A 115343-nucleotide genomic window follows, 5' to 3' on the forward strand; every position below is an offset into this window, starting at 1 on the left:
TTGTGCCAAACCAGTCACGGCTACAATTTGCATTAATTGGTGCGAACTTGGTTTTCCTAGAATTTGTAAAGCCATTTTTACCAATGGATGTAATGACGTTAATCCGCCGACAGTTCCAAGAGCTAATGGCATTTCCATCCAAAAAGTAAAGATGCCGTTTTCAATTTTGGCGTGTGATAAACTTGAATATTTTCCAGATCGAGATGCATAAGCGTGAACTCCGGCTTCTACTGCTCGAAAGTCATTTCCTGTGGCTAAAACTACAGCATCAACGCCATTCATAATTCCTTTGTTGTGTGTTACTGCACGAAAAGGTTCTATTTCGGCAATTTTTACCGCTTGAACAAATTTTTCTGCAAACTCTTGCGGATTGTTTATATTTTTTTCTGCCAATTCTTCAACTCTACAAGAAACTTCAGCGCGAACTATGCAATTGGGAACGTAATTCGATAAAATACTCATCACAACTTGAATGTCTTTTTCGTCATCTGAAAAGTCAGAAAAATTTTGAGCTTCTTCTTTTAATGTTTTTGCAAATTGTTCCAAACACGAATTTATAAAATTGGCGCCCATGGAATCTTTCGTTTCAAAAGTGGCATGAAGCTGAAAATAGTTTTCTAGTTCTTTGGTTTTATTTCGAAGTTCAATGTCAAGAATTCCGCCACCGCGTTTTTGCATATTTTTAGTAATGCTATCGGTTTCGGTGTAGAATTTCGATTTTGTTTGCTTGAAGAATTGTTCCAGTTTATCAACATCACCTTTATATAAAAAGTGAACCTGACCAATTTTTTCTGAATTCAAAACGGTTGCTTTAAATCCGCCACGAGTTGACCAGAATTTAGCCGATTTTGCAGCAGCAGCAACAACCGAACTTTCTTCAATTACCATTGGAACCGAATAATAATTTTCGTTGATAAGAAAATTCGGAGCAATCCCCATTGGTAAATAGAAATTGGTTATTGTGTTTTCAATAAATTCGTCGTGAAGTTTTTGAAGACTTTCATCGTTGTTCCAATATTGTTTTATGGTCGCAATGGCATCGGTTGGGCTAGTAAAATATTCAGTAGCAATCCAATTGATTTTTTCTTCTTTGGATAATTTGGAAAATCCTGCAATAGCGTTGTTCATATCGAAATGATTTGGGCTTAATTTTTCACAAAGATACACTTTAGATTTTATTGTAATAATTGGATTTTGATAAATATGTAAGGTCTTAAAATTGCATTTAACATAAAAATAAGTCATTATTTCCAAAAAAATCACTAAAATTGGACTCGTTTTATAATCAATCAAAAATATGATGTCAAAAAAATTACTAGCGCTATTTATTTTAACTAGTTTTTCTGTTATTGCTCAGCAAAAAATCTCCGTTGAAGAAATATATACAGGCGCTTTTCGTACCAAAGGAATGGATGCTTTACAATCCATGAAAAACACAAACCAATACACAGTTCTAAACTCAGATAGAACTTCAAGAACACAGCAAATCGATCTTTATGACTTTGCTACTCTAAAAAAAGTCTCGACTTTAATCGATACAAAATCCTACAAAGATTTATCAGAAGGAATTGATAGTTACACTTTTAGTAACGATGAAAAGCAAATTTTAATTGCAAATAATACCTCTCCAATTTTTCGTCATTCGTTTACTGCCACTTATTATTTGTATAATCTTGCTACTAAAGAATTGACTAAAGTTTTAGAAAATGTACAAGAACCAACTTTTTCTCCAGATGGAACAAAAATTGGATATGCTAAAGAAAACAATTTGTTTATCTATGATATTGCATCAAAAGCAATTACTCAAGTAACGACTGACGGAAAGAAAAACGAAATCATCAACGGAATTACGGATTGGGTTTACGAAGAAGAATTTGCGTTTGTAAGAGCTTTCGATTGGAGTGCCGATAGTAAAAAATTAGCTTTCATTAGATTTGACGAAAGTAAAGTACCTCAATTTTCTATGGATATGTATCAAAAAGATTTGTATCCAACATCACAAACCTTCAAATATCCAAAAGCTGGAGAAAAAAATTCTGAAGTTTCATTACATGTTTTTGAAGTAGGAAGTAAATCAGCTAAGAAAATCAATTTAGGAAACTATTCTGATTTTTATATTGCTAGAATGAAATGGACAAATGATGATAACGTTTTGTCTGCGCAAGTGTTAAATCGTCACCAAGATAATTTAGATTTGATTTTTGTTGATGGAACTACAGGAACTGCAAAAGTGGTTTTGAATGAAAAAGACAAAGCATATGTTGATGTAACTGATAATTTAACGTTCTTAAAAGACAATAGTTTTATTTGGACTTCAGAAAAAGATGGTTTTAATCATATTTATTTGTACGATAAATCTGGAAAATTGAAAAATCAAGTGACTAAAGGAAAATGGGAAGTTACGAATTACTATGGTTTTGACGAAAAAACAAAAACAGTTTTTTATCAATCGGTAGAAAATGGTTCAACCTTAAGAGACGTTTATAAAATTTCGCTTGACGGAAAAAAGAAAGTGAAATTATCTTCTCAAGTTGGAACAAATGGCGCGACTTTTAGTCCCGATTTTACTTACTACATCAACACTTATTCTAGCGTTACAACACCACCAACTTATACTTTAAACAGTTCTAAAGACGGAAAACAAGCTCAAGAAATTGTAAATAATACAGCCTTAGTTGAAAAAATAAAAAAATACGACTTACCAACAAAAGAGTTTTTCGAATTAACAACAGAAAAAGGACATAAACTAAACGCTTGGATGATCAAACCAAAAGATTTTGATGCTAATAAAAAATATCCAGTTTTTATGTATCAATATTCTGGTCCAGGTTCGCAAGAAGTGGCTAATAACTGGTTGGATACAAACGATATGTGGTTTATGATGTTGTCACAACAAGGATACATCACAGTTTGTGTTGACGGTCGTGGAACAGGATTTAAAGGTGCCGATTTCAAGAAATGTACTCAGAAAGAACTAGGAAAATTTGAAGTTGAAGATCAAATTGATGCTGCAAAAGTTATAGGGAATTATGCTTATGTAGATAAATCTAGAATTGGTATATTTGGCTGGTCTTATGGCGGATTTATGTCGAGCAACTGTTTGTTTAAAGGCGCCGATGTTTTTAAAATGGCTATTGCTGTTGCGCCAGTTACAAACTGGAGATTTTACGATAGCGTTTATACCGAAAGATACATGCAAACGCCACAAGAAAATGCAAGCGGATATGATGAAAATTCACCAATTAATCATGTGAGTAAATTAAAAGGAAACTTTTTATTAATTCATGGAACGGCTGATGATAATGTACATGTTCAAAATTCAATGCAAATGATAGAAGCATTAGTTCAAGCTAATAAACAATTTGATTGGGCAATCTATCCAGACAAAAACCACGGAATTTATGGTGGTAAAACCAGAATTCAGTTGTTTAATAAAATGACGAATTACATAAAAGAAAAATTATAAAATTACAACTAACAAACCTATACCTAACAAAATTTAAATAGAATACTATGAGTGAAACAGCAGTAAAAACAGGACATCCAAAAGGACTTTGGGTATTATTTGGAACCGAAATGTGGGAAAGGTTCAACTTCTACGGAATGCGAGCTATCTTGACCTTATTTATGGTGAATGCCTTAATGTTGGGAGAATCAAACGCATCAATTATATATGGAGGTTTTTTAGCTCTTTGTTACTTAACACCACTTTTGGGAGGTTTTATTTCTGATAAATATCTAGGGAATAGAAGTTGTATCATGCTTGGTGGAACTTTGATGGCGATTGGTCAGTTTTCATTATTTTACAGTGCAACTATTTATGATAGTAATTTAGACTTTTCTAAAGCTATTTTCTGGTTGGGTCTATTTGTTATTATTTTCGGAAACGGATTTTTTAAACCTAACATTTCTTCAATGGTTGGTAGTTTGTATCCACCTCAAGAAAAGACCAAATTGGATTCTGCTTTTACCATCTTTTACATGGGAATTAATATTGGAGCTTTATTGAGTCAATATTTTGTACCTCTTTTTGCTGATGTAAAAGTTAATGGAATACAAGATCCTACAGTTTTTAAATGGGGTTATTTAATGGCTGGTATTGCAATGGTTTTAGGAACATTAGTTTTTTTCTTTTTGAAAGATAAATATGTTGTTTCTCCTGATGGAACTGCCATTGGAGCGAAACCTAATAAAGATTCATCAAAAGGCGAAGTCGAAGAACAAGCTAAATTCTCAAGTAAATCAATAGGAATTGCATCAGTTTTATTTGTTGTTTTATTTTTTGCTTTTAGATACGTACTAGTTTCAGAAATTGGATTTAGTAATTTTGAAATTGGAACATTAGTTAAAGGAATCATTTATCCGATTATTTATGGTGCTGGAATTTCATTAGCTTTTTTAATCATGAGTTCTGCTGAAAACAAAATTGAGAGAGAAAGAATTTCGGTAATTTATATTGTTTCTTTTTTTATTATTTTCTTTTGGGCAGCATTTGAGCAAGCTGGTTCATCATTAACATTTATTGCTTCAAATCAAACAGATCGAACTTTTATTTTTGGATGGGATATGCCTGCTTCAATGGTTCAGATTTTTAATGGGCTTTTTGTTGTGTTATTAGCAGTTCCTTTCAGTATAATGTGGGATAGGTTAAGAGCAAAACAGAAAGAACCAATTTCGCCAATGAAGCAAGCATTGGGACTAGCTTTGATTGCTTTAAGTTATTTTATTATAGCGCACAATGTAAAAGATTTAGGGAATAGTGGCTTATTGGCTATAAAATGGTTGGTTTTATTATATTTTATCCAAACTATGGGTGAGCTTTGTTTATCACCTATTGGATTATCTTTGGTTGGAAAGTTAGCTCCAAAACGTTTTGCTTCATTATTATATGGTGTTTTCTTTATTTCTAACGCTGCTGGATATGCTTTAGCTGGTTCACTTGGAGCAATCATTCCTGCTACAGGTGATAAATTTCTAAAAGCAGAAAAATTGGGCGTAAATCTTCAAGATGTTTTAGATAAAAAAGCAACGTTAACAGTTGAGCAAGTTGCGATGTTTGAAAAAGAACAATTACCAACCGAATATACTTCATTTGGAGGTTTTGAAATTCATAGTTTATATGAGTTTTTCATGGTTTTTGTTATTTTATGTGGTATCGCTGCAATAATCTTGGCTCTTTTAACGCCGAAATTAAAGAAGATGATGAATGGTGTGAGATAATCGCATTTTAAAATATTTTTTATATCTTTCAAACCTACAAGAAATCCTTGTAGGTTTGTTTTTTTAAATTGAATTATTATGTGGAAAAGTCATCCTAAAGCATTGCCTTACTTATTTTTATCTGAAATGTGGGAACGTTTTGGTTATTATTTAATGATCGGAATTTTTACACTTTATCTTAAAGATGTTGAAGCAGGTTTTGCTATGACAGAGAAAGAAGCTTCCGATTTATATGGAACTTTCATTGCTTTGGTATTTTTAACGCCATTCATTGGGGGTTTAGTTGCCGACAGATATTTAGGTTACAAAAAATCAATCGTTATTGGCGGATTAATGATGGGCGCAGGTTATTTTATGATGGGAATTCATAGTTTACCGATGCTATATTTAGCAATGACATTAGTAATTGTAGGAAACGGATTTTTCAAACCAAATATCTCAACATTATTAGGTAATTTCTACAACGAAGACCAGTACAAAGAAAAGAAAGACGAAGGTTACAACATTTTCTATATGGGAATTAATGTTGGTGCTTTCATTTGTAATTTTTTTGGTGCGGCTTTACAAATTTTATTGGGTTGGCAATACGCCTTTATGGCGGCTGGTTTAGGAATGTTTATTGGTGTAATCGTTTTCCTTTTAGGGACAAAACATTATGGTGATAAAACCGATAAAAAAGGAATTCAAGAAGGTGATATGCCATTTTCAAAAATCGTATTATACATCTTAGTTCCATCGGTAGTTTTTGGAGTTATTGGTTGGTTGTTAAAAGGAGTGCAATCAGACATAAATCTTGATAGTTCGATTTTTGGTTCAGATAGTACGGATGCATTTATTTTTGCTTGTCTTCCTGTAGTTTACTTTTATGGTAGTTTATATTTCAAAGCAAAACCAGAAGAAAAACGACCAATTGGCGCTTTACTTTCTATTTTTGCAGTAGTGATTTTGTTTTGGGCTGTTTTTAAATTAAATGGTTCTGCATTAACTACTTGGGCAGATAGATATACAGACAGAGAAATAAGTGGAACAACTCAAGCTGTTTTTAGTAATTTAAAATTAGCAAAGGATATTGAATACACAAAAGATTCAACAGAGTTATACGATGCAAGTTTTCGACTTCAAAAAGAAAATGGTGAAGTTAAAAAAGTAGTTGATTATCCAATTTATTTTAGAAATGTAGAAAAAGAGAAATTGCCTCAAGAAGGTTCAACGGTTTCTATTTGGGCAACCAATTTAAGTCAGTCAATAAATCCGGGTTGGGTTATTATTTTAACACCACTTGTTGTAGCCTTTTTTACCTTTTTACGAAGCAGAAAAAAAGAACCTTCAACTCCAACAAAAATTGCCTTCGGATTATTAATTTCAGCTTTATCAGTTTTAGTAATGGTAGCTGCTGTTCACATTGGAAACAATGGTGCAGAAAAAGTTTCGGTTTGGTGGCTTGTTGCCAATTACGGAATTATAACCATAGGAGAATTATTCCTCAGTCCAATGGGATTGTCAATTGTATCCAAATTATCTCCCAAAAACATTACCGCTTTAATGATGGGCGGATGGTTTTTATCGACATCAATCGGAAATAAATTATCTGGAGTTTTAGCAAGTATGTGGGATACTTATGACGATAAAGCCAATTTCTTTTGGGTAAACTTCGGATTATTAATGTTTGCGACAATTTTAATGTTTGCTTTAGTGAAAAATCTAAATAAAGTAATGAAAGACCACGGAATCAATTAATTATGGAAATCAATCAGTCAATAGAAGAAATTCAAAATTTTAAAGGAAAATATCCAAAACAACTTTGGTATTTGTTCTTTAGCGAAATGTGGGAACGTTTTTGTTTCTACGGAATGCGCGGAATGCTAGTGGTTTTTATGGTGAACCATCTTGCAATGGATGAAAAAACTGCCAATTTACAATATGGTGCAACGCAAGCTTGGGTATATGCGTTCACGTTTATAGGTGGATTGTTCGCTGATAAAATCTTAGGACTAAGAAAATCACTCTTTTGGGGAGGAATCCTTATGATTATCGGAAGTGTAATTCTTGCCATTGATCCAAAAAGTTTTTTCTTTATTGGACTAGGTTTTACAATTGTAGGAACTGGTTTTTTCAAACCAAATATTTCTTCTATGGTAGGTCAATTGTATAAAAATGACGATCCAAGAAGAGATGCTGGATTTTCATTTTTTTACATGGGTGTAAATCTTGGAGCGTTAATTGGAGGTTACATTTGTATTGCTGTAGCAGAAGGTTCCATGTGGCAATCCGTAGTTCCAGAAAATTTAAGATGGAATGTAGGTTTCGGATTTGCAGCAGTCGTGATGATTATAAGTTTACTAACATTCACTCAAACTCAAAAAAGTTTAGGTCCAATCGGTCTTTCGCCCTTAATGGATGTTGAAAAATCTAAGAAGAAAATACTTGAAATAGCAACTTACGCAGGCTCACTTATTATAGTTCCAATTATAATAATTATGGTTGCAAATACAAAGTATACCGATTATTTCATGATGTTTATTGGTCCAGCTTCCATTTTGTACTTGTTTTATGAAATGAAGAATTTTTCATCTGCCGAAAATAAAAAACTTTTAGCAGCTTTAGTTTTTATCATTTTCTCTATTTTCTTTTGGGCGTTTTTCGAGCAAAGTGGTGGTTCTTTAAGTTTATTTGCCGCGAATAATTTAAATAATGATATTTTAGGAGTAGAGTTAAGTCCGAATGGAGTTAATAATTCTGCAAATTCATTTTTTGTAATTGGTTTTGCAGCTTTAGTCGGGTTAGTTTGGCTTTGGATGGCAAAACGAAAAATCGAACCTAATACTGTTATAAAATTTGGATTGGCATTTATATTTCTTGCAGGCGGTTTTTGGATATTTTATTATACCAAATTCTTTGCCGATTTAAACGGAAGAACTTCATTAGGAATTTTTACTTTTGGATGGTTCATCATCACTTTTGGGGAACTTTGTTTATCGCCAATCGGAATGTCGGCCATGACTAAATTATCTCCACAAAAAACACAAGCCGTAATTATGGGAATGTGGTTTTTAGCAAGTGCTTACGGTCAATATTTCGCTGGATTACTTGGTGCAAATATTGCAGAAGCATCAGAAAACGCAACTAATTTAGAAAAACTAAACGTATATGCTGATGGATATTATCAATTGGGGATTTATGCATTAGTTGCTGGAGTTGTATTAATCGCGATTTCACCACTTATTAAAAAACTAATGCAAGAAGTAAAGTAGCCGACATTTTTTGGTACTATTTTTGAATATATTTGTAAAAAAATAAAACATGGAGAAATTTATAATTGCAACTTTCCTTTTTATTGGAAGTTTTGCAGCTCAAGCACAAGAAGGTTTAACTTGGCATACCAATATTGACGAAGCAATTGCTGTTTCTAAAGTAGAAAACAAACCATTATTTCTATTTTTCACAGGAAGCGATTGGTGTGGATGGTGTATTCGTTTACAAAAAGAAGTTTTTAAAACTCCAGAATTCACAACTTGGGCAAAAGAAAAAGTTGTTTTGGTAGAATTGGATTTCCCAAGAAGAACACCTCAAAGCGATGCTATAAAAATGCAAAACAATTTATTGCAACAATTCTTCCAAATTAGAGGATATCCATCGGTTAGATTAGCTAAAGCTGGAGTTGCAACTGATGGTAAAACAAGTTTTGAGTTATTGGGCGAAACAGGTTATGGAGCAGGTGGACCAAATGCATGGTTGAAAGGTCCAGAACAGATGGTTACAAAATTTGTTCCTTACACAGATGATGAGCAAAAGGCAGCTAAAAAAGCTTTGAAAAAGAAAAAAACAGCTGATAAAAAAGCATAATTATAATTTATAAAATCCCTTTTCTGTAGTATCATGAAAAGGGATTTTTTCCTTACTGCAAGTTGCTTTCCAAACTTTAATGTAGGATTTAAAATTTGCAGCGTCAACAACTACTTGTTTAGGTTTCCATTGTTTAAAAATACGTTCTAGATTTACTTTTGGGGAATTTGTAATGACTAAAACATCGGGTTTTTCATTGGCTAAATAAACGGCAGAGCTGTCCATCAATAATATCTTTTTGTCTTTAAAATAGTATAAATTTGATAAAGATTTCTTCTTTTCGATTTTACAATAATTTGCTACTAAATACGATTTTAAAACTAAATTATCATCAGTAGTTTTTAGAATGCTATCATTGCTGTAAAGCGTTACTTTATCACCTTTTCTTTCGGTAATTATAGTGCTTTTCTTTTTGTTGAAAACAATAAATTCTTCTTTATTCTGACTCGAATATTTGGCTTGAATAGAAATTATTTGAACTAAAATCAAGGCAGATAAACTTAGTGTTAGTTTATTAAATGTAGGCTTTTTCGAATAAATTACAAGTCCGAAAATCAGTAAATAACTACTCCACAACATATAAGAATTTAGCGGAATATCTTTAAAAATAAAATCTTCAAAAGAGGCAACCCAAGCTATAATTTTGTTTAAAAACCAAATACTGTATTCTAATAATTTCATCATTGGATACCAAACCACATTCACAGATGCTAAAATCATTACAACAACACCGATGCCAAGAATTAGACTTAGCATTGGCAAAATCACAATATTAGTAACAAAAAATAATCCCGGAAATTGATGAAAATAATAAATACTTAAAGGTAAAGTTCCGATTTGCGCTGCAAATGAAACCGTGATAATTTCCCAAAAATAATTAACGACTTTATATTTTGGTGTCCAAATTGAAGCTAAAAGTGGTTGCAACCAAACGATAAAAAACAGTGCAATGTAGCTCAACTGAAATCCAATATCAAACAAAAAGGAAGGTTGAAATAGCAGAATTAGTAATGCAGAAACCACTAATGTATGATAAATATTTACGCTTCTTCTGAGGAACATTCCAATGGCTACAAATGAAAACATAGTTACCGATCGGACTACAGATGGCGCCAATCCTGTTAAAATCCCAAACATCCACAGTGATGCAATTACTATTATCAGTTTTATGATAGAGCCTTTTTTATTGTTCGGAATAGGTTTTAATAAAAAAGTAATAAACAATAAAATGCATCCAACGTGTAATCCTGATACTGACAAAACATGAATTGCACCTGCATATTGATAATCTTTAATTATTTCTTGCGATATGTCCTGTTGTTGACCCAAAATTAAAGCAACAACAACATTCAACTCTGATTTATTGAAATTATTTTTTTCTAAATTGTAAATAATTCTATTTCTTAGTTTGCTGGCATAATAAGATATCGTTCTGTCAACTTGAGAACCAATTTTAATTTTTGAAGCGTCGGCATAAACTTGCGCATAAATTTGCTGATTTTCTAGATATTTCCCATAATCAAATTGATCTGGATTATTGGGCTTTCTATTTTTGTAAAACGAACCGGCAACTTTTAAGTGCGAACCCATTTCAAGAGTTGGCATCAAGCTATCTTTTCGTATGTTTAAAATAATTTTGCCGTAGCTTTTATGGCTATTTAGTTCAATTATTTTAGCAACATACCTGTCGTTATTAATGGTGTTTTTTAATTTTTCTTTGATAATAATCTCTGCTGAATATTCATTTTCTACTGATTTTAAGTCTTTTAAATAATGACTGGAGTTCAATTTGTCATTATTTAAAACCAGAGTAAAACTTCCGATAAAGAAAGAAGTTATAAGGCAAAATATTCCGAATAATGATTTGTAAACTGTCTTTTTATTTGATAATAAATTGATTATTAAAGTGATAGAGCTACAAATCAATAATAAAATTAATGTCAATAAAAATGTAGGCTTTGACATTTGGGCAAATAAAATCCCAAGTATAAAGCAAAAAGTAATTTTAATTAAAGGAAATTTTAATACTTTCATATTCTAAAAGTATTAAAAAAAAGATAATTCCTACAGAAAAAGTGTAAATATTTAATTTTTATTCAACTATTCTGTTAATCTGAGCAAACGATTTTCGGTAATAATCTTCTTTTGTAGATGAAATTATCACGCCTCGTTGTGTTGATGAATGCACAAATTTGATTTCGTCATCATCAACTTCTGTTATAATTCCAACATGATTTATTTTATTTTTTCCGTTGGTTTTAAAGAAGATTAAATCGCCTTTTCTACAATCATTTTTTTTAATGATTGTACCTTTCTTAGACATTTCATAAGATGATCTAGGAAGTGAAATATGATTTTTTTGAAAAGTAGTAAAAACCAATCCAGAGCAATCATATCCTGCATTGGTTATTCCAGCATATTTGTATGGCGTTCCAATTTTATCGGTAGCATCATCAATTATTTGCTCATTAAATTGAGAAGTTTTTTTCGAATTGCTTGTTGCAGACGATGTCGATTTACAGGAAGTTACTAAAAAAAGTAAGACAAGTAGATAGAGTAGGTGTTTCAAAATAGTCAGTTTTATCTAAAAAAAGAACGTATGAATTTTAAAATTATTATGAAATTTCAGCAACAATTAGCTTTGCAGTTTTTTCACTAGCTCCAATTCCGCCAAGTTTTTGTTCTAATTCGTCGTATTTTTCAAGTAGTTTTTCACGATTATTTTCAGTTAAAATCTTAGTTAATTCAGCTTTAATTTTTATCGGATTACACTCATTTTGAATCAACTCGGTAACTACTTCTTCATCCATAATTAAATTCACTAACGAAATATATTTTAACGTAATAATTCGTTTTGCAATTTGATACGAAACCCAACTTCCTTTATAACAAACGACTTCAGGAACTTTAAAAAGTGCAGTTTCTAGAGTTGCAGTTCCCGATGTAACCAATGCGGCATGAGAGTTGCTCAATAAATCATAGGTTTTATTGGCTACAAATTTTATATTTTTCCCTTTTAGAAATTGCTGATAAAACGAATATTCTTGACTTGGCGCGCCAGCAATTACAAATTGGTAATCCTGAAAATCATTTACAACACTCAACATTAATGAAAGCATTTTAGAGATTTCTTGTTTTCTACTACCAGGAAGAATCGCAATTATTGGTTTTTCGTCAAGATTGTTTTCTTTTCGAAATTGATTTCCATCAATAATTTTTCTAGTATGAATGGCGTCAATTAGTGGATGGCCAACAAACTCTACTGGGAAATGATGTTTCTTTTCATAGAAATCTTTTTCGAATGGAAGAATGACATATAATTTATCAAAATCTCGTTTGATGTCTTTAATTCGATTTTCTTTCCAAGCCCAAATTTGTGGTGAAATGTAATAATGAGTTTTTATACCACGCTCTTTTGCCCATTTTGCAATTCGCATATTAAAACCTGGATAATCAATAAAAATAATCACATCTGGATTAAACTTTGCAATATCAGATTTGCAAAATTTAATATTATTCAATATGGTTTTCAAATTCAGAATCACTTCTGCAAATCCCATGAAAGCCAACTCACGATAATGTTTTACTAAAGTTCCTCCAACACTTTGCATTAAATCGCCGCCCCAAAATCGAATTTCGGCATTAGGATCTTCCTTTAATAATGACTTCATTAAATTAGAGCCATGTAAATCTCCTGAAGCTTCGCCAGCTATAATATAGTACTTCATAATTACAAAAACAAGGTTGATAATGCCAATATAATAGTTGCTAAAATAACGCCACGAGCCATCATTTCTTTATTTTTTTTGAGTAAAATATAAAAAACTACGATGTTTAAAATTGCTCCCAATACAAATACTTTCCCAAGAATTCCTTCAATTCTTAAAAGGTTAAAATCATCAATTAAATCATAATTAGTTTTTATTTTTAAAAATAAATATGACCCAATAAAAGTTGAAACTAATCCGATGAAGAAACCAATAAGTAGATCTGTTTTTTTCATAGTAAATTTATAATATTATAATTCCCAAGTATTTAATGTTTGAATGGCATGATGTGCAGTCAAATCAAATTGAACTGGTACAATTGAAATATAATCGTTTGCCAAAGCCCATTCATCGGTATCTTCTCCTTTGTCTTGATTTATAAATTCGCCAGTTAACCAATAATATTCTTTACCAAAAGGCGTCACTCTTTTGTCAAATTTCTCTTGCCACATGGCTTTTGCTTGACGACAAATTTTTATTCCTTTTATTTCATCCGTTTTTAATTTCGGAAAATTTACGTTTAAAACTGTTCCATCAGGTAATCCATTTTTTAAAACTTCTTGAGCAATTTTCTTCACAAATGGCTTAATCTGGCTAAAATCGGCATTCCAATTATAATCTAATAAAGAGAATCCAATAGCAGGAATTCCTTCAATTCCCGCTTCAACAGCAGCGCTCATAGTTCCCGAATAAATAACATTAATGGACGAATTAGAGCCGTGATTGATTCCCGAAACGCACAAGTCCGGTTTTTGTTTTAAAATTTCATTTACGGCCATTTTTACACAATCTACTGGAGTTCCGGAGCAACTGTATTCTGCAATTGTAGCATCATCGGCAGAAATTTTATTTAAATGTAAGGTATTGTTTATAGTTATAGCATGACCCATGGCGCTTTGCGGACTATCTGGTGCAACTACCACAACCTCGCCAATTTCACTCATAACTTCTATCAACGTTCTTATTCCAGGTGCAGAGATACTATCGTCGTTTGTTATTAAAATTAAAGGTTTCTTAGACATTTTGTTTAAAATTATGATGTAACAAAAGTACTTAAATTAGTACTTATTTACGATACAAATTTTTAACTTTGAACCTTTGTAGGGTTTTGCTTGAGTAAAAAGAATCTGTTTTAACAAAACATTATGCGATATTGCAGTATTGTGGCATAATATTTTATGTAATTTAGTGAAAAATTAATGAATGCAATTATACAGTTTATGAAAAGGAATTATAAAGTACTATTAATAATTATAGCCCTTTCAATTGGGTTATGGAGTTTTATTCCAAGAGCGGAAAAAAATGATCCAGAAAAAGATAAGTTTTTGTTAGAACTGTTGACTTATGTTCTTGAAAAAGGACATTACAATCCTGCCGCATTTGACGATAAACTATCTAAAGGAATTTACAAAGATTATATTGATGCATTAGATCCATCTAAACGATTCTTTTTGCAATCGGATATTGATGAATTTGCTAAATATGAATTACAAATTGATAATCAAATTTTAAATAAGGAACTTACATTTTTTGATTTAACGTATACACGTTTAATGAAAAGAATTGAAGAAAGTAAATCGTATTACAAAGATGTGCTTGATAAACCTTTTGATTATTCAGTAGACGAAGAGTTCAATACTGATTATGAGAAGTTGCCTTATGCCAAAAATGTGTCGGAATTGAAAGAAAAGTGGAGAAAGCAAATCAAACTTTCTACATTATCTACTTATGTTGACAAACAAAAATTAGAAGAAGACAAGCTGAAAGATAGAAATAAAACTGTCGATCAAAAACTTGAGGAATATAAAACCAAAATGGGTTCTAAGTTAACTCCAGAACTTGAGAAAAAATTTGTAGCAAATGCAGAGAAAACTAAAGATGAACCTGCAAAGTCTGATAAAGTTCTTGAAGAAGAAAGTAGAGAAAGTACTTTAAAATCTTTGAATGATTACTACGGAGTTATAAAAGATTTAGACAGACAAGATTGGTTTTCTGTTTACATCAATGCTATTGCGACACGATTTGATCCACATACTTCTTATTTTGCTCCAGATGAAAAAGAACGTTTTGATATTGGAATGAGCGGAAAATTAGAAGGAATTGGTGCTCGTTTACAAAAGAAAAATGATTTTACAGAGATTACAGAATTAATTTCTGGTGGACCAGCTTGGAGAGGAAAAGAACTAGAAGCTGGAGATTTAGTTTTGAAAGTGGCTCAAGGAGACGAAGAACCAATAGAAGTAGTTGGTATGCGTCTTGATGATGTTGTTAAAAAAATTAAAGGACCAAAAGGTACCGAAGTTCGATTAACAGTTAAAAAAACCGATGGAACTTTAAAAGTTATTTCGATAATTAGAGATGAGGTTGAACTTGAAGAAACTTACGCAAAATCTAGTATTATTGAAAAAGAAGGAACAAAATACGGTATTATTTATTTGCCAAAATTCTATATCGATTTTGAAGATAAAAACAGTCGTGATGCTGGAAAAGATGTCGCACTAGAAGTAGAACGATTGAAAGCAGCAGGAGTGAAAGGTATTATTCTTGACGTTAGAGATAATGGTGGCGGTTCGCTTTCTACAGTTGTTGATATTGCAGGATTGTTTATTGAGCAAGGACCAATTGTTCAAGTAAAATCGGCTGCAGGAAAGAAAGAAGTGTTATCAGATAAAGATCCAAAAGTGCAATGGGATGGACCATTAGTAATTATGCAAAATAGTTTTTCAGCATCGGCTTCTGAGATTTTGGCTGCTGCAATGCAAGATTATAAACGAGCAATAATTATTGGTAGTAAACAAAGTTATGGTAAAGGAACAGTTCAAAATGTAATTGATTTAAACCAATTTGTTAGAGGAAGTAATGTAGGTGATTTGGGTGCATTAAAAACAACAACTCAAAAGTTCTATAGAATTAATGGTGGTTCTACTCAATTAGAAGGAGTTAGTAGTGATATCGTTATGCCAGATCGTTATGCTTATTTAAAAATGGGTGAGCGCGATATGGAAAATGCAATGCCTTGGGATAAAATTGATGCTGCCGAATATAAAACTTGGAACAAGCAAAACAATTTTGATAAAGCAATTGCTAATAGCAAAATGAGAATGCAAAACAATCCGCAGATGCAATTAATTGATGATAATGCAAAATGGATTGACGAGAGAAACAATGTAAACGTATACAGTCTTCAAATAAATAAGTTCAAAAACGAACAAAAGAAACTTGAAGAAACTAATAAAAAGTATAAGTCATTGGCCGATTACAATAATAGTTTACCATTTGCATCTTTACCATATGAAGTTGAGTTAATGAAGAAAGATGAAACTTTAAAAGACAAAAGAGAAAGTTGGTTTGAAAGTTTATCTAAAGACGTATATGTAGAGGAAGCGATTCACATCTTAGATGATTTAAACCAAAAACCTGATACAAAAAAAGGATTTACTTCTAGAAGTGATAAAATGATTAAATCGTAATTAGGTTTAAAATAGATTAAAAAAAAACCATCAACATTGTTGATGGTTTTTTTACTTTTATTATCTAAGCTTGCTTACTTTTTTCTGAGCATCTTGAATATCTTCTTCAATTTCTCTAACTTTTAATTGTTGTTTAGTAATTTTTAAGTTAGCTTTTTCAAGTTCTACTGGAGATAGTTTCCCTTTAGAACGATCTTTGTCAAATTTACCTTGGTATTTTTGAAGGTCTTTTTGAGCTTTTTCTAATTTCTTTTGATTCTTAGCAAGCGACTTTTCTGCAGATGCTATTTTCTTTTGCTCTTTTTCAAATTTCTTTTGTTCTTTATCAAGCTTTTTTTGTTGTTTTTCTACTTGACGTTGTTCTTTTTTTAATTTGTCTTCAGCTCTTTTTTTGTCTTTCTCAATTTTTTCTTGCTCCTTTAAAGCTTTCTTGTCATTTTTTAGTTGTTCATCAAGTTGTTTTTTTTCTTCAAGCCTTTGCTTTTCTAAATCAACGGATTTTACTAGAACAGTATCTACGGCTGTAATTGTAGTTGTTGTTTGAATTGGCGTTTCTTGTGCGTAAAAGTTTTGAAAACCTACGAGAAACAAGGCAGATAATACTAATTTAATTTTCATAATGTTCTTATTTATTTTAATGATTTTGATTTATATATTTACTACTTTGCAAATATCATTCCGAAATGGAATTCTCTTATTTATAAAGTTATGAAAAAATATCCGAAAAACCTGCTACTTTTCGTTCTAATTGTAATAATCCATTTGAATTATTCCTGTAAAAGATACGAGGATTTACAAGATTTGGATGTGAATTCGAAAGATACAATAACTCAAAATGACTCATTAGTTTTTAATAATGAGGATTTTAAATATTTTCCTTCATCTACTAATAACGATATTATCACTCATAATAATTACACTTTATCTTATATAGAAAAGTATGAACAAGCCGAATGGGTAGCTTATGAATTAAAGAAAAGTGATCTAAATTACAACAATAATAATTTTGAAAGACCTTTTTTTATTGAAGATCCGCAAGTAGAAAGCGGTTCGGCAGACTGGAGAAATTATAGAAAATCGGGTTATGATAAAGGGCATCTTTGTCCGGCTGGCGATAGGAAGTTTTCTAAAATTGCATTTGATGAAACGTTTTATACTTCTAATATTTCACCTCAAAAGCATGATTTTAATGAAGGTGTTTGGAATAGATTGGAACAAAAAGTTAGGTATTGGGCTGGAAAGTATGATGGCGTTTACGTAGTAACTGGTGGTGTTTTTACTGAAAATATGAAAACAATTGGAAGCGAAGATGTTGCTGTGCCTAATTATTTTTATAAAGTTTTATTAGATACTTCTCGCGAGGAAATTAAGATGATTGCGTTTCTTGTTCCTCATCAAGATAGCGATTTACCTTTGTATGAATTTGTTGTTTCTGTAGATGAGCTAGAAAAAATGACTGGAATAGATTTTTTCCCGAAGCTTGAAGATGCTATTGAAAACAGATTGGAACAAAACGCCAATTATAAATCGTGGAGTTTTTAGCCCAGACCGAAATGGAAAGCAATTTTAAAGAAACGACCAATTTTTGTTAAAGAAAAAAAGCGACCTTAGAAGCTCTTTTTTCTTTTTACAAAAATGGTTGGTGCTTTGAAATTCTTGTAATGTAGTGCTGGATTGGCTTCAAATAAAAATTAAATTACCATTCGTTTACTTTGTTGGCATCCATTTTAAGGAAGATAAACAGTAAAATTGTGAATCCCCAAAGTCCAGAACCACCATAGGAAAAGAATGGCAACGGAACTCCAATAGTTGGGAAAACACCTACAACCATTGCGATATTTACAAAAAAGTGAATGAATAAAATTCCGGCAACGCAATAACCGTAGACTCGACTAAATTTGGTTTTTTGTCGTTCTGCGAGGTAAACAATTCTTAGGATGAGTCCAACAAATAAGCCTATTACAATTATACATCCTAGAAATCCCCATTCTTCACCAACGGTTGTAAATATGTAATCGGTGTGTTGTTCTGGCACAAATCCACCTTTGGTTTGCGTTCCTTCAAGGAAACCTTTGCCAAATAAACCTCCTGAACCAATTGCGATTTCTGATTGATTTGTGTTGTATCCAACGCCTTTCATGTCTACTTCTTTACCCAAAAGTATATTAAATCTATCTCGATGGTGTTGCTTAAATACGTTGTCAAAAACATAACTTACCGAGAATGAAAATGCCGAAACCATGACTAACAAAATGGCACTTGCAATGATGTTTCTATCTACTAATCTGCTTCTAAAATAGTTGATTGCGAGAACAACAACTGTTATTGCGATTACTATAAACGGATTGTTGGTTGCTAAGGTTAGGACAAATAATATTATGGCGATAAAGCCAGTTAATAGATACCAACCTGGCATTCCTTCTCTAAATAATACGATAAAAAAGACGCTGTAAATTAATGCACTTCCTGGATCGGGTTGAGGTAGAATTAGCATTACTGGTAGAAATATTATTATTAATACCTGAATTTGACGGTTTACTTCTTTTAAATTAATTTGTACATCGCTCAAATATTTGGCTAATGCTAATGATGTTGCTGCTTTTGCAAATTCTGAAGGTTGTAAAGTAAAACTTCCAATGGCATACCAACAGCGTTGACCAGCGATGGTTTTACCAAATAAAAATAGTCCTATTAATGATAGAAGAGAAATGGCAAATATTATTATTGCAAATTTTTCATAGAATTTTGCTTCGACAAATAAAACGATGAAAATTAAAGGTATTGTAAACATAATAAACAGAAGTTGCTTTCCGTAAATTTGTGTGAAATCGAAAATAGAAACATCTTCTCCAACAGATGATAACGATGAGGAATAGATATTTAGCCAACCCATAATCACTAAGACAGCGAAGATAATGATGCTTATCCAATCAATATTTTGTGAAATACCTTGATTTTTCATTTTAATTGGTTTTAGTACTATCTTTTTTAATGGTTGCTTTTTTTTGTTTTGCTATAGAATCTATTCTTTTTTTAGCAAATTCTATACTGTCTCTTTTTCTAAAAATACTGTCTTGTTGTTTTTGAGGTAGTAATTTATCGTATTGTGATTTTAGACTTCCTGTTAACATTCTTTTTTCGAAATCAATTCGTGTGATTTTATTATTTAGATATTTTTCAATCATTAAAGTTGTAATTGGTCCAGCCCAACGCGCACCCCAATATCCGTTTTCAACAAATACTGCAATTGCAATTTTAGGATTATCTTTTGGTGCAAAAGCTACAAAAATAGAGTGGTCTTGAAGCTTAACTCTTTTTCCGTTTATTTTAGCAAAGTTTTCGGCAGTTCCCGTTTTTCCACACATTTCTATTCCAACAGCACCAAGTCCAGCTGCTGTTCCACGATTATAAACGTCGAACATTCCACTCACAATTGGGTCAAAATATTTTCTGTCTATTGTGGTAGTGTGTTTTGTTGTAAAACGTTTGTCTATTGTTGTTCCTTCTATTTTTTTAATAATATGGGGCGTGTAAAAATAACCTCTATTTGCAATTGTTGCCATAAAATTGGCTAATTGAATAGGTGTCATTAAAACTTCACCTTGACCAATTGCGTTAGAGACAATTGTTTTTCCGTCCCATTTCCAACCAGCATAGGTTTTATTATATAATTTTGATGTTGGTATTTTTCCTTTTCTTCCCGTTGGTAAATCATATCCCATAAAATCTCCTAGTCCAAAAGATTTTAAGTGTTTAGCCCAAACATCTACAGCATAACCGTGATCTTGATATTTGTTAATTAATTTAATATAAGCGCTAGAAAAATAGGTGTTACAAGATTGATAAATTGCTCTATGAAGTTGTACTCTTCCGCCAGAACAGTGGCATCTCATAAATCGACCTCGAGCATAACTAAATCCGTGACGGCAATTAAACCCGATACTGTCATTTATTACGCCTTCTTGTAACGATATTAAACCGGTTAATATTTTAAATGGTGATCCTGGAGGATATTCTGCTAGTAATCCTCTGTCGTATAAAGGTTTAGCTATAGAATCTTTGTATAATTTTGTATAATTTGCTGATCTTTGACGGCCAACTAATATTGATGGATCATATGATGGAGCCGTAACAAGTGCTAAAATTTCTCCTGTATTTGGTTCGATAGCTACGATTCCACCACGTTTATTAATCATTAATTCTTCGCCATACTTTTGTAATTCGGCATCAATAGTTAATGTTACGTCTTGTCCTTGTTTAGAAATGGTATCATATTTTCCGCTTTTATAAGAACCAATCTCTCTGTTAAATTTATCTCTAAGTATGTATTTTACACCTTTTTGACCGCGCAAAATATCTTCATAGCTTTCTTCAACGCCTTGTTTACCAATTAAATCGCCGCCTTTGTAATAAGGATTTTTTTCAATGGTTTTTTCGTTTACTTGTGTGATAAATCCAAAAACATTGGCGCCATAATTTACTTGATAATCGCGAAGCGAACGTTTTTGAATGTAAAAGCCTTCAAAACGTCGCAGTTTTTCTTGAAAACCTGCATATTCTACTTTGTTCAGTTGGGATAAAAAAACCGATGGAAGTAACGGACTATATACTCTAGCTTTAGCTATTTTTTTAATAAAATCTTCTTTTGTGATGTTTAATAGTTTACAAAATTGAACTGTATCTAATTTTTTTACATCACGAGGAATCACCATAATGTCATAAGATGGCTGATTGGCAACTAGAAGTTTACCTGTTCTATCGTAAATATAACCACGCTCAGGATAGGTGTAGTTTATCTTTATAGCATTATTATCTGACTGTAATTTAAAAGAATCGTCAATTACTTGTAAATAAAAAAGACGTATCAATAACAATGATGCTGTTATGATAACCAATGCCGGAAGAAGAACCTTTCTCATCGTTTGTTGTTGGGCTTAATTAAATAAATAATTAAAATGCTTATTATAATTGTGAAAATTGTACTTACAAGTGTACGTAAAATAATGCTCCAAAAATATTCGAATGTAAATATTTCGAGGATAAACATAACAACGTGATGTAAAACAACGGATAGAAAAATAAATGAAAAGCGTTCTGGTGTTAATACATCGTTTAGTCTAACGGTTTGATATTCATAGCTTAATCCGAAGGAGAATTTAAATATTGATGGTCTAAAGTAAGCCAGGACTAAACAAGAAGCTGCATGAACTCCGCCAGAGTTCATGAATAAATCCATTGTTAGTCCTAATAAAAAACTACCTAATAATAAACCCGATTTGTTTCCGTTTACTGGATATAAGATTATAAAAAGTATGTATGGAAACGGATTAATATAACCCAAAAAGTTGATATTGTTGAAAATAGTGACTTGAGCCGTTAACAACAATATAAATCGGGCGATATTGTATAATATAGCGCTATTCATCTTTCTTTGTTATTTTTTCAAGTTCAATAATTTCTGGTGTATCTTTATTTTTAACAACATAAACATAGCCTAAACTTGTCATGTCATTAAATAATCTGATGTCTAATGTGTAATAATTTGTTTCGTTATCGATGTACACTTTATCAATAGTTCCAATATTTATATTTTCTGGAAAAATTGTTGATTGTCCACCAGTTACAATAGTGTCGCCTTTTCTTGCCGATGACAATCTTGGTACATCAACCAATTGCACAAATCCAGTATTTTTTCCGTTCCAAGTTAAAGAACCAATATGATTTGATTTTTTAATCTTAGCATTTATAGGAGATTTTACATTTAGAATACTTAATACAGTTGAGTAATTTGTAGAAGTATTTTCTATTACACCAACTATTCCAAGACTATTAATTACGCCCATATCTTGTTTAATTCCTTCTTTGGAACCTCTATTTAGAGTAAGATAATTTTCGTGCACATTATAAGAATTCTTAATCACTTTTGCAGTTATTAAACTCACTTTACTATTTCCTGCAACAGTATCAAATTGAATTTTAGTAGAATCTTTTACATTGAAAATGATACTTTTTAGACGTGCATTTTCTTTTGCCAATTCGTCATTTTGAATTTTCAAATTAAAATATTCTTCAACATTATTCATCTTTTCGTAAACGCCACCAGATAAAAAATTGGCCGAACTAATAACTTTACTTTTATGAAATGAATGGGATTGAATTGTGAGCGAAAGCGCTATACCCATAAGCAGCAAAAACAGCATACGATAGCTGTTTTTAAATATAAAATTAAATATTTGCTGCATCTTTTAAGGTATTCAGTGGTCAGTATTCAGTGATTAGTGTTCAGTATTTGTAATCAAACACTATTTTATAAGAATGCTTCTAAACTTTGGTATGTTTTTCAACGCCATTCCAGTTCCTCTTACTACGGCTTTCAACGGATCTTCGGCAATGTAAACTGGTAAATCTGTTTTTAATGAAATACGTTTGTCTAATCCGCGAAGCATTGATCCACCACCAGCTAAATAAATTCCGGTATTGTAAATATCTGCTGCTAATTCTGGAGGAGTTTGAGATAATGTTTCCATTACCGCATCTTCAATACGTTGAATAGATTTGTCTAACGCTTTAGCAATTTCTCTAAAAGAAACTTCTACTTGTTTTGGTTTACCTGTAAGTAAATCTCGACCTTGAACAGACATATCATCTGGAGGCGTTTCTAATTGATCTGTAGCTGAACCTACTTGAATTTTAATTTTTTCTGCTGTAGTTTCTCCAACAAATAAATTGTGTTGTGTTCTCATGTAATAAATGATGTCATTAGTGAAAACGTCACCAGCAATTTTCACCGATTTGTCGCAAACAATACCGCCAAGAGCAATAACGGCAATTTCTGTTGTTCCACCACCGATATCTACAATCATGTTTCCTTTAGGTTGCATGATGTCAATACCAATACCAATCGCTGCTGCCATTGGTTCGTGAATTAAGTAAACTTCTTTTCCGTTTACACGTTCACAACTTTCTTTTACGGCACGCATTTCTACTTCTGTAATTCCAGATGGAATACAAACTACCATTCGCAACGCTGGCGTAAACATTTTTTTCTTTAAAGCAGGAATACTTTTTATAAACATGCTAATCATCTTTTCAGACGCATCAAAATCGGCAATTACACCATCTTTTAATGGTCGTATGGTTTTAATGTTTTCATGTGTTTTACCTTGCATCATGCTGGCTTCTTTACCAACTGCGATGATTTTTCCGGTGACTCTATCTCTTGCAACAATAGATGGGCTATCTATTACAACTTTGTCGTTGTGAATAATTAGTGTATTAGCGGTACCAAGGTCAATTGCTATATCCTCGGTCATGAAATCAAAAAATCCCATACTTAATAAAAGGGTATTAGTTTGTTATAAAATATTTAGCGTACAAAAATAATAAAATTAATGTTTAAAATGACGTGTTCCAGTAAATACCATTGCCACGTTGTTTTCGTTGCAATAGTTAATACTCAATTCGTCTTTTATAGAACCTCCAGGTTGAATAACTGCTGTGATTCCTGCATTCTTTGCAATCTCAACACAATCAGGAAAAGGGAAAAAAGCATCACTTGCCATTACCGCTCCGTTTAAATCAAAATTAAATGAATTGGCTTTTTCAATAGCTTGTTTTAATGCATCAACTCGAGAGGTTTGACCTGTTCCAGCTGCGATTAATTGTCCATTTTTTGCTAAGACGATTGTGTTTGATTTGGTGTTTTTACAAATTTTAGAGGCAAAAATCAAGTCGTTAATTTCTTGACTAGTTGGTTCTTTAATAGTAACGTTTTTTAGTCCTTCTTTATTGTCTGTAATAGTGTTTCTATCTTGAACTAATATTCCGTTAAGGCAAGTTCGTACTTGTCTTTCAGGTAAAGGTACATCATTTATTACTAATATAATTCGGTTTTTCTTTTCTTGTAAAATGGTTACTGCTTCTTCATCATAACTTGGAGCAATTACCACTTCACAAAAAAGTGAGTTTATTTCATTTGCTGTAGCAACATCAATTTTGCCATTAGCAATTAAAACACCACCAAATGCCGATGTTGGATCACCTGCTAATGCATCAAGATAAGCTTCTTTCATAGAATTTCTTGTTGCAATTCCGCAAGCATTGTTGTGTTTTAATATTGCAAAAGTTGGAGCGTCATTTTTAAATTCTAAAATCAAATTTACAGCAGCATCAACATCTAGCAAATTATTATATGATAATTCTTTGCCATGAAGTTTTGTGAAAATTTTATCAAATTCGCCAAAGAAAAATCCTTTTTGATGTGGATTTTCGCCATAACGAAGTACTTGACATTCATCAACACTTATCTTTAAAATAGTTTCATCAGTATTAAAATAATTGAAAATTGCACTGTCGTAATTAGATGAAGTATGAAAAGCTTTTGTAGCCAATAATTTTCTTTGCTCCAATGTTGTAGCTCCGTTTCCAACCATAATCATGTCTAAAAACAAACTATATTCTGCAACAGATGGAACAATTACAGTATCTTTAAAATTCTTAGCCGCAGCTCTTATTAACGAAATGCCACCAATATCAATTTTCTCAATAATATCAGCTTCACTTGCGCCACTTGCAACTGTTTTTTCAAATGGATATAAATCAACAATTACCAAATCAATTTGTGGAATATCAAATTCCTCCATTTGAGCAACATCCGATTCATTTTCTTGACGGTTTAAAATTCCGCCAAATATTTTTGGGTGCAATGTTTTTACTCTTCCACCAAGAATTTCTGGAAATGATGTAACGTCTTCAACAGGAACAACAGGAATACCTAAATTTTTAATAAATTCTTCAGTTCCGCCAGTCGAATAAAAAGTTACGTTTTGCTCGTGTAGTTTACGAACAATCGGCTCCAATCCATCTTTAGAAAAGACAGAAATCAACGCCGATTTAATAGTTTTTGTTGTGCTCATTGTGTTGTGTTATTAAGCACGCAAAAGTAGTTTTTTAAATCGGAATTTTTCTTAGTTTATAAAGGAATTTACAGGCTATTTTTATTTTTTTTTTAGAAACGAATCAGTAGGCTTTTTTGTAGTCCATTTTCCTGCCTTTCGTTGCAATTTTTTATTGTTTTTTAAGGAAACAATAAAAAGATTTCCACTACAGTCAGGGTTATTTAATATTTGTCTTTTATTTCTGTAACAATTTTACTTTTTTATTTACTAATATCTTAAATTTGACCATAGAAAATAAATCAAAAACATGCTTGTCTACCTCCGATTATTAAAAGAAAGTTTCGGTTTTGCAATGAACGCTTTGCGAAACAATAAATTAAGAACACTACTTTCGTTGCTTGGTGTGACCATTGGTATATTTTCTATTATTGCCGTTTTGGCTGCTGTCGATTCTTTAGACAGAAAAATAAAATCAGATATCAGTGGATTAGACAATAAATCTATTTTTTTATTCAAATACTGTTTTGGTCCAAGTGATATTCCTGATTGGAAAATAGATCAATTTCCGGATGTTAATTTTGATGAATACAATTACATAAAAAACAATGTTAGCGGAGTAGAAGCTGTTTGTTATCAGTTTTTTACCAATAGAGAAAATATAAAACATGATGATAAAGTAGCAAGTTCGGTGAGCATTAAACCATGTACTTATGAGTTTATTGAAATTGAAAAATTAGATTTTGCCGAAGGTAGATTTTTCAATGAGCAAGAGTCTAATTCTGGAAAGAATTGTGTAATTCTTGGTAGTGAAATTGCCGATGTTTTATTCGAAAATCAAAACCCTATCGATAAAGAAGTTCGACTTTATGGTCAGAAATTTATAGTTATTGGAGTTCTAAAAAAAGTGGGTGAGCGTATGATTAACTTTGGTTCCAATCCAGATAATACGGTTTACGTTCCTATAAATAAAGTTAGAGCAATGTTTGGTGACAACAATGATCAGTTTACACCAATTATCATCATAAGACCACAAGAAAGTGTGGAATTAGAAGATATCAAAGGCGAACTGACTCAGAAATTAAGAATTAAAAGAGGATTGAAAGCTGGAGAAATTGATAACTTTTTCGTGAATGTTTTAAAAGGTGCAACCGATCAAATTGATGCAATTATTACTCAAATGAATATTATGGGTTGGGTTATTGCTGGGTTTTCACTTCTAGTTGGAGGCTTTGGTATAGCCAATATTATGTTTGTATCCGTTAAAGAACGAACGAACTTAATTGGAATTCAAAAATCGCTTGGAGCCAAAAATAGATTTATTCTTTTTCAATTCTTATTTGAAGCTGTAATTCTTTGCGTAATTGGCGGATTTATTGGGCTATTATTAGTGTGGTTAATTTCCATAGCTTTAACTAGCGCCTTAGATTTTGAATTTGTACTTGGTATTGGGAACGTAGTTTTAGGAACTTCATTAGCGATTGTTATCGGATTAATATCTGGAATTTTACCTGCAATTTCTGCATCAAAATTAGATCCTGTTGAAGCAATTCGAAGCGGAATGTAAATTGATGCTTTTTTCTATCTTTGAAAAAAAATCTAAAGCATTTATAAAAAACAATAATCGCTTTTTTACTATATTATTTTAATCGCCATTGTTGTTGCTTTTGTCTTGTTTCGACATAAATTTTGGTTAAAAAGAGAAGTAAAAATGGAACTATTAACTCAAAAATGAATAAAACTACTACCTTTTTACTCTTATTATCATCATTTATTGGATTTTCTCAAACTCAAAAAGATTCAGTAAAAAGCACAAAACTTGATGAAGTTATTATATCCAATAAAGTACCTACAAATCTAACGCTATTACCTAATCAGGTGAAAACTATCACCGATAAACAAATTGATTTTCAAAATTTTCAAAGCACTGCAGAAGTATTATCTAATTCGGGTTCTTTATTTGTTCAAAAGTCACAGCAAGGTGGCGGAAGTCCAGCCATTAGAGGATTTGAAGCCAGTAGAGTTTTATTACTTGTGGACGGAATTAGAATGAATAATTTAATTTTTAGAACTGGTCATCTTCAAAATGTAATTACTGTCGACGAAAGCATGCTTGATAATGTTGGAATTTTCTATGGTCCAACTTCAACACTTTTTGGAAGTGATGCTCTGGGCGGAACTGTTGCTATGACAACTAAAAGAGCAAAATTTTTAAACGAAGCAAAAAATAAGTTTTCTGGAAATGTCAATACACGTTATAGTTCTGCAAATGAGGAGAAGTCTGTTTCACTAAATATAAATTATGCAGCCGAAAATTTTACGTCTTTAACTTCAGTATCTTTTAATGATTTTGGAGATTTAAAAATGGGTAAACGTAAAAATCATAATGGTGACTTCTTTGGTGAAAGGCCATTTTATGTAGCGACAATAAATGGTGTAGATCAAGTATTGGAAAATGATGATAAATACGTCCAAAAGAATTCTGCATATAAACAGTATAATTTTTTACAGAAATTTGCTTATAAAACCGCATCAGGATTTGAACACGGATTAAATTTACAATTTTCAACAACTACTGACATTCCAAGATATGATAGATTAACAGAAACAAATTCCTCTACAGGTTTAACTCATGCCGAATGGTATTATGGACCACAACAACGTATTTTAGGAATATATTCCGTATCAAAACAAAAAGCTTTTTTAGAGAGCGATTTAAAAGTAAATATAGCTTTTCAAAATGCTGAGGAAAGTCGTCACAATAGAAGATTTGGTAATTATGTGTTGCAAAATAGAGAAGAAAGCGTAAACATGTATTCGGTTTCCATAGATTTAAAAAAGAAGTTCACAAAAGGTGAATTATTCTACGGATTTGAATCCTATTATGAAACACTAAATTCTTTTGCTTATTCGAATAATATAAATACTGGTGAACGAAGCGATATCAGTACGCGATATCCAAACGGTGATAACAATATGTTTAGAAATGATTTGTATGTTTCATATGACGAAAAAATTTCTGAAAAAACACTTTGGAATATCGGTGCTAGAGTAGGTTATACCACTTTGAAAAGTACAATCAATGACGATACTTTTTTTCAATTACCATTTTCAAATATTTCACAAGGTAATTTCACGTACAGTGGTACGTTTGGAATTATTCACAATACATCAGAAAACTTTGCCATAAAAGCCAATTTATCTAGTGGATTTAGAGTTCCAAATATTGATGATTTGGCTAAAATATTTGAATCGGTACAAGGAACAATCATTGTTCCAAACGAAAATCTAAAACCAGAAAAAACCTTAACGGCCGATTTTGGAATCGTAATTCAATCTAATTCTAAAAAAATTAAATTTGAAAATACTTATTTCTACACCAGATTATATGATGCAATTGTAACCGATGAATTTCTATACAACGGACAAAGTGTTATTGATTATGATGGAACGCCAAGCCAAGTTTTTGCCAATCAAAATAAAGGAAAAGCATTTATTACAGGATTGTCAACAAGTTTCAACGCCCAAATTTTGAGGGCATTAAATTTTAGCGCCAATTTCAATTATAATTTAGGAAGAATTGTTGAAAACGGAGAACAATCACCACTAGATCATATTTCGCCTTATTTTGGTAAAATTGGTTTTATGTATTCTAAATCTTGGTTAAATCTTGAAGCCTACTTATTATACAACGGAAAAAAACCTAGTAAAGACTATTCGACAAGTGGCGAGGACAATCAGCAGTATGCTCCAATTGGTGGAATGCCAGCTTGGGAAACGTATAACTTTAAATCAGGTTTTGAAGTTTATAAAGGAGCAACACTATTTGCAGGAGTTGAAAATATTTTAGACACGCAATACCGAGTTTTTGCATCGGGAATTAATGCGCCAGGAAGAAACTTTTATGGAGGATTGAAATATGCTTTTTAAAACGATTTACTTATAAAATTAAAATCCCGTTAGTGTTTTGCTAACGGGATTTTTAATTTATCTAATTTCTTGATTCAAAATCAAATCGATATACAAATTGATTTTGTTTTTCAACTCTTTTCGATGTGAAATAAAATCTAAGAATCCGTGCTCTAATAAAAATTCTGAAGTTTGAAATCCTTCTGGTAAATCTTTTCCTGTTGTATCACGCACAACTCTTGGTCCTGCAAAGCCAATTAATGCGCCCGGTTCAGCGATATTAATATCACCTAGCATGGCGTAAGAAGCTGTAGTTCCGCCAGTCGTTGGATCAGTACATAATGAAATGTACGGAATTTTAGCATCGGCTAACTGCGCTAATTTTGCTGAGGTTTTAGCTAATTGCATTAATGAATAAGCCGCTTCCATCATACGAGCGCCACCCGATTTTGAAATCATTACAAATGGCACTTTGTTTTTTATAGAATAATCAATACCACGTGCAATTTTTTCTCCAACAACAGCACCCATTGATCCACCAATAAAGGCAAAATCCATACAGCAAACTACCAATTCATTTCCTTTAGATTTTCCAACTCCAGTTCTAACCGCATCTTTCAACTTGGTTTTGTCCATTACATCTTTTAATCGTTCAGAGTATTTTTTAGTATCCACAAATCCTAATGGATCTTTAGAAGTCATTTTGGCATCTAATTCCTTGAATTCATTATTATCGAATAAAATTTCGAAATATTCTTTACTGCCAATTCTAACGTGAAAATCATCTTCTGGACTTACCCATAGATTTCTTTCTAATTCATCGGCATCAATAATTTTCCCTGTAGGCGATTTATACCAAAGTCCTTTTGGAACATCTTTTTTATCCTCTGTAGGTGTTTGAATTCCTTTTTCTGTTCTTTTAAACCAAGCCATAATTTTAAATTTTGGTTGGAAGTTGGAAGTTGGAAGATGGAAGAAAACTTCCTGCTTCACACTTCATTCTTCCTGCTTATAAAGTGTTAACGTTATTTAAATCAGCAAACGCTTGCTCTAATCTTGTATTGAAAGTAACTTCTCCTTCACGAACCCATTTTCTTGGATCATAATATTTTTTATTTGGAGATTCTGGTCCTTCTGGATTTCCAATTTGAGTTTTTAGGTAATCAATATTGTTAACCACATAATCACGAATTCCTTCTGTGAATGCAAATTGTAAGTCGGTATCAATATTCATTTTTACGACACCATAAGAAATTCCTTCTCTTATTTCTTCTAAAGTAGAACCCGATCCACCGTGGAAAACAAAATCAACTGGATTGTGACCCGTGTTGAATTTATTTTGAACATAATCTTGGGAATTTTTTAAGATTTTTGGAGTTAATTTTACATTTCCTGGTTTGTAAACTCCATGAACATTTCCAAAAGCTGCTGCGATTGTAAATCGTGGAGAAATTTTAGAAAGTTCCTCATAAGCATAAGCTACTTCTTCTGGTTGTGTGTATAATTTTGAACTATCAACATCAGAATTGTCAACGCCATCTTCTTCACCACCAGTAATTCCAAGTTCTATTTCTAATGTCATTCCCATTTTACTCATTCGAGCTAAATACGTTTTACAAATCTCAATATTTTCTTCGATTGGTTCTTCCGATAAGTCAATCATGTGAGATGAAAACAATGGTTTTCCAGTTTCTGCAAAATGTTTCTCAGACGCGTCTAATAAACCATCAATCCAAGGTAATAATTTTTTAGCACAATGGTCAGTATGTAAAATTACAGTTGCACCATAAGCTTCTGCTAAAGTATGGATGTGTTTTGCACCAGCGATTCCACCTGCAATAGCCGATTTTTCTCCAGCATTAGATAGACCTTTCCCAGCATTAAATTGTGCGCCACCATTAGAAAACTGAATGATAACTGGAGCATTTAATTTAGCAGCAGTTTCTAAAACTCCATTTATTGTATTTGATCCGGTTACGTTTACTGCAGGAAGTGCAAAGCCTTTTTCTTTTGCATAAGCAAAAATTGCTTGAACTTCATCTCCTGTTGCAACTCCGGGTTTAATATTATGTGACATCTTGTAGTTGTATTTTTAGTTAAGTTTACAAAAGTAATAATTTCTAAAATTAGAACGGATAATTTATACCAATATTTAATACCAACTCTGATAAATTGAGTTCTTTAAACCATCTATTGTTAATATTTTTTGCTGGATTGTAGGTTTTAAATCCTAAATCACCTCTTACAACAAATAATCCAAAATCATATCTAAATCCAAATCCAGTTCCCAATGCTATTGTTTCTAAAGATTTTAGTCCATTGAATTGATAAGCTTCATCTTCAACATTATCAAGTACATTCCAAATATTTCCTGCGTCTGCAAATAATGCTCCGTTTAATTTTCCGAAAATATTAAATCTAAACTCGGCATTAAAACTAATTTTCATATTTGCTTCATTAAAGTCAAATATTCCACCGCTACTGCCTGGACCCAAACTATAAGGTTGCCAAGCGCGAATGTCGTTGGTTCCACCAGCAAAATAACTTCGTGAAAACGGAATACTATTAGAATTTCCATATGGAATTGCAATTCCGAAAAAACTTCTTATTGCAAATACCTTTTTTCTTCTTAAATCCCAATGTTTTATATATTCAAATTCGGTTTTGATGTATTGAGAATATTCTACATCAAATATAGTGTTGGCTCCGTTTTGATTTATTATTTCCTTAGATGCATTCGAAATTAATGAAAGTACATTTCCAGCTGATTCAATTTTTGTCTTAAAAACATAAAAATTATTGTCTTGTATATCTCTTTTAGATGTTTTTGAAAAACTAATACTGGATGCAAAAATTAAGTTGTCTTCAATTAATCTAACATATCGTTCAGAGATACTAAGTACAGTTTTGTATTCGTCATCTTCTGGCAGTATGTCTGTATTTTCGGTTAGTACATCTACAATAAAATTTAATGTTCCTTCTTGAGTTAAATTTCCATCTAAATCAACATTTTCTGAATTTGTGTTATAAATAGCAGCAATTTCATTCAATCGATCGTACGAAGTTCGATAAACATTAAAGTAATTACCCACATTAATATTTTTTACAAACTGTACATTAAACAAGTCAAATCTTATTGTAGTATTTCTTTTTGGTGTCCAATTATAAGATAATGCACTTGTGAAATTTTGTTTGTCAAGTCCAATGTTTCTTTGTTTGGCAAAACCTACACTCAGTGTTGTTGAAGGAATCATTGTTTTTGGGATGATTTTATCCGTATTTAAAGGGAATAAAATTCTAGGGAAATTAAGTTTAGAGTCAACTCCAATTTCAGAAATATTGAAGAAATTGTTGTTAGGATTTGATAAATCTCGAGATGCACCTACATTTCCTCTAAAAGCAATTTCAAAGGTTTCTGCACCATTAAAAACGTTTCTAATTCCGAGTGATGTATTTCCCGAAATCCCAAAGTCTTGAATATTAGAGTGGGTAAAATCTACAGAAGCACCAAAAGTATATTTTTTTCTAGGTATTAAAAACACATTGGCAATTAATCCGTTCACGTCTTTAGGGTCAACAGAATATTGTATTGATGGATAATTAAAAACCCTAAGATTACTCAAATATTTAGAGGTTAAAGAAGTTCTAAAATCAGAATAAGTAGTTCCAGGAGCGATAAAAATAGCGCTTGTAATTGATTTAGGTTTGTATTTTAATTTTTTCTCACTATAAAAATTAAATCCGTTATAAGTAACACTATCATTAACTTTAATCTCATTTTTATTAGTTTGATGGTCGGTAAAAATATTAACCTTATTTATTTTGTAAATTTTAAAATCTTGTGTAGCAGAAGTGTCACCTTCTCTAATATTCTGATTTTCAATATTTAGTTTTAGATTTACTTTTTTATTCGTTTGAATAGTGTCTAAATCAAAATTGATATAATTCTGTTGGAAAAAATAAACACCATTGTTTCTAAAATCGGTTGTAATTCTATTTCTTTCGTTATCAATATCAGATGTTTTATATTGATTTCCAGATTTAATAAACGAATTGTCTTTTCTTAATTTGTATAAAGAATCCAACGCCAAAGTAGCGATATCGGTTTTCAAACTGTCTAATTTGTAACCGCTTCCTTTATTGATTTTGTATTTTAAAACTACTTTTTTGGTCTTAGAAGTGTCAGTTGTAAAATCGGTTTTTACATCAAAAAAACCATTGTTGAAGTAGTATGAATTTAATCGTTTTATTGATTTTTTAGTGCTATTGGTATCTAATAAAACTGGTGATTCACCTGTTTTTTTTAGAAATTCATGAATTCCTTTATTCCAAAAAGATTGTCCCAATCGATTTACTTGTTTTTTCGATAGCCATTTCGCTTTTCGATTATATTTAGCTGGATTTTTAAGAAATTTATCTTTGTATAATGAATCAGTATTTTGTTTTGCAAGATTGTATAAATTCAATCTAAGTCGATATCCTAAAATAGAACTATTTGGTTTTTGATACAGTTGACTGCTTACTTCATCGTCTTTATTCTTTTTATCATCTACATAAATTTCGTTATCCATTAACAATCTCTTGTTGTTAGGAACTCGTTTCGTAGTATTACAACCAACAATAATGAGGGTTATTAAAATAAATAGTGATATTTTTGTATTGAAATTTTTCAAACGGAGCATAATTTAATTCAAAAGTACATTTTTTTATGGTTAGTAAAAACCAAATAAAACTAATTACAAGTTTACAACAAAAAAAGTATCGACAAACGCATCAATTATTCCTTGCCGAAGGTGTAAAGGTAATTCAAGAATTACTCGTATCAAATTTTATGCTAGAACATTTATTTGTTACTGAAAATTTATTTGAATCTGTTTCTTCTGATAAAAAAACGTTGATTTCTGAATCGGATTTGAAAAAAATTAGTTGTTTGTCAACGCCTAATAATTGTTTGGCTTTATTTAAAATTCCAAGCGATAAAAAAATACTTCTTGATGGTTTAGTTGTTGCGCTTGATGAGGTTCGAGATCCAGGAAATTTGGGAACTATTATTAGATTGTGTGATTGGTTTGGTGTAAAGCAAATTATATGTTCTAATAATTCTGTAGATATTTACAATCCCAAAGTGGTTCAGGCAACAATGGGTTCTGTTTCTAGAGTGAATGTTGTTTACACGAATTTGGTCGAATATTTATCGAATTCTAAACAAGAAATTTTCGGAACTTTTATGGATGGAAAAAATGTTTACAAAGAACAACTTCCACAAAATGGAATTCTAGTTCTAGGAAACGAAGCCAACGGAATTTCAAAAGAAATCGAAAATTTGATAACTCAAAGATTAGCAATTCCAAGATTTGGTGATTTGCAAAAAACCGAAAGTTTAAATGTGGCAACAGCTACAGCAATTTTTTTAAGCGAATTTAAAAGATTGCAATAAAATCTATTGAAAGGTGAAGTTTATAAAGATGGCTCTTGTTTTTAGGGCATCTATATTTCCAGTCCAAGGGCTATTCGGATCGTTGTCTCTAATTAACTCGTCATTAAATCCAAAAACACCACGAATCGACGGAGAGAATTTAAAATATTCTAGGTATAAATCAATTCCAAAACCAACTTCATAGTTTTTTGTCCATGGTTTTACTCTAAAACGTTCTTGTAAATTGTCATCTTTAGTTTTAGAATTACTAGACAAATTTAGTGTTGCCGAAACTCCTCCAACTAAGAAAGGGCGAATATTTCCTGTACGTTCTGATGAAAATTTAAGCAATAAAGGGAAATGAATGTAAGTTGATTTTACTTCTCTTAAAGCGTCATTTTCATCTGTAAAACCAGAGTAATTTAAATTTCTTTGAGTGTAGTATAAACCTGGCTCAAATCTTAAATTGATGTATTCATGAAGGCGTAAATCACCAATTAATCCTACATTAAAACCGGTTACGCCATCAACTAAAATGTCAACATCGGGTGTGTTTTTGTAATCAATTTTAAAATCGTACATATTGAATCCTAAAAAATAACCCCAATAAACGCGTTGTTTATCCCAGTTTTCTAAGTTTATAATTGGATCGCTGCTAAAAAGTCCTTTGGATTGCGCCTGACTTTGTAGTGAAACTAATACTAGTAGTAAAATATAAAAATGCTTTCTCATACTTGTGCTGAAATACTTCAGTTTTATTTTTTTGATGCCGAATAAATTGTTGCTACACCAAATGTTTGTGGCATTGCTTCAACATCTATAAACCCAATTTTTCGTAAAATATTGTTTAACTCCTCGCCAAAAGGAAAAACTGCTGCCGATTCTGATAAATATCCGTAGGCAACATTGTCTTTTGAGAAAAGTTTTCCAATGATAGGTAAAATATTTTTAGTATAAAAATTATAGCCTTGTTTGTAAGGAGTTTTTACTGGATTGGAAGTTTCAAGAATCACGAAAATTCCGTTAGGTTTTAAAACACGTAGAATTTCTGCAAGACCTTTTTCAAGATTTTCAAAATTTCTTATTCCAAATGAAACTGTAATGGCATCAAAATGGTTGTCAGGAAATGGCATATTTTCGCTGTCGCCGATAACCATATCAATAATATGATCTAATTTTTTTTCTGCAATTTTCTTTTTCCCAACTTCTAGCATACCTGCAGAGATGTCTAAACCAATAATGTTTTTAGCATTGGTCTTGGTCATTAAAATAGCTAAATCTCCGGTTCCAGTAGCAATATCAAGAATGTTTTCAGGATTTTTGGCTGCGACTAATTTAAGTACTTTTTTGCGCCATTTAACATCAATTCCAAAAGATATTACGCGGTTTAAACCATCATAATTTCCCGAAATGTTGTCAAACATTTGAGCAACTTGTTCTTTTTTGCCTAAATTAGAATCTTTATATGGAGTTACGCTTTTAGCCATTTTACTTGCATTTTTTTATGGTGCAAAAGTACAAATAATAAAAATCAATTAGCAATAACAATTTCTAAAACTATCACAATAAAGTGTTTACTTTTTTAGATAGGTTTGAAATGAAAAATCAAAGAGGTGTTTTTCGTCTTTTGCGTGAAATTCTTCTTGTGCTAATTCCCAAATTGCAGTATCAATTTCTGGAAAAAAGGTATCGGCTTCAAACGTAGAATGAACGCGTGTAAGTTCAATTTTATCAGCAATAGCAATAGATTGTTGGTATATTTCGCCACCTCCAATTACAAATACATCTTCGTCTTTCGGACAAATTTCGATGGCTTTTTCTAAGCTATTTACAACAATACAATTTTCGGGATTATAGTTTTTTTGTCGTGTAATTATAACATGAGTTCTATTAGGCAATGGTTTTGGAAAACTTTCAAATGTTTTACGGCCCATGATAATATAATGTCCCGAAGTTATGGCTTTAAATCTTTTAAAGTCATCTGGTAAATGCCAAATAAGATCGTTGTTTTTTCCTAATGCGTTGTTTTCGGCTGCGGCTGCGATTAAAGTTATCATTATTTTTTATTCTCTATTTCGTTTTTCAATTGCTCAATTTTTTTTTCTTGCATGGTCATGAGTCTGTTTATTTGCTCGAGCTCCCATTTTTTATTCATGAAACTATCGGTAATAAATACTTTAATAAAATGAAGTATGAAAATAAACAACCAAATGGTAATCGCCCAAATGTACCAATTATTTGGCTCTCCGATATTCATCCATTTATTTGCAATGAACAGAAAAATACTAGCTAGAAAGAATACTACAAAATGAGTATAAAGCCCTTTTTTTTGTTTAATTCTCTTTCGAGCATATTCATACATTTCTATTTGTTCAGTATCCATAACGTTGAAATTTGTTCTTAAAGGTATAAAATTTATTTAAAAAACAAAATAGCAATTTCAGTATAGCACATTAAGAAAACGTTTTCCTATTTGAAAAATAAAATTTAACAAGCTATATATTAAGAATTTAAGTAGAAATTGGGATAAATATTATTAAAATAATAATTCTGTGATAGCTTGTAAAATGTAAATTATTATTGCTTTACTTTGCGTCATTAATCTATAAATGAAATAGTTATGGCAATCAAGAAACAATTTATAAAAACAAAACCAGTTTGTAAAGTTACTTTTTCTTTAGAAGCTAAAGAAGCAAATACAGCTGCAGTTATTGGTGATTTTAACAGTTGGAATCCAGCAGAAGGTGAATTATCAAAATTAAAAAATGGAACTTTCAAAGCAACATTTGAATTACCAAAAGACAACACTTTCGAATTCAGATATTTAGTTGATGGTGATTATGTTAATGATCCAGAAGCAGATAGTTTCCGTTGGAACGAATTTGCAAATGCTGAAAACAGTATTTTAGAGGTTTAGGTTTAGTTTGTTTATATTTAAAATCCGTTCATTTTTAGTGAACGGATTTTTTTATTAGAACAATTTGGCAACTTCAAGATTTACAAATTCTAGAAACGTTTCGTCTTTTTCTGTGAAAGGATCCAGAACATGACTATCAATATCAATTTGACCAATATTTACATTGTTTACAAAAAGCGGAACTACAATTTCAGATTTTACTGTAAAGCTACATGCTATATAATTGTCTTGAGCAGCAACATCAGGTACTACAAAATTCTGATTTGAAACTGCCACTTGACCACAAATTCCTTTTCCAAATGGAATAACAATATGATCCGTCTCGGCACCCACGTATGGACCAAGATGTAATGTTTTAGTATCGTGATTTGCAAAATAAAATCCAACCCAATTGTAGTAATCAACAGAATCGGATAAAAATTGACATAGATTTTTTAATTTTTCGTCTCTCGAAACAGTATCAGAAAGAATCGAAATAACAGATGGTTTTAGACTTTCAAAACTCATAAATTTAATTTTTATGCAAAAGTAATTATTGTGTGTCTTTACTTTTTATATAAATTTGTTAAAAAAAACAATTGAAAGAATATTTTAAAGAATATAAACCATTTTTACTTTTTTTAGCTAAATTTTTAGGGGCTTACCTGGTTTTGACTTTTGCATATTACAGCTATTTAAGTGAATTTGATCAAGAAAAATTTGAAGTTGATGGATTCACGCAAATCGTTGCGAACCAAACAAGTCAGTTGATTTCAGTGTTTGATTCAAGAACTCATATTGAACCAAATCTTACAGAGCCAAGCGTGAATTTATTTTATAGAGAAAAGTGGGTTTCAAGAATAGTTGAAGGTTGTAATTCCCTGAGTGTAATGATTTTATTTGTAAGTTTTATATTTTCATTTTCAGGAAAATTCAAGCAAACTGTACTTTTTATTTTATTTGGATGCATAGTGATTCATATTTTTAATATTATTAGAATCACACTTTTAGGCGTTTCAATGTTTCATTATCCTCAATATCAAGACTTACTTCACGGCGTTATTTTTCCGCTGTTTATATATGGAGTTGTTTTTATTTTATGGATTATTTGGGTTAATAAATTTTCATCTTATGCTAAAAAATCTTCTAAAAGACAAAACTAGAACCGGGATAACTCTATTTTTAATTCTGCTTTTAATTGCTATTCGAGTTTTTGAATCTAACTTGTTTTACGATCCATTTTTAGTTTATTTTAAAAATGAATTTGCAAATTCGCCTTATCCTAACATCAGTATTTTAAAGCTATTTTTCAGTTATGGATTTCGATTTTACATTAATTCAATGATTTCTCTAGCATTGATTTATATGCTTTTTAAAGACACCAAAATTGTAAAATTTTCTATGTTGCTGTACATAGTTTTTGGTAGTATTTTGATGATAAGTTTCTTTTTTGTCCTCAAGTTTTTTGGGCCAGAAGCCAAAATGATTTTATTCTATATTAGAAGATTTATCATTCAGCCGATATTTGTAATGTTATTCATTCCAGCATTTTATTATCAAAAAAGAATGAAATAACAATTTATTATGAATTTTGTAAATCCTTTAATAGTATATTTGCACTATGCAATTTAAAAAGCACATAAGTTTAGTTATCGCCTTTTTCCTATTGGTTTCCAATTCGGGATTGGCTTTTAATGTGCATTATTGTGGCGATAAAATTGCCGCAGTTTCTTCTGTTTTTTCAAATGAAGAAGTTTGTGTCGTTCCAGTAAAAGAAGAAAAAAAATGTTGTGCCAAAAAGGAAACTTCGCACAAAAAATGTTGTTCAGATAAAGAAGTAAATCTTAAAAATAAAGCCGAAAAAATTGTAGTAAAATCAATTTCATTCGATTTAGATTCGGTTTATTTTATCAATGAATGGAAAGCAATTTCATTTTCATCTGATGCAACTCCATTAAATATTCAATCTGTTGAATATTATTGCGATGCCAATTCGCCACCTTTTTATAAACTCTACTGTCAATTTACACTTTTCGGATAATTTTAATATTCCTTTAATTTAAAACAATTAAGAATATTAAAACACTTATTTAATGAAAAAAGCACTAGTTTTCTCAATGCTTTTGACGTTTACAAGTATATTTTCTCAAGAGAAATTAGAAGATGTAAAAGTCACTGGAAAGCAAAAAGGAATAAAAAAATCACTCACAAAAACAGCTAATACAACTCTAGTATCTAGCAAAGAATTACTCAAAGCTGCTTGCTGCAACTTGGCCGAAAGTTTTGAAACCAATCCATCAATAGATGTCAATTTCTCAGATGCTTTGACTGGAACCAAACAGATAAAAATGTTAGGTTTAACAAGCCCGTATTTAATGATTACTGAGGAAAATATTCCGTCGGTTCGTGGCGCATCTCAAGCCTATGGATTATCATTTACACCAGGAACTTGGGTAGAAAGCATCCAAATTACAAAAGGAGCCGGAAGCGTTGTAAATGGATTTGAAAGCATTTCGGGACAAATAAACACCGAATTAATAAAGCCAGCATCAGATATTCCGTTCTTTTTAAACGCTTATGGTTCAACCGATAGCCGATTTGAATTGAACACCCATTTTAATAAAAAAGTATCCGACAAATGGGCAACAAGTTTGTTCGTGCACGGAAATGCTCGCGTGGCTAAAAATGACATGAATGATGATGGTTTTCTAGATAATCCATTAGGAAAACAATTAAATATCGCTAACAGATGGCAATATTCTAATCCAGAAACAGGTTGGGTTACGTTCTTGAATGCTAGATATATGCTAGATGAAAAACAAACTGGAGAATTAGATTTTAATCCAGATAGAGACAAACTCACAACTAATTATTGGGGTTCTGAAATTGTAACCGATCGATTTGATTTTAGTTCAAAAGTGGGATATGTTTTTAAAGACATGCCCTATCAAAGTATCGGATTTCAGAATGCATTTAGCAACCACAAACAAGAATCTTATTTTGGTTTGAATCAATACAATATCAAGCAGCAAAGTTATTATTCGAACCTAATTTTTAATTCGATTATTAGCAATACAATGCACAAATTTTCTACAGGTTTAAATTTTACTTACGACAAATATGCCGAATTTGTAAACTTGGTTGATGTAAGTAGAATTGATAATTCTGTTGGAGCATTTTTCGAATATACTTATGATGATACCGATAAATTTAGTTACATTTTAGGAGGAAGAGTTGATTATCACAATAGGTTAGGAGCATTTTTCACACCAAGATTGCATGTTCGATACAATCCATGGGAAAAATCGGTGTTTCGTTTTTCTGCTGGAAGAGGAAAAAGAGCCGCTAATATTTATGCAGAAAATCAACAGCTTTTTGCTAGTTCAAGAGTGTTTTCTGTATTAGATTCTAATGGGAAAATCTACGGATTAGATCCAGAAATTGCTTGGAATTACGGAATCAGTTTCACTCAAAATTTCATCCTCTTCGGAAAAAGTGCCGATGTAACGTTAGATTTTTACAGAACTGATTTTCAAAATCAAGCTGTCGTAGATGTGATGCAAAGTCCTCAAGAAGTTTTGTTTTATAATTTACGAGGTGATTCGTATGCCAATAGTTTGCAAATCGATTTTAATTATGAAATCGTGAAGCATTTTAATTTAAGAACGGCTTACAAATATTATGACATTTCTACCGATTATTTGTCGGGAAGTTTTCAAAGACCTTTGCAAGCAAAACATCGTCTTTTTGGTAATTTGGAATATGAAACACATATTAAAGAGAAAGGGCAACAATGGAAGTTTGACTTTACATTAAATTGGTTAGGGAAACAACAATTACCTTACACAGCTTCAAATGCTCCAGAAAATCGATTGCCAGATTATTCTCCTTCATTTTCGGTTATGAATGCGCAAATTACAAGAACATTTTCAAGCACATTCGAAATGTACATTGGAGGCGAAAACATTGGAAATTATCGTCAAGACAAAGCGATTTTAGGAGCAAATGATCCTTTCGGTACGTCTTTTGATACCTCAATAGTATATGCTCCAGTTTTTGGTCAAATGTATTATGCAGGATTGCGATTTAAAATAAAATAGATATTAAAAGTTAATAAAAAATTAGATAATGAAAAATATAATTTTCGGAATGATGTTACTGTTTGTAACACTTTCAACTCAAGCTCAAGAGAAAAAAAATAAAAATGCCAAACTTGATATAGAAGTAAATGGCAATTGCGAAATGTGTAAAAAGCGAATTGAAAAAGCGGCATTTTCTGTAAAAGGAGTGAAAAGTGCTGATTATCATATTGATGATAAAACGCTGCATTTGATTATCAATGAGGAAAAATGTTCTTCATTGGATGTCAAAAATGCTATTGCAAAAGCTGGTCATGATTCTGATATAGTGAAAGCTACAGATGAAGATTATAACAAATTGCATGGCTGTTGTCAGTATGAAAGAAAATAACAAAAAATTAATAGTATAAAAGCATAATTATATTTACTTTCACGCTCTCAAACAAACAAACTTTTTTATGGATCAATTTGATTGGAAACAACTTCTAAACCCAGAATTTTACATATTATTAGAGCTTGGCGGAATTAAAATTGGACTGTACGTAGTTTTGTTTATAGTTTTTGCTGAAACTGGATTATTAGCCGGATTTTTTCTTCCTGGTGATAGCTTACTTTTTCTTTGCGGAATTTACAGCGAAGCATTAATGAAGGAATTTTCTACGGGAAGTGATTTTTTAAACGTTACGTTTTTAGCAGCTTCAATTTCTGTTATGGGAATTTTAGGAAACATGTTAGGCTATTGGTTTGGTTCAAAAAGCGGAACTTATTTGTACAAAAGAGAAGATAGTTTTTTCTTTAAAAAGAAATATTTGTTTCAATCTAAAGATTTCTTTGAAAAGTATGGTGGTAAAGCAGTTGTTTTTGCGCGTTTCTTACCAATATTTAGAACTTTTGCGCCAGTAATTGCAGGAATTGTAGCTATGGACAAAAAGAAATTTATGTTTTATAATATTTTAGGCTCCATTCTTTGGTCGTACGTAATGATATTTGCCGGACATTATTTGCATAAATTATTCCTTTCACAATTCAATATTGATTTAACACACTATATAGAGTTTATCGTTATTGGAATCGTATTGGTTACAACTATCCCAGTCTTAATGAAATTGCTTAAAAAGAAAGCATAATTATTGAATCAAAATAAAAAATCCGCTTTATCATTATAGATTAAGCGGATTTTTTGTGATATAATTTCTTGCTTACGGAATTGAAATGGTTTTAATCTCTGAAAGTAATTTACCATCACTAGAAATGCCTTCAATTACTATTTTAATTGTTTTTTGATACAAATTAGGTATTGAAAATTTAAAATTTCCATTTACATCTGTGTTTATATTTGGAATCCAGTGAATTGTCCCGAATTTTTTGAAACTATCATCATGATAATTACTGTAGTTAGGGTTTGTAAAACTTTTATAAGGTTGAAATCCATCTTTAACTGTAAACATTTTCGCCTTTAATTTTGCTTTTCCTGCTTTTGATGTAATTGGTTTAGAGAATATTTTAATTACTCCATTTGAAGCATCAATTCCGCCTCCAAAACCTGATTTATTAATGTAAATTTCATCTATTTCATCAAGTCGCATATCTTTTAAGAAATTGTTTGACTCTATAGGAAATCCATCATAAAAAACTGTTGGGCTATTATTTTCACTAAAACTGTTTCTTGAGTTTTTAGAAATATAAACTTCTGCTCCAACTTCTGAAACGTTATAACCGTGTGCTCTAATAAATGATAAAACATCTCTAAAGGTGCCAACCAACTCGTCATTTATTTTAAATCCTCGGCTGTAAGAATTATTTATATTAGGTTTATCTGAAAATTTCTCTGGTTTTTTTTTGTTTTCTATACTTACTTCTTCCAGAATATAGGCGTTTTTAATTTTCGGAAAAATAAAATCGTTAACTTCTATTAAATTATCAAAACAGTTTGAGCTTTTTATATTGATTTTTTTGTAAAATTTCCTATTATTATTTGTAATTGTGCTAAACATATTAAGTAATTTTTCTTCTCCTTTGCTATTTAATAATGTGAAATATATAGACGTAGAATCTATTGCTACAATATTTTCGAAGATGAATTCGTTTTTATTATTGACTTTTACTTGTTCATTAATGCCATAAAGAAGTGAGTTCATTGTTATAAAATTTTCACTTTTTTCATTGTATATGAAATCGTTTATAGTGCCTTTTATTGTGAGGCCATTATCAAATTCAAATTTTTTTATTGGATCTTCATTTGTTAAGGTCTTTTCTAAATCATATTTATTAGTTTGTGTAATTAGTACATTATCAAGCTCAAAATGTTTTGATTTAGAAAAATTATTAATGTAATAATTTATATTTTTAATAGAGTTGTTTATTTGATTGTCGAAAATTAAAGAATTATAGATAGACTTTTCTATATTGTGATTTTCATGATCAGGAAGTATAGAGATGCTTAAACTTCCAGATAAAATAGGAGATTTTGCTGTAACTATTATTGAATCATTTTTAATGTAATGAGATACTATTTCAAGTTTATCTAAATTTTTTGGCGGATTATAGATAATTCTTTCACCAATTTTTTTACCATTTGAATTTGTAATAGTTACAGTGTTTAATCCTTCTAAAAATTGATCGTTTCCTAAAGAAATATTTTTTTGATATTCATCTTCTTTAAATGAAAATGTGCTTAATGAAACATTTTCATTTTGGTTTATCACTATTGAATATGATTCATTTTTTGTATTTGGGTTTGTATTTAAGCTAATTAGCGTTTTATCTTTCATAGCAAAATTATTTACAGAAAGAACAACACCTTGAGATTGATGATTAGGAAGTATTTTTTCAATATTAAGTTCTTTGGTTTTTATAATGGCTTTATATGTTTCGTTTTTTTCTGGATTTAATGATATTTTCCCATAGCCATTAGCGTCAGTTGAGAAAAATGTTATTGATTTTTCTTTAGAATTAATTATCTCAATATCTTTTAGTGAAATTCCGTTTCCATTACAATCAGAAATTTTAACGCCAATTATATTGATTATTCCTTCAAGAAATACTCCGCTCTCAGGATAAAATGACATTTCAATATTTTCTAAGTTTATCTTTTTATTTTCTATTATTTTTTTCTCTATTGGATTGATAATGTTTATTTCGAATAAGGATGACTCATCTTCACTAAAATTATTCATGAAATTTGTGTAAGTATGAATATAATATTTGCCAGTTTTTATTGAAGGATTAAGTTTTATTAGTCCTTCAAAGGTACTGTTCTCTGAAAAGTGAAGTTTTGTTTCAATTATAGTTCCATTATTGTCTAGTAAACTTACATATATATTTGACGATGTTGAAAAAGGTAATTTAGACTTTTTTTCAATAATGTATCCTTTAAACCAAATGCTTTCTGTTGTTAAGTAGTTGTTTTTATTTAAGTGTAAATGGATATTCTCTCTTTCCAATTTATAATATTCAGATAATTTAGAAGTAACTACTTCTTGAGTTATTGATTTAGATTGAGAGTAAATAGAGCTAGTAATTAAAATATTGGCTAGTATAAAAGTGTGTTTTAGAATATTCATTTTATTATTTTTTTTCTGAAGCCAATGTATAAAAAAAACCGTCAAATTTCTTGACGGTTTTAAAATTTATTTGTAGAATATTTACTACATCATTCCTGGCATTCCTCCGCCCATTGGCATTCCTCCACCGGCGTTTTCTTCTTTGATATCAATTAAGGCACATTCCGTAGTTAAAATCATTCCTGCAACTGAAGCTGCATTTTCTAAAGCTACACGAGTTACTTTTTTAGGGTCAATAATTCCAGCTTTTAGCATATCAACGTATTCGTCAGTTTTTGCATTATAACCAAAGTTTTCTTTTCCTTCAGAAACTTTTGCTACAACTACAGAACCTTCTAAACCTGCATTTTCAACAATAGTTCTCAATGGAGATTCTACAGCGCGGAAAACAATTTGAATTCCTGTTGCTTCATCAGCATTGTCTGCTTTTATTGATGCTAAAGATGCTTTTGCTCTCAATAAAGCAACACCTCCACCAGCAACAATTCCTTCTTCAACAGCTGCACGAGTTGCATGTAAAGCATCGTCAACTCTGTCTTTTTTCTCTTTCATTTCTACTTCAGAAGCTGCTCCAACATAAAGAACTGCAACTCCACCAGCTAATTTAGCCAAACGTTCTTGTAGTTTTTCTTTATCATAATCAGAAGTCGTAGTTTCCATTTGACCTTTGATTTGATTTACTCTATTTTTTATTAAATCGGCATTTCCAGCACCATTTACAATTGTAGTATTGTCTTTGTCGATAGAAATTTTTTCTGCTGTTCCAAGCATTTCCAAAGTTGCGTTTTCTAGTGTATAACCACTTTCCTCTGCAATTACAGTTCCGCCAGTTAAGATAGCAATATCTTCTAACATAGCTTTTCTTCTGTCGCCAAATCCAGGAGCTTTCACAGCAGCAATCTTTAATGCACCACGCAATTTATTTACAACAAGAGTAGATAATGCTTCACCGTCAACATCTTCTGCAATGATTAATAATGGTTTTCCAGATTGAGCAACTGGTTCAAGAACAGGAAGTAATTCTTTTAATGAAGATACTTTTTTGTCGTATAAAAGAATGTAAGGATTTTCTAATTCTACATTCATTTTTTCTGGATTGGTAACAAAATAAGGCGATAAATAACCTCTGTCAAATTGCATTCCTTCTACAACATCAACATAAGTTTCTGTTCCTTTTGCTTCTTCAACAGTGATTACACCTTCTTTTCCAACTTTTCCAAAAGCTTTAGCAATTAAATCACCAATAACTTCATCGTTATTAGCCGAAATAGAGGCTACTTGTTTTATTTTTTCAGATGAAGAACCAACTTCTTGCGCTTGTTTACCAAGATCGGCAACGATGGCTTCAACTGCTTTGTCAATTCCACGTTTTAAATCCATTGGATTAGCTCCTGCGGCAACGTTTTTCAATCCTTCTTTTACAATTGCTTGTGCTAGAACAGTTGCAGTTGTAGTTCCGTCTCCAGCTAAATCATTAGTTTTTGACGCTACTTCTTTAACCATTTGCGCACCCATATTTTCTAATGGATCTTTTAATTCTATTTCTTTTGCAACAGAAACACCATCTTTAGTTACTGTTGGTCCGCCAAATGATTTTGAAATAATTACATTTCTACCTTTTGGTCCAAGGGTTACTTTTACTGCATTTGCTAAAGCGTCAACACCACGTTTTAAACCGTCACGTGCTTCAATATCGAATTTTATATCTTTTGCCATTTTAATTTTTAATTTTTTTTGTCTTACTATTTACTACTCAAATCTTAATTCTAATTAGATAATTGCAAGAATATCGTCTTCTCTCATTATTAAATAATCTTTCCCATCAAGCTTTAAATCGGTTCCTGCATATTTGCCATAAAGAACGGTGTCGCCAACTTTTACTGTCATTGGTTCGTCTTTTTTACCATTTCCTACAGCAAGTACAGTTCCTTTTTGTGGTTTTTCTTTAGCTGTATCGGGAATTATAATTCCAGAAGCAGTTTGTGTTTCGGCTGCTGCTGGTTCCACAATTACGCGGTCTGAAAGCGGTTTAATGTTTAATGCCATAATGTGTATATTTTTATGATTTATTAAAATTTTAATGTTGCTTTTTATTAGTCAGAAATTGTGCCAATTGACCAATACTGACATATTTTCAGCGAAGGTAAGAAAAGTTTACAAAAGGGTAAGACGATTGTCTACTAGCCCTGACTGAAATGATATCCTTTTTCTTTTTAGAAAAAGATATAATGAAAGGCAGGAACAAGGATTGCAAAAATGCCCAAGCCATTCGCTTCTAATAATTCAAAAAAAAAGTCCCGATTAAATCGAGACTTTCTGTATAGAAATTATTTTTTTTCTGTTGTTGGCGGTGGCGGTGGAGCAGTTTCTGTTGTAGTAGTTGCTGCTGGTTGAGCCGTTGTAGTTGTTGCTGCGTCAGCTTTTGGTGTTGTTGGCGCTGGTGCTGATGTTGCTGGTGCATCTTCAATTACTTTAGAACCTGTATCGCTTAATGTTCCTGTGAAACTTAGGCTTGAAAGTAGTACTAAAACAATTAGTGAAGTTGCTAAAACCCATGTGCTTTTGTCTAAAAAGTCGGTAGTTTTTTGAACTCCACCAAGCATTTGTGAACCTCCAATTGATGAAGATAAACCTCCACCTTTAGGATTTTGAACCATTATTACTACGATTAATAAGAAACAAACGATTGTTATTAATACTAGAAAGATTGAAAATGTACTCATTGTTTTAACTATTATTATTTTGTTGTAATTTTTTTATATCTAAAATTCGGTCTGCAAAGAAACTACTTTTTTCTGGATATTTCAAAATTAATATTTCATATGCTTGAATTGCTTTTGTATATTTCTTTTGCTCCAAGTAAACTCGTGCTAAAGTTTCGGTCATGAGGTACGATTTATCCTCGATAACTGGCTGAATTGTATAAGCTGAGTTTTCTTTTTTTATAGGTGGAATTTTAGGATTATTCTCTATAAACTTATCGATAATTTCAAGTTTTTTTCTCTTGGCAAGTTCTTCTTCTGATGCAGTTTCTTTTCTTTCAATAGGACTTAATCTAGAAAGTTGAAGCCATTCTTGGAAGGAATGTTTTTCGTTTTTAGTGAATTCTAATGGTTTTCCTAGGTCTAATTTCTTTTCGAAAATTAAATCGTGCGGATTGGCTTGCGAAATAGAAGAAAGAATGGATTGCTCTACCGAATTAATATCTTGTATCGGTTTTTGGACTTCTACAATTTCGCTTCCGATGACATCGATGTTAAGTAATTCGGCAATTTTTTGGTCGTATAAACCATTTTGAACGGTTACAAAAGTATCGGATGTTATAAAGTCGAATAAAATGCTTCTATCTGTGGTGAATGCTGCAGCAACTTTTAAAGCATAATTATATTTGAAACTATCCTGATTATACAAATGCTTCAATCGCAAAACACGCGCACTTTGAAAATACGGAAATTCTTCCATAATTTTTTCCAATTCGGTGCTGTGACGCTCGTTTATAGCATCGGGTTTATTGATTAAATAAGTGTAGTCGGTTAAGTTCAAGATTTATTCATTTACATTATACAATTTTTACAATATACATTATTCAAAATTGTAATTACCATTTTGCCAATGATTCATTAAAAACATCTTGTGTAATTCTTTCAAAAATTACATCTAAAGCTGTTGTTAATTGTGAACCAACAAGTTGTGTGTTTCCATTGTAATCATAGAAAAAAGAAAAAGGTTTTTCAAAATCATCTTCTTCTTTATTTTTATTTGTAAATCGAACCATAACTTTTACGGTTAGCCTATTTTGCGCAGCGCGTTGATCGGCAGTTGCGGTCATTGGCGTAATTCGATACTCTGTAATTTCGCCTTCATACATTAAATCGCCTCCAGAATTTACCAAATTCAAATTGGTTTGATTCTGAATTATATCTTGTAATTCTAGCGTGAAAGTCCGTTCTATTCCTGGCTCGATTAATTCTGCCGTATTTTGAAAATAATTTACTTGAAACGTTTTGGCATCAATTTTTCCAGTTCCAGTAAAATTATACGGACCACAACCGCTAAAAGTTGTTGCAGTAACTACAATTAAAATATATTTTATGACTTTATTCATTTTGAGAAATTCCAATTAATTTTCAAATATAGAAATTTTGTGTTTTATGATTTGAGTTTTGGCTTTTATTTATGTTATAAATCGTACTGCTTGATTTTTCTATATAAGGTACGTTCCGAAATTCCGAGTTCATCTGCAGCGGCTTTTCGTTTGCCTTTGTTGCGTTCTAATGATTTTTTGATGAGTTCGATTTCTTTGGCTTCCAATTTTAAAGTTTCTTCTTCTTCAATTGTTTCTGCAAAAAGATAGTTGTCGTTATCATCATCTTCATCGTCAAATTCTTCTTGTTCGACTTCATTTGTTACCGGAATGACTTCGGTAGTTCTTGGTTTTTCTTCAAAAAACGTTTCCTCGTTAGATTTACCATATACTTTCTGAATCAAATTCGGATTTATATCTTGTGCTTTTGCTCCGTTTTTCATCAATTCTAAAGTCAATTTCTTTAAATCATTCAAATCACTTTTCATGTCAAACAGCACTTTGTACAAAATATCTCTTTCAGTAGAAAAATCATTCTCCGATTTTTTTCCTCCAATTACACTCGGCAACTGACTTCCTTCTTGAGGTAAATAGGACATCAAAGTTTGTAAAGAAATCTCTCTTTTGGTTTCTAAGACTGATATCTGTTCGGCTGAATTTCGCAACTGACGGATATTTCCGCTCCAGCGATAACTTACAAGGTATTTTACAGCATCGTCATCCAATTTAATTGCTGGCATTTTGTATTTGTGAGCAAAATCAGAAGCAAATTTTCTAAACAGTAAATGAATATCGTCTTTTCGATCACGCAACGGCGGAAGTCCGATTTCTACTGTGCTTAAACGATAGTATAAATCTTCACGGAATTTTCCTTTTTCGATGGCATCAAACATGTTGACGTTGGTTGCAGCCACAATTCGAACATTTGTTTTTTGAACTTGTGATGAACCCACTTTTATGAATTCGCCATTTTCTAAAACACGAAGTAAACGAACTTGGGTTGTCAATGGCAATTCGCCAACTTCATCAAGAAAAATGGTTCCGCCATCGGCAACTTCAAAATAGCCTTCACGCGTTCCTGTTGCGCCAGTAAACGAACCTTTCTCATGTCCGAATAATTCGCTATCGATTGTTCCTTCTGGAATGGCACCACAGTTTACAGCGATGTATTTTCCGTGTTTTCTGTGTGAAAGCGAATGTATAATTTTTGGAATACTTTCTTTCCCAACGCCACTTTCTCCAACTACCAACACCGAAATATCAGTAGGAGCAACCTGAATGGCTTTTTCTACGGCACGATTGAGCTTAGGATCGTTTCCTATAATTTCAAATCGTTGTTTTATTGATTGTATTGTTTCCATATTTTTTAATTGATAGTGTACAATTAACAATGGATAATTAATTTCTGAATTTTGAAATTATCAATTATCAATTATTAATTGATTTAATTCATTTCGCTTAAACCAACTGCAATTCCTTTCAAAGTTCCACTTGTGCAACTTTCAATTTTTACATTAACAAAATCACCTATTTTATAATCTTCTTTTGGAAAGACAACCGTAATACTTTGTGAATTTCTTCCAGAGAATTCTTCTTTTGATTTTTTTGATAATTTCTCGATTAAAACTTCAACCGTTTTACCAATAAATTCTTCACTTCTTTGCCAAGCGTGTTTTTGTTGTAAATCTACAATTTCTTGTAAACGTCTGGCTTTTGTTTCTTCTGGAACGTCGTCTTCCATTTTACGTCCGGCTAAAGTTCCTGGACGTTCAGAATACGAATACATATATCCAAAACTATATTTTACATATTCCATTAATGATAAAGTATCTTGATGATCTTCTTCTGTTTCTGTCGGAAAACCAGCAATCATATCTTGACTGATCGAACTTTCTGGAATTATAGTTTTAATTTTATCTATGAGCGTCATGTATTCTTCACGAGTGTGCAAACGATTCATTTCCTTCAAAATTCTGTTACTTCCAGATTGAACCGGCAAGTGAATGTGCTTACAAATATTTGGATATTTCGCAATAACATGCAACACACTTTCGTGCATATCTTGAGGATTCGACGTAGAAAATCGGATGCGCATCTTAGGAAAACCAACAGCAACCATTTCCAATAAATTATCAAAATCTACTGAAGTCGCCTTTTGCATTTCACTAGCATTCACAAAATCTTTCTTCAGTCCGCCACCATACCAAAGGTAACTGTCAACATTTTGTCCGAGAAGCGTAATTTCTTTAAAACCTTTGTCCCATAAATCCTGAATTTCACTCATAATACTTTGTGGCTCACGACTACGTTCACGACCACGAGTAAAAGGCACAACACAAAACGTACACATATTATCACAACCGCGCGTTATAGAAACTAATGCTGTAATTCCGTTGCTCATTAATCGCACTGGTGAAATATCTCCGTAGGTTTCTTCTTTGCTTAAAATTACGTTTATAGCATCACGACCTTCTTCAACTTCGGCAAGTAAATTGGGTAAATCCTTGTAAGCATCAGGTCCAACGACCATATCTACAATTTTCTCTTCGTCTAGAAATTTCTCTTTCAAGCGTTCTGCCATACAACCTAAAACCCCAACTTTCATTGACGGATTGGTTCTTTTTACCGCGTTGTATTTCTCCAAACGTTTTCTAATAGTTTGCTCAGCTTTATCGCGAATAGAACAGGTATTTACCAAAACCAAATCGGCTTCTTCTAAAACTTGAGTAGTATTGTAGCCGTTATTAGACAAGATGGAAGCCACAATTTCGCTATCCGAAAAATTCATAGCGCAACCATAACTTTCTATATAAAGTTTCTTCGTATTTTCTACTTTAGTATCAAGAACTAGACTTTGTCCTTGCAATTGTTCATCAATTTCCTTTTCCATTTATGCTGAATTAATTTCAGTATCTAAATTATTATTGTCATTCCGAAACTTCGGAATCTGGACTACAAAGATAATACTAAATTATAAAATCTGACAAGATGGCAGGCTATGTTTAACATTCTTTTATTAAGGAGCGAATGGCGCGGGATTTATCAGCCATCCGTTTTCCTGCTTTCATCCCAAAACTTTGCGAAAAAGCAAAGGTTTTTCCTTTCAATCAGGGCTAAATTTCAATCCTTTTTCGTGTTTACTAAAAATCAAATTCCTCTAAAAATTCAATCAAAAACTAAAAATCTAAAAAAAACTTCTACTTTTGCCACACAAACAAAAAAGTAAATGGCAAAGAATTTAGTAATAGTAGAGTCACCAGCAAAAGCAAAAACCATAGAGAAATTCCTTGGCGCAGACTACCAAGTAGAATCAAGTTATGGTCATATTGCCGACTTGCCTTCCAAAGAAATAGGAGTAGATGTCGAAAACGGATTCAAACCCAAATACGAAGTTTCAGCCGATAAAAAAGCATTGGTTACCAAACTTAAAGGACTAGCAAAAAAAGCCGATATGGTTTGGTTGGCTTCCGATGAGGACCGCGAAGGAGAGGCGATTTCATGGCATTTATCAGAAGAATTAAATTTAGATAAAAACAAAACGAAACGAATTGTTTTTCACGAAATTACCAAAACAGCCATTCTAAAAGCAATCGAAAATCCAAGAGAAATAGATTACAATTTAGTAAACGCACAGCAAGCACGAAGAGTTTTAGATAGATTAGTTGGTTATGAATTATCGCCAGTTTTATGGAGAAAAATTAAAGGCGGACTTTCTGCAGGACGTGTTCAATCGGTTTCTGTAAGATTGATTGTAGAACGTGAACGTGAAATTCAAAACTTTAAAGCTGTTGCTAGTTATTCAGTTGTTGCCGAGTTTGTGAACGAAGCAGGAAGAGCTTTCAAAGCCAAACTTCCAAAGAATTTTAATACGAAAAAAGAAGCCGAAGATTTTCTTGCTAAAAATATAGGTTCTAATTATAAGGTAGCCGATTTAGAAACTAAACCTACCAAAAAAATGCCTGCTGGACCATTTACAACGTCAACTTTACAACAAGAAGCAGCACGTAAATTGTATCTTCCAGTAGGAATTACCATGCAATTGGCACAACGTTTATACGAAGCCGGACTTATTACTTATATGAGAACGGATAGTGTAAACCTTTCTAAAGATGCTATGGAAGCTGCTCAAGCTGAAATCATTAAATCGTATGGAAAAGAGTTTTCTAAGCCAAGAACATTTACCAATAAAAGTAAAGGCGCACAAGAAGCACACGAAGCAATTCGTCCTACAGATATGTCGCGTCACACAGTAAATATCGATAGAGATCAAGCAAGATTATACGATTTAATTTGGAAAAGAACATTAGCTTCTCAAATGGCCGATGCCGAGTTGGAACGTACCAATGTAAAAATTGAAGCTAATAATCATCAAGAAGTTTTTACAGCATCTGGAGAAGTTATCAAATTTGAAGGTTTCCTAAAAGTATATTTAGAAGGAAACGATGATGATGAAGACGAGCAAGAAGGAATGTTGCCAGCAATGAAAGTCAATGAGAAATTGATTAACAATTACATCACGGCAACCGAAAGATATTCACGTCCGCCAAGTCGCTACACAGAAGCTGCGTTGGTAAAAAAATTAGAAGAATTAGGAATTGGTCGTCCGTCAACATATGCGCCAACTATTTCTACCATCATCAACAGAAGTTATGTAGAAAAAGGAACTTTGGAAGGTCAAGAGCGAAAATATACTCAATTGACATTACAATCAGGTAAAGTTTCGGATACTATTTTAAAAGAAAATACAGGATCAGATAAAGGAAAATTGGTTCCAACTGATATTGGAAATATCGTAACTGATTTCTTGGTTAAGAATTTTGATGCGATTTTAGATTATAATTTCACTGCCAAAGTGGAGCAAGATTTTGATGAAATTGCAGAAGGAAACATCAATTGGACTACAATGATGCAGGAGTTTTACGATAAATTCCATCCAAATGTAAAAGATGTAGAAGCCAATGCCGATAGAGAAAGTGGTGAACGAATTTTAGGAAAACATCCAGAATCAGGTAAAACGGTTTTGGTTCGTTTAGGAAAATTCGGTGCTATGGCTCAAATAGGCGATAGTGAAGACGAAGAAAAGAAATTTGCAAGTTTACGTCCAGAACAAAACATCGGAACAATTTCATTAGAAGAAGCATTAAATTTGTTTTTACTTCCAAAAGCTTTAGGAACTTATAAAGGAGAAGAAGTTGAGGTAAGTTTAGGTCGATTTGGACCATTTATCCGTTTCGGAAAAGTATTTGTTTCACTTCCAAAAGGTGAAGAGCCTCTAGATGTAGATTTGGAACGAGCAAAAGTTTTAATCGATGAAAAAACAGAAGCAGATGCTCCAATAGCTGTTTATAAAGGAGAAGGCGTTCAAAAAGGGACAGGGCGTTTTGGACCATTTATCAAATGGAATGGAATTTTCATTAATGTTTCTAAGAAATATAATTTCGATAATTTATCTCAAAACGACATCGAAGAGTTAATTGAAGACAAACTTCAAAAGAACATTGATAAAGTAATTCACAACTGGGAAGCAGAAGGAATTTTAGTTCAAAAGGCACGTTGGGGAAGAAGCGAAATTACCAAAGGAAAAATCAAAATTGAATTGAGTAAAGATGTTGATGCTTCTAAATTGACTTTAGCCGAAGTTCAAGAAATGATTGAAAAGAAAGCACCGGCGAAGAAAACAACTGCTAAAAAAGCTCCTGCAAAAAAACCAGCGGCTAAAAAAACAACTACAAAAAAGAAATAATACATGGAATTCGACTTTCTTGCACCATTAGAAACCGATTTAATTATAGATTTAAAACGAATGTCATCACAGCATTTGTCTAGTAAAATTGTGTTTCATACGAGCGAAGATTTTCCAGATATTTCTAAAATTAATATAGCATTAATTGGAGTTCCAGAAAACAGAGGAGCAGAAAACGGAACCAAAGAGGTCGATTTATCGAACATTAGAAGACAATTATACAGTTTATTTCCCGGAAATTGGAGTAAAACTATAGCTGATTTAGGTGATATTTTGCCAGGAAATTCGCCAGATGACACTTATTTTGCTGTTCAAAAAGTGGTTTCTAGATTGCTAAAAAATAAAGTTATTCCTATTATCATTGGCGGATCTCAAGATGTAACTTATGCACTTTATCGCGGTTATGATGATTTAGAGCAAATGGTAAACATGGTTTCTATAGATACTAAATTCGATTTTGGAAAGCAAGATGGAACGCTTTCTTCTGAATCATACCTTACAAAAATCATCGTTGAAGAGCCTAATAATCTTTTTAACTATAGTAATATCGGTTTTCAAACCTATTTTAACTCACAAGAAGAGATAGATTTGATAGAGAAATTATTTTTTGACGCATATCGTCTTGGTGAAGTGTGCAATAATATATCGATTTCGGAGCCAGTTTTTCGTGATGCCGACATGATAAGTGTAGATTTAACATCTGTAAAGTCATCAGATTCAGGAAATTTCAGTACCTTTCAACCCAACGGATTTAATGGTAAAGAGATTTGCGCTTTGTCAAGATATGCTGGTATTAGCGATAAGGTTTCATCATTTGGAATATTTAATCAAAATGGTTCTGAACAAGAAGCCATGTTGGTTGCACAAATTATTTGGTATTTTATAGAAGGAGTTCATTATCGTTCTAACGAATATCCATTTGGAAGCAAAGAGCATTACATTAAATATACTGTTCCATTTGAAAGTGAAGATATCGTTTTTTTCAAAAGTAATAAAACAGAACGATGGTGGATTGAGATTCCATTTTTTTTAAATTCTCACAATAAACTAAAAAAGAATACGTTATTACCTTGTTCTCACGAAGATTATCTGGCTGCTTGCAATCAAGAATTTCCAGAAAGATGGTGGAAAGCGCAACGTAAAAGTATAGTGTAAAATAATAGTGAATAAAAATCTTATAAAATTTAATAACATTAAATTTGTAAGAAATTTAATATATAAATTAAAATAAATAGTAAATTAACGCATTTTTATGCTTTTTATCGATGATTTTATTTTGATAATTAACATTAAATTGTATTTTTGGTCAAACAATTAAAATTTTAAGATATAAAAAATTGTTTTTTTCAAAAATAATAGATAGGTTTACGGCCTCAAAAATAAGAATACACAATTAACCCAAATTTATATGAAGAAGTTCATTGCATTTGCATCTGTTTTAACGCTATTAGTGAGCTGTGGTAAGTCCTCAGACAAAGGTGAATTAGTAGGAGTTAAAGGTAAGAAATGGCATCCAGAGAAACCATACGGAATGACTTTAGTTCCAGGCGGTGCTTTTATAATGGGTAAATCAGATGATGATTTAGCTAATATTCAAGATGCTCCAACAAAAACAGTTACTGTTAGATCCTTTTACATGGATGAAACAGAAATTACTAATAGTGAATACCGTCAATTCGTAGAATGGGTTAAAGATTCTATTATTAGAGTTCGTTTAGCAATTTTAGCAGATGAGCAAGGTATCAAGCCTGGCGCTGGTAAAGGTGGTAAGAATGCTGGTAGTATTGGTGATTTTGCTTTTGCAGATCAAGATCCTGCTAAAATGACTCCGTACGATAAATATATGTATGAGAATTATTACAGTGTTGGTACTGACGATGATCCTTACGCAGGTAGAAGATTGAACAAAAAAGTGAAACTTATTACTGATACAAAAAAATATCCAGATGAATATTATGTAGAAGTAATGGATTCTATGTATTTGCCAGCTGCTGAAGCATATAATGGTTTGAGAACTATTGATGTTAATAAATTAGAATTCCGTTATTCATGGATGGATATTCAAAAAGCTGCTCAAGTTAAAAAAGGAAAGCGTTCAGAATTTATTAAAACAGAAAAAACTCAGATCTATCCTGATACAACTGTTTGGATCAAAGATTTCGCATATTCATACAACGAGCCAATGCATAACGATTATTTCTGGCACCAAGCATATGGAGATTATCCTGTAGTTGGAGTTACTTGGAAACAAGCAAAAGCATTTTGTGCGTGGAGAACACTTAATAAAAATTCATATATTAAAGCTAAGAAAAAAGGTAAAAAAGGTGGAAGAGATTTAATTAACTCTTTCCGTTTACCTACAGAGGCTGAGTGGGAATATGCTGCTCGCGGTGGTTTAGAATCTGGAACATATCCATGGGGTGGACCTTATACTACAAATGATAGACATTGTTTTCTTGCAAATTTTAAACCGAGTCGTGGAGATTATGCAGCTGACCAAGCTTTATATACTGTAGAAGCTAAATCTTATGCTCCAAATGATTACAACTTATACAACATGTCTGGTAACGTTGCAGAATGGACCGATTCTTCTTATGATGCTGCTGCTTACGAATATGTTTCAACTATGAATCCAAATGTGCCAGATTCTTCTAACAAACGTAAAGTTGTAAGAGGTGGTTCTTGGAAAGATGTTTCTTACTTCCTACAAGTTGGAACTAGAGATTTCGAATACCAAGATACTGCAAGAAGTTACATCGGCTTTAGAACTGTTCAAGATTATATGGGAGTTCAAACTACTGCTAACGGTAAAGGAAGAGTAAAACTATAAAAACATTAAAAATTAACTAACTAAATATTAACTTAACTAACTAAAAACTATTATTATGGGATTATTATCACCTAAAGTTATGAACTTTGCTTACGGTATGGGAGCAGCTATTGTTATCATTGGAGCCTTATTTAAAATTGCACACTTTGAAATCGGACCATTAACTGGAACTGTGATGTTAACTATAGGACTTGTAACTGAAGCTGCAATTTTTGCACTATCTGCTTTTGAAGCGCCGCCGGCAGAATTGGATTGGTCATTAGTTTATCCTGAATTAGCAGGTGGACAAGCAAAAGAAAGAACTAAAAAAGAAGAGCCTAAAGATGCTCAAGGTCTATTGTCTCAAAAATTAGACAACATGTTGAAAGAAGCTAAAATTGATGGTGAATTAATGGCTAGCTTAGGTAACAGTATCAAGAATTTTGAAGGTGCTGCAAAATCTATTTCTCCAACAGTTGATGCTATGGCTGGACAAAAGAAATATGCTGAAGAAATGGGTAAAGCTGCTACACAAATGGAAGCTTTAAATGGTTTATATCAAGCGCAATTACAAAGTGCTGAAAGAAATGCACAAATCAACAACGAAGTTGCTGAAAACAACTTAAAATTAAAAGATCAAATGCAGTCATTAACTTCTAACTTGTCTACATTAAACAATGTATACGGTGGAATGCTTTCTGCAATGAGTAATAAAGGATAATTAGTTTTAATAACTATATTTTATTAAATTAACAATTAAAACTAATTAGAAAAAATGGCAGGAGGAAAATTAACCCCTAGACAGAAGATGATTAACCTAATGTACTTGGTTTTCATCGCGATGTTAGCAATGAACATGTCAAAAGAAGTCCTTTCGGCTTTCGGTTTGATGAATGAAAGATTTGAAGGTGCAACCAATTCAGCAAAAGCTACAAATGAGCAAATGCTTCAAGCTTTAGATACTAAAGCGTCTGAATCAAAAGGTGAGTTTATTGCAGCTGCAGCAACAGCTCACAAAGTTGAAACTGCTTCTAAAAAATTCTATGATTTTATAGCAACGCTTAAATCAGAAGTTTTAACTGGTGTTGAATCAGAAGATGGAAAGTTACCTTACGAATCAATGGATAAAGCTGATAATTTAGATCACAGCTGGTTTACAGGTGATGGTTATACAGCAAGAGGTAAAGAAGTTATTGCTGCTATAGAAGCTTATAAAGCTGATATGAAAGCTGCTTTAGCAGATAAAAAATACGCTCCAATTTTAAATGAAGTTAATTCGAAATTTGATTTAACTGAAGTTTCTAATAAAGAAGGTGTTAAAGTAAAATTTTTAGATTATCACTTTAAAGGTTTCCCAGCTATTGCTTCTTTAGCTAAATTATCTGCTTGGCAGAATGATGTTAAGAAAGCGGAGTCTGACGTAATCGCGTCTGCATTAGGAAAAGCTGCAGTTAGTGAAGCTTCTTACAGTAAATTTCAAGCTATTGTTGCTTTAGATAAAAATGTATATTTTCAAGGTGAACCAGTTACTGGTAAAGTAGTTTTAGGTAAATATGATCCTAACGCTCAATTCAGCGGTTTTCAAGGTCCTGGAAAATTAGTTAATGGACAAGCTGTTATTGCAACTACTGCTGGTGCGATAGGTGAGCAAACACTTAATGGTTCATTTAACTTTACTGAAAATGGTAAGGCTATTAAATTGCCTTTTGAAGGTAAATATGTTGTAGTACCACGTCCAAACTCAGCTAATATTTCTGCTGATAAAATGAACGTTGTTTACAGAGGATTACCAAATCCATTGACAATTTCATTCGCTGGTATAGGTGATAATAATGTTACTGCTTCAGCTCCAGGTTTATCTCCTGCAGGGAAAGGTAAATATAATTTAAATCCAGGTTCAGGTACAGAAGTAACTGTTACTGCTACTGGTAAAATGACTGATGGAAAATCTGTTTCTGATAAAAAAGTTTTTAGAATTAAAAACATCCCTGCTCCAGCTGGTTCAATTGGAGGTACAGTGGGTTATCAAAAAGGTGCTAAATCACGTTTAGAAGCTTCAACTGTAGGTGCAATGTTACCAGATTTCGTTTATGATTTAAATTTCGAAGTTACTCAGTTTGCTTTTAAAGTTCCTGGTCAAGCTTCTATTGTTGTAAACGGAAATAAAATCGATGGTAGATGTAAAGCGGCATTAGCAAGAGCTAAAGCTGGTGATCCAATTACTATATCTGATATCAAAACTAGAGTGAATGGTGTAAGCGTTGCAATGAAAACTGCTGCGCCAGCAATATACGAATTACAATAAAAATTTAAGTTTGTCGTTATCTGATTACTTAAATAACAAAGAATAATAAATATGAAATTGAAAAACCTTTTATTAGTTGTTTTTAGTGTTATTGGGAGTTTAGCTTCTAATGCACAATCAAATTTATTGAACGCTAAAACGCCAGATGAAATTGGTAAAAAAACAGCAGCTCAATTAGAATCTGATAACGATAAGCCTCTTCCTTATGGATATGTTCATGACAGAGATGTTTTAATGGGTAAAACTACTTGGGAAATTATTGATCTTGATGAAAGAGTAAATTTTCCTTTGTATTTCCCAGTTGATACTGCTTTTGTTGGAAAAGAAAGAAGATCTCTTTTTCAAGTTTTGTTGAATGGAATAAAAGAAGGTAAAATTACTGAAGTTTACGGTGATGATTATTTTAACTCTAAAAAAACTATATCTGATATTCAGTCTGTATTTAAATTTAGAGATACAACTGATGCTGGTAAAGATGAGTTTAATAATTTTTACGATGATTATAAATCAGGTAAAAAAGTATTATCTGCTGAATACATTAACGAAACTGAATTATCCGCTGCTGATGTTTCTGGATATAAAATTAAAGGTTTTTGGTATTTTGATAAACGTCAAAGTGAATTGAAATATAGATTACTTGCTATTTGTCCTATTGCAACTGAAGCTAGAGATAAAGCGAAAGGTAACACTGATACTATTGAATTGTTTTGGGTTTATTTCCCAGCAATTAGAGATGTATTACATGAAGCTAAAGCATTTAATGACAAAAACTCTGCTATGCCAATTACGTTCGATCACCTTTTAAATTCTCGTAGATTTTCTGGAGTTATTTATAAAGAAGAAAACGTTTACGGAGACAGAACTATTCAAGACTACATGAAAGATAACTCTCAATTACAATTGTTAGAGTCTGAAAGAGTTAAAGAAAAGATTCGTAACTTCGAGCAAGACATGTGGAATTACTAATACAAGTTTTCGAAATAAAATTAAAAAACTCTTACCTTTGGTAGGAGTTTTTTTTTACTCCTAATTTATACTTTTTATCAATGTTCGATTATATAATTGTTGGTTCGGGTCTAGCCGGAATTGCTTTTTCAGAATTTGCAAGCAATCACAATAAGTCATTTCTTGTAATTAATAACCAATCACAAAATTCTTCTAAAATTGCTGGTGGATTGTATAATCCTGTAATTTTGAAGCGATTTAGTGAAGTTTGGCAAGCACAAGAACAACTCGATTTGCTTTATTCTTTCTATGGAAATATTGAAAAAAAATTAGAAGTGAAACTAGATTATAAATTACCATTGCTTAGAAAGTTTTATTCAGTTGAAGAACAAAATAATTGGTTTACAGCTTCTGATAAACCCAATCTTTCAAAATTTCTATCTACAGATTTAGTAACTAAGAAATGGGATGCTATTGATTCACCATACAATTTTGGCGAAGTTCTACATTCAGGTTATCTTGATACAGCATTATTATTAGAAGAATATAAAAAACACTTAGTTGAATTAAATTGTTACCAAGATGAAACATTCGATTATTCTCAATTAATCACAAATTCAGAGTATGTTGAATACAAAAAGATAAAAGCAAAGCACATTGTTTTTGCTGAAGGTTTTGGCATGCTTTTAAACCCATTTTTCTCTAAGCTACCGCTAGACGGAACTAAAGGAGAATTGCTATTAATTAAAGCGCCTAATTTGAATGTAGATGTAATTGTAAAATCATCTATTTTTATTATTCCGCTAGGAAATGATTTATATAAAGTCGGTGCGACTTACAACTGGGAAGACAAAACAAACGTTCCAACGGAAGCCGCCAAAAAAGAATTAGTAGATAATTTATCAGAATTGATTAATTGTGATTTTGAAATTATAGAACATTATGCAGGTGTTCGTCCAACAGTAAAAGACAGACGTCCATTAGTTGGTTCGCATCCAATTCACAAAAACATTCATGTTCTAAACGGACTTGGAACTCGTGGTGTAATGTTAGCTCCAGCAATGGCAGTGGCGTTGTTCAATAACATTGAAAATGATATTCCGTTAGATGCAAATATCGACATCAAAAGAATTAAGAATTTTGTTTCCAGTTTTTATCAAAATGAATAAACAGATTGATATAGATATTTCGAGCAAGTCTTGCAGTAACAGGCATTAGTAAAATAATTCCGCCAATAATGGTTGCAAATGATGGAAATGTAGGTAATCCAATAATGACATTTGTGATTACAAAAATGGCGACACCAATAGCTACAGTCAATCCATAACTTACATACATTGCGCCATAAAAGAATGAAGGCTCAATTAAATATCTTGTATGACAATGGCTACAAGTTTCATGCATTTTGTATAAATCATTCAATTTGTATGGATTTTTTTCTAAATACATACTTTCTTCATGGCATTTAGGACAACTTCCTGTTAAAATACTATATAATTTGGATCCTTTTTTTAACATTTGCAAAAAATTTAACTTTGTTCCGATTTGTCTTATGACTTTTCATTTCAAAGATACTCTTTTAACTAAGTTTCTAATGTAACATTTGTAACAAATTATATGCTAAATATTCATAATTTATCGGTTTCTTTTGGTGGTTCTTATCTTTTTGAAGAGGTAACTTTTAGGCTAGGTTCTGGCGATAGAGTAGGTCTTGTTGGAAAGAACGGCGCGGGAAAATCAACAATGCTAAAAATATTAGCTGGCGATTTCAAACCCGATTCTGGACAAATTGCAACCGAAAAAGAAGTCCGAATGGGTTTTCTTCGTCAAGATATCGATTTTGAGCAAGGAAGAACCGTGCTTGAAGAAGCATATGAAGCATTTACAGAAATAAAAATAGTAGAGAAAAAATTAGAAGAAGTCAATAATCTACTTGTAACTCGAACCGATTATGAAAGTGAAGAATACGGGCAAATAATAGAAGATTTATCCGATTATACGCATCGTTTTGAACTTCTTGGAGGTTACAACTACGTTGGCGACACCGAAAAAATCCTACTTGGATTAGGCTTCAAACGCGAAGTATTTAATAACCAAACCGATACTTTTTCTGGTGGATGGAGAATGCGTATTGAACTCGCAAAATTACTATTACAATCTAACGATATTTTGCTGCTGGATGAGCCAACCAATCACCTTGACATCGAAAGTATCATTTGGCTTGAAGGTTTTTTAAGAAATTTCCCTGGCGTTGTAGTAATTGTGTCGCACGATAAAATGTTCCTTGATAATGTTACCAACAGAACAATCGAAATCTCTCTCGGAAAAGCATACGATTTCAACAAACCATATTCTGAATATCTAGAATTGCGTCATGAAATTCGCGAAAAACAATTGGCAACCCAAAAAAATCAAGCCAAGAAAATTGAAGAAACCGAAAAATTAATCGAAAAATTCCGTGCCAAAGCATCCAAGGCTTCTATGGCGCAATCGTTAATTAAAAAGTTAGATAAAGTAGAACGAATTGAAGTAGATGAAGACGATAATTCCGTTATGAACATTTCATTTCCAGTTTCAAAAGTACCTGGAAAAGTAGTTATTGAAGCTGAAAATGTTACAAAAGCGTACGGAGATAATGTGATTTTAAAAGATATTTCGCTTCTTGTAGAACGTGGTAGTAAAATTGCTTTCGTTGGTCAAAATGGTCAAGGAAAATCTACTTTCATCAAAGCCATTGTAAACGAATTCGAATATAAAGGAACCATAAAACTAGGTCACAACGTTCAAGTTGGATATTTTGCCCAAAATCAAGCCGAATATCTCGATGGCGAAATCACATTGTTACAAACCATGGAAAATGCCGCAACTGACACCAATCGTTCTAAAGTGCGCGACATGTTAGGTTCGTTTTTATTTCGTGGAGACGATGTTGATAAAAAGGTAAAAGTGCTTTCTGGAGGAGAGCGTAACCGTTTGGCATTATGTAAGTTATTGCTTCAGCCAATCAACGTTTTGGTGATGGATGAGCCTACAAATCACTTGGATATTAAGTCTAAAAATGTACTAAAAGCTGCGCTTCAAAAATATGAAGGAACACTACTTTTGGTATCGCACGATAGGGATTTCTTGCAAGGAATGTCAAATATTGTATACGAATTTAAGGATCAAAAAATCAAAGAATATCTAGGTGACATCAACTATTTCCTTGAACAACGTAACATGGAAAACATGCGCGAAGTAGAGAAAAAGGACATCGAAAAAAGAGAAACTCCTAAAGATTCCAACAAAGTTTCCTACGAAGATCAAAAGAAAAGCAAATCACTTCAAAATCGTTTAAGCAAAATCGAAAGTCAAATTAAGCAACTCGAAATCGATATCCAAAACGACGACAAAGCATTGGCTTCCAATTACGACAAACATCTTGAAGACGCTGCTTTTTTCATGGCCTACAACAAGAAAAAATCCGAACTCGACAAACTTTTAGAAGATTGGGAAGTAGTTCAAGAAGAGATTGACAATCTGTAGCTATTTCCAGCTTTCCATTGCAATCTTGCTTTGTGAAAACTTTTTTTGCAAGGTTTTTCAGGAACTTCCGTTGGTCGTTCTGTAAAACCAGCAAAAAATAGTTTTCACAAAGCAAGGATTTCCATTACAATCTGGGCTAGGGCATTAGTTACAATATCAAACCAATTTTTTTAGAATGAGCAATCGCTTCAGCACTATTTTTAAAGTAGCACACTTCAACATTCAAGCTTTCAATATTTTTTAAAGCAATTTCCGCTTTACTTTTTTTAGATGTTCCAGTCTGACGAATATAAACAGCTTTCACATTCACTGGAAAAATTTTGCAAATATCTTCATATAAATAAGGGTCGTGCTGCGAATCGTCACCCAAAAGTGTGTACTGTAAATTAGGATAAAATTCTAAAATGTGTTTTATTTTCTCAAACTTGTGATTGTGATCGCCACGACCAGTAATAAACAAATCAGTCAAACTCGTTTTGATGTCTTTCAACAATAAAACTGCCTTTGGTAATTGATTAATTTCTGTAAATCGAATGATAAATCGGTACAAATTCCATTCACTACTTGAAACATAGAAGAAAGCATTTTGTTCCGTTTGGCTGGTTCGTCCTGCAGAACTTAATGCTAAATAATGGGTTACAACATCTTCATACACTTTTCTGTCAAACACATTTTTGAACAATAAAATGTACAATTTCTTCAAAGGATTTCTAGTGTGCGAAACCAAAAAAGTATCGTCAATATCTGATATAAATCCGAAATTTCCTTCGTGTGGTTTAATGTAATTTGCCGTTTCTTTTATTTCTTTCTCATTATAAAAAATACTTACGCTGTAGTTAATCCAACCAAAATTGGAGTTTTCTTCGATAGGAATACAAAATTTAAAATAGCCATCGTCCAACGTTTTAGTGTGAATTTTTTCGCCATTATATTCTAGATAAACATCGGCATTGGAATGTGTAGCAATCCGAAACATCCGAATTACCGAAGTTGCATTTTTAAAATTCTTCTTCTGAAAATCGTAATCTTCCTTTGAAGTCGGTTTAAAAACATGACCCATCACAATCAATTCTTGATTATTAGCATATCCGCGATATAATTTTAGAATGGGCTTCATTTTATTTTATACATTTGAAAGAGATTCACAAATTACAAATTATTTAGTGAAATTAATAGCTAACAATGAAAAAGAAGTATATTTTAGTGGTAAACCCAATTTCGGGCGATGTAGATAAAAGTGAGATTTTAAACAAAACAATGGCTTTTGCAATTGAATATGATGTAGAGATTATTGTCTATGAAACTTCTGGTGATAATGATGAAACTGCAATTAGAGAGCTTTATAATTTACACAAACCCGAAAGAATTTTAATTGCTGGTGGCGATGGAACCATAAAAATGGTTGGTGAAGCTCTTGAAAAACAAGACGTAATTTTCGGAATTCTTCCTGCTGGTTCAGCGAATGGTTTAGCCGTTGATTTAAATTTACCATCAACATTAGAAGAAAATTTAGATGTTGCTTTTCACAATCATTTTATGGAAATGGACATGATTTCTATAAACGGAAAGAAAAGTATTCATTTAAGCGATTTGGGTTTGAATGCCGAATTGGTAAAAAATTACGAAAATGGTTCTACTCGAGGTAAACTAGGTTACGCCTTGCAAGTAATTACAACTTTAACAGAATTGGAAGAACCTTTCACTGCCAAAATTGAAATAAACAATGAAACCATAGAATGTGTTGCAAGAATGATTGTCATTGCCAATTCACAAAAATACGGAACTGGCGTGACTATAAATCCTGATGGCGTGATGAACGACGGAAAATTTGAAATTGTAATTTTGAAGAATTTAGATTTAGTAGTTTTTGGAAAAATTATCACCGGAAATATTCCTGTTAATTCTGAAGATGTTGAAATAATTTCTTCTGATAAGGCTATTATCACAACGACTTCACCAGTAAGTTTTCAAATTGATGGTGAATATATTGGTGAAGAAACGCAGTTAAATATCAAAATTTTACCATCACAAATGAAAGTAGCAATTCCTTGATTTATGTATGAAAAGAGTATTTACAATAAAGAATTTACATCTGTTACTTTCGAGTTTTATTATTATTCCTGTTGGATTAGTTTATGGATTTTCACCCAATTTACTATTTGAAGTAAATTTAAACTCTATTGATGAACACAATATTTTTAAGGCAATTATGGGTTTGTACATTGCTTTTGGATTCTTGTTTATTCTTGGGGTTTTTGATGCAAAGTTTTGGAAATCGGCAACACTAGCAAATGCTTTTTTAATGTTTGGATTGGCTTCAGGTAGAATTTTCAGTCTATTTTCAGATGGAATTCCTTCAACATTTTTTTGTTTTGGAATAATTGGAGAAATGATTTTAGGAACTTTCGCACTATATCAATATAAAAAGCAAACGACTACTTAAAAGGATGTCGAATTTGCCATTCCATTTCGGGTTCAAGACGTTTAAAAATTGGATCAATGTATTTATTAATCAGATTATTGTTATGGTATAAAAATCCTGACATCATAACAGGAACCGCGCCAATTGAACTTTTAATTTCCAAAGCTGTTCTTCCAAAAATTATCTTTTCACACTGATTTTCAATTCCAAATTCGGTCATGTTGTACAACATATTCAAATACAACATATTCTCTTTTTGAACCTGCGGATCATAGCCTAAAAAGTAGGTTTCTAAAACGGTTCCGTTTAAAAGCACAGTGTGAAAACCAACTAATTTGTTATTTAAAAAATAGCCAAAAAGTAAAAAGTGTTCGCGACATTCTCTCTTAAAAGTTGAAAAATGATTTTTAGAAAGAAAAAATGTATTAAAAGGTGCGTTTTTTGCTACATGATGGTACAAATCATAAATAGTTTGCTCGTTTTCGATTATTTCTTGTAACGATAAATTCTTGACAGTAATTCCATCAAATTTTTTATGAGCACGCTTGTATTGGTCACGATATTTCTTAGAAAATGCAGCTATATAATCATCTTTTGTTTTCCAATTTTTATCCAAATACAAAATCATATTAGGTTGCGTATTGAACTCATACATATCCGAAAAGGAATACTTCTTTAATTCAACTGAACAATGATCATAGAAATCTTTGAACGAAACCAAATGAATTTTAATGTTCTGTTTCTTAAAATGCTCGGAAATTTCTTTCGCACTTTGCAATAAAATGGAGCTAATTTCTTCAAAAGTAATTTCTTTGGAAAAGGCATAACCATTTTGACCTGTAATCATATTATTTCCTAGAAATAATGTGTGCGATGCAAAGTTTTTAAAAATGAAATTTCTAATAAAAGTCTTGATGCATTTGTCGCGTTCGCCAAAAGACTCTAGTTTATTTAAATCTAAATATTGCGCCAATGAAACACCGATAAGTTCTTGATTTTCATAGATTGCAATGTAAAAACAATGCATATTTGTTGGCGCCGATACTTCTAAAACGGATAAATACGACGATTGAAGAAATACATTGCTTGCGGCAACCGTATCCCAGTTTGTAGGTAATTGACTTACAGAAGTATATATTTTAAAAGATAGTTTGTTCAAGTGGTAAAAAAAAATCGCTCCACAAATGTAGAGCGATTGCATTATAATTAAATGTTAAATTATTTCATTCCACAAATAATTGCGCCCATTATCATGCACGAAACTACCCAATATCCGCCAGCAATAAGGACATATTTCCAACTTCTTCTTTCGTACAATGAACCAACACCGATTACTGGTAAAGCAAAAAATAATCCAGATAGAAACCCGTGCAGTGCTCCATGTTTAAATGTTCTAAATTTAGTTCCGTGAGCTTCCATAAATTGAATGTATTGTGGATCCTGAACATTTCCACCAACTGTTCCAAATGCGCCCATTTGATGTATTACCAAAGCTTGCAAGACTAAAGCAATTAAAAAAGCGTAGAATAAAGACATTCCAAAAATAAGTACCATGTTGGCGCCTTGCATTTTCTCTATTGGAGTTCCAGATTCTTTCATCCAAATAGTTCCAAAAACTTTCGGATTGTACCAAATTGCTCCCACAACTAATGTTGATAGCGAAGCTAAAGCTAAAGCTAAAAAGTTAATTTCCATATTTTTAAGTTTATTGATTAGTATATCAAAGATATAATTATTTTTTTTGATTTAGAAAATATTTATTTGTAAGAAAATAAACATAAATATTAACATTTTTTAATTCAATTGTGCAGTTTATCGATATTATTTGTTTTTAAACGATAAAATAAACTATATTTACTCTTCAAAACCATAAGAAATGAAATCAACTTTTACTATACTAGTTTTATTTTTAATATCGTTCAGCTCTTTTGCTGAAGTTTCTGATGCAGAAAAAAATGCGTTAATTAAATTAAACAATGCTACTAATGGAGCACAATGGTCTACAAAGTGGAATCTAAATACTCCTGTGTCAACTTGGTTTGGTGTAAAAGTGGTTAAAGATAAAGTGGTTGCAATTGATTTGTCTTCAAATAATTTAGCTGGAGTTTTGCCTTCAGAGATTTCAGATTTACAATCATTGAAAAGTTTAGTCTTATTTCAAAATAAAATCACAGGAACAATTCCTGCTTCAATAGGAAAATTAGCAAGTTTAGAAGTTTTAAATATTTCGTTCAATCAATTATCTGGTGAAATTCCTAGCGAATTGTGTAATGCAACTTCATTAAAAACTATTGAACTTTTTATGAATGGATTAACGGGATCAATTCCATCTCAAATTAATAAATTAAATAAATTAGAATTTTTATCACTTTATAATAATTTGATTTCTGGAACGATTCCTTCGGAATTATATCAAATTACAACTTTAAAAGTTTTACAATTAAATAGCAATCAACTAACAGGTTCTTTAAGTCGTGAAATTGCTAACTTAACTAAATTAGAAAATTTAAGTTTATTTGATAATAAAATGATTGGTCAAATTCCTTTCGATTTAGAGAAGTTAAACAATTTGAAAGAAATGAATATTTCTTACAACAATTTCAACGGATTTATATCAACAGATTTAGCTAAAAAGGATATGTTGAAAATGACAATGGTCAATGAATATGGTGTTGCGTCTGCATTAAAAGTAGTTTCTGATAAGAATGTAGGAATTGCAGAAACTGAAGAATAGTATTGAGGTAAATGATTAAAATGAATAAATTTTAAGTTAATAAAAAGCCCTTATTTCAATTGAAATAAGGGCTTTTTTTAATTTATTAATCTTCTATAACATCACCAGATTTTCTATAAAGAAAGTTTCCGTAGATATGACGTTTAGCAAATCGATTAGGCGATTCTGCATTTACCATTTTCACATAAATGTTTTTTGGAACACCAATGTATTCGTAAGAAACACCGTTTACATACTTAACAAAAAGTGTTTGTTTTTCTAAATGAAAATCAAGAATATTAAAGTTGTTAATAGTTTCTTGGTATTCAGGAAGATTTTTCTCAACAGTTTCATTAGAAATACTTACCAAAAAGTGGTATGCGTTTATAATGTTTTTACTTCTTTCTTCAGCAGCAAGCTTTCCTTCTTCATCATTTACAAATTTATCAGGATGACTGTCTTTCATACTGTTTCTGTAAATGGTTTTTAATTCTTTTAAAGTTACATTCTTGTCAACTTCAAGTAATTTTCTGTACTCTACAACTCTTTTCATAAACTTAATTTCTAATAAATATAAAAGCCATTCGTTTCTGAATGACTTATTTTATAAGGTTTAAAACCTCAATAAATCGTGTACATCGAAGCACATCGTAAATTTCGTGCAAATTTAGGTTTTTTTATTTAATAAAACTCTTAGAAAATCATTTTTTAATAAATCATTTTTTGAATTATCATTAAATTCTTATATGGAATAAATATAATTTTTAAATCAAAACTCCATGAGTAACAAGTTGGTTATCATGGAGTTTTTATTTTTTATTTTAGAATTTACTTGCGTGTGTTACTGTAGTAAAGACTTAGTTAATTATTCGGCAATAAGAGTTCCAGATTGAATCATTTTATCTAAACCAACAATTTGGTAATAATAAAATCCAGAAGCAAATTCGCTCATTGGAACTTGAGTTTCTAAAGTTTTCAAACCGATTGTTTTAATTTGTCTTCCAGTAACATCATAAACATACAAGGTTGTAGAATCTAAATCGAAATTAGAATTTAAAACTACATTAAAATGGGTTTTAAAAGGATTCGGATAGAAAGTAGCCACTTTTTTTAATGCTTCTTGATCATTCAATCCTAAAGTAGTACAACCTGGTGTCATTATCGCAGTAATTGATGTAGTACTCAAAGCACCATTTGTTGTCATTGCTCTTCCGTTTAATTGAACTCCTGTAGTTAAATCAACAGCACCATTATTACAGATGATTGTTCCTTTAAATTCAGAATAGTTATTGATTAAAACTGCACCATCAACTTTCCAATATACATTTTTAGCTTGTGCACCATTTATTAATAATACTTTAGCATAAGTACTTGTGGAAAGCGCGCCATTTATTTTAATTACAAATACTGCATCTTCATTGTCTTGAGCATTCAAATATAGATTTCCAGTAAAACTTGTTCCAGCATTTAGTAAATAGGTGTGTGGTGTTAATACTAAATCATTTCCAAATTGAGCAGGATATAATAAAATAATATCGTGAGGAATTGTATTGATATAATTGTAAGCCGTCAATAAATCAGCAGCAGCAGCAGCAGTTGAAGTATCAGGAATTGGATGAATTGTTCCATTAACATCTAAGTCATTGAAACCAGTAGTTAATCCAACATTAGTACCAATATCACCAGTTACAGTTGTTGTTCCTGAATTTGCAACCGATCCGTTTGAAGAAAATATGGTGTAACATATTGCACTATTTAAATCAGGTGCCGTTGGGCCATTTAAAACTGGACTTCCACAACCTATTGGTTTAGCAGATGTTATACCGTTCACAGAAATAGCACCAGAAGTTGACATTGCGCGACCTTCTAAATTAACATCGGTATTCATAATTATTGCTGCATTGTTTACTATTACAGTTCCTTTCATAATAGTTCCTGTAGCCATATTTACCATGCCTTCTATTTTCCAGAAAACATTGCAAGCTTTGGCACCATTAAGTAACTTAACTTCTGAAAAAGCTGTTGTAGAAAAAGCACCATTAATTTTGAAAATAAAAACAGCATTAGGATTGTTTTGAGCATCCAAATTCAAATCTAAATTTAACGAACTCACACTTGGCAAAGAATAAATTCCAGCTGTAAGTACTTGACCATTACCTAACAATGGAGCAATAAAATAATTAGGAATAGCGTCATTCAACTGACCGTAAGCAATAGCTAAATCTGCTGAAGCTTGTGCGGTTGCACCATTGCCGTCGTTCATTACACCATCAACATTTCCAAAACCAGTACTCGAGCCACTATTAGTACCAACGTGACCCGTTAAGTGTGACATTCCAGTGTTGGTAACTGCGCCAACCGTGGTAAAAAGAACAAAATCGGCACTCGTTCCAAGATTCGGACCTTGTGCAAAATTGTTTAGGGAAAACAGCATCATTAGTGCTAATACGACATGTAATTGTAATTGTTTTTTCATAATAAGGGACTTTTATTAGTAGGTTATTTAACTAATCAAAGGAACTCCTTTATATGACCTATGAAGTTACATAATTAAACTTTTGTTTTATACTTTTCTCTTACTTCAGGTTTGTAATGTAGTCAACAGTAGTTGAAAACTTAAGTTCTATTTAAGAATAGAAATTTCTATGATAGTGTTCAAATGTTTAGAGAAAATTGAATGAGTGAGGAGTGAAGTTCTATTTGGATTATGTAATTGAAATCACCAAAATTATAGGCATAAAAAAAACGGACTGTTTTCACAATCCGTTTGATTCAAGGTTTAAACCTAGTAGCGGGAACAGGACTCGAACCTGTGACCTTCGGGTTATGAGCCCGACGAGCTGCCTACTGCTCTATCCCGCGATATATGGTAAAATATTATTTTTTAAGAACTTGAAATCGCAAAGCGACTTTTTTAGAAACTTACTAATTCTGTATGCTGTTTGTTTCGAGTGCAAATATACAACGATTATTGACACTCGCAACAAAAAATTTAAAAAATCTTTTATTTCTTCTATTCACTTGATATGCCTACCTTTGCAACAAATTAAATTACAGTAAATGTCACATAAAGCCGGATTTGTAAACATAATAGGAAACCCAAACGTCGGAAAATCAACACTAATGAATGCTTTTGTAGGTGAAAGACTTTCAATTATTACTTCAAAAGCACAAACAACACGTCATAGAATACTTGGTATTGTAAATGGCGATGACTTTCAAGTGATACTTTCAGATACACCAGGAATCATTAAACCTGCTTATGAAATGCAAAAATCAATGATGGATTTCGTGAAATCTGCCTTTGAAGATGCCGATGTTTTACTTTATATGGTTGAAGTAGGAGAAAAAGAGCTAAAAGATGAAGCCTTTTTCAATAAGATAATTCATGCTAAAATTCCGGTTTTATTGCTTCTTAATAAAATTGACAAATCCAATCAAGAAGAGCTAGAGGAACAAATTGAATTATGGAAGGAGAAAGTTCCTAATGCCGAAATCTATCCAATATCTGCATTAGAGAATTTTAATGTTAAAGAAGTATTTGCACGAATTCTAGATTTATTGCCAGAATCTCCAGCGTACTATCCAAAAGATACTTTAACTGATAAACCAGAACGCTTCTTTGTAAACGAAACCATTCGTGAAAAAATCCTTTTGAATTACGATAAAGAAATTCCGTATGCGGTAGAAATCGAAACAGAAGAATTTATTGAAGACGATAAAATCATCAGAATTCGTTCGGTAATTATGGTAGAACGTGATACACAAAAAGGAATCATCATCGGACATAAAGGTGCCGCTTTAAAACGTGTTGGAATTCAAGCTCGTGAAGATTTAGAAAAATTCTTCGGAAAACAAATACATATAGAAATGTTTGTTAAAGTCAATAAAGATTGGAGAAGTAATCAATTTCAATTAAGGAGATTTGGGTACAATCAAAAATAAAAGCTAAGTACTTTTAAAGTATAAACAAAAAAGACACAAAAGTTTAAAGCTAACTTTTGTGTCTTTTTTGTTTGAAAATGAAGTATCAAATACTATTCGATAATTCTCAAAAATAAACGCATTAATTCATGTATTTGATGTCTTCCGTTGTAGCGAATTTGCTTTGCAATAAAATAAAGTAAAAACCAAACCACAATCATCAATCCCATCACCATTAAATCGGAAGTAATCGAAACTTTCAACATCCAATCGGAAACGGCAAACATTCCGAAAACGATAAAAATTCCGGCTACGATAAAATGTAAAAACATAAAAAACGTCCAAACCGTTTGATCTGGTCCAAATAAACATTTTATATGTGTTGTTTTATCTTCATTTTCAGTCAATTCCAAATGCAAGTGAGGCGAATAATAACGTCGTTTTGCATACGTTATAAATAAAAATATATGAAGATCAGAAATCTTAACTCGATAATCATCAATAACCTCTTGCTTAACTTTAGTAGCTCTTTCTATTATTTCACAAATAGATAAATCAACATCTTTGTGAAATCGCGGTCTAAGCGCCACATTATTATCCAATTCCATAACTTTAAATTATAGTATTCAAATTCAGTAAAATAGTATTTTTTGGATTACTACTACATTAAAGGTACATAAAAATAAAATTAGTAGTACCTTTGCAGCTTATTTTAAAATCATTATGAATAACATTGTTGCGATAGTAGGAAGACCTAATGTAGGGAAATCAACCCTTTTCAATAGGCTGATACAAAGAAGAGAAGCTATTGTAGATTCAGTATCTGGAGTAACCAGAGATAGAAACTATGGTAAAAGCGAATGGAACGGAAAAGAGTTTTCCGTAATTGATACTGGTGGTTATGTTCGCGGAAGCGATGACGTCTTTGAAGGCGAAATCCGTAAACAAGTAGAACTTGCCATAGATGAAGCCGATGTTATTATCTTCGTGGTAGATGTAGAAGAAGGAATCACTCCAATGGATGATGCAGTTGCCAAACTACTTCGTAAAGTTACAAAACCAGTATTATTAGCAGTTAATAAAGTAGATAATTCAATGCGTGAAAAAGACGCAGTAGAATTTTATAACCTTGGATTAGGAGAATATTTCACCTTTGCAAGTATTTCTGGAAGTGGAACCGGAGATTTACTAGATGCATTAATCGATGCTTTTCCAGTAAAACCAGAACCAACTCAAGAAGAAGTAGTATTGCCACGTTTTTGTGTTGTTGGTCGTCCAAATGCTGGGAAATCAAGTTTCATAAACGCCTTAATTGGTGAAGACAGATATATTGTAACCGATATTGCAGGAACAACTCGTGACTCAATCGATACAAAATTTGACCGTTTCGGATTCGAATTCAACCTTGTTGATACAGCCGGAATTCGTAGAAAAGCCAAAGTAAAAGAAGATTTAGAATTTTATTCGGTGATGCGTTCGGTTCGTGCTATTGAACATTCCGATGTTTGTATCCTTATTATAGATGCCACTCGAGGATTTGAAGGTCAAGATCAAAACATCTTTTGGCTTGCCGAAAAAAATAGAAAAGGAGTTGTAATTCTAGTAAACAAATGGGATTTAGTAGAGAAAGATACCATGTCAACTCGCGATTACGAAACCAAAATTCGTGAACAATTGCAACCTTTTACCGATGTGCCAATTCTTTTCGTTTCGGCATTAACAAAACAACGTTTGCTTAAAGCGTTAGAAGAAACAGTAAAAGTCTACGAAAATAGAAGTCAGCGTATTTCAACTTCAAAATTCAACGACTACATGTTGAAATTAATTGAAAATCATCCGCCACCAGCGTTAAAAGGAAAATATGTAAAAATTAAATATTGCATGCAATTGCCAACACCAACACCACAATTCGTTTTTTTTGCCAACATGCCGCAATACGTAAAAGAAGCATACAAACGTTTTCTAGAAAATAAAATTCGTGAAAACTGGGATTTTTCTGGTGTGCCAATCGATATTTATATTAGAGAAAAATAGTATTATTGAGCATAAAGAAGTGAGGAGCGAAAGGCTTGGGCATTTTCAGTCCCGAAATTTCGGGAGTAATTCCTGCTGCCTTTCCAAAGTCCCAATAAAAATTGGGAGCTTTTCCCTTGCATCAGGGCTAGATAGCTTTCCATTTTATATCAGTTTCCATTTTTAAAACAAGCCCTGTTTAAAAAAGAAATTTAAACTACTTAAATATCTTAATGGTTTAGAAAAAAAACTTAGCGCCGTTGTGGCTAATTAAAATAAAGATGTTAGAAAAAAACATACAAATTGCCGTTGATAAAGGAGAAATGCTTCCCTTAATGGAAGAATTCTACACCATTCAAGGCGAAGGATTTCACACTGGTACAGCTGCATACTTCATCAGAATTGGTGGATGCGACGTAGGTTGCCATTGGTGTGACGTAAAAGAAAGCTGGAACGCCGAGTTACATCCGCCAACTTCAACAGATTTAATAGTTTCGAATGCAAAAAAATATGCCGACACAGTTGTAATAACTGGCGGTGAACCCTTAACTTGGGATATGTCGTTGCTTACGCAAAAACTAAAAAATCAAAATCTTAAAGTTCATATAGAAACATCGGGTTGTTATCCAGTAACAGGAACTTGGGATTGGTTTTGTCTTTCTCCAAAGAAAAATAAACTTCCTGTTGATGATGCCTACGCAATTGCACACGAATTAAAAGTAATCATTTACAACAAACACGATTTTATATTTGCCGAAGAGCAAGCCGAAAAAGTTAACAAAAACGCCATACTCTTCCTTCAACCAGAATGGAGTAAGAAAGAAGAAATGACTCCGCTAATTGTAGATTATGTAATGAACAACCCAAAATGGAGAGTTTCCTTACAAACCCATAAATATTTAAATATTCCTTAATTGTTAATGTAACAATTTAAAAAAGATAGTTACTAATACTAATATTTTAAATTATCCAAATAAATATTTTGGCATCATAATTGAAAATTATATATTTATAAAAAATTTTAACATAACAAAAAACTGTAAAAATGAAAAAACTTATTTTAACATTCGCATTTGTAGCTGTAGCTCAATTAGGATTTGCTCAAGAAGACCCAGCTTTCAAAGCTGATGTAATGAAAGTTGTACAAAGAAGTAGTGGAGCTCAAATTGAAGGAGCAAAAAAACAAATCTTAGGGATGATTCCAGAGGATAAACAAACTGCATTTTTAGTAGAATTCGATGCTTTAATCGCTAAAGCAAATGAAAGTACTGCAAAAATTTACATGGAAGAATATACAAAAGAAGATATTAAAGCAATGTTAGCATTTTATGATAGTCCAGTAGGAAAGAAAATGGACCAAAAAGCTGCTGCTATAACAACTAAATCTCAAGAGGCAATGATGGAATTGCAAGGAGAAATTCAAGAAGTTATTGGTAAATACGCTCAATAATAAATTTAAGATTTAGTAAATAATTTACAGAAATCCCATTCTTAATTGAGTGGGATTTTTTATTTTTATCAAAAAATTAAACTATGAAATCAGAATTTCTTTTAGATAAATCAATTACATTTTTAAATCATGGTTCGTTTGGCTCTTGCCCAAAACCAGTTTTTGAAGAATTTCAACGTTTTCAATTGGAACTAGAAACCGAACCTGTAGATTTTATCCAAAAGAAATTACCAGTTTATTTAAAAGAAGCTAAAAAACCTTTGGCAAAGTTTATAGGTTGCAACGCCGAAGATTTCTTTTTTACACCAAATCCAACATTTGCAATTAATACTTTAATGCGTAGTTTAAAATTACAGCCTGGTGATGAAATTCTAACTACAAATCATGAGTATGGAGCAATGGATAGAACGTGGAATTTCTATTGCAAAAAATCGGGTGCCAAATATATTCGTCAAGAAATTTCACTTCCAATAGTTTCTAAAGAACAAATTATAGAAGAATTCTGGAAAGGTTATTCTAAAAATACCAAGGTTGTTTTCTTAAATCAAATGTCGAGTTCAACGGCTTTGATTTTTCCTGTGAAGGAAATTTGCGATAAAGCACAAGAATTAGGATTGATTACCATAATTGATGGCGCACATGTTCCTGGTCATGTAGATTTGAATATTCAAGAATTGAATCCAGATTTCTACACAGGAACATTGCATAAATGGATGTTGGCTCCAAAAGGAAGTTCGTTTTTGTATGTAAAAAAAGAATTTCAATCAGAAATTGATCCTTTGGTTGTAAGTTGGGGTTATGAAAGTGTTGCTCCAAGTGACAGTCAGTTTTTAGATTACCATGAATATCAAGGTACAAATGATCATTCGGCATTTCTGTGTACACCAAAAGTGATTTCATTTTTGGAAGAGAATAACTGGAAAGAGAAATCAAAATTGTGTAGACAAATAGTTCTTGAGAACTACCAACGTTTTTGCGATTTGGTAAATACTAAACCAATTTGTCCAATTACTGAAGAGTTTTTGGGTCAAATGGCGAGTATTCCTGTGCGAACTAAAAATCCTGTTGCGTTGAAAGAATTGTTGTATACTAAATATAAAATTCAAATTCCGGTGATGCCGCTAAATGGAGAAATTTATATTCGATACTCTATTAATGTATATAATAGTGTTGAAGATCTTGATGTGCTTTACCAAGCGATTACCGATATTATAAAAACTACCGATTTGATTGAAGTATAGTGATCGTTTAGCCCAGATTGGAACGGCATCCTTTTTCTTGTTTCTTTAACAAGGAAAAGATATAGTGGAAAGCTGGAACTAGCTTCTAAAAAAGACGAGCCAAATAATCAAAATGATCGCCTTCTTGGATGAGTTCACATTGTAATCCATTAGCATGCGCGGCATTTTGCAAAGTGTTATAATCTAAATACAACCATGGAAAAGGTGCTTCGGTTTGGTTTTTATAGGAAACTGTGAAAGTTAGTTCGCCGTAATATCCATTGCCTGGAATCCATTTGGAACCATCTTCGTCTTCGTCAAACATGTATATAATATCGGAAGAATCTATTAGGATTTGACCATTTGGCGCAAGTAAGCTTTTTAATTTTTGTAAATAGTTGTAGGTTTCTTTTAAAGTTCCAAAAATTCCGGTGCCGTTCATTAATAGTAATATGGTATCATATTTGTCATTTTCTAAATCTAAGATGTTTTGAACTTTGACATTTTTCAATCCTCGTAGTTGACAAGCTTCAATGGCATTTGCGGAAATATCGATAGCAGTTACATCGAAATTATTTTCTTGAAGGTACAAACTATGACTTCCAGCGCCGCAACCAACGTCTAGAATCTTGCCTTTTGCAAGTTGTAACGCCTTTTGTTCGAGCTTTGGCATTTCATTATACGATCGAAAAAGATAGGCGACATCCATATCATCTGCTTCAGAAATGTTGGTTTCTGTGCTGATAGCTTCAGGAGAATTATTGGTTTGAAAATCTAGAATGGCTTTTCCGAATAAATCTTTCATAAAAATAATTTAGTTTAAAATGGTTTAAAGGTTTAAAAGTTTAATTTTGTGTTATGTTGAAACCAAATTTAAACGAACTCGGGAAACTTGCCAAAGATAAGCATATCGAAAACAAAAAGTATTTTGATAAGCTAAAAAAGAAAACGCCCAAAAATTTAGATTATGTAATGCAAGATTTACATGATGCGGAGTTCAAAAAAACCGATTGTTTGAATTGTGCCAATTGCTGTAAAACTACTGGACCACTTTTTACTTTGGCCGATATTGAGCGAATTTCTAAACATTTAAAGCAAAAACCACAGCAATTTATAGATCAGTATTTGCGAATTGATGAAGATAAGGATTATGTTTTGCAAAGTGTTCCATGTAATTTTCTGGATACGGATAATACTTGTTTTATATACGATGTGCGTCCAAAAGCGTGTCGAGAATTTCCGCATACCGATAGAAAGAAGTTCAATCAAATTACCGATTTGACTTTGAAGAACGTTGCAATTTGTCCAGCAGCATATAATATTGTAGAAAAAATGAAAGAAAAAATAGTTTTGTGATATGAAAGTATTTAAATCGAAGATAGATTGGTGGTTTGGATTGATTTTGGTTTATCCAATTTTCCTAAGTATAAAAGCTATGCTTGAAGGTGAATGGGTTGGATTGTTAGGATTAGCTGCTGTTGTAGGATTCATTTTGATTTTATCAAAGACAACTCAATACATCATTAATGAAAATCAATTAATAGTTAAAAGTACTTGGATTGTAAACGAACGAATTGATATTTCTAAAATAACAAAAGTTGAAAAATCAAATAGCATCTTGAGTTCACCAGCACTTTCGCTTGATAGATTATTGGTGCGCTACAATAAATATGATGAGGTTTTAATTTCTCCAAAAGAAAAAAAGGAATTTATAGACGAATTATTAAAAATTAATCCGACTATTGAAATCAAGAATTAAGGATAAATCAAATATTTTTTTCTCATTTCTTTAAAGTCATTCAAATCTTTTTCCCACGATTTTCTGATGTCTTTTTCAGAAACTCCAGCTTCAATTTGCTGTTGAAGTTTTTTAGTTCCAGCCAATTTTGTAAAAAATGAGTTGAAAAACTTCGATTTATCTGATGTTGTATCGTAGGCTTTTATCAACCATTTCAATTCAAGTTGAGTTACTTTTGATATAGCCGATAAATCTTCGCCATAGCACAAGATGTTTTTATGCATCGGATCTTTAGCTCCAAAATTTGGAACTGGTGTAAAACTAAAACCGCTTTTTGGTAAATAAGGCGAACCGTAAATTTGAAATTGTTTTTCAGTTCCTCGACCCGAACTTACATTTGTTCCTTCAAACAAACAAATACTTGCATAAAGATTTATAGCTTGGTCGTTAGGTAAATTTGGCGACGGTTTTATAGGCAAACTATAACTCATTTCATGACTGTAATTTAAGCATGGTATAACTTTTAGATCGCATTGGATTCCGTTTTTCAGCCATTTTTCGCCGTTAATCATTTTGGCATACTCACCAATTGTCATTCCGTGAAGTGTCGGAATTGGATGCATACCTACAAAACTCGTGAATTCTTTTTCTAATAGTGGTCCGTCTACAATATTTCCGTTCGGATTTGGTCTGTCTAAAACAATAAGTTCAATATTGTTTTCAGCACAAGCTTCCATTATATAATGTAGCGATGATATGTAAGTGTAAAAACGTGCGCCAACGTCTTGTAAGTCAAAAACTAAAATGTCAATTCCAGCCAATTGCTCAGCTTTAGGTTTTTTATTATCTCCATAAAGTGAAATAATTGGCAATCCGGTTTTAGTATCTTTGCCATCTTTTATAAGTTCACCAGCATCGGCAGTTCCCCGAAAACCGTGTTCTGGAGCAAAGATTTTCTTCAAATCTATTTTTTGTTCCAATAAATAATCAACTAAATGAGTTTTATTAGATAGAATTCCAGTCTGATTTGTAACAATTCCAGCTTTCTTGTTTTTTAATAATGGTAAATACGCCTCATAATTATCTGCGCCTGTTTTAATTTCTTTAGATTTTTCTGTGTTTATCGAAATTTCATCAGTTTCTATCGTACCATTTTTTTCTTGTCCCTTTTGAGCACCACAAGAAACTATTAGTAAAAGAAAGAATAAAACTGTATTTTTGAAAATTAAATTTGATATCATAAATCTTGAAATTAGAATATTTTATAGCAAAACGACTCATTACTGCTAAAGACCATAAAAGTAGTATTTCTGCACCAATAATAAAAATTGCGATTACCGCAATTGCGCTCGGAATTATCATGATGATAGTCTCTGTTGCAACTGGTATTGGACTACAACAAAAAATACGCCAAAAAGTTGCTGCCTTTAACGGACACATATTAATATCCAACTTTAACGGTAATGAATCTGACGTAAGTACAGAACCAATTTCTATCAGACAAAAATTCTATCCCAAGTTTAAAAACATTGAAGGAATAAATCACGTGCAAGCCATTGCAAATAAAGCCGGAATTATTAGAACAGAAACTGCTTTCGAACCTATACTATATAAAGGTGTAGGAAAAGATTATAAATGGGATAATATAAAGGAGTATTTAATAGAAGGTAAAATTCCAAATTTCCCATCAGAAGTAAGTAATGAAGTAGTCATTTCTCAATATCTCGCTAATCGTCTTTATTTAAAATTAGAAGATTCTTTTAATACCTTCTTCATGAAGGAAGGAGAAAACAAATTACCTAATAGCCGCAGATTCAAAATTGTCGGAATCTACAACTCCGGTTTTCAAGAATTCGATGCCGCTTACATACTTGGTGATATTCGTCACATCCAAAAATTAAATAAATGGAACGAAGACGAAATCGGTTCATTCGAAATCTTTGTAGACGATTTTACCAAAATTCAAGAAAAAGGCGATGAGGTTTATGCAGAAACTTCTTCTACACTAAACACGCAAACCATCGTTGACAAATATTACTACATATTCGATTGGTTAAAACTATTCGATTTTAACATCATCGTCATATTAATAGTAATGATAATCGTCTCCACAATTAATATGGTAGTTGCACTACTAGTCCTAATTCTAGAAAGAACCCAAATGATCGGAATCCTAAAATCAATGGGAGCCAACAATTGGACCATCCGAAAAATATTCCTCTACAATGCATCCTATTTAATTCTTCGAGGATTACTTTTCGGTAATATAATAGGTATCGGATTACTATTAATCCAAAAACATTTCGAAATAATCAAACTCAATCCCGAAAGTTATTACGTAAACGTAGCTCCAGTCGACATAAATATCTGGTTCATTCTAGCATTAAATTTAGGAACAATTGTAATTTGTTTAGTCGTTTTACTAATACCTTCCTATATAATAACAAAAATTTCACCATCCAAAGTCATCCGTTTCGATTAAGGAGCGAGTGGTTCGGGCATTTTCAGTTGTCCATTTTCCCGCTTTCGCTCCAATAAAAGCAGTTTTTAAAGAAAAAACTGCTTTTATTTTCACTACAATCGGGGCTATTTGAGTAATCTATTTGCGAAGAGGAGGGATTTTCAGGAGCAATTTCATTATAATTTCACTTCTAAGAAAAATAATCAAAAAAACTTTAGTAAACAACAATCTTGTTTTCAGGTAATTAAAAAAAACTTTCAAAAAAGGATTAAAAAAGACTTGCGAGATTGAAAAAGATACTTACTTTTGCACCCGCATTAAGGCAGACGTTCATTAACAAATACTGAAAAAAACTTAAAAAAAGATTTGCACAGAATAGGAAAAGGTTTTACCTTTGCCATCCGCAAAACGCTGAGAGTTTTTTGAAAGAATGAGAGTAGAAAAGAAAAAAAAATATTTTTTTTCGATTTACTTGCGAGTTAAGAAAAAAGATGTACTTTTGCACCCGCTAACCGATAGAGTAATACACGGCTTACTAAAAGAAGTAATGTAGAGTACTAAAGAGAAGCAAAAAAATAAGATAGACACGTTCATAGACATATTGAATTGACAGCCGTCCCGATTTATCGGGACAAACAAAAAAGAGAGTAAGAAAATCGAAAGATTTGAATAAGCTAGAGTATTATCGTAAAATATTAAAATATACGATGAAGAGTTTGATCCTGGCTCAGGATGAACGCTAGCGGCAGGCTTAACACATGCAAGTCGAGGGGTATATGTCTTCGGATATAGAGACCGGCGCACGGGTGCGTAACGCGTATGCAATCTACCTTTTACAGGGGAATAGCCCAGAGAAATTTGGATTAATGCCCCATAGTATTATTAAATGGCATCATTTTATAATTAAAGTCACAACGGTAAAAGATGAGCATGCGTCCCATTAGTTAGTTGGTAAGGTAACGGCTTACCAAGACAATGATGGGTAGGGGTCCTGAGAGGGAGATCCCCCACACTGGTACTGAGACACGGACCAGACTCCTACGGGAGGCAGCAGTGAGGAATATTGGACAATGGGCGCAAGCCTGATCCAGCCATGCCGCGTGCAGGAAGACGGTCCTATGGATTGTAAACTGCTTTTATACAGGAAGAAACACTCCGACGTGTCGGAGCTTGACGGTACTGTAGGAATAAGGATCGGCTAACTCCGTGCCAGCAGCCGCGGTAATACGGAGGATCCAAGCGTTATCCGGAATCATTGGGTTTAAAGGGTCCGTAGGCGGTTTAATAAGTCAGTGGTGAAATCTGGTCGCTCAACGATCAAACGGCCATTGATACTGTTAGACTTGAATTATAAGGAAGTAACTAGAATATGTAGTGTAGCGGTGAAATGCTTAGATATTACATGGAATACCAATTGCGAAGGCAGGTTACTACTTATGGATTGACGCTGATGGACGAAAGCGTGGGGAGCGAACAGGATTAGATACCCTGGTAGTCCACGCCGTAAACGATGGATACTAGCTGTTGGGAGCAATCTCAGTGGCTAAGCGAAAGTGATAAGTATCCCACCTGGGGAGTACGTTCGCAAGAATGAAACTCAAAGGAATTGACGGGGGCCCGCACAAGCGGTGGAGCATGTGGTTTAATTCGATGATACGCGAGGAACCTTACCAAGGCTTAAATGTAGATTGACAGGACTGGAAACAGTTTTTTCTTCGGACAATTTACAAGGTGCTGCATGGTTGTCGTCAGCTCGTGCCGTGAGGTGTCAGGTTAAGTCCTATAACGAGCGCAACCCCTGTTGTTAGTTGCCAGCGAGTCATGTCGGGAACTCTAACGAGACTGCCAGTGCAAACTGTGAGGAAGGTGGGGATGACGTCAAATCATCACGGCCCTTACGCCTTGGGCTACACACGTGCTACAATGGACGGTACAGAGAGCAGCCACTGCGCAAGCAGGAGCGAATCTACAAAACCGTTCTCAGTTCGGATCGGAGTCTGCAACTCGACTCCGTGAAGCTGGAATCGCTAGTAATCGGATATCAGCCATGATCCGGTGAATACGTTCCCGGGCCTTGTACACACCGCCCGTCAAGCCATGGAAGCTGGGGGTACCTGAAGTCGGTGACCGCAAGGAGCTGCCTAGGGTAAAACTGGTAACTAGGGCTAAGTCGTAACAAGGTAGCCGTACCGGAAGGTGCGGCTGGAACACCTCCTTTCTAGAGAAGATAATATAAAGGTCTCAAGTAAAGAAATTTACTTACTCTCTGCTGTTAATTCAAATAATACAAAAGCAAATAAAACAGAGTCTCGTAGCTCAGCTGGTTAGAGTACTACACTGATAATGTAGGGGTCCCCAGTTCGAGTCTGGGCGGGACTACTTAGTTTTAAGCTTGGAAATTCTAGGGGTTGAGGCTTTATGAATATAATTCATAATTCATAATTCACAATTCGTAATTAAATTGGGGGATTAGCTCAGCTGGCTAGAGCGCCTGCCTTGCACGCAGGAGGTCAACGGTTCGACTCCGTTATTCTCCACTATTCGCTTAGGCGAACAAAGTTCATTGACATATTGAGATAAGAAAATAATAAAAAGTAGAAAGTACTATAAATATATGATTAGTTATATATTTATTTAAGTCCTAAATATTAATTTATTTAGGCGGCACATAAGCAAAATAAGGGCGTATGGGGGATGCCTTGGCTCTCAGAGGCGATGAAAGGCGTGATAAGCTGCGAAAAGCTACGGGGATTGGCACACACGAATTGATCCGTAGATACCTGAATGGGGCAACCCACTATGTTGAAGACATAGTACACCGATAGGTGGGCAAACCCGCTGAACTGAAACATCTAAGTAGGCGGAGGAGAAGAAAACAAAAGTGATTCCGTAAGTAGTGGCGAGCGAACGCGGATTAGCCCAAACCAGTGTTGTTACGGCAATACTGGGGTTGTAGGACCACGAGATTTGTTGCGGATTGAATTAGAATAACCTGGAAAGGTTAACCATAGAGGGTGATAGTCCCGTATAAGTAAGAGAAGATAACGATAGTGGTATCCTGAGTAGGGCGGGGCACGTGAAACCCTGTCTGAATTTGGCGGGACCATCCGCTAAGGCTAAATACTCCTGAGAGACCGATAGTGAACCAGTACCGTGAGGGAAAGGTGAAAAGAACCGTGAATAACGGAGTGAAATAGATCCTGAAACCATACGCTTACAAGCGGTCGGAGCCCTTTAGTGGGGTGACGGCGTGCCTTTTGCATAATGAGCCTACGAGTTAACGTTGCTGGCAAGGTTAAGTGATTAAGTCACGGATCCGTAGCGAAAGCGAGTCTGAATAGGGCGCTTTAGTCAGTAGTGTTAGACGCGAAACCGTGTGATCTACCCATGGGCAGGATGAAGCTGTGGTAACACATAGTGGAGGTCCGAACCGGTTGACGTTGAAAAGTCTTCGGATGACCTGTGGGTAGGGGTGAAAGGCCAATCAAACTCGGAAATAGCTCGTACTCCCCGAAATGCATTTAGGTGCAGCGTTGGTCATAAAGTTATATAGAGGTAGAGCTACTGATTGGATGCGGGGGCTTCACCGCCTACCAATTCCTGACAAACTCCGAATGCTATATAATGTTTACCAACAGTGAGGGCATGGGTGCTAAGGTCCATGTCCGAGAGGGAAAGAACCCAGACCATCAGCTAAGGTCCCCAAATATATGCTAAGTTGAAAAAACGAGGTTTGTCTGCCCAGACAGCTAGGATGTTGGCTTGGAAGCAGCCATTCATTTAAAGAGTGCGTAACAGCTCACTAGTCGAGCGGACGAGCATGGATAATAATCGGGCATAAGCATATTACCGAAGCTATGGATTTATACGTAAGTATAAGTGGTAGGGGAGCATTCTAACAGGGTTGAAGGTGTATCGTAAGGTATGCTGGACTGGTTAGAAAAGAAAATGTAGGCATAAGTAACGATAATGCGGGCGAGAAACCCGCACACCGAAAGACTAAGGTTTCCTCAGCTATGCTAATCAGCTGAGGGTTAGTCGGGTCCTAAGGCGAACCCGAAAGGGACAGTCGATGGCCAACGGGTTAATATTCCCGTACTTCTTATAATTGTGATGGGGTGACGGAGTGATGAAAGCACCGCGAACTGACGGAATAGTTCGTTGAAGTACCTACCTATAAGCTGCGCAGGCAAATCCACGCGGCTTGGGGAAATACGATAGTACTCGGAGTCTTCGGACAAAGAGATAGTGTGCCTAAGGGCTTCCAAGAAAAACCTCTAAACTTAGATTATAAGAACCCGTACCGTAAACCGACACAGGTAGTCGAGGAGAGAATCCTAAGGTGCTCGAGAGATTCATGGCTAAGGAATTAGGCAAAATAGACCTGTAACTTCGGGAGAAAGGTCGCCAGCAGCAATGCTGGCCGCAGTGAAAAGGTCCAGGCGACTGTTTATCAAAAACACAGGGCTCTGCAAAATCGTAAGATGAAGTATAGGGCCTGACACCTGCCCGGTGCTGGAAGGTTAAGAGGAGATGTTATCTTTCGGGAGAAGCATTGAATTGAAGCCCCAGTAAACGGCGGCCGTAACTATAACGGTCCTAAGGTAGCGAAATTCCTTGTCGGGTAAGTTCCGACCTGCACGAATGGTGTAACGATCTGGACACTGTCTCAGCCATGAGCTCGGTGAAATTGTAGTATCGGTGAAGATGCCGATTACCCGCAGTGGGACGAAAAGACCCTGTGCACCTTTACTATAGCTTAGTATTGGTCTTGGATAAGTGATGTGTAGGATAGGTGGGAGACTATGAAGTGGCGTCGCTAGGCGTTGTGGAGTCATTGTTGAAATACCACCCTTTGCTTATCTGAGATCTAACTCTCTTTCGAGAGGACATTGCTTGGTGGGTAGTTTGACTGGGGTGGTCGCCTCCAAAAGAGTAACGGAGGCTTCTAAAGGTTCCCTCAGCACGCTTGGTAACCGTGCGTAGAGTGCAATGGCATAAGGGAGCTTGACTGAGAGACATACAGGTCGATCAGGTACGAAAGTAGAGCATAGTGATCCGGTGGTTCCGCATGGAAGGGCCATCGCTCAAAGGATAAAAGGTACGCCGGGGATAACAGGCTGATCTCCCCCAAGAGCTCATATCGACGGGGGGGTTTGGCACCTCGATGTCGGCTCGTCACATCCTGGGGCTGGAGAAGGTCCCAAGGGTTGGGCTGTTCGCCCATTAAAGTGGCACGCGAGCTGGGTTCAGAACGTCGTGAGACAGTTCGGTCTCTATCTACTGTGGGCGTTAGAAATTTGAGTGGATCTGATTCTAGTACGAGAGGACCGAATTGGACAAACCTCTGGTGTATCTGTTGTTCCGCCAGGAGCACCGCAGAGTAGCTACGTTTGGAAGGGATAAGCGCTGAAAGCATATAAGCGCGAAACCCACCACAAGATGAGATTTCTTTTAAGGGTCGTTGGAGATGACAACGTTGATAGGCTATAGATGTAAAGGCAGTAATGTCATAGTCGAGTAGTACTAATAACCCGTAAGTTTATGTGCAATTTTCCTCCCGATGCAAATCGGGAGGGAGAATCTTTCTTAAAATAATTTTTCTTTATCTCAGTATGTTAAGATATTGTTTCAATTACGAATTCAAAATTAGGAATTACGAATTGAAAAATAATTGTCCAAAGCAATTATAGCCTCTTAAGGTGGTTATTGCGTCGGGGCTCACCTCTTCCCATTCCGAACAGAGAAGTTAAGCCCGATTGCGCAGATGGTACTGCATAACTGTGGGAGAGTATGTCGCCGCCTTCTTTTTAAAAACCCTATCCAAATCGGATAGGGTTTTTTGTTTATATCAAGTTTAGACAAAATTGAGTAAAGAGTTAGCCGAAGAGAAAAGTTATGACATCAACTTGATTAAAAATATAAAAAAATACGACTAAATTATGGTGAAATGTTAATTTGAATTTGTAAAACTGGTCCACTTAGTAGTTTAAAATTTTCTATTTATTAAAAATTGTTGTTTTATACGCGGTTGCGTGAGTGATAGTAGCGGCATCCTTTTCTTTTTTTCTTAAAAAAAGAAAAGATAGAGCGGATAGCACGACCCGAAGGGCACGCCATAAAAAAAAGCAACCTCATGAAAGAAGTTGCTTTCTGTACATTAATATAACTTTTAATTATCCGTGTATTGTTTCAGATTTACCGTAGTTGGTAATTAGTTCTCCTTCAAATTCTATCCATTCTTTCCAGCGTTTATCTACATCAACTTTTTCAGAATATTTTCTGGCAAAAGCAAGAAATGACGTATAATGTCCTGCTTCACTTATCATTAATTCTCTGTAAAAGGTGGCTAATTCTTTGTCTTTTATGTTTTGAGAAAGAACTTTAAATCGTTCACAACTTCTGGCTTCAATCATTGCTGAGAATAATAATCTATCTACAAAGGCATCGTTGCGACTTCCATCTTTTTTTAGAAATTTAAATAATTCATTTACATAATGGTCTTTACGTTCTCTTCCTAAAGTTAATCCGCGTTCTTTTATGATGTTGTGAACCATTTGAAAATGATCTAATTCTTCTTTTGCGATTTCAAGCAACGATGTAACTAATTCTTCATGCTCAGAATTTTGAGTTATTAGAGTAATTACATTTGTAGCTGCTTTTTGTTCGCACCATGCGTGATCGGTGAGAATTTCTTCTATGTTTCCTTCAACTATATTTACCCATCGTGGGTCGGTTTTTAATTTTAGACCTAACATTTTTGTGCTATTTTAGATTAATGCAAAATTATGTCTTTTCTTTGTAATTGTATTTGTTATTATGCTAAAATCTAAAACTTTATTAATTATTGGCTTTGTTTGGCCCGAACCAAAATCTTCTGCGGCCGGAAGTCGAATGATACAATTAATTGAATTGTTTCTAACCCATGGATATGAAATCACTTTTGGATGTACTGCACAAAATTTAGAATTTTCAGAGGATTTAACTGTTTTGGGAATTACTTCTAAAACTATTGAATTGAATTCTTCTACGTTTGATGATTTTGTAAATGAATTGAATCCTAATGTGGTTTTATTCGATCGATTTATGGTTGAAGAGCAATTTGGTTGGCGTGTTTCTGAAAGTTGTCCAGATGCTTTAAAAATATTGGACACGGAAGATTTACATTGTTTACGTAATGCAAGGCAATTGGCTGTTAAGGATAATCGAGAATTTATTTTAGATGATTTATTTTCGGATGTTGCTAAAAGAGAAATTGCTAGTATTTTAAGATGTGATATTTCACTAATGGTTTCTGAATTTGAAATAGAATTGCTTCAAAATCAGTTTAAAGTTTCGAAAGATTTACTTTATTATTTGCCGATTTTTGCTAAAAAACTTGATGATATTCCAACGTATAATGAACGAAATGATTTTGTTTTTATTGGAAATTTTCTTCATGATCCTAATTGGGATTGCGTAAAATATTTGTCGGATGTTATTTGGCCAATGTTGCATTTGAAATTACCGGAAGCTAAAATGTTGATTTATGGTGCGTATCCATCGCAAAAAGTTTTACAGTTACATAAACCGAAACAGAATTTTTATATAATGGGAAGAGCTGATGATGCTTTTGATGTTGTCAAGAAAGCTAAAGTAGTTTTGGCTCCCATTCGATTTGGTGCCGGAATTAAAGGCAAGTTGATTGAAGCTATGCAATGTGGAACTCCAAGTGTAACTTCTTCTATTGGTGCTGAAGCAATGCACGGAAATCTAGAATGGAATGGTTTTGTAAAAGATAATTCTAATGAATTTGTTGATGCGGCAGTTCTACTTTATCAGGATGAAAAGCTTTGGAATAAATGCCAGGAGAATGGATTTGAGATTTTAGAGAAATACTATAAAAAATCGTTGTTTGAGGTTCCTTTTATTACGCAAGTAATTTCGCTTTTAGAAAATTTAAAGCTGCATAGAAATAATAATTTTATTGGCGCTATTTTGCAACATCATTTACTTTCTAGTACTAAGTACATGAGTAAATGGATTGAGGAGAAAAATAAGAAATAATTTTTAGTAGCAGATAAAGCGATTTGTTCTGATTTTATAGATCTTCTTTTATATTCTGATTTCTATTCAATACATATTCTAACTAGCCCTGATTGCAGTGGCACGAAGTAGAACGGAAAGCAGGAAAATGGAATCCAAGAACACCTAAACCATTCGCTCCTAATCAAAAAAATCCTGCTCATTGCTGACCAGGATTTTATATTTACATTGCTTTGTGATTATGCCAGCATGGTAACTGGATTTTCTATAAAGACTTTTAATGTTTGTAAAAATTGTGCTCCGGTTGCACCATCGATTGTTCGGTGATCACAAGCTAGTGATAACATCATAGTGTTTCCAACAACGATTTGACCGTCTTTTACTACTGGTTTTTCAACGATTGCTCCTACTGAAAGGATTGCTGAATTGGGTTGGTTGATGATTGAATTGAATTCAACTATACCGAACATTCCAAGATTAGAAACGGTGAATGTACTTCCTTCCATTTCGGTTGGTAGTAATTTTTTAGTTTTTGCTCTTCCTGCCATGTCTCTAACTCCAGCGCCAATTTGAGATAAACTCATAGCGTCTGTGAATTTTAAAACTGGAACCACTAATCCGTCTTCAACAGCTACTGCGACTCCAATATTCACGTGGTGATTGATGGTAATTGCATCTTCTTTCCATTGTGAATTGATTTTTGGATGTTTTTTCAATGCCATTGCGCAAGCTTTTATTACCATATCGTTGAACGAAACTTTGGTATCTGGAACAGCGTTTATGATGGCTCTTGATTTCATAGCGTCGTCCATATTCACTTCAATTGTAAGGTTGTAGTGTGGCGCTGTGAATAGCGATTCTGCTAAACGTTTTGCAATGATTTTTCGCATTTGCGAATTTTTTATTTCTTCTGTAACTACTTCTCCTGCTGGAACGAATGGTTTTGCTGCTGCTTGAGTTTCTGGTTGAGAAGTTGTTGGTGCAGTAACTGGAGCCGAAGCTGTAAAGTTTTCTACATCACTTTTTACAATTCTCCCGTTTTCACCAGAACCTTTTACTTGAGAAAGGTTGATTCCTTTGTCTTTAGCTATTTGTTTTGCTAATGGAGAAGCGAAAACTCTTCCATTATCTGTATTTGTCGTTTCTTGAACGGCTTCTTTTGTTGGAGCTTCTGTAGCTTTTTCCGATGTTTCAACTGCGGCTGGAGTTTCGCCTTTACCGTAGTTTTCTGCAATTCCAGATATTTCAGTTCCTGCAGGTCCGATTATAGCTAAAACGCTATCAACTGGCGCAGATTCTCCTTCGTTGATACCGATGAATAATAAAGTTCCAGAGTTGAACGATTCGAATTCCATTGTTGCTTTATCGGTTTCGATTTCGGCAAGAATATCTCCTTCTTTTACTTCATCACCCACTTTTTTCAACCATGTTGCAACTGTTCCAGTAGTCATAGTATCACTTAAACGTGGCATTGTGATTACTTTTACGCCTGCTGGCAATGCTGCTGGAGCAGAAGTTGGAGTGCTTTCTTGTTTTGGAGTTTCAGCAGTTTTCTCTTCTGTTTTTTCTGATACAACTTCAGCTTTTGAGGCTGGTGTTCCGCCAGATAATAATGCAGAAATATCTTCGCCTTCTTTTCCTATAATTGCTAAAAGTGAATCTACAGGAGCCGATTCGCCTTCTTGAATTCCGATGTGTAATAAAACACCAGAATTGAAAGATTCGAATTCCATTGTAGCTTTGTCTGTTTCGATTTCGGCTAAAATGTCACCTTCTTTTATTGTATCACCTACTTTTTTAAGCCATGTAGCAACAGTTCCTTCTGTCATAGTATCGCTCAAACGAGGCATGTTTATTACTGTAGCCATAATTATAATCTATGAGGTATGAAAGGGTAATTTTCTTGTTCGTAAACCACATCGTACAATTGTTGTACTTCTGGAAACGGAGATTCATCGGCAAATTTTTCGCATTCGTCAACTAAGTCTTTTACTCGTTGGTCGATAACTTCAATTTCTGCTTCTGTTGCGTAACTATTTTCTTTAATTACATCAAGAACTTGAGTAATTGGATCTATTTTTCTGTATTCTTCAACTTCTTCTTTAGTTCTGTAAAGTTGTGCATCCGACATTGAGTGACCTCTATAACGGTACGTTTTCATTTCTAAAAATGTTGGTCCATCACCACGACGCGCTCTGTCTATTGCTTCTTGCATAGCTTCCGCAACTTTTACAGGATTCATTCCGTCAACTGGTCCGCAAGGCATTTCGTATCCTAAACCTAGTTTCCAAACGTCTGTGTGATTTGCAGTTCTTTCTACAGAAGTTCCCATTGCATATCCATTGTTTTCACAAATAAATACTACTGGAAGTTTCCATAACATAGCCATATTAAAAGCTTCGTGAAGTGAACCTTGACGAGCTGCTCCATCACCAAAATAGGTTAAAGTAACACCGCCGGTTTCAAAATATTTATCGGCGAAAGCCATTCCTGCTCCAACTGGTATTTGCGCACCTACAATTCCGTGACCACCAAAAAAACCTTTTTCTTTAGAGAAAATGTGCATAGATCCGCCCATTCCTTTAGAAGTTCCAGTTACTTTTCCATAAAGTTCTGCCATTACTTTTTTAGGGTCAACTCCCATTGCAATTGGTTGAACGTGGTTACGATAGGCAGTAATCATTTTATCTTTAGACAAATCCATTGCGTGAATTGCTCCAGCAAGTACTGCTTCTTGACCGTTGTATAAATGTAAAAATCCTCTAACTTTTTGTTGGATATAAACGGCAGCTAATTTGTCTTCAAATTTTCTCCAAAACTGCATTTCCTCATACCATTGAAGGTAGGTTTCTTTTGTAATTGGTTTCATTTTTTAATGAATTACTATGATTAAAGATAGTGTAATTGTATCACAATATTTATTTATTTAAAATTGCGAAATGCAAAAGTAAGATATTGATAGTAGATGTAAAAATAAATAAGTATTAAAATAACTTTTTTTACTACAAAATACTAACTATAACGATATCGCTTACAACGATGTTTTGTCAAACGATAAAGGTAATAAATTGTTGATAGAATTTGATTTATATACTTCTCCAGATTCTCCCATGAAATATATTTCTATAGGAATTTCTTGTTTAAATTCGTATTCGGCAATCGATTGTCGGCATGCGCCACATGGTGGAATAGGAGACAAAGTTGGATTAGTATCTGATGCTGCAGTAATGACCAATTTTACAATTTTCGCATTTGGATAAATTGCTCCAGCTTGAAAAATCGCAACACGTTCTGCACATAAACCCGATGGATATGCTGCGTTTTCTTGATTGGATCCTAAAACGATTTTACCGTTATCTAATAAAATTGCCGCTCCAACTCTGAATCTTGAATAAGGTGCGTAAGCATTTTTACGAGTTTCAATTGCGTGATTCATTAATGATTGAATTTCTAATGGTAAATCGGAAATTCCATTAAATACTGAAATTGTGGTGTTAATTGTAATTTCTTTCATTTGATTATAGAGGAAAAAAAATCCAAACTTCGATTAAGAAATTTGGATTGTTATTTTATTAATTAAAGTCTAATATTCATCGTATTTGTCACCGAAGTTGAATGTAAGTGAGAAACGTAATGTGTTTTCCAATGGATTTTTGACTTTAGATGCGGAGAATAAATATGAGACGTCTATTTTAACGACATTATATTTAAATCCAGCTCCAAGTGAGAAAAATTTTCTTGCACCTTTTAATGGACTTTCATTAAAATATCCTAATCTAAACGCGAATGAATCTTGATATAAGTATTCGGCTCCAACAGAATAGGTGAATTCTTTTAATTCTTCTGAGAAACCGTCTGGTGCATCACCAAATGATTGAAACATTCCAGAAACCCAACTTATTTTTCTGTAATCTTCGTCGTTTTCTGCGCGTTCTTCTGGCGTTATGGTTCCATCTCCATCTAAATCTGGATCTTGAGGTGTTGGCACTAATAATTTAGCCAATTCAACACTTGCGGTTACTTTGTTATAATCGTCTAATATAAAGTCAAAACCACCACCCAAACGCATCGTTGCTGGAAGAAAGTTGGTGCTTAGTTCATCATTATCATAACTTATTTTTGGACCCATGTTTTGGAAATTAAATCCTAAACGGTATCTTCCATTAAATTCGTTGAAAGCTATTTCTTCTGATTGAAAAAATCCGGCTACATCAACAGCAAAAGTATTTGCAGGTTTTACATCACTATCTACAGAAACGATTTTTAAATTGGAACGAATAAATCTACCAGCGACAGCCATTGAAAATGTTTCGCTAAGTTTAAGTGAGTATGACGCGTCTAGAGCAAGTTCATTTGGAGTTACAACTAGTGCTTGTTCGTTTGGGTCGTCTGTTTGGCGTAATTCAATATCTCCAAGACCAAAGTAGCGAAGACTTCCTGCGAAAGCACTTCTTTCATTAATTCTGTTGTAGTAGTTTACTTGTCCTAAAGAAATGTCATTAACAAGTTGTGTTAAATAAGGTGTATAACTAATTGAAAATCCTTGTTTGTCTAAAGCAAATGAATATTTTGCTGGATTCCATTGTTGTGAAAAATTATCTGCTGATGTTGCTACACCTTGATCAGCAAGACCTGCAGCGCGTGCATCTGCAGCGACTAAAAGAAATGGAACTCCTGTTGTAATAACCCTGTCTTGAGCATTGATAAATTGTGATGTTACTACTAAAAGTAACAGTATTGAAATTTTTTTCATATTGTGGGTTCAAAAATATAATTAAACAAATATAGTATTTTATTAAAGTATTACAAGTTTTTCGATTTTTTCTGATTTTTTATTTGTCAAGGTTGATTTTACTGTGAGCTTATAAACATAGACGCCTTTTCCAATTCGATCACCAAAATCGTCTTTTCCATCCCAAGTAATTTCTCTTGAAAGGAAACCTTCGGTTACAACCGTTTGATTTATTGTTTTTACAATTTTTCCAGTAATAGTAATTATTTGAACTTGAACATCTAATGGTTCAAATGGTCGGTTGTGTGTAAACCAAAATTGAGTGTAATTTACAAATGGATTTGGATAATTTAACACGTTTTTTAATGTAATTGATTCATCTCCAACTACAATAAATGTAATGTCAGCTGTAACGAAATTATTGTAAACATCCCAAGCTTTCAATGTAATTGTATGTAATCCTAATTCTAAATTTCTGAATGGGAATCGTATTTTCCCTTTGGTGTAATCGTCCAATTCGGTTTCGTAATAATCATTTAAAACATAAGGATTATTTTCGTCACCATCTAAAATAGCAACAATATCATGACCAATTCCACTAGCAGTATTTATACCGTGTTCGTCTTCTAGAAATGCCAGAAAAAATGGTGATTGATTTGTAATTCCGCCATCTACAAATGTTTCATCATTCATATATAATCTAACTCTTGGCGCGGTATTATCGGCAACGGCATTTGTATTTATTCCCCCAATTTTAATGTCTGTATTATAACCTGTTTTGTCTAATAATATTGTATTTCGTTTGGCATAAAAACTAATTCTTCCGTTTCCTACAGGAATTTTAATGTCTTTAGGAACAACAAATCCAAATTCGAATTGCCCATTATTTACTGATGCATTTCCTCTAAAAATAGTTTCGCCTAAACTGGTAAAACTCATTGGTGGACTATAATTGTCGTTGTTATAAGTAACTTTTGTATAATTTTTATCGAATATATTAACGGCTAATTCACCATTGTAAGTTGGTAAAACGTTTCCAATTTCATCTTGCACTTCACCTGTAAGTTTTACATATGCCAAGGCTTGAAAATCTACAACTGGTTGATTTATTGGCACCTCATTTACTTTTGTTAAAACAACCCTAGGTTTAGAAATGGCCAACATCAAAGCAGGATCACCAAGTAAAAAAACAACTCGTGTTGATGGGTTATTGAAACTTTCGTTTTTAGCTAATCGTAATGCTTCTGCTATTGATACATATTCATTAGAACCGTAAGAAAATAATCTTTTTGAAAGAGTATCGTTAAAATTTTCAGCGGTTGTTTGACCAATTGATCTTACAGTGGTAATCATAGATATTGCTCCGCCAGTCGGATTCCAGTAGGTATATTCTCCTGCGGTTGGTCGCAACGGGTTGTCAAAACGAGAAAATTCGCAGGTGATTGTTATAAATAATGGATAACGGTACCTGTTGTTAAAATTAGAACCGTCAAATTTATCCCAGATTCTTTCACCTGTCAATCCATCTTCACCACCATGTCCTAAATAATTAAAGACTAATGCTCCTTTTTCAAAAGCATTTCTGATGTCTTCTTTCGCTTCTGGATATCTATTTCCTCCTGCTGATGTCTCTTGTGTGTATGAATCTAAAAGTATTTTCTTAAAATTTATAAATGGTTTTTCTGCGTGAATTTCGTCTGTTAATGAATTTTGTCTCACTTGTAAAGTGGCATCCGGAGTTTTATCGGAATCATCCGAAATAGAAACATAGTTATTTCTCCAACTTCCGTAAGATTTTATATCGTGATATTCTATAACTTTATTGACCATTTCATCAGCTTGAGTTGTTGATGAAATTAGCATTCTTCCTACGGCAATATCAATACCGCCGTTGGTTACTTCAACATTCCCTTCGTCGTTATCCATTAAAGCAAAAAAGTCATCAGAACAAAAGGAACTCTCTCCTGAGTAGTAGCTATTTGTTGCATGATATATAGGCACAATATTGGTGTTTCCAGAAATTCTATTTTTAAAATCGTAAGAAGCATCTCCAAATAAATTTAGATATTTTACTCTATTGCTCGCACTTGAAGCGTTGTCATAAACATATTTAACTAAATTTCTAATTGCTGCAATGTCTTGTTTTCCTGATGAAAATTCTTGGTATATATTTTCAAGATTGACCACTTTTACATTCAATTGTGAATAATTTCTGTGAAAAGTGGCAAGTTTTTCTGCTTGAGAATTGAATGCGCTTGGTGTAATTATTAAGTAATCAATATCCTTAAAATTTCCTGCTGCATCTTTAAATATGGTTCCTTTGATGTTTTGATTGGATACGGCTGATTTTGCTTCTTTTAATGGAGTGTAATAATCGTTCGGGTCAATTGCAATGTATTTTCTAATTTCGCCTAAATCACTTTTAAATGAAAAAGTTGTTGCTCCAGGATTGGAAATTTTAGATGTATTATAAATATCGGTGATGTCCCAAACCTGATTGATATTTGAAGCATTACTTATTACATATTCACCAATTGCCGATGTTGAATTTGCAGCGTTATGTTGAAATCTAAATTGTTTGTTGTAGCCAATTAAATTTCGTTTAGCCCTTATTATAATGTAGTCTAAAAATCCTTTAGAAGCAGGAACTCCGCCATTATTGTATGTAAGGTTTATGGTAAACTCTTCAGTTGCTGGAATGTTTGTTATCAAAGTGCTGTCTGTGGCTTCTACGCCAGTATTTGGTGCGACAGCAGCCATTGTAAGCGTTCCTATATCTTGTGAGTTTGCTTTTGCAATAAAATTTGTGCTTACAAAAGAATTTCCTCCAACATGAATTTCAATTGTTGCTGGAATAGTAGTTACAATATTTTCAAATTTTAAATCAAATTCTTGTTCGTTATCAGAGCTAAAGGATTCTCCAAACCACACGCGACCTAAGCGTCCGATGTTGTTTAAATCCTTTTCGTGAAATTTTTCGTCATCAAATGTGTTTATTGTTGCCGTTGCGCTTCCAGATGGTTGTGGTAAATCAAGGATTCTTTTACCATCTTGTCCGTCAACGTTAATGTAGTAATATGATTTTTCGCTGTATAAATTTAAATTGGTTTTATTTTCTTGACTCCAATTGTCAACACCTTCACCATAAAATAAAACATAATCTGATGAATCAAATTTTAAATCGTCTTCACCAATTACTTGTATAGCATTTTCTGTTAAATCAAATGGATATGAAGAAGAGTTACTCAAAGGAACCATTCGTCCTCCGTTTCCATATAGTTTAATTTTCTTCGGATTTAAATTTGACGTTTTGATGCCAAGACTTTCTAAAAACGATTTGGATATTTTATATACTCCAGATTTTTCAATGTAAAAACGATACCATTTTCCTGTACTCAACACCGAATTTGTAACTGGAATTGTATTGTTTTCTAAATTTACTCTAGACGATGAAGCAGAATATTCGTAAGTGAAAGAAACTATTTTTTTATAAGAACTTCCTTCCTTTATAATAGGTGATATAGTTAAAATTGTAGAGTAAATATCTCTTGCAATATTGTTTTTGATTGTGGCTTTCAATGATGTTGGAATTGCTTCTCTGGAAAGGTCACCCAATTTAGATTCTTCAATAGTTTCATAAATTACATTGGAGATTAGTAAAGAATTTTCATCAATTAAAGAAGAAGTTTGTTTTCTAGTCGAGTAGTGTATTTCTTTTTTCGCACTATTGAAAATAAAGTTGTCGCCATTAAATTGCGGAATGTTTAGACTATAATCGCCTATAGAATAAAGCTTGTTTTCATTCCATTGTACAGCAATATTCTCTCTAACTTGCCCATTGCAAAAGAGAGTAAAGGTTATTGTGATAAGGATAGCAATTTTTTTCATCAATATTATGTAACGCAATAAAAATATAATTATTACAACAGAGCGTAAAATTAAATAATATTAATCATCTTTACAATAAATAAAAAAAGGAAACGTTATTATAGTGACTAAAACCAACTAAATTAAATTTTATTAATTATTGAAAAAGATGTTGCAAATTAATAGTTATTTACTATATTGCGCCTCGAAAATTTATTACCTACTAAGAGTATGAAAGTAAACAAGTTTATGGCAATCAGGTTATTACTAGCGTTAGTAATAATGGTCGGTTTCTCAAGTTGTAGCAAAAAATCTAGTTCTAAAGGCGGATCTAGAGCAACAGGTTGGAAAATCAATGACAAAAAAGGTGGATTTCAGTATGCTTCAAAATTTAAGAAGCAAGCAACTGGTCCAGGTCTAGTATTAGTTGAAGGAGGAACATTTACTATGGGTAAAGTTCAAGATGATCCTATGCACGATTGGAATAATACTCCAAATCAGCAACACGTTCAATCTTTTTATTTAGACGAAACCGAAGTAACTAATGTAATGTACATGGAGTACTTAGATTGGTTAAAAAGAGTTTTCCCTCCAGAAGAAGAAAATTATAGAAATATTTATGAAGGAGCTTCGCCAGATACATTAGTTTGGAGAAATCGTTTAGGGTATAATGAAACGATGACAAATAATTACTTAAGACATCCAGCTTATGCTGAATATCCTGTAGTTGGAGTTAATTGGATTCAAGCAACAGAATTTTCTAAATGGAGAACAAATAGAGTTAATGAGTCAATATTAGAGCAACAAAAATTTTTGAAAAAAGATTCTAAAGTTGTTGATGTAAAAGCTGATGCTACTTTCGATACTGAAACTTATCTTGCTGCTCCAACAAAAACTTTTGGTGGAAATCAAGAAATTGTTTTACAAAAAGGACAAAAAGGTGGTGCTAAAAACAATGGCGCTGCTGGTGCTGGTGGTGGAACTGCTAATGCAAATGGAAATAGCGGTGCTAAAAACGTTTATGCTCAAAGAACATCTGGTTTAATTTTGCCAGAATATAGACTTCCAACAGAGGCTGAGTGGGAATATGCTGCTGCTGCTGATGTAGGTCAAAGAGAATACAACATTTATAAAGGACAAAAGAAATATCCTTGGTCTGGAAGTTATACTCGTTCAGGAAAAAGACAAGTTAAAGGTGACCAATTGGCAAACTTTAAACAAGGTAAAGGTGATTACGGCGGAATTGCAGGTTGGTCTGATGATGGTGCTGATATCACAAATAAAGTAAAATCGTATCCTCCAAATGATTTTGGTTTATATGACATGGCTGGTAACGTTGCCGAATGGGTTGCTGACGTTTACAGACCTATTGTTGATGATGAAGCTAATGATTTCAACTATTTTAGAGGTAATGTTTACATGAAAAATAAAATAGGAGAAGATGGGAAAGTGGAATTAGTAACAGCAGAAACTCAAGTTTTTGATACATTACCTAATGGTAAAGTTGTTGCTAGAAATTTTCCAGGACAAATCTCACAAGTTCCAGTTGATGATAACGAAACTTATCTAAGACAAAATTTCTCTACTTCTGATAACAGAAACTATAGAGATGGTGATAAACAATCTACAAGATTTTTCGACTTCGGTTCTTCTGAAGAAGGTGAAGCTAAATTACCTAGTGAAAAAAGAATGTATGATTCACCAGAACACAATGTTTCAACCGATAGTATTGGTAACATGGTTCGTAAATTTGACAAATCTAGCAAAAGAACAACTTTAGTTAATGATGATGTTAGAGTTTACAAAGGTGGTTCATGGAGAGATAGAGCCTATTGGTTAGATCCAGCTCAAAGAAGATATTTTCCACAAGATATGGCTACTGATTACATTGGATTTAGATGCGCCATGTCAAGAGTTGGTCCAAAAGCAGACAAAAAGAAATCTGCTAGAAACAAAAGATAATTTTATATTTTTGTATAATAAAAGCCCTTTAATTAGGGCTTTTATTGTTTTAATACTTTGCTAAATGACAATTCAAGAAATACATCAACTATTTTTAAAATGTACCTCAATTTCAATTGATACAAGAAAAATACAGTCTAATTCTCTTTTCGTTGCTATAAGAGGAGAAAAATTTGATGCAAATACTTTTGCAAAAGAAGCATTAGAAAAAGGTGCTCAGTTTGTAATAATTGATAATTCAGATTTTTACATTGACGATAGAACTATCTTGGTTGAAGATAGTTTGAAGGCTTTGCAAGAATTAGCAAAATTTCATAGGCGTCATTTAAAGTTACCTATAATTGCTTTAACTGGTAGTAACGGTAAAACAACTACTAAGGAGTTGATTCATGTTGTTTTGGCTAAAAAATATAAAACAAAAGCAACTGTTGGAAATCTTAACAATCACATTGGAGTACCTCTTACTTTACTTTCTTTTAATGAATCTACAGAGTTTGGTATTGTAGAAATGGGTGCAAATCATCAAAGGGAAATTGAATTTCTTTGTTCTATTGCTGAACCTGATTTTGGGTATATTACAAATTTTGGGAAAGCACATTTAGAGGGATTTGGCGGTGTTGAAGGTGTTATTAAAGGTAAAAGTGAAATGTATAAGTTTCTAGAGTTTAATAAAAAAATAGCTTTTGTAAACCTTGACGATTCAATACAAGAAGAAAAGTCCAGAAATATAGAGCGAGTTTCGTTTAGTCAGATTGATAAAAATGCATTTATTTTTATTCAAAATGTAGAAGCTAACCCTTTAGTTTCAATAAATTTCAATGATACTATAATTCATTCACATTTAATTGGATTGTACAACGCTAATAATATTAATGCCGCTATCACAATTGGAAAGTATTTTAAAATTTCCAGTAGTCAAATTAAAGAGGCGATAGAATCATATATTCCTGAAAACAATAGATCTCAGCTATTAACTAAAGGTACAAATGAAATTATATTAGATGCTTATAATGCTAATCCTAGCAGTATGAAGGTTGCAATAGAAAATTTTATACAACTTACTAATGAAAATAAGGTAATAATTATAGGAGATATGTTCGAATTAGGCAAAGAGAGTTTGCATGAACATAAAGAAATTATTGCATTATTATTACAACAAGATGCTTTGTCTTGTTATTTTATTGGAAAGGATTTCTATTCGAATAAAATAGAAAAGAATGATTTTCATTTTTATCAAAAATTTGAAGACTTTTCAGAATCAATTGTTGAGTTGAATTTTAAAAATAGCTTAATTTTGATTAAAGGGTCAAGAGGTATGGCTCTTGAAAGGACTTTGGATTTGCTATAAACCCACATTAAAATTTATTTAGAGTTATAAAAAAATATAATTTTTATGCTTACATTTACTAATGATTGACTAATAAATAGTGATTTGAAAAAGGATGTATTTTAAAGTTTGTAGAATTAATTCTACAAAAATATATAACTTATTCTACAAGCGATGAAATAAATGTGTACTAAATTTGTAGAATAAATTTTACTATCTTTTGTTTGGGATGTTATTTTTGGTTTAAAGATTTACCTTTAATATTAAAAATTAATTGTTGACCTTATAGATTAGTTATTTTAATTTTTTTCAAACCTTTGATATAAAAAACAAAAAAACAATATTATAAAATATTATTCTATACAGCCTTGTTAAACAAAATAAACAATAGAAAAAAATTTCACTTTTCATTGATAATTTTTATCATTGTTTTGCAATGTTTGGTTTTATATTTTTGGTATATAGAAACTGAGAATGATAATAAATTAAGAAATCTAAGTACAGATGTCACTATTGCAAATGACGGAGCTTATTATACTACTAAATCATACTCTAAGCTCAACAAATCACAAGTTTTTTTACAAGATTTTATCAAGAATAAAAACAAAAAATCACTATTAAAATATTATGAATCACTAGATGGTCTAAATTCATACTTAGATAGTCTAGATATTGTTTTGAAAAAAGGCGAGAAATCTATGGAAGAAATTTACTTTTTAAAGCAAAATTTAGATTCTGTTCTGAGTAGCAAGATTTTTATGATTTCTAAAAAAGATGAATCTACTTATAATAGATTTAATTACGACGGAATTCTAAACAGTGTAAATGTTGACTCAATAGTAACAAAAGATAGTGTTGCAAGAAAAGGATTGTTTTCTAGACTTGGTGATGCTATTTTCAACAAAAAAAATATTCAAAAAGAAAAGTTGAAAATTATAATAAGTTACAAATACCAAAATAAATTAAGAACAGGTGAAATCAAGAATGAAATTGAGAATATACTTAAAACATCTGATAAGTTTTATTCTGATAACATGAAAAAATTAGAAGATGCTTACTATATATCAGATAAAAACAATCTAAAGCTTTATAAGCTCAATGCAAAACTACTTGAGTCAAGCATAAACTTAATAGATTTATTTAACAACTCATTAAACTCATTAAAAAATAAAAACAATGATAATTTTACAGAAATAACAAAGAAATATTTAAAACAGAGAAATTATATTATTTTTCTTTTAACTCTTCTAATGTTATTATTTTCAATAATATTATATAGATTCACAAGGTTAGCATTTCAATTAGAAAATAAATTAGTAACCTCTAAAAAAATAATTCTTAATAACTTAGAGTATAAAAATAAAATAATAGGTATGATTAGCCATGAGATAAGGTCGCCTTTAAGCATTATTTCTATTTACAGCAAGATGGTTAGTTCAAAAGTTGATGATAAAGAAGTAAAAGAGGTTTTTAAATCTATTGAATATACGACAAGTACCTTACTATTGTTGTCAGGGCAGATTTTAGAGTATTCTAAGAATGAAAATAAAAAAATGGAGTTAATAAACACTCAATTTAATTTAAACGATGTTTTAGTAAAGATCGTAGACCCACTCACACCACTAGCTTTAACGAAGGGAAATAAATTAAGAGTAGAAAAAAACATTTCAAAGCAATTTATAGTTTTATCAGACCCAACAAAAATAAGTCAGCTATTTTATAATTTAGTTGGAAATGCCATCAAGTTTACAGAGAATGGAACGATTTCGATTGAAATCTTTTCAAATAAAGTTTCAAGTAAAAAAATAAACCTTTTAATAGAAGTGAATGATTCAGGAGTTGGTATTTCTGAGGATGAACTTAAAAATATTTTTGAAGATTTTTACCAAGGTTCAAATGGATTTAATAACGTAGGTGTTGGTTTAGGCCTTAAAATTTGTAAAGAAATCGTAGAGTTATTTGGAGGAACTATTGAAGTTGAAAGTCAGTACGGAGCTGGGACAAAAGTTAAATTAAATTTATTTATGAATTTAATTGATTCATAAAGTGTTTTAGACTAAGACTATTTTTTATAATTAAGGTTATGATGAGAAATAAAGAACTAATTTTTTTACTTGCAGACGATCATAGTGTTGTTAGGCAAGGTGTGTTATTAATGATAAGGGATATAGTTAAAGATGCAGTTTTTTTTCACTCATCAACTTTTAAAGAAACTTTATCAATTTTAAGAACTACAAAGATTGATATTATAATTTTAGATATTCATTTTCCAGATGGAAATAGTTCAAGTATTTTGACAGAAATAAGGAATATAAATCCAAATATTAAAATTTTAATTTTTTCCGGCCTGGAAGAGGATGTCTATGCAGTTAGGTATATTAATGGTGGCGCTAATGGTTTTTTAAGTAAATTATCATCAGAAGATGAAATGAAGAATGCTTTAAAAATATTTATTGATAAAGGTAAATACATGAGTCAGAATGTAAAAGAAAAAATACTTGACAATTACATGCTTAAAAAGTCGATAAATCCATTAGATAATTTGTCCACGCGAGAAATGGAAATAGCTGTATTGTTGGTTAAAGGACATGGTAATTTGGAGATTTCATTCATAAAAAAACTGCAAAAAACTACAATTAGTACCTATAAAAAAAGAATTTTCGAAAAATTAAATGTTGATAATTTAGTTTCTTTAATTGGTGTTTTTAATTCTTATTATGAAGACAATTAATTTAGAAATTTTCTATAATTAAAAAGGACAAATCAATTTATGATTTGTCCTTTTTTTGTGGGCGATGAGGGGTTCGAACCCCCGACCCCCTCGGTGTAAACGAGGTGCTCTGAACCAGCTGAGCTAATCGCCCGATAATGGTGTTTATTATCAGTATTTGTTTTTGATAAAAGTTGTGGGCGATGAGGGGTTCGAACCCCCGACCCCCTCGGTGTAAACGAGGTGCTCTGAACCAGCTGAGCTAATCGCCCTTTTATCTTTTAAAGATTTCTCCTTAATCAGGGTGCAAATATAGGGCTTATTTTTAATTCTGCAAACATTTTTTACAAAACTTCTGCTACAACAAAAGTGCTTCCGCCTATGTATATGAAATCATTTGTGGTTGCGTTTTTCATGGCTTCAGTATAAGCGTTTGAAACAGAATTATATACTTTGCCTTCGAGGCTGTGTTTTTTTGCATTTTCTTCTAAAATTCCTGCATTTAAACCTCGAGGAATATTTGGTTTACAGAAATAATATTTTGCTTTTTTTGGGAATAATGGCAGAATATCACTCAAATCTTTGTCATTTACAACTCCTAAAACGATGTGTAATTCGTTAAATTTTTCGTTTTGAATTTGATTTAGAACAATTTTTAGACCATGTGAGTTGTGGGCAGTATCACAGATTACTTTTGGGTTTTCATTCAGTTGTTGCCATCGGCCTTTTATGTCAGTGTTTTTTATTACATTTAAAAATCCATTCTTTATATTTTCTTCTGATATTTTATATTTATTGTGAGTTTGTATGACCTTAACTGTTTGTTGCACCGTTTTTTTATTGTGAATTTGATAATCACCAAGAAGAGCTGATTTGTAAGTTTCATTAATTAAATCGGAAGCAAAATAAATATCTGAATGGGTTTCTTTGGATTTAGTTAGAAATACTTCTTTAGTTTCTTGAGTATATTCTCCAATTACAACTGGAATATTGTTTTTTATAATTCCAGCTTTTTCATAAGCAATGTCTTCAAGAGTATTTCCTAGAAATTGGGTATGATCAAATCCAATATTAGTAATGACAGAAACTAAAGGTGTAATGATATTTGTAGAGTCTAATCTTCCGCCCATTCCAACTTCAATGATATTGATGTCTGTTTTTTCTTTTACAAAATATTGAAATGCTAAGCCTACCGTCATTTCGAAAAAACTTAAATCATTGGTTTCAAAAAACGATTTGTTTTTCGCAACAAATTCGCAAACAAATTCCTCAGATATTTCTTCATTATTGATTTTAATGCGTTCTCTAAAGTCTTTTAAATGCGGAGAGGTATAAAGCCCAACCTTATAGCCAGCTTCTTGAAAAACGGATGCGAGCAGATGTGAAGTTGATCCTTTTCCATTTGTTCCAGCAACATGAATGCATTTCAACTCTTTTTCAGGATGATTTAAATGCTCGGCAAGTAAAAGTGTATTAGTTAAATCTTTTTTATAAGCAGTTGCTCCTTGCGTTTGGTACATTGGTAACTGATTAAAAAGCCAATTAGTTGTTTCTTGATAGTTCATTACTTTTTTGATAAAAAAATCCTAAAACAAAATAATATCTCAATTTTGTAGTTTAATATTGTATTAGAATTTATCTTTAGTGCAAATTTGAGATTATTTCTTTAACTAATACAAAAATACAATTTATATGATTAACTTTTTTCTTCAAGTCCAAAACGATACACTCGCTCAAGCTGCAGGAGCTGTTATAGAAGGTACAGTAGCTACAAAGGAAATTTCGGTTTTAGAGTTTATTTTAAAAGGAGGTTTTTTTCTTATTCCAATTGCACTTTTACTTTTTTATACTTTTTATATAATTATTGAACGCTATTTATACATTAGCAAAAGAGCCGTTATTGATTCTAATTTAATTCGTGACATTCGCGACAACTTAAACGCTGGAAATATTGATTTAGCCGTTTCAACTGCTGAAAGAAATTCTACAGCTTCAGGATATGTGCTACGTGAAGGAATTTTAACAATAGGAAGACCAATTGCAGAAATTGAATCGAATATGGAACGTGCCGCTAACATTGAAGTTGGTGAAATGGAAAAGAAGCTTGGTCAATTAGGATTAATCGCTGGTATTGCTCCAACATTAGGATTTATCGGAACTATTTCTGGTGTTATTAAAATTTTCTACAGCATTTCGCAAACTGAAGATATTAGTATCGGTAACATTTCTGGAGGTTTATACGAAAAAATGATTAGTTCTGGTGCTGGATTAGTAGTTGGTATCATCGCTTATGCAGCTTACCACTTATTCAACGGAAGAATTGATAGCTTTGCGTTAGGCATCCAAAAACAAGTTTTAGATTTTGTTAATATAATTCAACGTCCAAATGGTAAAACGAAATAAAAGATTTCACGCCGAAGTAGCTACATCGTCTTTAAGTGACATTATGTTCTTCTTGCTTTTGTTTTTCCTAATTATATCAACATTAGCAAATCCAAACGTAATAAAAATGACACTTCCAAAGTCAAAGACTAGCGAAAAAACCAACAAACAACTCATAAGTTTGTCGGTTACCGAAGACAAGCGATTTTATCTTGACAAACAAGAAGTAGCTTTCGACCAATTAGAATCGACTTTGTTAGCTCAAATGGGCGATGCTAAGGACCAAACTGTAGTGATTCGAATTCCATTCAACCTACAAGTACAAGATCTAGTAGACGTGCTGCAAATAGGTGTAAAGAACAAATTAAAGTTTGTGATAGCAACAAGTAATTCTAAATAGATTTTAAAAATAAGGAGCGAATGGCTCGTGCATTATCAGCCATCCATTTTCCTGCTTTCCGTTACAATAAAAAATGTCCCGAAACAATCGGGACATTTTTTATTTTCTCTGCAATCAGGGCTGGATAAATTACGAATTGAATTTTTGCTAATCCTTCAAACTAAAATTATATCGAATAGTTCCCACTTGTTTTTCAGTTCCATCAGGGCTTGCGCTCCATTTAGTATTCATAGCAGCGATTTTCGCCTGACTTGCTAAGCAAGCGGCAGAATTTGTAGTTCCTCTTGCTCCAGGTTTTGCATCAATTACATTTCCGTTTTTATCAACCGTAATTTGTACCACAACAACACCTTCTTCGTTGCAATTATAGACTGGTTTTGGTTTGCTTAAAGCACTTCTTCCAGTTAATGCATATCCGCTTCCGTTGCCAAGTCCATTGCCACTTCCGTTTCCTCCGCCACTTCCAGAACCTGTTCCTGCTCCAGTTCCTGTGCCATTACCAGTTCCGTTTCCGCCACCAGTTCCGCCGCCAGAACCGCCAGTTCCAGAATATCCTGTAGAATTTATATCTCCATTAGCTCTTCCTTGATTTCCCGAAGTTCCGCTATTTCCATCTCCACCTTTTTTATTTCCTTTTAAAATATTATCCAAAGCAGAATCTACTTTTTTAACTGGCTTTTTTACTTCAACAGGTTTAGTAACCTCAGGTTTTAATACAGGTTTCGGATTTTTTACAGGCTCTTTTTTAGCAATTACAACATCCGTTTTATCAGCATCTGCTTCTTCTGTAATAATGTTTTCTTCTGGAGTTTCTACTGCTGCGGTTTGTTTTACAACATCTTTTACATCCAATTCTTTATTTTGATAATCTGCACCCGAACCAAAATCGGTATCACCAAAATTTACAGTAACTCCGCCACCGCCACCGCCACCAGCCATTGCTAGTAAATCGGCATCAGATGGAGGCCAAAAACGAATAAAAAATAAAATCAAAAGTAATACTCCGTAAATAATAGATGCTGCCACAAACGATTTTCTTTTATCGGCTGCAGAAGAATCTAAACTATTATCCATGTTTTTTAAATCTTTCATATCATTTCTATTTGTTTTTTAACGCTGAAATATACTAAAAATTGTAGTAGCAATAGTTATACCAATTGTTTTAACGCAATTTCAAATGCCGTTGCACTGATATTTTTCTTATCAGAATTTAAATCGTGTGCTCTTTCAATCGCTTTTTTAATGATTTCAGACGTGTCGTAGAAAATAGCTTCGTCTGTCATTTGAACTTTTCGCTCCATGAAATAAGCAAATACACGTGCCATTCCACAATTAGAAATAAAATCGGGAATCAAACTCACTTTACTATCAGTTTCTTCCATAATTGGTCCGAAGAAAATTTCTTTATCTGCAAACGGAACATTCGCTCCACAGGAAATTACTTCCAATCCTGATGCAATTAAATTGTCCAATTGGTCTTTTGTAACCAATCTTGAAGCAGCGCATGGCGTAAAAATTTCGGCACCAATTGTCCAAATCTTTTTATTGATTTCGTCAAACGGAATCATATTTTCTGCGACTAATTTATTTCCGTCTTTATTTAAAAATAACCTTCTAATTTCTTCAAAGGAGAATCCGTTTTCATTAATTATTCCACCATCACGGTCGATAATTCCAATTACTTTCACACCCATTTCTGCAAGGTAAAAAGCAGCTGCCGAACCTACATTCCCAAATCCTTGAACGATGGCTTTCTTTCCGTGAAAATCACCACCGTATGTGTTGTAATAATGACGAACCGCTTCGGCAACGCCATAACCAGTAATCATATCGGCAACAGTATATTTTCTTAAAACATCTGGAGAGAATTTTGTATTTTCAATAACTTTCACAACGCCTTGACGTAATTGCCCAATCCTATTGATTTTATCGGCTTCTGTTGGTTTGAAATGTCCGTTAAAAACGCCTTCTTGCGGATGCCAAACACCACATTCTTCTGTAAACGGAATTACTTCATGAATTTCATCTACATTTAAGTCGCCACCAGTTCCGTAATAACTTTTTAATAACGGAGAAACGGCTTTGTACCAACGTTGTAAAACGCCTTTTTTTCTTGGATCATTTGGGTCGAAATTAATTCCCGATTTTGCTCCGCCAATCGCTGGTCCAGAAACAGAGAATTTTACTTCCATCGTTTTTGCCAAAGACAAAACCTCGTTCATGTCCAATCCTTTTCTCATACGAGTTCCACCGCCAGCAGCGCCACCGCGAAGAGAGTTAATTACTGTCCAGCCTTCAGCTTCGGTTTCAGTATCTTTCCAGTTAAAAATTATTTCAGGTTCTTTGTTTTCAAATTTTTTAAGTAGGTCTTTCATTGTGTTTCATCTGAATTTATTTCAGATTCGTTTTTAGTTAGTTAATTTGTTTGTGGCGCAAAGATAAACTTTTTTAAAAGATTAGAATTTGTTCAGAAGTACATTTGTTTATATTAGAAAGTGTTTGTTCAGAGCTTTTGGATAGAATAGCAGAAGCTTTCTAAATCTTGTATTTAAATTGATTTTTTATCAATAAAATAACCAATACTTATTCCGAAAACATAGGCAACCAAATCGCTCCACAAAAAACCTTGTCCTAAAACGTAATGTCCAAAAGTTGTTTTTCTAATTTCAACCATCCAATTGGATTGGTATAATTGAAGGAACTCAATGCTAAAGCAAATAAATAAAGAAAGAACTACAGATTTTAATAATGTTGATTTTTTTGCAAATATTCTAACAATAAAATAAATCATCATAGCATACAAGAAATCGCCAATTAAAAGTGGAATAAAATAGAATTTTCTAGAAAGAATTCCTAAAATAATTATCAATAAGACTAAAATTGGATATTTTAAGTTCTTCATGGAATAAAAATAATTCCAGTCGAATGATCTTGTTCTGCACCAGTGACACTGCTCAAAACATTAACTTCATTTCTTAATTTTAAAACTCCTAAAAGTGCAAAAATCAACGCTTCTTTAAATTCTAAAGTTTTATTATCGGGAATGATTATTTGAATATTTGGTAAGTTAAATTGCATTCGCTCTATTAAAAAATCATTGTATGCGCCACCGCCTGTTATCAATAATTTGCCGGATTTGATTGGTAAAGCAAGAGAAGTTTGATAAGCAATATGTTCAGTAAACGTATGCATTTTATCTTCAATTGCAATCGAATAGTTCTCTATCAGTGGCAACACAATTTCTTTAACAAATTCAAATCCGAGTGATTTTGGAAACGATTTTTTGTAATAATCCAAAGCATTCAATTCGTTTAACAACTCCAAATTTATTTTTCCAGATTTCGAAATTTTTCCTTTATCATCATAATCCAATCCTAATTTGTTGGAATAAAAATTCAAAACGGTATTTACTGGCGAAATATCAAAAGCAATTCGTTTGTTGTTTGATTCAAATGAAATGTTAGAAAAACCACCTAAATTCAAACAATAATCATAATCAGAAAATAAAATTCTATCGCCAATTGGTACTAATGGTGCACCTTGACCGCCAAACTTTACGTCTTGAACTCTAAAATCGCAAACTACATTTTCGCCAACTATTTCTGCAATTTTAGGAAGATTTCCAATTTGTAATGTAAATCCGTTTTGTGGTTGATGCAATATGGTATGTCCATGAGAAGAAACCGCATCAAGATTTGAAATAGAATATTTTTCTATAAATGATAGTATGATTTTCCCTAAAAGTTCGGTGTAATCTTCGTTTAATTCAGTCAATTCTTCTGATGAAAAATCAACGGCAACTTTCAATTTGTTTAACCAATCATTTGAATACGAAACAGTTTCAGATTCATGGATTTCATACGACCATTTTCCGTTTTTAATTGCAAAATTAATGTGTGCCAAGTCAATTCCATCAAGCGATGTGCCACTCATTACTCCAATAACATTGTAGGTTTCTTTAAACATTGGCTAAAATTACGAAATCGTTTGAAATTTAATATTTAATAATTACTTTTGTGCTCTCAATTTAAGAACAAATAATTCACAAAAATATGGATTTTAATCTAACCGAAGAACATTTAATGATTCAACAAGCTGCTAGAGATTTTGCTCAAGCCGAATTGTTGCCAGGAGTTATTGAAAGAGACGAACATTCGAAATTTCCAACAGAGCAAGTCAAAATGATGGGCGAACTTGGTTTTATGGGAATGATGGTCGATCCAAAATATGGCGGTTCAGGTTTAGATAGCGTTTCATATGTTTTAGCAATGACTGAAATTGCAAAAGTAGACGCTTCTGCGGCAGTAATCATGTCGGTTAACAACTCTTTAGTTTGCGCCGGAATGGAAAGATATTGCAACGAAGAGCAAAAAATGAAATATTTAGTGCCACTTGCAAAAGGTGAAGTGATTGGAGCTTTTTGTTTATCAGAACCAGAAGCAGGAAGTGATGCAACTTCGCAAAAAACTACTGCAATAGATAAAGGTGATCATTATTTGCTAAATGGAACAAAAAACTGGATTACCAATGGTGCAACTGCATCAACTTATTTAGTTATTGCTCAAACAGACGTTGAAAAAGGTCACAAAGGAATCAATGCGTTTATCGTAGAAAAAGGATGGGCAGGATTTGATATTGGTCCGAAAGAGAAAAAAATGGGAATTCGTGGAAGTGATACACATTCGTTAATGTTTACCGATGTGAAAGTACCGAAAGAAAATAGAATTGGTGATGATGGTTTTGGTTTTTCATTCGCAATGAATGTTTTAAACGGCGGAAGAATCGGAATTGCATCGCAAGCATTAGGAATTGCAACTGGAGCTTATGAAATTGCTTTGAAATATTCTAAAGAAAGAAAAGCATTTGGTAAAGAAATTTTCAATCATCAAGCGATTGCTTTTAAATTGGCCGATATGTATGTGAAAGTTACTGCTGCCAAATTATTAGTAATGAAAGCTGCTTGCGAAAAAGACGAAGGTAAAGATATTGCACATTCTGGAGCGATGGCAAAATTATACGCTTCAGAAATTGCACTTGAAGTGGCTAATGAAGCAGTTCAAATTCACGGTGGAAACGGTTATGTTGCCGAATATCATGTAGAGCGAATGATGCGTGATTCTAAGATTACTCAAATTTACGAAGGAACTTCAGAGATACAAAGAATTGTAATTTCTAGAGGATTAGTTTCTTAAAAAATAGTTTACACAATTATAAATTCAAACCCTTTCAGTTTATTCTGAAAGGGTTTTGTTTTTGAATTCGAATTTTTAATACTTTTACAATAGAAATTCTACTTATGTACGACGAATTAAAATATTGGTACTTGCGCGATCACAAATTATTTTGGACACTAAGTATGTCACAAATTAAGCAATTGTGCATTATTACAGGGTTTAAAAAAGCCAATAAGGGCGATATAATTTATTTTTCATCGTCAGATTTACCTCGTATTTTTCTACTTAAAAAAGGAAATATTAAAATTGTTTCTATTGATGAAGAGGGAAATGAAACGATAAAAGAGATTCTTCAAAAAGGTGATTTGTTTGGTGAATTATCACTTGAAGCAGATGATTCTGTCAACGAGTACGCCAAAGTTTTAACGGATGAGGTTTCGATTTGTAGCTTTCTATTATCCGATTTTGAAGATTTATTGGTTCGAAATCCGACGCTTGCGCTGTCTTACACAAAGTTTGTTGGATTAAAAATGAAACGTTTTAAAAACAATTATTCCAACTTAGTTTCCAAAGATGCAAAAACTAGATTATCATCGTTTCTAAAAGATTGGGCAGAACGCGAAGGAATTCAAGATGGTAAAAAATACACCATCAATAATTATTTAACCCAAGCCGATATTGCTCAAATTATTTGTACTTCAAGACAAACCGCCACATTATTATTAAACGAATTGGAAGAAAAAAATATCATTTACTACAATCGAAAAGAGATTATAATTGATGATATTGAAAAGTTGTAAAAATTTTCTTCGCCAAATGTAAACTACCCGACATTTCATTTTTCAGGAACAATTTATCTTTGAGTAATCAAAAATAAATTGCTATGAAAAAACTTTTTTTACTTCCGATTTTAGTTTTGTTTTTCTCCTGCGAAGTTGAAGGTGACTTTACAAAATCTATTGAAGATAATCCGCCGATTTCTCCAGTTGCATCAGTTCTTTATTCAGGAAATTTTACTCCAACTTCTGGAATAAATGTTGCTGGTCAAGCCAAAATTATTTCTGAAAGTGGTGCTTTAAAATTAGAATTAAGCGAATTTTCTGTAAGTTCTGGACCCGATTTGAAAGTGTATTTATCAAAATCTAGTTCGCCAGATGAATTCATAACTTTAGGAAATCTAACAAGTGCTCGAATTTATTCCATCCCAAATGACGTAAATTTTAATGAATACACACACGTTTTAATTCATTGTCAGCAATACAATCACTTATTTGCAATTGCAGCATTAACTCAAAATTAAAATTATGAAAAATATATTTTTAGTATTTATATTTTGCTTGGTTGTGCAAGTAACATTCGCCCAAGGTTGTAGCGATGCTGGAATTTGTTCTATCGGAAACGGATTTGATTCTGATGAAAAAGAATTAAAAAACAATATTGAAATAGCCGCGATTTTTGGAACTGGTGATGCTGATATTACTTACATTTCTCCTTACATCGCTTACACCAGAAAGTTCAACGCTAAGTTTTCGTTAAGCACAAAAGTCACTTTTTCGTCAGCTAATGGTGATTTTGGAACTCGTGCAGCTTTTGGTGATGCCTATCTTATTGGAAATTACACTTTTAAAGAAGTCAAAAATAAGCAATGGAGCGCTTTGGCTGGATGGAAATTTCCTTTCACAAGTTCCAATCTCAAAATTAATGGTTTTTCACTTCCGTTAGATTATCAATCGAGTTTAGGGACATTCGATTTATTTCTAGGAACTAATTTGAAATACAAAAAATGGGATTTTAATGCCGCGATTCAAATTCCTGTTTTTAACAATAATAAAAATTCCTATTTTGATGAATTTTCGGCTTCCGATGATTTTCCTACAACCAATTTATTCGAACGAAAATCGGATGCACTTTTTAGGACAACGTATACTATCAAACCTACAAATTCGAAATTTACGTTCAAGCCAAATGTACTTTTTATTTATCATTTAGGCGAAGATACTTTCGAAAATCAATTTAGTGAAAGAGAAGCGATTGAAGGTTCAGATGGTTTAACAATCAACGGAAATTTAATTACCTCCTATCAAATAAATAAAAGAAATTCGATTGAACTTTCGCTTGCAACACCATTTTTAGTGAGAGAAATTAGACCAGACGGATTAACAAGAGGTTTTGTTGCTGGAGTAAATTATAGAATTTCATTTTAATTTCATTTTAATTTCAATCAAATGTAAACTAGCAGACAAAATGCTTGTAAAACCCACTATATCTTTGCTTTATAAAACAAAAAAAACATTTTTACAATCATGAAAAAAACATTTTTAATAGTAGTCGTTGCCTTTCTTTCAATGACAACTT

The 115343-nt window shown here is 32.6% G+C and carries 97 protein-coding genes, 5 tRNA genes and 3 rRNA genes (2 of these 105 cut by a window edge); 53 read left to right on the top strand and 52 right to left on the bottom strand.

Annotated elements, in window-relative coordinates; all coding sequences use genetic code 11:
* A protein-coding gene (locus tag LG45_RS06115; RefSeq protein WP_035125502.1) for a hydroxymethylglutaryl-CoA reductase, degradative crosses the window boundary here: on the bottom strand, positions 1–1128 show its 5' portion. Its footprint begins 189 nt before the window's first position; 1128 of the gene's 1317 nt are visible here — the first part of the coding sequence; it begins with the start codon at positions 1126–1128; its stop codon lies beyond the left edge, outside the window.
* A gap of 169 nt (positions 1129–1297) precedes the next feature.
* On the opposite strand from LG45_RS06115, the gene LG45_RS06120 reads away from it, so the two are divergent.
* From LG45_RS06120 to LG45_RS06140, 5 genes are all read left to right on the top strand, one after another.
* Positions 1298–3466 (top strand): S9 family peptidase, encoded by a 2169-nt coding sequence (locus LG45_RS06120; protein ID WP_035125504.1) that lies wholly within the window; start codon positions 1298–1300, stop codon positions 3464–3466.
* 47 nt (positions 3467–3513) lie between these two features.
* Positions 3514–5220: a peptide MFS transporter gene (locus LG45_RS06125; RefSeq protein ID WP_035125506.1), complete on the top strand. Its 1707-nt coding sequence runs from the start codon at positions 3514–3516 to the stop codon at positions 5218–5220.
* Between the two features lie 78 nt (positions 5221–5298).
* Positions 5299–6957, top strand: a complete 1659-nt coding sequence (locus LG45_RS06130) for a peptide MFS transporter (protein ID WP_035125508.1) — start codon at positions 5299–5301, stop codon at positions 6955–6957.
* A gap of 2 nt (positions 6958–6959) precedes the next feature.
* The gene (locus tag LG45_RS06135; RefSeq protein ID WP_035125510.1) at positions 6960–8471 is read left to right on the top strand and encodes a peptide MFS transporter; all 1512 of its coding nucleotides are present in this window, start codon (positions 6960–6962) and stop codon (positions 8469–8471) included.
* A 49-nt stretch (positions 8472–8520) separates the two neighbouring features.
* Positions 8521–9063, top strand: a complete 543-nt coding sequence (locus LG45_RS06140; protein WP_035125512.1) for a thioredoxin family protein — start codon at positions 8521–8523, stop codon at positions 9061–9063.
* Here LG45_RS06140 and LG45_RS06145 read toward each other — a convergent pair whose 3' ends face one another.
* The 5 genes from LG45_RS06145 to surE all read right to left on the bottom strand — a co-directional run bounded on the left by LG45_RS06145 (position 9064) and on the right by surE (position 13852).
* Complete coding sequence (locus LG45_RS06145) at positions 9064–11028, bottom strand: ComEC/Rec2 family competence protein (protein ID WP_240471830.1); 1965 nt, start codon at positions 11026–11028, stop codon at positions 9064–9066.
* 127 nt (positions 11029–11155) lie between these two features.
* Positions 11156–11632: a C40 family peptidase gene (locus LG45_RS06150; protein WP_035125515.1), complete on the bottom strand. Its 477-nt coding sequence runs from the start codon at positions 11630–11632 to the stop codon at positions 11156–11158.
* A gap of 46 nt (positions 11633–11678) precedes the next feature.
* Positions 11679–12791 (bottom strand): lipid-A-disaccharide synthase, encoded by a 1113-nt coding sequence (lpxB, locus tag LG45_RS06155; RefSeq protein WP_035125516.1) that lies wholly within the window; start codon positions 12789–12791, stop codon positions 11679–11681.
* Positions 12792–12793: 2 nt separating this feature from the next.
* Positions 12794–13066, bottom strand: coding sequence for a hypothetical protein (locus LG45_RS06160; protein WP_035125518.1), 273 nt, complete (start codon positions 13064–13066; stop codon positions 12794–12796).
* A 15-nt stretch (positions 13067–13081) separates the two neighbouring features.
* A complete protein-coding gene (surE, locus tag LG45_RS06165; protein ID WP_035125519.1) occupies positions 13082–13852 on the bottom strand; it encodes a 5'/3'-nucleotidase SurE in 771 nt (256 codons plus the stop codon).
* A 177-nt stretch (positions 13853–14029) separates the two neighbouring features.
* On the opposite strand from surE, the gene LG45_RS06170 reads away from it, so the two are divergent.
* On the top strand, positions 14030–16300 hold the full coding sequence (locus LG45_RS06170; RefSeq protein WP_035125520.1) for a carboxy terminal-processing peptidase: 2271 nt from the start codon (positions 14030–14032) through the stop codon (positions 16298–16300).
* A 60-nt stretch (positions 16301–16360) separates the two neighbouring features.
* On the opposite strand, the gene LG45_RS16045 is transcribed toward LG45_RS06170, so the two are convergent.
* The gene (locus LG45_RS16045; RefSeq protein WP_052087509.1) at positions 16361–16918 is read right to left on the bottom strand and encodes a hypothetical protein; all 558 of its coding nucleotides are present in this window, start codon (positions 16916–16918) and stop codon (positions 16361–16363) included.
* Between the two features lie 90 nt (positions 16919–17008).
* Here LG45_RS16045 and LG45_RS06180 point away from each other — a divergent pair, with 90 nt between their 5' ends.
* Positions 17009–17842: a DNA/RNA non-specific endonuclease gene (locus LG45_RS06180; protein WP_035125521.1), complete on the top strand. Its 834-nt coding sequence runs from the start codon at positions 17009–17011 to the stop codon at positions 17840–17842.
* Between the two features lie 154 nt (positions 17843–17996).
* Here the strand turns inward: LG45_RS06180 and rodA are convergent, their stop codons facing one another.
* From rodA to purH, 6 genes are read right to left on the bottom strand one after another with little or no spacing between them, the layout of a single operon-like run.
* Positions 17997–19262: a rod shape-determining protein RodA gene (rodA, locus tag LG45_RS06185; protein ID WP_035125522.1), complete on the bottom strand. Its 1266-nt coding sequence runs from the start codon at positions 19260–19262 to the stop codon at positions 17997–17999.
* Position 19263: 1 nt separating this feature from the next.
* Positions 19264–21219 (bottom strand): penicillin-binding protein 2, encoded by a 1956-nt coding sequence (gene mrdA / locus LG45_RS06190; protein ID WP_035125524.1) that lies wholly within the window; start codon positions 21217–21219, stop codon positions 19264–19266.
* Entirely contained in the window at positions 21216–21725 is a 510-nt protein-coding gene (locus LG45_RS06195; protein ID WP_035125525.1) for a hypothetical protein, read from the bottom strand. The genes mrdA and LG45_RS06195 overlap by 4 nt, the downstream gene beginning before the upstream one ends.
* Positions 21718–22542 (bottom strand): rod shape-determining protein MreC, encoded by an 825-nt coding sequence (mreC, locus tag LG45_RS06200; RefSeq protein WP_035125526.1) that lies wholly within the window; start codon positions 22540–22542, stop codon positions 21718–21720. Before mreC ends, LG45_RS06195 begins: the two co-directional genes overlap by 8 nt.
* 60 nt (positions 22543–22602) lie before the next feature.
* Entirely contained in the window at positions 22603–23631 is a 1029-nt protein-coding gene (locus tag LG45_RS06205; protein ID WP_035125527.1) for a rod shape-determining protein, read from the bottom strand.
* Positions 23632–23688: 57 nt separating this feature from the next.
* The gene (gene purH, locus LG45_RS06210) at positions 23689–25215 is read right to left on the bottom strand and encodes a bifunctional phosphoribosylaminoimidazolecarboxamide formyltransferase/IMP cyclohydrolase (RefSeq protein WP_035125529.1); all 1527 of its coding nucleotides are present in this window, start codon (positions 25213–25215) and stop codon (positions 23689–23691) included.
* A gap of 289 nt (positions 25216–25504) precedes the next feature.
* Here purH and LG45_RS06215 point away from each other — a divergent pair, with 289 nt between their 5' ends.
* Positions 25505–26761 (top strand): ABC transporter permease, encoded by a 1257-nt coding sequence (locus tag LG45_RS06215; protein ID WP_035125530.1) that lies wholly within the window; start codon positions 25505–25507, stop codon positions 26759–26761.
* Positions 26762–26925: 164 nt separating this feature from the next.
* On the top strand, positions 26926–29124 hold the full coding sequence (locus LG45_RS06220; protein WP_131494641.1) for a TonB-dependent receptor plug domain-containing protein: 2199 nt from the start codon (positions 26926–26928) through the stop codon (positions 29122–29124).
* A 57-nt stretch (positions 29125–29181) separates the two neighbouring features.
* Here LG45_RS06220 and accD read toward each other — a convergent pair whose 3' ends face one another.
* The 3 genes from accD to tamL form a co-directional block, all read right to left on the bottom strand.
* Entirely contained in the window at positions 29182–30036 is an 855-nt protein-coding gene (gene accD, locus LG45_RS06225; RefSeq protein ID WP_035125531.1) for an acetyl-CoA carboxylase, carboxyltransferase subunit beta, read from the bottom strand.
* Positions 30037–30112: 76 nt separating this feature from the next.
* Positions 30113–31180 carry a class II fructose-bisphosphate aldolase gene (gene fbaA / locus LG45_RS06230; protein WP_035125532.1) on the bottom strand — a complete coding sequence of 356 codons (1068 nt, stop codon included), beginning with the start codon at positions 31178–31180 and terminating at the stop codon, positions 30113–30115.
* 49 nt (positions 31181–31229) lie between these two features.
* Complete coding sequence (gene tamL, locus LG45_RS06235) at positions 31230–33785, bottom strand: translocation and assembly module lipoprotein TamL (RefSeq protein WP_444979496.1); 2556 nt, start codon at positions 33783–33785, stop codon at positions 31230–31232.
* A gap of 26 nt (positions 33786–33811) precedes the next feature.
* On the opposite strand from tamL, the gene LG45_RS06240 reads away from it, so the two are divergent.
* Positions 33812–34540: a TrmH family RNA methyltransferase gene (locus LG45_RS06240; protein WP_035125533.1), complete on the top strand. Its 729-nt coding sequence runs from the start codon at positions 33812–33814 to the stop codon at positions 34538–34540.
* Positions 34541–34543: 3 nt separating this feature from the next.
* On the opposite strand, the gene porT is transcribed toward LG45_RS06240, so the two are convergent.
* The 4 genes from porT to LG45_RS06260 form a co-directional block, all read right to left on the bottom strand.
* Positions 34544–35251, bottom strand: a complete 708-nt coding sequence (gene porT / locus LG45_RS06245) for a type IX secretion/gliding motility protein PorT/SprT (RefSeq protein WP_035125534.1) — start codon at positions 35249–35251, stop codon at positions 34544–34546.
* A 23-nt stretch (positions 35252–35274) separates the two neighbouring features.
* On the bottom strand, positions 35275–36006 hold the full coding sequence (ubiE, locus tag LG45_RS06250) for a bifunctional demethylmenaquinone methyltransferase/2-methoxy-6-polyprenyl-1,4-benzoquinol methylase UbiE (protein ID WP_035125535.1): 732 nt from the start codon (positions 36004–36006) through the stop codon (positions 35275–35277).
* 87 nt (positions 36007–36093) lie between these two features.
* Positions 36094–36576, bottom strand: coding sequence for a dihydrofolate reductase (locus LG45_RS06255; protein ID WP_035125536.1), 483 nt, complete (start codon positions 36574–36576; stop codon positions 36094–36096).
* On the bottom strand, positions 36576–36902 hold the full coding sequence (locus tag LG45_RS06260; RefSeq protein WP_035125537.1) for a 2TM domain-containing protein: 327 nt from the start codon (positions 36900–36902) through the stop codon (positions 36576–36578). The genes LG45_RS06255 and LG45_RS06260 overlap by 1 nt, the downstream gene beginning before the upstream one ends.
* 237 nt (positions 36903–37139) lie before the next feature.
* Here LG45_RS06260 and LG45_RS06265 point away from each other — a divergent pair, with 237 nt between their 5' ends.
* Positions 37140–37436 carry an isoamylase early set domain-containing protein gene (locus tag LG45_RS06265; RefSeq protein ID WP_035125538.1) on the top strand — a complete coding sequence of 99 codons (297 nt, stop codon included), beginning with the start codon at positions 37140–37142 and terminating at the stop codon, positions 37434–37436.
* Positions 37437–37490: 54 nt separating this feature from the next.
* On the opposite strand, the gene LG45_RS06270 is transcribed toward LG45_RS06265, so the two are convergent.
* A complete protein-coding gene (locus LG45_RS06270; protein ID WP_035125539.1) occupies positions 37491–37943 on the bottom strand; it encodes a GAF domain-containing protein in 453 nt (150 codons plus the stop codon).
* Between the two features lie 71 nt (positions 37944–38014).
* On the opposite strand from LG45_RS06270, the gene xrtF reads away from it, so the two are divergent.
* The 6 genes from xrtF to LG45_RS06300 all read left to right on the top strand — a co-directional run bounded on the left by xrtF (position 38015) and on the right by LG45_RS06300 (position 42621).
* Positions 38015–38578: an exosortase family protein XrtF gene (xrtF, locus tag LG45_RS06275; protein ID WP_035125540.1), complete on the top strand. Its 564-nt coding sequence runs from the start codon at positions 38015–38017 to the stop codon at positions 38576–38578.
* On the top strand, positions 38547–38990 hold the full coding sequence (locus tag LG45_RS06280; RefSeq protein WP_035125541.1) for an exosortase F system-associated membrane protein: 444 nt from the start codon (positions 38547–38549) through the stop codon (positions 38988–38990). Before xrtF ends, LG45_RS06280 begins: the two co-directional genes overlap by 32 nt.
* 46 nt (positions 38991–39036) lie before the next feature.
* The gene (locus LG45_RS06285) at positions 39037–39456 is read left to right on the top strand and encodes an HYC_CC_PP family protein (RefSeq protein ID WP_035125542.1); all 420 of its coding nucleotides are present in this window, start codon (positions 39037–39039) and stop codon (positions 39454–39456) included.
* 52 nt (positions 39457–39508) lie between these two features.
* Positions 39509–41515 carry a TonB-dependent receptor plug domain-containing protein gene (locus tag LG45_RS06290; RefSeq protein WP_035125543.1) on the top strand — a complete coding sequence of 669 codons (2007 nt, stop codon included), beginning with the start codon at positions 39509–39511 and terminating at the stop codon, positions 41513–41515.
* Positions 41516–41543: 28 nt separating this feature from the next.
* Positions 41544–41885, top strand: coding sequence for a heavy-metal-associated domain-containing protein (locus LG45_RS06295; protein ID WP_035125544.1), 342 nt, complete (start codon positions 41544–41546; stop codon positions 41883–41885).
* Between the two features lie 67 nt (positions 41886–41952).
* Complete coding sequence (locus LG45_RS06300) at positions 41953–42621, top strand: DedA family protein (RefSeq protein ID WP_035125545.1); 669 nt, start codon at positions 41953–41955, stop codon at positions 42619–42621.
* A 72-nt stretch (positions 42622–42693) separates the two neighbouring features.
* Here the strand turns inward: LG45_RS06300 and LG45_RS06305 are convergent, their stop codons facing one another.
* The 8 genes from LG45_RS06305 to miaB all read right to left on the bottom strand — a co-directional run bounded on the left by LG45_RS06305 (position 42694) and on the right by miaB (position 52031).
* Positions 42694–45057 (bottom strand): hypothetical protein, encoded by a 2364-nt coding sequence (locus tag LG45_RS06305; protein WP_035125546.1) that lies wholly within the window; start codon positions 45055–45057, stop codon positions 42694–42696.
* A gap of 84 nt (positions 45058–45141) precedes the next feature.
* Positions 45142–46773: a chaperonin GroEL gene (gene groL / locus LG45_RS06310; RefSeq protein ID WP_035125547.1), complete on the bottom strand. Its 1632-nt coding sequence runs from the start codon at positions 46771–46773 to the stop codon at positions 45142–45144.
* 54 nt (positions 46774–46827) lie between these two features.
* Positions 46828–47103, bottom strand: a complete 276-nt coding sequence (locus tag LG45_RS06315) for a co-chaperone GroES (RefSeq protein ID WP_035125548.1) — start codon at positions 47101–47103, stop codon at positions 46828–46830.
* A 281-nt stretch (positions 47104–47384) separates the two neighbouring features.
* Positions 47385–47780 carry a preprotein translocase subunit SecG gene (gene secG / locus LG45_RS06320; protein WP_035125549.1) on the bottom strand — a complete coding sequence of 132 codons (396 nt, stop codon included), beginning with the start codon at positions 47778–47780 and terminating at the stop codon, positions 47385–47387.
* A 4-nt stretch (positions 47781–47784) separates the two neighbouring features.
* On the bottom strand, positions 47785–48600 hold the full coding sequence (locus tag LG45_RS06325) for a tetratricopeptide repeat protein (RefSeq protein WP_035125550.1): 816 nt from the start codon (positions 48598–48600) through the stop codon (positions 47785–47787).
* Between the two features lie 55 nt (positions 48601–48655).
* Positions 48656–49162, bottom strand: coding sequence for an LptE family protein (locus tag LG45_RS06330; RefSeq protein ID WP_035125551.1), 507 nt, complete (start codon positions 49160–49162; stop codon positions 48656–48658).
* A 74-nt stretch (positions 49163–49236) separates the two neighbouring features.
* The gene (locus tag LG45_RS06335; protein ID WP_035125552.1) at positions 49237–50502 is read right to left on the bottom strand and encodes a sigma-54 interaction domain-containing protein; all 1266 of its coding nucleotides are present in this window, start codon (positions 50500–50502) and stop codon (positions 49237–49239) included.
* An 83-nt stretch (positions 50503–50585) separates the two neighbouring features.
* Entirely contained in the window at positions 50586–52031 is a 1446-nt protein-coding gene (miaB, locus tag LG45_RS06340; RefSeq protein WP_035125553.1) for a tRNA (N6-isopentenyl adenosine(37)-C2)-methylthiotransferase MiaB, read from the bottom strand.
* A 336-nt stretch (positions 52032–52367) separates the two neighbouring features.
* Here miaB and topA point away from each other — a divergent pair, with 336 nt between their 5' ends.
* The 7 genes from topA (at position 52368) to LG45_RS06375 (ending at position 62112) form a co-directional block, all read left to right on the top strand.
* Positions 52368–54884, top strand: a complete 2517-nt coding sequence (topA, locus tag LG45_RS06345; protein ID WP_035125554.1) for a type I DNA topoisomerase — start codon at positions 52368–52370, stop codon at positions 54882–54884.
* 3 nt (positions 54885–54887) lie between these two features.
* Positions 54888–56039 carry a formimidoylglutamase gene (locus LG45_RS06350; RefSeq protein WP_035125555.1) on the top strand — a complete coding sequence of 384 codons (1152 nt, stop codon included), beginning with the start codon at positions 54888–54890 and terminating at the stop codon, positions 56037–56039.
* Positions 56040–56292: 253 nt separating this feature from the next.
* On the top strand, positions 56293–57714 hold the full coding sequence (gene porK, locus LG45_RS06355; protein ID WP_035125556.1) for a T9SS ring complex lipoprotein PorK/GldK: 1422 nt from the start codon (positions 56293–56295) through the stop codon (positions 57712–57714).
* 55 nt (positions 57715–57769) lie between these two features.
* Entirely contained in the window at positions 57770–58414 is a 645-nt protein-coding gene (porL, locus tag LG45_RS06360; RefSeq protein WP_035125557.1) for a type IX secretion system motor protein PorL/GldL, read from the top strand.
* Between the two features lie 54 nt (positions 58415–58468).
* Positions 58469–59998 carry a type IX secretion system motor protein PorM/GldM gene (gene porM, locus LG45_RS06365; RefSeq protein ID WP_035125558.1) on the top strand — a complete coding sequence of 510 codons (1530 nt, stop codon included), beginning with the start codon at positions 58469–58471 and terminating at the stop codon, positions 59996–59998.
* Positions 59999–60049: 51 nt separating this feature from the next.
* Positions 60050–60964, top strand: a complete 915-nt coding sequence (gene porN, locus LG45_RS06370; RefSeq protein WP_035125559.1) for a type IX secretion system ring subunit PorN/GldN — start codon at positions 60050–60052, stop codon at positions 60962–60964.
* Positions 60965–61044: 80 nt separating this feature from the next.
* Positions 61045–62112, top strand: coding sequence for an NAD(P)/FAD-dependent oxidoreductase (locus LG45_RS06375; protein ID WP_035125560.1), 1068 nt, complete (start codon positions 61045–61047; stop codon positions 62110–62112).
* Here the strand turns inward: LG45_RS06375 and LG45_RS06380 are convergent.
* Positions 62075–62461, bottom strand: a complete 387-nt coding sequence (locus tag LG45_RS06380) for a DUF983 domain-containing protein (RefSeq protein ID WP_035125561.1) — start codon at positions 62459–62461, stop codon at positions 62075–62077. The two genes, LG45_RS06375 and LG45_RS06380, sit on opposite strands and share 38 nt — an antisense overlap.
* Positions 62462–62560: 99 nt before the next feature.
* On the opposite strand from LG45_RS06380, the gene LG45_RS06385 reads away from it, so the two are divergent.
* On the top strand, positions 62561–64468 hold the full coding sequence (locus LG45_RS06385; RefSeq protein WP_035125562.1) for an ABC-F family ATP-binding cassette domain-containing protein: 1908 nt from the start codon (positions 62561–62563) through the stop codon (positions 64466–64468).
* 148 nt (positions 64469–64616) lie between these two features.
* Here the strand turns inward: LG45_RS06385 and LG45_RS06390 are convergent, their stop codons facing one another.
* Positions 64617–65585, bottom strand: coding sequence for an App1 family protein (locus LG45_RS06390; RefSeq protein WP_035125563.1), 969 nt, complete (start codon positions 65583–65585; stop codon positions 64617–64619).
* Positions 65586–65650: 65 nt separating this feature from the next.
* Here LG45_RS06390 and LG45_RS06395 point away from each other — a divergent pair, with 65 nt between their 5' ends.
* Both LG45_RS06395 and LG45_RS06400 read left to right on the top strand, forming a co-directional pair.
* Entirely contained in the window at positions 65651–66520 is an 870-nt protein-coding gene (locus LG45_RS06395; RefSeq protein WP_035125564.1) for a diacylglycerol/lipid kinase family protein, read from the top strand.
* A gap of 7 nt (positions 66521–66527) precedes the next feature.
* Positions 66528–66911 (top strand): DUF4345 domain-containing protein, encoded by a 384-nt coding sequence (locus tag LG45_RS06400; protein WP_035125565.1) that lies wholly within the window; start codon positions 66528–66530, stop codon positions 66909–66911.
* On the opposite strand, the gene LG45_RS06405 is transcribed toward LG45_RS06400, so the two are convergent.
* Positions 66904–68049 carry a peptidogalycan biosysnthesis protein gene (locus LG45_RS06405; protein WP_035126668.1) on the bottom strand — a complete coding sequence of 382 codons (1146 nt, stop codon included), beginning with the start codon at positions 68047–68049 and terminating at the stop codon, positions 66904–66906. The genes LG45_RS06400 and LG45_RS06405 overlap by 8 nt on opposite strands.
* 59 nt (positions 68050–68108) lie before the next feature.
* Positions 68109–68585, bottom strand: coding sequence for a DUF1761 domain-containing protein (locus LG45_RS06410; protein ID WP_035125566.1), 477 nt, complete (start codon positions 68583–68585; stop codon positions 68109–68111).
* A gap of 181 nt (positions 68586–68766) precedes the next feature.
* Between LG45_RS06410 and LG45_RS06415 the strand changes: the two genes are divergently transcribed.
* On the top strand, positions 68767–69624 hold the full coding sequence (locus LG45_RS06415) for a leucine-rich repeat domain-containing protein (RefSeq protein ID WP_052087511.1): 858 nt from the start codon (positions 68767–68769) through the stop codon (positions 69622–69624).
* A gap of 85 nt (positions 69625–69709) precedes the next feature.
* Here LG45_RS06415 and LG45_RS06420 read toward each other — a convergent pair whose 3' ends face one another.
* The 3 genes from LG45_RS06420 to LG45_RS06430 form a co-directional block, all read right to left on the bottom strand.
* Complete coding sequence (locus LG45_RS06420) at positions 69710–70156, bottom strand: KTSC domain-containing protein (RefSeq protein WP_035125567.1); 447 nt, start codon at positions 70154–70156, stop codon at positions 69710–69712.
* A 312-nt stretch (positions 70157–70468) separates the two neighbouring features.
* Positions 70469–72079, bottom strand: coding sequence for an ice-binding family protein (locus LG45_RS16050; RefSeq protein WP_052087512.1), 1611 nt, complete (start codon positions 72077–72079; stop codon positions 70469–70471).
* A gap of 313 nt (positions 72080–72392) precedes the next feature.
* Positions 72393–72465, bottom strand: a tRNA-Met gene (locus tag LG45_RS06430).
* A gap of 198 nt (positions 72466–72663) precedes the next feature.
* On the opposite strand from LG45_RS06430, the gene era reads away from it, so the two are divergent.
* A complete protein-coding gene (gene era / locus LG45_RS06435; protein WP_035125568.1) occupies positions 72664–73548 on the top strand; it encodes a GTPase Era in 885 nt (294 codons plus the stop codon).
* 92 nt (positions 73549–73640) lie between these two features.
* On the opposite strand, the gene LG45_RS06440 is transcribed toward era, so the two are convergent.
* Positions 73641–74135, bottom strand: a complete 495-nt coding sequence (locus tag LG45_RS06440; protein ID WP_035125569.1) for a hypothetical protein — start codon at positions 74133–74135, stop codon at positions 73641–73643.
* Positions 74136–74250: 115 nt separating this feature from the next.
* Here LG45_RS06440 and der point away from each other — a divergent pair, with 115 nt between their 5' ends.
* The 4 genes from der (at position 74251) to LG45_RS06460 (ending at position 78231) form a co-directional block, all read left to right on the top strand.
* On the top strand, positions 74251–75561 hold the full coding sequence (der, locus tag LG45_RS06445; RefSeq protein WP_035125570.1) for a ribosome biogenesis GTPase Der: 1311 nt from the start codon (positions 74251–74253) through the stop codon (positions 75559–75561).
* Positions 75562–75821: 260 nt separating this feature from the next.
* Positions 75822–76454 (top strand): 7-carboxy-7-deazaguanine synthase QueE, encoded by a 633-nt coding sequence (locus LG45_RS06450; protein ID WP_035125571.1) that lies wholly within the window; start codon positions 75822–75824, stop codon positions 76452–76454.
* A gap of 131 nt (positions 76455–76585) precedes the next feature.
* Positions 76586–76990, top strand: a complete 405-nt coding sequence (locus LG45_RS06455) for a DUF2059 domain-containing protein (RefSeq protein WP_035125572.1) — start codon at positions 76586–76588, stop codon at positions 76988–76990.
* 83 nt (positions 76991–77073) lie between these two features.
* The gene (locus tag LG45_RS06460; RefSeq protein ID WP_035125573.1) at positions 77074–78231 is read left to right on the top strand and encodes an aminotransferase class V-fold PLP-dependent enzyme; all 1158 of its coding nucleotides are present in this window, start codon (positions 77074–77076) and stop codon (positions 78229–78231) included.
* An 85-nt stretch (positions 78232–78316) separates the two neighbouring features.
* On the opposite strand, the gene LG45_RS06465 is transcribed toward LG45_RS06460, so the two are convergent.
* Positions 78317–79015, bottom strand: coding sequence for a class I SAM-dependent methyltransferase (locus LG45_RS06465; protein WP_035125574.1), 699 nt, complete (start codon positions 79013–79015; stop codon positions 78317–78319).
* 53 nt (positions 79016–79068) lie between these two features.
* Here LG45_RS06465 and LG45_RS06470 point away from each other — a divergent pair, with 53 nt between their 5' ends.
* Together LG45_RS06470 and LG45_RS06475 are read left to right on the top strand one after the other, a co-directional pair.
* Positions 79069–79566 carry a YkgJ family cysteine cluster protein gene (locus LG45_RS06470; protein ID WP_373862626.1) on the top strand — a complete coding sequence of 166 codons (498 nt, stop codon included), beginning with the start codon at positions 79069–79071 and terminating at the stop codon, positions 79564–79566.
* A 1-nt stretch (position 79567) separates the two neighbouring features.
* Positions 79568–79969: a PH domain-containing protein gene (locus tag LG45_RS06475; protein ID WP_035125575.1), complete on the top strand. Its 402-nt coding sequence runs from the start codon at positions 79568–79570 to the stop codon at positions 79967–79969.
* Here the strand turns inward: LG45_RS06475 and LG45_RS06480 are convergent.
* The gene (locus tag LG45_RS06480; RefSeq protein WP_035125576.1) at positions 79966–81189 is read right to left on the bottom strand and encodes an exo-beta-N-acetylmuramidase NamZ family protein; all 1224 of its coding nucleotides are present in this window, start codon (positions 81187–81189) and stop codon (positions 79966–79968) included. The two genes, LG45_RS06475 and LG45_RS06480, sit on opposite strands and share 4 nt — an antisense overlap.
* Before the next feature lie 5 nt (positions 81190–81194).
* On the opposite strand from LG45_RS06480, the gene LG45_RS06485 reads away from it, so the two are divergent.
* The 6 genes from LG45_RS06485 to rrf all read left to right on the top strand — a co-directional run bounded on the left by LG45_RS06485 (position 81195) and on the right by rrf (position 88217).
* A complete protein-coding gene (locus tag LG45_RS06485) occupies positions 81195–82430 on the top strand; it encodes an ABC transporter permease (RefSeq protein WP_035125577.1) in 1236 nt (411 codons plus the stop codon).
* A 683-nt stretch (positions 82431–83113) separates the two neighbouring features.
* Positions 83114–84627: ribosomal RNA gene (locus tag LG45_RS06490) — 16S ribosomal RNA — on the top strand.
* A gap of 87 nt (positions 84628–84714) precedes the next feature.
* Positions 84715–84788: transfer RNA gene (locus LG45_RS06495), tRNA-Ile, on the top strand.
* Positions 84789–84872: 84 nt separating this feature from the next.
* Positions 84873–84946 (top strand) — tRNA-Ala (locus LG45_RS06500).
* A gap of 129 nt (positions 84947–85075) precedes the next feature.
* Positions 85076–87959, top strand: a 23S ribosomal RNA gene (locus LG45_RS06505).
* 148 nt (positions 87960–88107) lie between these two features.
* A 5S ribosomal RNA gene (gene rrf / locus LG45_RS06510) occupies positions 88108–88217 on the top strand.
* The 16S, 23S and 5S rRNA genes sit together here with 2 tRNA genes alongside, the layout of an rRNA operon.
* A 368-nt stretch (positions 88218–88585) precedes the next feature.
* Here rrf and LG45_RS06515 read toward each other — a convergent pair.
* Positions 88586–89167, bottom strand: coding sequence for a MiaE family protein (locus tag LG45_RS06515; RefSeq protein ID WP_035125578.1), 582 nt, complete (start codon positions 89165–89167; stop codon positions 88586–88588).
* 61 nt (positions 89168–89228) lie between these two features.
* Here LG45_RS06515 and LG45_RS06520 point away from each other — a divergent pair, with 61 nt between their 5' ends.
* Positions 89229–90455, top strand: a complete 1227-nt coding sequence (locus LG45_RS06520) for a glycosyltransferase (protein ID WP_035125579.1) — start codon at positions 89229–89231, stop codon at positions 90453–90455.
* A gap of 218 nt (positions 90456–90673) precedes the next feature.
* Here LG45_RS06520 and LG45_RS06525 read toward each other — a convergent pair whose 3' ends face one another.
* From LG45_RS06525 to porU, 5 genes are all read right to left on the bottom strand, one after another.
* Positions 90674–92302 (bottom strand): pyruvate dehydrogenase complex dihydrolipoamide acetyltransferase, encoded by a 1629-nt coding sequence (locus LG45_RS06525; protein WP_035125580.1) that lies wholly within the window; start codon positions 92300–92302, stop codon positions 90674–90676.
* Between the two features lie 2 nt (positions 92303–92304).
* The gene (pdhA, locus tag LG45_RS06530; protein ID WP_035125581.1) at positions 92305–93303 is read right to left on the bottom strand and encodes a pyruvate dehydrogenase (acetyl-transferring) E1 component subunit alpha; all 999 of its coding nucleotides are present in this window, start codon (positions 93301–93303) and stop codon (positions 92305–92307) included.
* 162 nt (positions 93304–93465) lie between these two features.
* The gene (gene cdd, locus LG45_RS06535; protein WP_035125582.1) at positions 93466–93948 is read right to left on the bottom strand and encodes a cytidine deaminase; all 483 of its coding nucleotides are present in this window, start codon (positions 93946–93948) and stop codon (positions 93466–93468) included.
* Between the two features lie 69 nt (positions 93949–94017).
* Complete coding sequence (gene porV / locus LG45_RS06540; RefSeq protein ID WP_035125583.1) at positions 94018–95187, bottom strand: type IX secretion system outer membrane channel protein PorV; 1170 nt, start codon at positions 95185–95187, stop codon at positions 94018–94020.
* A gap of 42 nt (positions 95188–95229) precedes the next feature.
* A complete protein-coding gene (gene porU, locus LG45_RS06545) occupies positions 95230–99054 on the bottom strand; it encodes a type IX secretion system sortase PorU (protein ID WP_035125584.1) in 3825 nt (1274 codons plus the stop codon).
* Between the two features lie 210 nt (positions 99055–99264).
* Between porU and gldJ the strand changes: the two genes are divergently transcribed.
* The 4 genes from gldJ (at position 99265) to LG45_RS06565 (ending at position 105053) form a co-directional block, all read left to right on the top strand.
* Entirely contained in the window at positions 99265–100995 is a 1731-nt protein-coding gene (gldJ, locus tag LG45_RS06550; protein WP_035125585.1) for a gliding motility lipoprotein GldJ, read from the top strand.
* A 64-nt stretch (positions 100996–101059) separates the two neighbouring features.
* The gene (locus tag LG45_RS06555) at positions 101060–102343 is read left to right on the top strand and encodes a UDP-N-acetylmuramoyl-tripeptide--D-alanyl-D-alanine ligase (protein ID WP_035125586.1); all 1284 of its coding nucleotides are present in this window, start codon (positions 101060–101062) and stop codon (positions 102341–102343) included.
* A 389-nt stretch (positions 102344–102732) separates the two neighbouring features.
* The gene (locus tag LG45_RS06560; RefSeq protein WP_131494642.1) at positions 102733–104367 is read left to right on the top strand and encodes a sensor histidine kinase; all 1635 of its coding nucleotides are present in this window, start codon (positions 102733–102735) and stop codon (positions 104365–104367) included.
* 41 nt (positions 104368–104408) lie between these two features.
* Positions 104409–105053, top strand: a complete 645-nt coding sequence (locus LG45_RS06565) for a response regulator transcription factor (protein WP_035125588.1) — start codon at positions 104409–104411, stop codon at positions 105051–105053.
* 58 nt (positions 105054–105111) lie between these two features.
* Here the strand turns inward: LG45_RS06565 and LG45_RS06570 are convergent.
* The 3 genes from LG45_RS06570 to LG45_RS06580 all read right to left on the bottom strand — a co-directional run bounded on the left by LG45_RS06570 (position 105112) and on the right by LG45_RS06580 (position 106597).
* A tRNA-Val gene (locus LG45_RS06570) sits at positions 105112–105186 on the bottom strand.
* A gap of 43 nt (positions 105187–105229) precedes the next feature.
* Positions 105230–105304, bottom strand: a tRNA-Val gene (locus LG45_RS06575).
* Between the two features lie 72 nt (positions 105305–105376).
* The gene (locus LG45_RS06580; RefSeq protein WP_035125589.1) at positions 105377–106597 is read right to left on the bottom strand and encodes a bifunctional folylpolyglutamate synthase/dihydrofolate synthase; all 1221 of its coding nucleotides are present in this window, start codon (positions 106595–106597) and stop codon (positions 105377–105379) included.
* A gap of 127 nt (positions 106598–106724) precedes the next feature.
* On the opposite strand from LG45_RS06580, the gene LG45_RS06585 reads away from it, so the two are divergent.
* A complete protein-coding gene (locus LG45_RS06585; RefSeq protein WP_035125590.1) occupies positions 106725–107435 on the top strand; it encodes a MotA/TolQ/ExbB proton channel family protein in 711 nt (236 codons plus the stop codon).
* The gene (locus LG45_RS06590; RefSeq protein WP_035125591.1) at positions 107419–107814 is read left to right on the top strand and encodes an ExbD/TolR family protein; all 396 of its coding nucleotides are present in this window, start codon (positions 107419–107421) and stop codon (positions 107812–107814) included. The genes LG45_RS06585 and LG45_RS06590 overlap by 17 nt, the downstream gene beginning before the upstream one ends.
* Positions 107815–107961: 147 nt before the next feature.
* Here the strand turns inward: LG45_RS06590 and LG45_RS06595 are convergent, their stop codons facing one another.
* From LG45_RS06595 to LG45_RS06610, 4 genes are all read right to left on the bottom strand, one after another.
* Positions 107962–108906 carry an energy transducer TonB family protein gene (locus LG45_RS06595; RefSeq protein ID WP_240471831.1) on the bottom strand — a complete coding sequence of 315 codons (945 nt, stop codon included), beginning with the start codon at positions 108904–108906 and terminating at the stop codon, positions 107962–107964.
* Between the two features lie 56 nt (positions 108907–108962).
* Positions 108963–110189, bottom strand: coding sequence for a Glu/Leu/Phe/Val dehydrogenase dimerization domain-containing protein (locus LG45_RS06600; protein ID WP_035125592.1), 1227 nt, complete (start codon positions 110187–110189; stop codon positions 108963–108965).
* Positions 110190–110362: 173 nt separating this feature from the next.
* Positions 110363–110716, bottom strand: coding sequence for a ribosomal maturation YjgA family protein (locus LG45_RS06605; protein WP_035125593.1), 354 nt, complete (start codon positions 110714–110716; stop codon positions 110363–110365).
* Entirely contained in the window at positions 110713–111780 is a 1068-nt protein-coding gene (locus tag LG45_RS06610) for an anhydro-N-acetylmuramic acid kinase (protein WP_035125594.1), read from the bottom strand. Before LG45_RS06610 ends, LG45_RS06605 begins: the two co-directional genes overlap by 4 nt.
* 86 nt (positions 111781–111866) lie before the next feature.
* Here LG45_RS06610 and LG45_RS06615 point away from each other — a divergent pair, with 86 nt between their 5' ends.
* The 5 genes from LG45_RS06615 to LG45_RS06635 all read left to right on the top strand — a co-directional run.
* Positions 111867–113006, top strand: a complete 1140-nt coding sequence (locus tag LG45_RS06615) for an acyl-CoA dehydrogenase family protein (protein ID WP_035125595.1) — start codon at positions 111867–111869, stop codon at positions 113004–113006.
* Between the two features lie 104 nt (positions 113007–113110).
* Positions 113111–113788: a Crp/Fnr family transcriptional regulator gene (locus LG45_RS06620; RefSeq protein ID WP_035125596.1), complete on the top strand. Its 678-nt coding sequence runs from the start codon at positions 113111–113113 to the stop codon at positions 113786–113788.
* Positions 113789–113871: 83 nt separating this feature from the next.
* Entirely contained in the window at positions 113872–114288 is a 417-nt protein-coding gene (locus LG45_RS16055; RefSeq protein ID WP_052087513.1) for a DM13 domain-containing protein, read from the top strand.
* Positions 114289–114292: 4 nt separating this feature from the next.
* Positions 114293–115192 (top strand): hypothetical protein, encoded by a 900-nt coding sequence (locus LG45_RS06630; RefSeq protein ID WP_035125597.1) that lies wholly within the window; start codon positions 114293–114295, stop codon positions 115190–115192.
* A 99-nt stretch (positions 115193–115291) separates the two neighbouring features.
* Positions 115292–115343 carry the 5' end (the start) of a YHS domain-containing (seleno)protein gene (locus LG45_RS06635; protein ID WP_035125598.1) on the top strand. It continues 410 nt past the right edge of the window, so the window shows 52 of its 462 coding nt (coding positions 1–52); its start codon is at positions 115292–115294; its stop codon lies beyond the right edge, outside the window.

Origin of the sequence: Flavobacterium aquatile LMG 4008 = ATCC 11947 (assembly GCF_000757385.1) — a bacterium.
GTDB lineage: Bacteria > Bacteroidota > Bacteroidia > Flavobacteriales > Flavobacteriaceae > Flavobacterium > Flavobacterium aquatile.

Coding starts and splice junctions, on each gene's coding strand:
- LG45_RS06120 (WP_035125504.1), top strand. CDS start 1,298: ATGATGTCAAAAAAATTACTAGCGCTATTTATTTTAACTAGTTTTTCT.
- LG45_RS06125 (WP_035125506.1), top strand. CDS start 3,514: ATGAGTGAAACAGCAGTAAAAACAGGACATCCAAAAGGACTTTGGGTA.
- LG45_RS06130 (WP_035125508.1), top strand. CDS start 5,299: ATGTGGAAAAGTCATCCTAAAGCATTGCCTTACTTATTTTTATCTGAA.
- LG45_RS06135 (WP_035125510.1), top strand. CDS start 6,960: ATGGAAATCAATCAGTCAATAGAAGAAATTCAAAATTTTAAAGGAAAA.
- LG45_RS06140 (WP_035125512.1), top strand. CDS start 8,521: ATGGAGAAATTTATAATTGCAACTTTCCTTTTTATTGGAAGTTTTGCA.
- LG45_RS06145 (WP_240471830.1), bottom strand. CDS start 11,028: ATGTCAAAGCCTACATTTTTATTGACATTAATTTTATTATTGATTTGT.
- lpxB (WP_035125516.1), bottom strand. CDS start 12,791: ATGAAGTACTATATTATAGCTGGCGAAGCTTCAGGAGATTTACATGGC.
- LG45_RS06160 (WP_035125518.1), bottom strand. CDS start 13,066: ATGAAAAAAACAGATCTACTTATTGGTTTCTTCATCGGATTAGTTTCA.
- surE (WP_035125519.1), bottom strand. CDS start 13,852: ATGTCTAAGAAACCTTTAATTTTAATAACAAACGACGATAGTATCTCT.
- LG45_RS06170 (WP_035125520.1), top strand. CDS start 14,030: ATGAATGCAATTATACAGTTTATGAAAAGGAATTATAAAGTACTATTA.
- LG45_RS16045 (WP_052087509.1), bottom strand. CDS start 16,918: ATGAAAATTAAATTAGTATTATCTGCCTTGTTTCTCGTAGGTTTTCAA.
- LG45_RS06180 (WP_035125521.1), top strand. CDS start 17,009: ATGAAAAAATATCCGAAAAACCTGCTACTTTTCGTTCTAATTGTAATA.
- rodA (WP_035125522.1), bottom strand. CDS start 19,262: ATGAAAAATCAAGGTATTTCACAAAATATTGATTGGATAAGCATCATT.
- mrdA (WP_035125524.1), bottom strand. CDS start 21,219: ATGAGAAAGGTTCTTCTTCCGGCATTGGTTATCATAACAGCATCATTG.
- LG45_RS06195 (WP_035125525.1), bottom strand. CDS start 21,725: ATGAATAGCGCTATATTATACAATATCGCCCGATTTATATTGTTGTTA.
- mreC (WP_035125526.1), bottom strand. CDS start 22,542: ATGCAGCAAATATTTAATTTTATATTTAAAAACAGCTATCGTATGCTG.
- LG45_RS06205 (WP_035125527.1), bottom strand. CDS start 23,631: ATGGGATTTTTTGATTTCATGACCGAGGATATAGCAATTGACCTTGGT.
- purH (WP_035125529.1), bottom strand. CDS start 25,215: ATGAGCACAACAAAAACTATTAAATCGGCGTTGATTTCTGTCTTTTCT.
- LG45_RS06215 (WP_035125530.1), top strand. CDS start 25,505: ATGCTTGTCTACCTCCGATTATTAAAAGAAAGTTTCGGTTTTGCAATG.
- LG45_RS06220 (WP_131494641.1), top strand. CDS start 26,926: ATGAATAAAACTACTACCTTTTTACTCTTATTATCATCATTTATTGGA.
- accD (WP_035125531.1), bottom strand. CDS start 30,036: ATGGCTTGGTTTAAAAGAACAGAAAAAGGAATTCAAACACCTACAGAG.
- fbaA (WP_035125532.1), bottom strand. CDS start 31,180: ATGTCACATAATATTAAACCCGGAGTTGCAACAGGAGATGAAGTTCAA.
- tamL (WP_444979496.1), bottom strand. CDS start 33,785: ATGCTCCGTTTGAAAAATTTCAATACAAAAATATCACTATTTATTTTA.
- LG45_RS06240 (WP_035125533.1), top strand. CDS start 33,812: ATGGTTAGTAAAAACCAAATAAAACTAATTACAAGTTTACAACAAAAA.
- porT (WP_035125534.1), bottom strand. CDS start 35,251: ATGAGAAAGCATTTTTATATTTTACTACTAGTATTAGTTTCACTACAA.
- ubiE (WP_035125535.1), bottom strand. CDS start 36,006: ATGGCTAAAAGCGTAACTCCATATAAAGATTCTAATTTAGGCAAAAAA.
- LG45_RS06255 (WP_035125536.1), bottom strand. CDS start 36,576: ATGATAACTTTAATCGCAGCCGCAGCCGAAAACAACGCATTAGGAAAA.
- LG45_RS06260 (WP_035125537.1), bottom strand. CDS start 36,902: ATGGATACTGAACAAATAGAAATGTATGAATATGCTCGAAAGAGAATT.
- LG45_RS06265 (WP_035125538.1), top strand. CDS start 37,140: ATGGCAATCAAGAAACAATTTATAAAAACAAAACCAGTTTGTAAAGTT.
- LG45_RS06270 (WP_035125539.1), bottom strand. CDS start 37,943: ATGAGTTTTGAAAGTCTAAAACCATCTGTTATTTCGATTCTTTCTGAT.
- LG45_RS06280 (WP_035125541.1), top strand. CDS start 38,547: ATGCTAAAAAATCTTCTAAAAGACAAAACTAGAACCGGGATAACTCTA.
- LG45_RS06285 (WP_035125542.1), top strand. CDS start 39,037: ATGCAATTTAAAAAGCACATAAGTTTAGTTATCGCCTTTTTCCTATTG.
- LG45_RS06290 (WP_035125543.1), top strand. CDS start 39,509: ATGAAAAAAGCACTAGTTTTCTCAATGCTTTTGACGTTTACAAGTATA.
- LG45_RS06295 (WP_035125544.1), top strand. CDS start 41,544: ATGAAAAATATAATTTTCGGAATGATGTTACTGTTTGTAACACTTTCA.
- LG45_RS06300 (WP_035125545.1), top strand. CDS start 41,953: ATGGATCAATTTGATTGGAAACAACTTCTAAACCCAGAATTTTACATA.
- LG45_RS06305 (WP_035125546.1), bottom strand. CDS start 45,057: ATGAATATTCTAAAACACACTTTTATACTAGCCAATATTTTAATTACT.
- groL (WP_035125547.1), bottom strand. CDS start 46,773: ATGGCAAAAGATATAAAATTCGATATTGAAGCACGTGACGGTTTAAAA.
- LG45_RS06315 (WP_035125548.1), bottom strand. CDS start 47,103: ATGGCATTAAACATTAAACCGCTTTCAGACCGCGTAATTGTGGAACCA.
- secG (WP_035125549.1), bottom strand. CDS start 47,780: ATGAGTACATTTTCAATCTTTCTAGTATTAATAACAATCGTTTGTTTC.
- LG45_RS06330 (WP_035125551.1), bottom strand. CDS start 49,162: ATGAATAAAGTCATAAAATATATTTTAATTGTAGTTACTGCAACAACT.
- LG45_RS06335 (WP_035125552.1), bottom strand. CDS start 50,502: ATGGAAACAATACAATCAATAAAACAACGATTTGAAATTATAGGAAAC.
- miaB (WP_035125553.1), bottom strand. CDS start 52,031: ATGGAAAAGGAAATTGATGAACAATTGCAAGGACAAAGTCTAGTTCTT.
- topA (WP_035125554.1), top strand. CDS start 52,368: ATGGCAAAGAATTTAGTAATAGTAGAGTCACCAGCAAAAGCAAAAACC.
- LG45_RS06350 (WP_035125555.1), top strand. CDS start 54,888: ATGGAATTCGACTTTCTTGCACCATTAGAAACCGATTTAATTATAGAT.
- porK (WP_035125556.1), top strand. CDS start 56,293: ATGAAGAAGTTCATTGCATTTGCATCTGTTTTAACGCTATTAGTGAGC.
- porL (WP_035125557.1), top strand. CDS start 57,770: ATGGGATTATTATCACCTAAAGTTATGAACTTTGCTTACGGTATGGGA.
- porM (WP_035125558.1), top strand. CDS start 58,469: ATGGCAGGAGGAAAATTAACCCCTAGACAGAAGATGATTAACCTAATG.
- porN (WP_035125559.1), top strand. CDS start 60,050: ATGAAATTGAAAAACCTTTTATTAGTTGTTTTTAGTGTTATTGGGAGT.
- LG45_RS06375 (WP_035125560.1), top strand. CDS start 61,045: ATGTTCGATTATATAATTGTTGGTTCGGGTCTAGCCGGAATTGCTTTT.
- LG45_RS06380 (WP_035125561.1), bottom strand. CDS start 62,461: ATGTTAAAAAAAGGATCCAAATTATATAGTATTTTAACAGGAAGTTGT.
- LG45_RS06385 (WP_035125562.1), top strand. CDS start 62,561: ATGCTAAATATTCATAATTTATCGGTTTCTTTTGGTGGTTCTTATCTT.
- LG45_RS06390 (WP_035125563.1), bottom strand. CDS start 65,585: ATGAAGCCCATTCTAAAATTATATCGCGGATATGCTAATAATCAAGAA.
- LG45_RS06395 (WP_035125564.1), top strand. CDS start 65,651: ATGAAAAAGAAGTATATTTTAGTGGTAAACCCAATTTCGGGCGATGTA.
- LG45_RS06400 (WP_035125565.1), top strand. CDS start 66,528: ATGAAAAGAGTATTTACAATAAAGAATTTACATCTGTTACTTTCGAGT.
- LG45_RS06410 (WP_035125566.1), bottom strand. CDS start 68,585: ATGGAAATTAACTTTTTAGCTTTAGCTTTAGCTTCGCTATCAACATTA.
- LG45_RS06415 (WP_052087511.1), top strand. CDS start 68,767: ATGAAATCAACTTTTACTATACTAGTTTTATTTTTAATATCGTTCAGC.
- LG45_RS06420 (WP_035125567.1), bottom strand. CDS start 70,156: ATGAAAAGAGTTGTAGAGTACAGAAAATTACTTGAAGTTGACAAGAAT.
- LG45_RS16050 (WP_052087512.1), bottom strand. CDS start 72,079: ATGAAAAAACAATTACAATTACATGTCGTATTAGCACTAATGATGCTG.
- era (WP_035125568.1), top strand. CDS start 72,664: ATGTCACATAAAGCCGGATTTGTAAACATAATAGGAAACCCAAACGTC.
- LG45_RS06440 (WP_035125569.1), bottom strand. CDS start 74,135: ATGGAATTGGATAATAATGTGGCGCTTAGACCGCGATTTCACAAAGAT.
- der (WP_035125570.1), top strand. CDS start 74,251: ATGAATAACATTGTTGCGATAGTAGGAAGACCTAATGTAGGGAAATCA.
- LG45_RS06450 (WP_035125571.1), top strand. CDS start 75,822: ATGTTAGAAAAAAACATACAAATTGCCGTTGATAAAGGAGAAATGCTT.
- LG45_RS06455 (WP_035125572.1), top strand. CDS start 76,586: ATGAAAAAACTTATTTTAACATTCGCATTTGTAGCTGTAGCTCAATTA.
- LG45_RS06460 (WP_035125573.1), top strand. CDS start 77,074: ATGAAATCAGAATTTCTTTTAGATAAATCAATTACATTTTTAAATCAT.
- LG45_RS06465 (WP_035125574.1), bottom strand. CDS start 79,015: ATGAAAGATTTATTCGGAAAAGCCATTCTAGATTTTCAAACCAATAAT.
- LG45_RS06470 (WP_373862626.1), top strand. CDS start 79,069: ATGTTGAAACCAAATTTAAACGAACTCGGGAAACTTGCCAAAGATAAG.
- LG45_RS06475 (WP_035125575.1), top strand. CDS start 79,568: ATGAAAGTATTTAAATCGAAGATAGATTGGTGGTTTGGATTGATTTTG.
- LG45_RS06480 (WP_035125576.1), bottom strand. CDS start 81,189: ATGATATCAAATTTAATTTTCAAAAATACAGTTTTATTCTTTCTTTTA.
- LG45_RS06515 (WP_035125578.1), bottom strand. CDS start 89,167: ATGTTAGGTCTAAAATTAAAAACCGACCCACGATGGGTAAATATAGTT.
- LG45_RS06520 (WP_035125579.1), top strand. CDS start 89,229: ATGCTAAAATCTAAAACTTTATTAATTATTGGCTTTGTTTGGCCCGAA.
- LG45_RS06525 (WP_035125580.1), bottom strand. CDS start 92,302: ATGGCTACAGTAATAAACATGCCTCGTTTGAGCGATACTATGACAGAA.
- pdhA (WP_035125581.1), bottom strand. CDS start 93,303: ATGAAACCAATTACAAAAGAAACCTACCTTCAATGGTATGAGGAAATG.
- cdd (WP_035125582.1), bottom strand. CDS start 93,948: ATGAAAGAAATTACAATTAACACCACAATTTCAGTATTTAATGGAATT.
- porV (WP_035125583.1), bottom strand. CDS start 95,187: ATGAAAAAAATTTCAATACTGTTACTTTTAGTAGTAACATCACAATTT.
- porU (WP_035125584.1), bottom strand. CDS start 99,054: ATGAAAAAAATTGCTATCCTTATCACAATAACCTTTACTCTCTTTTGC.
- gldJ (WP_035125585.1), top strand. CDS start 99,265: ATGAAAGTAAACAAGTTTATGGCAATCAGGTTATTACTAGCGTTAGTA.
- LG45_RS06555 (WP_035125586.1), top strand. CDS start 101,060: ATGACAATTCAAGAAATACATCAACTATTTTTAAAATGTACCTCAATT.
- LG45_RS06565 (WP_035125588.1), top strand. CDS start 104,409: ATGAGAAATAAAGAACTAATTTTTTTACTTGCAGACGATCATAGTGTT.
- LG45_RS06580 (WP_035125589.1), bottom strand. CDS start 106,597: ATGAACTATCAAGAAACAACTAATTGGCTTTTTAATCAGTTACCAATG.
- LG45_RS06585 (WP_035125590.1), top strand. CDS start 106,725: ATGATTAACTTTTTTCTTCAAGTCCAAAACGATACACTCGCTCAAGCT.
- LG45_RS06590 (WP_035125591.1), top strand. CDS start 107,419: ATGGTAAAACGAAATAAAAGATTTCACGCCGAAGTAGCTACATCGTCT.
- LG45_RS06595 (WP_240471831.1), bottom strand. CDS start 108,906: ATGAAAGATTTAAAAAACATGGATAATAGTTTAGATTCTTCTGCAGCC.
- LG45_RS06600 (WP_035125592.1), bottom strand. CDS start 110,189: ATGAAAGACCTACTTAAAAAATTTGAAAACAAAGAACCTGAAATAATT.
- LG45_RS06605 (WP_035125593.1), bottom strand. CDS start 110,716: ATGAAGAACTTAAAATATCCAATTTTAGTCTTATTGATAATTATTTTA.
- LG45_RS06610 (WP_035125594.1), bottom strand. CDS start 111,780: ATGTTTAAAGAAACCTACAATGTTATTGGAGTAATGAGTGGCACATCG.
- LG45_RS06615 (WP_035125595.1), top strand. CDS start 111,867: ATGGATTTTAATCTAACCGAAGAACATTTAATGATTCAACAAGCTGCT.
- LG45_RS06620 (WP_035125596.1), top strand. CDS start 113,111: ATGTACGACGAATTAAAATATTGGTACTTGCGCGATCACAAATTATTT.
- LG45_RS16055 (WP_052087513.1), top strand. CDS start 113,872: ATGAAAAAACTTTTTTTACTTCCGATTTTAGTTTTGTTTTTCTCCTGC.
- LG45_RS06630 (WP_035125597.1), top strand. CDS start 114,293: ATGAAAAATATATTTTTAGTATTTATATTTTGCTTGGTTGTGCAAGTA.